The organism is Amycolatopsis sp. NPDC003676, assembly GCF_053587275.1.
Window position 1 is genome coordinate 53,618 of sequence record NZ_JBSFNS010000010.1, and the last position, 107,322, is coordinate 160,939.

107 protein-coding genes (1 of these 107 running past the window's edge) are annotated in these 107,322 nt (G+C 68.9%); 56 read left to right on the forward strand and 51 right to left on the reverse strand.

All coding sequences use genetic code 11. The features are described 5' to 3' along the window. Nucleotides 1–1,673: the final stretch of a type VII secretion protein EccCa gene (eccCa, locus tag ACWDNU_RS08815; protein ID WP_449668352.1), read on the forward strand. The gene continues 2,272 nt to the left of window position 1, outside the view; 1,673 of the gene's 3,945 nt are visible here — the last part of the coding sequence; its start codon lies off the left edge, out of view; it ends in the stop codon at nt 1,671–1,673. A gap of 7 nt (nt 1,674–1,680) precedes the next feature. Here eccCa and ACWDNU_RS08820 read toward each other — a convergent pair whose 3' ends face one another. From ACWDNU_RS08820 to ACWDNU_RS08850, 7 genes are read right to left on the reverse strand one after another with little or no spacing between them, the layout of a single operon-like run. Then, on the reverse strand, nt 1,681–2,133 hold the full coding sequence (locus ACWDNU_RS08820) for a hypothetical protein (protein WP_449668353.1): 453 nt from the start codon (nt 2,131–2,133) through the stop codon (nt 1,681–1,683). After that, a complete protein-coding gene (locus ACWDNU_RS08825) occupies nt 2,130–2,333 on the reverse strand; it encodes a hypothetical protein (RefSeq protein WP_449668354.1) in 204 nt (67 codons plus the stop codon). Before ACWDNU_RS08825 ends, ACWDNU_RS08820 begins: the two co-directional genes overlap by 4 nt. A gap of 11 nt (nt 2,334–2,344) precedes the next feature. Further along, nucleotides 2,345–2,938, reverse strand: coding sequence for a hypothetical protein (locus ACWDNU_RS08830; protein ID WP_449668355.1), 594 nt, complete (start codon nt 2,936–2,938; stop codon nt 2,345–2,347). Then, a complete protein-coding gene (locus ACWDNU_RS08835; protein ID WP_449668356.1) occupies nt 2,905–3,261 on the reverse strand; it encodes a DUF6086 family protein in 357 nt (118 codons plus the stop codon). Before ACWDNU_RS08835 ends, ACWDNU_RS08830 begins: the two co-directional genes overlap by 34 nt. Then, nucleotides 3,258–3,989: a hypothetical protein gene (locus tag ACWDNU_RS08840; RefSeq protein WP_449668357.1), complete on the reverse strand. Its 732-nt coding sequence runs from the start codon at nt 3,987–3,989 to the stop codon at nt 3,258–3,260. The genes ACWDNU_RS08835 and ACWDNU_RS08840 overlap by 4 nt, the downstream gene beginning before the upstream one ends. Then, nucleotides 3,986–4,357: a hypothetical protein gene (locus ACWDNU_RS08845; protein ID WP_449668358.1), complete on the reverse strand. Its 372-nt coding sequence runs from the start codon at nt 4,355–4,357 to the stop codon at nt 3,986–3,988. The genes ACWDNU_RS08840 and ACWDNU_RS08845 overlap by 4 nt, the downstream gene beginning before the upstream one ends. Before the next feature lie 15 nt (nt 4,358–4,372). Then, nucleotides 4,373–4,810 (reverse strand): WapI family immunity protein, encoded by a 438-nt coding sequence (locus ACWDNU_RS08850; protein ID WP_449668359.1) that lies wholly within the window; start codon nt 4,808–4,810, stop codon nt 4,373–4,375. A 64-nt stretch (nt 4,811–4,874) separates the two neighbouring features. Here ACWDNU_RS08850 and ACWDNU_RS08855 point away from each other — a divergent pair, with 64 nt between their 5' ends. Together ACWDNU_RS08855 and ACWDNU_RS08860 are read left to right on the forward strand one after the other, a co-directional pair. Further along, nucleotides 4,875–5,552 (forward strand): hypothetical protein, encoded by a 678-nt coding sequence (locus ACWDNU_RS08855; RefSeq protein ID WP_449668360.1) that lies wholly within the window; start codon nt 4,875–4,877, stop codon nt 5,550–5,552. A gap of 63 nt (nt 5,553–5,615) precedes the next feature. Further along, entirely contained in the window at nt 5,616–6,320 is a 705-nt protein-coding gene (locus ACWDNU_RS08860; protein ID WP_370939217.1) for a S1 family peptidase, read from the forward strand. Nucleotides 6,321–6,386: 66 nt separating this feature from the next. On the opposite strand, the gene ACWDNU_RS08865 is transcribed toward ACWDNU_RS08860, so the two are convergent. Continuing rightward, complete coding sequence (locus tag ACWDNU_RS08865; RefSeq protein ID WP_449668361.1) at nt 6,387–7,835, reverse strand: class I adenylate-forming enzyme family protein; 1,449 nt, start codon at nt 7,833–7,835, stop codon at nt 6,387–6,389. Between the two features lie 63 nt (nt 7,836–7,898). Next, nucleotides 7,899–8,870, reverse strand: a complete 972-nt coding sequence (locus ACWDNU_RS08870) for a hypothetical protein (protein ID WP_449668362.1) — start codon at nt 8,868–8,870, stop codon at nt 7,899–7,901. A 213-nt stretch (nt 8,871–9,083) separates the two neighbouring features. On the opposite strand from ACWDNU_RS08870, the gene ACWDNU_RS08875 reads away from it, so the two are divergent. The 6 genes from ACWDNU_RS08875 to ACWDNU_RS08900 all read left to right on the forward strand — a co-directional run bounded on the left by ACWDNU_RS08875 (nt 9,084) and on the right by ACWDNU_RS08900 (nt 13,189). Then, nucleotides 9,084–9,425 (forward strand): WXG100 family type VII secretion target, encoded by a 342-nt coding sequence (locus tag ACWDNU_RS08875; RefSeq protein WP_093576046.1) that lies wholly within the window; start codon nt 9,084–9,086, stop codon nt 9,423–9,425. Nucleotides 9,426–9,441: 16 nt separating this feature from the next. Continuing rightward, entirely contained in the window at nt 9,442–9,741 is a 300-nt protein-coding gene (locus tag ACWDNU_RS08880; RefSeq protein WP_037809581.1) for a hypothetical protein, read from the forward strand. Nucleotides 9,742–9,838: 97 nt separating this feature from the next. Then, nucleotides 9,839–10,222, forward strand: coding sequence for a hypothetical protein (locus ACWDNU_RS08885; RefSeq protein ID WP_344268260.1), 384 nt, complete (start codon nt 9,839–9,841; stop codon nt 10,220–10,222). Then, on the forward strand, nt 10,219–11,541 hold the full coding sequence (locus ACWDNU_RS08890; RefSeq protein ID WP_449668363.1) for a WXG100 family type VII secretion target: 1,323 nt from the start codon (nt 10,219–10,221) through the stop codon (nt 11,539–11,541). Before ACWDNU_RS08885 ends, ACWDNU_RS08890 begins: the two co-directional genes overlap by 4 nt. Further along, a complete protein-coding gene (locus tag ACWDNU_RS08895) occupies nt 11,538–12,815 on the forward strand; it encodes an alpha/beta hydrolase (protein WP_449668364.1) in 1,278 nt (425 codons plus the stop codon). Before ACWDNU_RS08890 ends, ACWDNU_RS08895 begins: the two co-directional genes overlap by 4 nt. Beyond that, nucleotides 12,812–13,189 (forward strand): hypothetical protein, encoded by a 378-nt coding sequence (locus tag ACWDNU_RS08900; protein WP_449668365.1) that lies wholly within the window; start codon nt 12,812–12,814, stop codon nt 13,187–13,189. The genes ACWDNU_RS08895 and ACWDNU_RS08900 overlap by 4 nt, the downstream gene beginning before the upstream one ends. Nucleotides 13,190–13,214: 25 nt before the next feature. Here ACWDNU_RS08900 and ACWDNU_RS08905 read toward each other — a convergent pair whose 3' ends face one another. The 4 genes from ACWDNU_RS08905 to nadA all read right to left on the reverse strand — a co-directional run bounded on the left by ACWDNU_RS08905 (nt 13,215) and on the right by nadA (nt 17,993). Then, nucleotides 13,215–14,384 (reverse strand): S8 family serine peptidase, encoded by a 1,170-nt coding sequence (locus ACWDNU_RS08905; RefSeq protein ID WP_449668366.1) that lies wholly within the window; start codon nt 14,382–14,384, stop codon nt 13,215–13,217. 62 nt (nt 14,385–14,446) lie between these two features. Next, nucleotides 14,447–15,340 (reverse strand): carboxylating nicotinate-nucleotide diphosphorylase, encoded by an 894-nt coding sequence (nadC, locus tag ACWDNU_RS08910; RefSeq protein WP_449668367.1) that lies wholly within the window; start codon nt 15,338–15,340, stop codon nt 14,447–14,449. After that, on the reverse strand, nt 15,337–16,986 hold the full coding sequence (locus tag ACWDNU_RS08915) for an L-aspartate oxidase (RefSeq protein ID WP_449668368.1): 1,650 nt from the start codon (nt 16,984–16,986) through the stop codon (nt 15,337–15,339). Before ACWDNU_RS08915 ends, nadC begins: the two co-directional genes overlap by 4 nt. Further along, nucleotides 16,983–17,993, reverse strand: a complete 1,011-nt coding sequence (nadA, locus tag ACWDNU_RS08920; RefSeq protein WP_449668369.1) for a quinolinate synthase NadA — start codon at nt 17,991–17,993, stop codon at nt 16,983–16,985. Before nadA ends, ACWDNU_RS08915 begins: the two co-directional genes overlap by 4 nt. Before the next feature lie 134 nt (nt 17,994–18,127). On the opposite strand from nadA, the gene ACWDNU_RS08925 reads away from it, so the two are divergent. After that, nucleotides 18,128–18,781, forward strand: coding sequence for an NUDIX hydrolase (locus ACWDNU_RS08925; RefSeq protein WP_279630357.1), 654 nt, complete (start codon nt 18,128–18,130; stop codon nt 18,779–18,781). 42 nt (nt 18,782–18,823) lie between these two features. Next, nucleotides 18,824–19,540: an LON peptidase substrate-binding domain-containing protein gene (locus tag ACWDNU_RS08930; protein ID WP_370939226.1), complete on the forward strand. Its 717-nt coding sequence runs from the start codon at nt 18,824–18,826 to the stop codon at nt 19,538–19,540. A 578-nt stretch (nt 19,541–20,118) separates the two neighbouring features. Here the strand turns inward: ACWDNU_RS08930 and ACWDNU_RS08935 are convergent. Next, nucleotides 20,119–21,717, reverse strand: coding sequence for an IS1634 family transposase (locus tag ACWDNU_RS08935; protein WP_449668370.1), 1,599 nt, complete (start codon nt 21,715–21,717; stop codon nt 20,119–20,121). A 135-nt stretch (nt 21,718–21,852) separates the two neighbouring features. On the opposite strand from ACWDNU_RS08935, the gene ACWDNU_RS08940 reads away from it, so the two are divergent. After that, nucleotides 21,853–24,450 (forward strand): bifunctional FO biosynthesis protein CofGH, encoded by a 2,598-nt coding sequence (locus ACWDNU_RS08940; protein ID WP_449668371.1) that lies wholly within the window; start codon nt 21,853–21,855, stop codon nt 24,448–24,450. Here the strand turns inward: ACWDNU_RS08940 and ACWDNU_RS08945 are convergent, their stop codons facing one another. From ACWDNU_RS08945 to ACWDNU_RS08955, 3 genes are all read right to left on the reverse strand, one after another. Beyond that, entirely contained in the window at nt 24,451–25,416 is a 966-nt protein-coding gene (locus tag ACWDNU_RS08945; RefSeq protein ID WP_449668372.1) for a helix-turn-helix domain-containing protein, read from the reverse strand. It abuts the gene before it with no gap. A 23-nt stretch (nt 25,417–25,439) separates the two neighbouring features. Then, the gene (locus tag ACWDNU_RS08950) at nt 25,440–26,402 is read right to left on the reverse strand and encodes an alpha/beta hydrolase (RefSeq protein WP_449668373.1); all 963 of its coding nucleotides are present in this window, start codon (nt 26,400–26,402) and stop codon (nt 25,440–25,442) included. Between the two features lie 99 nt (nt 26,403–26,501). Next, a complete protein-coding gene (locus tag ACWDNU_RS08955) occupies nt 26,502–27,563 on the reverse strand; it encodes an FAD-dependent oxidoreductase (protein ID WP_449668374.1) in 1,062 nt (353 codons plus the stop codon). A gap of 117 nt (nt 27,564–27,680) precedes the next feature. On the opposite strand from ACWDNU_RS08955, the gene ACWDNU_RS08960 reads away from it, so the two are divergent. Continuing rightward, entirely contained in the window at nt 27,681–28,604 is a 924-nt protein-coding gene (locus ACWDNU_RS08960) for a TetR/AcrR family transcriptional regulator C-terminal domain-containing protein (RefSeq protein ID WP_449668375.1), read from the forward strand. 100 nt (nt 28,605–28,704) lie between these two features. On the opposite strand, the gene ACWDNU_RS08965 is transcribed toward ACWDNU_RS08960, so the two are convergent. Then, complete coding sequence (locus ACWDNU_RS08965) at nt 28,705–30,003, reverse strand: LVIVD repeat-containing protein (protein ID WP_449668376.1); 1,299 nt, start codon at nt 30,001–30,003, stop codon at nt 28,705–28,707. Nucleotides 30,004–30,137: 134 nt separating this feature from the next. Between ACWDNU_RS08965 and ACWDNU_RS08970 the strand changes: the two genes are divergently transcribed. Beyond that, a complete protein-coding gene (locus ACWDNU_RS08970) occupies nt 30,138–31,604 on the forward strand; it encodes an ABC transporter substrate-binding protein (RefSeq protein WP_370935302.1) in 1,467 nt (488 codons plus the stop codon). Here the strand turns inward: ACWDNU_RS08970 and ACWDNU_RS08975 are convergent. Beyond that, the gene (locus ACWDNU_RS08975) at nt 31,601–32,479 is read right to left on the reverse strand and encodes a LysR substrate-binding domain-containing protein (RefSeq protein ID WP_449668377.1); all 879 of its coding nucleotides are present in this window, start codon (nt 32,477–32,479) and stop codon (nt 31,601–31,603) included. The genes ACWDNU_RS08970 and ACWDNU_RS08975 overlap by 4 nt on opposite strands. Before the next feature lie 71 nt (nt 32,480–32,550). Between ACWDNU_RS08975 and ACWDNU_RS08980 the strand changes: the two genes are divergently transcribed. Beyond that, nucleotides 32,551–33,582, forward strand: coding sequence for an SDR family oxidoreductase (locus ACWDNU_RS08980; RefSeq protein ID WP_449668378.1), 1,032 nt, complete (start codon nt 32,551–32,553; stop codon nt 33,580–33,582). On the opposite strand, the gene ACWDNU_RS08985 is transcribed toward ACWDNU_RS08980, so the two are convergent. After that, nucleotides 33,566–34,303: an SDR family oxidoreductase gene (locus ACWDNU_RS08985; protein ID WP_370935299.1), complete on the reverse strand. Its 738-nt coding sequence runs from the start codon at nt 34,301–34,303 to the stop codon at nt 33,566–33,568. The genes ACWDNU_RS08980 and ACWDNU_RS08985 overlap by 17 nt on opposite strands. Nucleotides 34,304–34,361: 58 nt before the next feature. Between ACWDNU_RS08985 and ACWDNU_RS08990 the strand changes: the two genes are divergently transcribed. Then, the gene (locus ACWDNU_RS08990; RefSeq protein WP_370935298.1) at nt 34,362–34,997 is read left to right on the forward strand and encodes a class I SAM-dependent methyltransferase; all 636 of its coding nucleotides are present in this window, start codon (nt 34,362–34,364) and stop codon (nt 34,995–34,997) included. A 119-nt stretch (nt 34,998–35,116) separates the two neighbouring features. On the opposite strand, the gene ACWDNU_RS08995 is transcribed toward ACWDNU_RS08990, so the two are convergent. Beyond that, on the reverse strand, nt 35,117–42,070 hold the full coding sequence (locus tag ACWDNU_RS08995; RefSeq protein WP_449668379.1) for a DUF7927 domain-containing protein: 6,954 nt from the start codon (nt 42,068–42,070) through the stop codon (nt 35,117–35,119). Between the two features lie 104 nt (nt 42,071–42,174). Here ACWDNU_RS08995 and ACWDNU_RS09000 point away from each other — a divergent pair, with 104 nt between their 5' ends. From ACWDNU_RS09000 to ACWDNU_RS09010, 3 genes are all read left to right on the forward strand, one after another. Then, nucleotides 42,175–42,360, forward strand: a complete 186-nt coding sequence (locus tag ACWDNU_RS09000; protein WP_449668380.1) for a hypothetical protein — start codon at nt 42,175–42,177, stop codon at nt 42,358–42,360. Nucleotides 42,361–43,148: 788 nt separating this feature from the next. Next, nucleotides 43,149–43,874, forward strand: a complete 726-nt coding sequence (locus tag ACWDNU_RS09005; RefSeq protein ID WP_449668381.1) for a hypothetical protein — start codon at nt 43,149–43,151, stop codon at nt 43,872–43,874. Continuing rightward, nucleotides 43,871–44,641, forward strand: a complete 771-nt coding sequence (locus ACWDNU_RS09010; protein ID WP_449668382.1) for a methyltransferase domain-containing protein — start codon at nt 43,871–43,873, stop codon at nt 44,639–44,641. The genes ACWDNU_RS09005 and ACWDNU_RS09010 overlap by 4 nt, the downstream gene beginning before the upstream one ends. Here ACWDNU_RS09010 and ACWDNU_RS09015 read toward each other — a convergent pair. The 11 genes from ACWDNU_RS09015 to ACWDNU_RS09065 all read right to left on the reverse strand — a co-directional run bounded on the left by ACWDNU_RS09015 (nt 44,625) and on the right by ACWDNU_RS09065 (nt 55,328). Further along, nucleotides 44,625–45,290: a DNA alkylation repair protein gene (locus ACWDNU_RS09015; protein ID WP_449668383.1), complete on the reverse strand. Its 666-nt coding sequence runs from the start codon at nt 45,288–45,290 to the stop codon at nt 44,625–44,627. The genes ACWDNU_RS09010 and ACWDNU_RS09015 overlap by 17 nt on opposite strands. Nucleotides 45,291–45,381: 91 nt before the next feature. Further along, a complete protein-coding gene (locus ACWDNU_RS09020) occupies nt 45,382–46,017 on the reverse strand; it encodes a flavin reductase family protein (RefSeq protein WP_449668384.1) in 636 nt (211 codons plus the stop codon). A 6-nt stretch (nt 46,018–46,023) separates the two neighbouring features. After that, entirely contained in the window at nt 46,024–47,646 is a 1,623-nt protein-coding gene (locus tag ACWDNU_RS09025; RefSeq protein ID WP_449668385.1) for an amidohydrolase, read from the reverse strand. Next, a complete protein-coding gene (locus ACWDNU_RS09030; protein WP_449668386.1) occupies nt 47,643–48,668 on the reverse strand; it encodes an ABC transporter ATP-binding protein in 1,026 nt (341 codons plus the stop codon). The genes ACWDNU_RS09025 and ACWDNU_RS09030 overlap by 4 nt, the downstream gene beginning before the upstream one ends. Then, nucleotides 48,665–49,483: an ABC transporter permease gene (locus ACWDNU_RS09035; RefSeq protein ID WP_449668387.1), complete on the reverse strand. Its 819-nt coding sequence runs from the start codon at nt 49,481–49,483 to the stop codon at nt 48,665–48,667. Before ACWDNU_RS09035 ends, ACWDNU_RS09030 begins: the two co-directional genes overlap by 4 nt. After that, nucleotides 49,476–50,363, reverse strand: coding sequence for an ABC transporter permease (locus ACWDNU_RS09040; RefSeq protein WP_377926643.1), 888 nt, complete (start codon nt 50,361–50,363; stop codon nt 49,476–49,478). Before ACWDNU_RS09040 ends, ACWDNU_RS09035 begins: the two co-directional genes overlap by 8 nt. Continuing rightward, nucleotides 50,360–51,400 (reverse strand): extracellular solute-binding protein, encoded by a 1,041-nt coding sequence (locus tag ACWDNU_RS09045; RefSeq protein WP_370938171.1) that lies wholly within the window; start codon nt 51,398–51,400, stop codon nt 50,360–50,362. Before ACWDNU_RS09045 ends, ACWDNU_RS09040 begins: the two co-directional genes overlap by 4 nt. A gap of 11 nt (nt 51,401–51,411) precedes the next feature. Then, nucleotides 51,412–52,689, reverse strand: coding sequence for an aminotransferase family protein (locus ACWDNU_RS09050; protein ID WP_449668388.1), 1,278 nt, complete (start codon nt 52,687–52,689; stop codon nt 51,412–51,414). Between the two features lie 24 nt (nt 52,690–52,713). Continuing rightward, nucleotides 52,714–54,153, reverse strand: a complete 1,440-nt coding sequence (locus tag ACWDNU_RS09055; protein ID WP_449668389.1) for an aldehyde dehydrogenase family protein — start codon at nt 54,151–54,153, stop codon at nt 52,714–52,716. 193 nt (nt 54,154–54,346) lie between these two features. Next, entirely contained in the window at nt 54,347–54,889 is a 543-nt protein-coding gene (locus ACWDNU_RS09060; RefSeq protein ID WP_370938174.1) for a TetR/AcrR family transcriptional regulator, read from the reverse strand. A 157-nt stretch (nt 54,890–55,046) separates the two neighbouring features. Continuing rightward, entirely contained in the window at nt 55,047–55,328 is a 282-nt protein-coding gene (locus ACWDNU_RS09065) for an alkylmercury lyase (RefSeq protein ID WP_370938175.1), read from the reverse strand. A 180-nt stretch (nt 55,329–55,508) separates the two neighbouring features. Here ACWDNU_RS09065 and ACWDNU_RS09070 point away from each other — a divergent pair, with 180 nt between their 5' ends. Continuing rightward, entirely contained in the window at nt 55,509–56,645 is a 1,137-nt protein-coding gene (locus ACWDNU_RS09070) for an FAD-dependent oxidoreductase (protein ID WP_449668390.1), read from the forward strand. Here ACWDNU_RS09070 and ACWDNU_RS09075 read toward each other — a convergent pair. The 4 genes from ACWDNU_RS09075 to ACWDNU_RS09090 are packed head-to-tail and all read right to left on the reverse strand — an operon-like array spanning nt 56,632 to nt 59,955. Beyond that, complete coding sequence (locus ACWDNU_RS09075; protein WP_449668391.1) at nt 56,632–57,570, reverse strand: GNAT family N-acetyltransferase; 939 nt, start codon at nt 57,568–57,570, stop codon at nt 56,632–56,634. The genes ACWDNU_RS09070 and ACWDNU_RS09075 overlap by 14 nt on opposite strands. 12 nt (nt 57,571–57,582) lie before the next feature. Next, nucleotides 57,583–58,260 carry an aspartate/glutamate racemase family protein gene (locus tag ACWDNU_RS09080; RefSeq protein WP_449668392.1) on the reverse strand — a complete coding sequence of 226 codons (678 nt, stop codon included), beginning with the start codon at nt 58,258–58,260 and terminating at the stop codon, nt 57,583–57,585. Beyond that, nucleotides 58,257–59,261 (reverse strand): D-cysteine desulfhydrase, encoded by a 1,005-nt coding sequence (locus tag ACWDNU_RS09085; protein ID WP_449668393.1) that lies wholly within the window; start codon nt 59,259–59,261, stop codon nt 58,257–58,259. The genes ACWDNU_RS09080 and ACWDNU_RS09085 overlap by 4 nt, the downstream gene beginning before the upstream one ends. Nucleotides 59,262–59,298: 37 nt before the next feature. Next, nucleotides 59,299–59,955, reverse strand: coding sequence for an IclR family transcriptional regulator (locus ACWDNU_RS09090; protein ID WP_370938180.1), 657 nt, complete (start codon nt 59,953–59,955; stop codon nt 59,299–59,301). 133 nt (nt 59,956–60,088) lie between these two features. Here ACWDNU_RS09090 and ACWDNU_RS09095 point away from each other — a divergent pair, with 133 nt between their 5' ends. Continuing rightward, nucleotides 60,089–61,960: an FAD-binding monooxygenase gene (locus tag ACWDNU_RS09095; protein ID WP_449668394.1), complete on the forward strand. Its 1,872-nt coding sequence runs from the start codon at nt 60,089–60,091 to the stop codon at nt 61,958–61,960. 52 nt (nt 61,961–62,012) lie between these two features. On the opposite strand, the gene ACWDNU_RS09100 is transcribed toward ACWDNU_RS09095, so the two are convergent. Together ACWDNU_RS09100 and ACWDNU_RS09105 are read right to left on the reverse strand one after the other, a co-directional pair. Next, nucleotides 62,013–63,440: an alpha/beta hydrolase gene (locus tag ACWDNU_RS09100; RefSeq protein WP_449668395.1), complete on the reverse strand. Its 1,428-nt coding sequence runs from the start codon at nt 63,438–63,440 to the stop codon at nt 62,013–62,015. A gap of 73 nt (nt 63,441–63,513) precedes the next feature. Next, nucleotides 63,514–64,668, reverse strand: a complete 1,155-nt coding sequence (locus tag ACWDNU_RS09105; protein WP_449668396.1) for an epoxide hydrolase family protein — start codon at nt 64,666–64,668, stop codon at nt 63,514–63,516. An 82-nt stretch (nt 64,669–64,750) separates the two neighbouring features. On the opposite strand from ACWDNU_RS09105, the gene ACWDNU_RS09110 reads away from it, so the two are divergent. The 4 genes from ACWDNU_RS09110 (at nt 64,751) to ACWDNU_RS09125 (ending at nt 67,862) form a co-directional block, all read left to right on the forward strand. Next, nucleotides 64,751–65,305 carry a CGNR zinc finger domain-containing protein gene (locus ACWDNU_RS09110; RefSeq protein WP_449668397.1) on the forward strand — a complete coding sequence of 185 codons (555 nt, stop codon included), beginning with the start codon at nt 64,751–64,753 and terminating at the stop codon, nt 65,303–65,305. Nucleotides 65,306–65,614: 309 nt separating this feature from the next. Further along, entirely contained in the window at nt 65,615–66,412 is a 798-nt protein-coding gene (locus ACWDNU_RS09115; protein ID WP_370938185.1) for a helix-turn-helix transcriptional regulator, read from the forward strand. A gap of 32 nt (nt 66,413–66,444) precedes the next feature. Beyond that, nucleotides 66,445–67,560: a WD40/YVTN/BNR-like repeat-containing protein gene (locus ACWDNU_RS09120; protein WP_449668398.1), complete on the forward strand. Its 1,116-nt coding sequence runs from the start codon at nt 66,445–66,447 to the stop codon at nt 67,558–67,560. Then, complete coding sequence (locus tag ACWDNU_RS09125; protein ID WP_354748083.1) at nt 67,557–67,862, forward strand: MoaD/ThiS family protein; 306 nt, start codon at nt 67,557–67,559, stop codon at nt 67,860–67,862. The genes ACWDNU_RS09120 and ACWDNU_RS09125 overlap by 4 nt, the downstream gene beginning before the upstream one ends. A 443-nt stretch (nt 67,863–68,305) precedes the next feature. Here ACWDNU_RS09125 and ACWDNU_RS09130 read toward each other — a convergent pair whose 3' ends face one another. Together ACWDNU_RS09130 and ACWDNU_RS09135 are read right to left on the reverse strand one after the other, a co-directional pair. Then, the gene (locus ACWDNU_RS09130) at nt 68,306–68,644 is read right to left on the reverse strand and encodes a DUF3140 domain-containing protein (protein WP_449668399.1); all 339 of its coding nucleotides are present in this window, start codon (nt 68,642–68,644) and stop codon (nt 68,306–68,308) included. A 5-nt stretch (nt 68,645–68,649) separates the two neighbouring features. Beyond that, entirely contained in the window at nt 68,650–69,429 is a 780-nt protein-coding gene (locus tag ACWDNU_RS09135; RefSeq protein ID WP_449668400.1) for a FadR/GntR family transcriptional regulator, read from the reverse strand. Nucleotides 69,430–69,483: 54 nt separating this feature from the next. Here ACWDNU_RS09135 and ACWDNU_RS09140 point away from each other — a divergent pair, with 54 nt between their 5' ends. Further along, a complete protein-coding gene (locus tag ACWDNU_RS09140; RefSeq protein WP_449668401.1) occupies nt 69,484–72,267 on the forward strand; it encodes an FAD-binding and (Fe-S)-binding domain-containing protein in 2,784 nt (927 codons plus the stop codon). Nucleotides 72,268–72,276: 9 nt separating this feature from the next. Here the strand turns inward: ACWDNU_RS09140 and ACWDNU_RS09145 are convergent, their stop codons facing one another. After that, a complete protein-coding gene (locus tag ACWDNU_RS09145; RefSeq protein WP_449668402.1) occupies nt 72,277–72,954 on the reverse strand; it encodes a GntR family transcriptional regulator in 678 nt (225 codons plus the stop codon). Nucleotides 72,955–73,152: 198 nt separating this feature from the next. On the opposite strand from ACWDNU_RS09145, the gene ACWDNU_RS09150 reads away from it, so the two are divergent. Continuing rightward, nucleotides 73,153–74,028 carry an FAS1-like dehydratase domain-containing protein gene (locus ACWDNU_RS09150; RefSeq protein WP_449668403.1) on the forward strand — a complete coding sequence of 292 codons (876 nt, stop codon included), beginning with the start codon at nt 73,153–73,155 and terminating at the stop codon, nt 74,026–74,028. 66 nt (nt 74,029–74,094) lie between these two features. After that, nucleotides 74,095–74,913, forward strand: a complete 819-nt coding sequence (locus tag ACWDNU_RS09155) for an enoyl-CoA hydratase/isomerase family protein (protein ID WP_370938192.1) — start codon at nt 74,095–74,097, stop codon at nt 74,911–74,913. Nucleotides 74,914–74,946: 33 nt separating this feature from the next. On the opposite strand, the gene ACWDNU_RS09160 is transcribed toward ACWDNU_RS09155, so the two are convergent. Further along, complete coding sequence (locus ACWDNU_RS09160; protein WP_449668404.1) at nt 74,947–75,711, reverse strand: GntR family transcriptional regulator; 765 nt, start codon at nt 75,709–75,711, stop codon at nt 74,947–74,949. 88 nt (nt 75,712–75,799) lie between these two features. On the opposite strand from ACWDNU_RS09160, the gene iolC reads away from it, so the two are divergent. From iolC to ACWDNU_RS09185, 5 genes are read left to right on the forward strand one after another with little or no spacing between them, the layout of a single operon-like run. Then, a complete protein-coding gene (gene iolC, locus ACWDNU_RS09165) occupies nt 75,800–76,747 on the forward strand; it encodes a 5-dehydro-2-deoxygluconokinase (RefSeq protein ID WP_449668405.1) in 948 nt (315 codons plus the stop codon). After that, nucleotides 76,744–77,610, forward strand: a complete 867-nt coding sequence (locus ACWDNU_RS09170) for a Cgl0159 family (beta/alpha)8-fold protein (RefSeq protein ID WP_449668406.1) — start codon at nt 76,744–76,746, stop codon at nt 77,608–77,610. Before iolC ends, ACWDNU_RS09170 begins: the two co-directional genes overlap by 4 nt. Continuing rightward, on the forward strand, nt 77,607–78,413 hold the full coding sequence (gene iolB, locus ACWDNU_RS09175; RefSeq protein ID WP_449668407.1) for a 5-deoxy-glucuronate isomerase: 807 nt from the start codon (nt 77,607–77,609) through the stop codon (nt 78,411–78,413). Before ACWDNU_RS09170 ends, iolB begins: the two co-directional genes overlap by 4 nt. Continuing rightward, on the forward strand, nt 78,410–80,269 hold the full coding sequence (gene iolD, locus ACWDNU_RS09180; RefSeq protein WP_449668408.1) for a 3D-(3,5/4)-trihydroxycyclohexane-1,2-dione acylhydrolase (decyclizing): 1,860 nt from the start codon (nt 78,410–78,412) through the stop codon (nt 80,267–80,269). Before iolB ends, iolD begins: the two co-directional genes overlap by 4 nt. A gap of 43 nt (nt 80,270–80,312) precedes the next feature. Beyond that, nucleotides 80,313–81,656 carry an MFS transporter gene (locus ACWDNU_RS09185; RefSeq protein WP_449668409.1) on the forward strand — a complete coding sequence of 448 codons (1,344 nt, stop codon included), beginning with the start codon at nt 80,313–80,315 and terminating at the stop codon, nt 81,654–81,656. Here the strand turns inward: ACWDNU_RS09185 and ACWDNU_RS09190 are convergent. The 5 genes from ACWDNU_RS09190 to ACWDNU_RS09210 form a co-directional block, all read right to left on the reverse strand. Then, nucleotides 81,653–81,829: a hypothetical protein gene (locus ACWDNU_RS09190; RefSeq protein WP_449668410.1), complete on the reverse strand. Its 177-nt coding sequence runs from the start codon at nt 81,827–81,829 to the stop codon at nt 81,653–81,655. The genes ACWDNU_RS09185 and ACWDNU_RS09190 overlap by 4 nt on opposite strands. Then, complete coding sequence (locus tag ACWDNU_RS09195) at nt 81,826–81,930, reverse strand: SDR family oxidoreductase (RefSeq protein ID WP_370938200.1); 105 nt, start codon at nt 81,928–81,930, stop codon at nt 81,826–81,828. Before ACWDNU_RS09195 ends, ACWDNU_RS09190 begins: the two co-directional genes overlap by 4 nt. Before the next feature lie 106 nt (nt 81,931–82,036). Next, a complete protein-coding gene (locus ACWDNU_RS09200; RefSeq protein ID WP_449668411.1) occupies nt 82,037–82,744 on the reverse strand; it encodes an SDR family NAD(P)-dependent oxidoreductase in 708 nt (235 codons plus the stop codon). Beyond that, nucleotides 82,741–83,619, reverse strand: coding sequence for a dihydrodipicolinate synthase family protein (locus ACWDNU_RS09205; protein ID WP_370938202.1), 879 nt, complete (start codon nt 83,617–83,619; stop codon nt 82,741–82,743). Before ACWDNU_RS09205 ends, ACWDNU_RS09200 begins: the two co-directional genes overlap by 4 nt. Before the next feature lie 4 nt (nt 83,620–83,623). Beyond that, nucleotides 83,624–84,790 (reverse strand): mandelate racemase/muconate lactonizing enzyme family protein, encoded by a 1,167-nt coding sequence (locus ACWDNU_RS09210; RefSeq protein ID WP_449668412.1) that lies wholly within the window; start codon nt 84,788–84,790, stop codon nt 83,624–83,626. Nucleotides 84,791–84,879: 89 nt separating this feature from the next. Here ACWDNU_RS09210 and ACWDNU_RS09215 point away from each other — a divergent pair, with 89 nt between their 5' ends. The 14 genes from ACWDNU_RS09215 to ACWDNU_RS09280 all read left to right on the forward strand — a co-directional run bounded on the left by ACWDNU_RS09215 (nt 84,880) and on the right by ACWDNU_RS09280 (nt 96,435). Further along, nucleotides 84,880–85,683 carry an IclR family transcriptional regulator gene (locus ACWDNU_RS09215; protein WP_449668413.1) on the forward strand — a complete coding sequence of 268 codons (804 nt, stop codon included), beginning with the start codon at nt 84,880–84,882 and terminating at the stop codon, nt 85,681–85,683. 156 nt (nt 85,684–85,839) lie between these two features. Beyond that, nucleotides 85,840–86,490, forward strand: a complete 651-nt coding sequence (locus tag ACWDNU_RS09220; RefSeq protein WP_354743953.1) for an L-threonylcarbamoyladenylate synthase — start codon at nt 85,840–85,842, stop codon at nt 86,488–86,490. Nucleotides 86,491–86,581: 91 nt separating this feature from the next. After that, nucleotides 86,582–87,739, forward strand: a complete 1,158-nt coding sequence (locus ACWDNU_RS09225; RefSeq protein ID WP_370934640.1) for a glycosyltransferase family 4 protein — start codon at nt 86,582–86,584, stop codon at nt 87,737–87,739. 51 nt (nt 87,740–87,790) lie between these two features. Beyond that, entirely contained in the window at nt 87,791–88,282 is a 492-nt protein-coding gene (locus ACWDNU_RS09230; RefSeq protein ID WP_370934641.1) for a hypothetical protein, read from the forward strand. Nucleotides 88,283–88,663: 381 nt separating this feature from the next. Beyond that, on the forward strand, nt 88,664–89,449 hold the full coding sequence (gene atpB / locus ACWDNU_RS09235) for a F0F1 ATP synthase subunit A (RefSeq protein ID WP_449668414.1): 786 nt from the start codon (nt 88,664–88,666) through the stop codon (nt 89,447–89,449). Nucleotides 89,450–89,507: 58 nt separating this feature from the next. Beyond that, nucleotides 89,508–89,762: an ATP synthase subunit c family protein gene (locus ACWDNU_RS09240; RefSeq protein ID WP_037815373.1), complete on the forward strand. Its 255-nt coding sequence runs from the start codon at nt 89,508–89,510 to the stop codon at nt 89,760–89,762. A gap of 28 nt (nt 89,763–89,790) precedes the next feature. Continuing rightward, nucleotides 89,791–90,339, forward strand: a complete 549-nt coding sequence (locus ACWDNU_RS09245; RefSeq protein ID WP_370934643.1) for a F0F1 ATP synthase subunit B — start codon at nt 89,791–89,793, stop codon at nt 90,337–90,339. A gap of 6 nt (nt 90,340–90,345) precedes the next feature. After that, nucleotides 90,346–91,170 carry a F0F1 ATP synthase subunit delta gene (locus ACWDNU_RS09250; RefSeq protein WP_370934644.1) on the forward strand — a complete coding sequence of 275 codons (825 nt, stop codon included), beginning with the start codon at nt 90,346–90,348 and terminating at the stop codon, nt 91,168–91,170. Between the two features lie 54 nt (nt 91,171–91,224). Further along, nucleotides 91,225–92,862, forward strand: coding sequence for a F0F1 ATP synthase subunit alpha (gene atpA, locus ACWDNU_RS09255; protein ID WP_370934645.1), 1,638 nt, complete (start codon nt 91,225–91,227; stop codon nt 92,860–92,862). An 11-nt stretch (nt 92,863–92,873) separates the two neighbouring features. Further along, nucleotides 92,874–93,812: a F0F1 ATP synthase subunit gamma gene (locus ACWDNU_RS09260; protein WP_370934646.1), complete on the forward strand. Its 939-nt coding sequence runs from the start codon at nt 92,874–92,876 to the stop codon at nt 93,810–93,812. After that, complete coding sequence (gene atpD / locus ACWDNU_RS09265; RefSeq protein ID WP_370934647.1) at nt 93,812–95,239, forward strand: F0F1 ATP synthase subunit beta; 1,428 nt, start codon at nt 93,812–93,814, stop codon at nt 95,237–95,239. The genes ACWDNU_RS09260 and atpD overlap by 1 nt, the downstream gene beginning before the upstream one ends. Before the next feature lie 114 nt (nt 95,240–95,353). Further along, on the forward strand, nt 95,354–95,719 hold the full coding sequence (locus ACWDNU_RS09270) for a F0F1 ATP synthase subunit epsilon (RefSeq protein ID WP_009082582.1): 366 nt from the start codon (nt 95,354–95,356) through the stop codon (nt 95,717–95,719). Nucleotides 95,720–95,746: 27 nt separating this feature from the next. Continuing rightward, nucleotides 95,747–96,181: a DUF2550 domain-containing protein gene (locus ACWDNU_RS09275; protein ID WP_344271456.1), complete on the forward strand. Its 435-nt coding sequence runs from the start codon at nt 95,747–95,749 to the stop codon at nt 96,179–96,181. A gap of 83 nt (nt 96,182–96,264) precedes the next feature. Continuing rightward, entirely contained in the window at nt 96,265–96,435 is a 171-nt protein-coding gene (locus ACWDNU_RS09280; protein WP_370934648.1) for a hypothetical protein, read from the forward strand. On the opposite strand, the gene ACWDNU_RS09285 is transcribed toward ACWDNU_RS09280, so the two are convergent. Together ACWDNU_RS09285 and ACWDNU_RS09290 are read right to left on the reverse strand one after the other, a co-directional pair. After that, entirely contained in the window at nt 96,436–97,479 is a 1,044-nt protein-coding gene (locus ACWDNU_RS09285) for an alpha/beta fold hydrolase (protein WP_449668415.1), read from the reverse strand. Continuing rightward, the gene (locus ACWDNU_RS09290; protein WP_370934650.1) at nt 97,461–98,027 is read right to left on the reverse strand and encodes a cob(I)yrinic acid a,c-diamide adenosyltransferase; all 567 of its coding nucleotides are present in this window, start codon (nt 98,025–98,027) and stop codon (nt 97,461–97,463) included. The genes ACWDNU_RS09285 and ACWDNU_RS09290 overlap by 19 nt, the downstream gene beginning before the upstream one ends. Before the next feature lie 61 nt (nt 98,028–98,088). Here ACWDNU_RS09290 and murA point away from each other — a divergent pair, with 61 nt between their 5' ends. Together murA and ACWDNU_RS09300 are read left to right on the forward strand one after the other, a co-directional pair. Next, nucleotides 98,089–99,363, forward strand: coding sequence for a UDP-N-acetylglucosamine 1-carboxyvinyltransferase (gene murA, locus ACWDNU_RS09295; RefSeq protein ID WP_370934651.1), 1,275 nt, complete (start codon nt 98,089–98,091; stop codon nt 99,361–99,363). A gap of 204 nt (nt 99,364–99,567) precedes the next feature. Further along, on the forward strand, nt 99,568–99,804 hold the full coding sequence (locus tag ACWDNU_RS09300; RefSeq protein WP_449668416.1) for a hypothetical protein: 237 nt from the start codon (nt 99,568–99,570) through the stop codon (nt 99,802–99,804). 10 nt (nt 99,805–99,814) lie between these two features. Here ACWDNU_RS09300 and ACWDNU_RS09305 read toward each other — a convergent pair whose 3' ends face one another. Next, nucleotides 99,815–100,405, reverse strand: a complete 591-nt coding sequence (locus ACWDNU_RS09305; RefSeq protein ID WP_449668417.1) for a TetR/AcrR family transcriptional regulator — start codon at nt 100,403–100,405, stop codon at nt 99,815–99,817. A gap of 94 nt (nt 100,406–100,499) precedes the next feature. Here ACWDNU_RS09305 and ACWDNU_RS09310 point away from each other — a divergent pair, with 94 nt between their 5' ends. The 3 genes from ACWDNU_RS09310 to ACWDNU_RS09320 are packed head-to-tail and all read left to right on the forward strand — an operon-like array spanning nt 100,500 to nt 102,881. Further along, nucleotides 100,500–100,895 (forward strand): nuclear transport factor 2 family protein, encoded by a 396-nt coding sequence (locus ACWDNU_RS09310; RefSeq protein ID WP_370934654.1) that lies wholly within the window; start codon nt 100,500–100,502, stop codon nt 100,893–100,895. Further along, the gene (locus tag ACWDNU_RS09315; protein WP_449668418.1) at nt 100,888–101,694 is read left to right on the forward strand and encodes an ergot alkaloid biosynthesis protein; all 807 of its coding nucleotides are present in this window, start codon (nt 100,888–100,890) and stop codon (nt 101,692–101,694) included. The genes ACWDNU_RS09310 and ACWDNU_RS09315 overlap by 8 nt, the downstream gene beginning before the upstream one ends. Continuing rightward, nucleotides 101,691–102,881, forward strand: coding sequence for an alpha/beta hydrolase family protein (locus ACWDNU_RS09320; protein ID WP_449668419.1), 1,191 nt, complete (start codon nt 101,691–101,693; stop codon nt 102,879–102,881). Before ACWDNU_RS09315 ends, ACWDNU_RS09320 begins: the two co-directional genes overlap by 4 nt. A 17-nt stretch (nt 102,882–102,898) precedes the next feature. On the opposite strand, the gene ACWDNU_RS09325 is transcribed toward ACWDNU_RS09320, so the two are convergent. After that, nucleotides 102,899–103,525, reverse strand: a complete 627-nt coding sequence (locus tag ACWDNU_RS09325) for a LysE family translocator (protein ID WP_370934657.1) — start codon at nt 103,523–103,525, stop codon at nt 102,899–102,901. A 123-nt stretch (nt 103,526–103,648) separates the two neighbouring features. Between ACWDNU_RS09325 and ACWDNU_RS09330 the strand changes: the two genes are divergently transcribed. From ACWDNU_RS09330 to ACWDNU_RS09345, 4 genes are all read left to right on the forward strand, one after another. Beyond that, nucleotides 103,649–104,194, forward strand: coding sequence for a hypothetical protein (locus ACWDNU_RS09330; RefSeq protein WP_449668420.1), 546 nt, complete (start codon nt 103,649–103,651; stop codon nt 104,192–104,194). Nucleotides 104,195–104,297: 103 nt separating this feature from the next. Continuing rightward, nucleotides 104,298–104,831 carry a hypothetical protein gene (locus ACWDNU_RS09335; RefSeq protein ID WP_449668421.1) on the forward strand — a complete coding sequence of 178 codons (534 nt, stop codon included), beginning with the start codon at nt 104,298–104,300 and terminating at the stop codon, nt 104,829–104,831. 2 nt (nt 104,832–104,833) lie between these two features. Beyond that, nucleotides 104,834–105,151: a DUF6191 domain-containing protein gene (locus ACWDNU_RS09340; RefSeq protein WP_344271494.1), complete on the forward strand. Its 318-nt coding sequence runs from the start codon at nt 104,834–104,836 to the stop codon at nt 105,149–105,151. A 50-nt stretch (nt 105,152–105,201) separates the two neighbouring features. After that, nucleotides 105,202–107,223 (forward strand): protein meaA, encoded by a 2,022-nt coding sequence (locus tag ACWDNU_RS09345; protein ID WP_449668422.1) that lies wholly within the window; start codon nt 105,202–105,204, stop codon nt 107,221–107,223. Nucleotides 107,224–107,322 lie beyond the last annotated feature (99 nt).

Consider the following 107,322-nt stretch of genomic DNA (forward strand, 5'->3'; position numbering starts at 1 on the left):
TGCCGCCGCTGGCCGAACCGCCCACTTTGGACCAGCTGCTGCCCCCGATCGGCGAAGACCCCCGCCGCGGCCTGTGTCCCCTCGGCTGGGGCGGCAACGGCAAGCTGACCATTCCGGTCGCGTTGGTGGACAAGCCTTTCGAACAGCGCCGCGACATGCTGTGGGCGGATTTCTCCGGTGCGGCGGGCAACGCGGTGATCGTCGGCGCACCGCAAAGCGGCAAGTCGACATTGATGAAGGACATCGCGGCGATGCTCGCGCTCACCCACACCCCCGCCGAGGTGCAGTTCTTCATCCTGGACATGGGCGGCGGCGCACTCGCCCCGATCGCCGGCCTGCCGCACGTCTCGGGCTACGCCACCCGCCGCGACCCGCAACGCTGCCGCCGGGTCGTCGCGGAACTGGTCACTTTGCTGGAACAACGGGAAGAATTCTTCGCCGCGCACGGGATCGAGTCGATGGCCGCCTTCCGCAGCCGCCGCGGCGAATTCACCGAAAGCAGCGACGACCGCGAGTTCGGCGATGTGTTCCTGTTCGTGGACAACTGGACCACCATCCGCTCGGAGTACGAGAAGCTCGAAGAACAAATCACCGCGCTGGCGCAACGGGGTCTGGGCTTCGGCATCCATGTCCTGGTCTCGCTGAACCAGTGGATCGGCGCCCGCGCCCAGCTGCGCGACGCCATCAGCACCCGCTTCGAACTGCGCTTGGGCGACCCGGCGGACTCGTCCATCGACCGCAAGGTGGCTCAAAACGTCCCCGCCGACCGCCCCGGCCGTGGTCTCACCGCGGACAAACTGCACTTCCTCGCGGCCCTCCCGCGCATCGACTCCGACCAACGCCCGGAAACCGTCGGCGCCGGCGGCCTGGACCTGGTCCGCCGAGTCTCCGCCGCCTGGACCGGCCCGCGCGCTCCGCAGGTCCGCCTCCTGCCCCCGGAAGTCCCGCTGGACTCCCTCCCCGCCGCTCCCCACGGCCGGATCACCCTGGGCCTGGCGGAATCGACCCTGCGCCCCGTCCACCTCGATTTCCGGACGGACCCGCACTTCCTGGCCTTCGGCGACGTCGAATCGGGCAAGAGTTCGCTGCTGCGCGCTCTCGTCACCGGCATCTGCGCGACTAACACCCCCGACGAAGCCCTGATCCTGGTCGGCGATTACCGCCGGGGCCTGCTGGGCGTGGTCGATCAACCGCACCTGCTCGGCTATGCCGGTGCGGAGAACACGCTGACGGACTTGGTGAACCAATGCGCGACCGCGATGCGCAACCGCCTCCCCGGGCCCGATGTCACGCCCGATCAGCTGCGCAACCGCTCCTGGTGGCGGGGGCCGGACCTGTACGTGGTCATCGACGACTACGAACTCGTCGCGACCGCGGGCCGGAATCCCGTGCTGCCGTTGCTGGAATTCCTCCCGCAGGCAAGGGATATCGGCCTGCACCTGATCCTGGCCCGCTCCTCCGGCGGGGCCGGGCGAGGCATGTACGAGGCGGTGATCCAGCGGGTGCGGGAGCTGGGGTCGCCTGGCCTGGTCATGTCCGGCGGAAAGGAAGAGGGCGCGCTGCTGGGCGATGTGAAGCCTTCGCCGCAGCCTGCCGGCCGGGGAACGCTGGTTTCGCGACGGCACGGGACGGAGCTGGTGCAGGTGGCCTGGACCAAACCGGTCGAGGACTGAGCGGGTCTCAGTCGAGGAAGACCTCTCGGCTCGACAGATGGCTCGAGTAGGAAACGTCCCACTCCGCGGGCACTTCCCGCCGAACCCGCCGGGCGAGTTCCCAGCCGCGCTCGTCGAAGCTGCGCTCGGCCTCCGCCGAGGGGAACGCGGACGAAGCCGGGTCGTCGTGGTTCATCATGGCGTCCCATTCGTCCTGCCAGGCGGACAGGTCGCGAGCCAGCTCCGCGCTCAGCCCCAGCTCCGGCGACGCGGGGTCGACGGGGGTGGTCACGTCGTGGGCGTACGGATCGAAGACCCACAGCGGGTCGGCACTCCATTCCGCCATGACCTTGATCGACCGCCACGAGATGTCCGGCCGTTCCACGGGGAGCGACCTGCGGCGAGTGGGCCAGGCGAAGATGTCCGAGATCCGGTGGAAATCCCAGAAACTGACGGGTCGCCGCGACTCCGGGTCGTTCACCTTTCCTCCGCACCGGCACGCTCTTGCGAAAGAAAGCGCCTCGCCGGAGGCGGCGGGAGCGTGAGCTGCCGTGCTTCGGCGAGGAACTCCCTTACCAGCGCGAACAACTCTTCCACCTCATCCGCCTGCTGCAGCGTGCAGATCCCGTACATCCCGGGACGATGCATCACGTCGACGATGCGTTCGTGGTGGCTGAGCATTTCCGCCTTTCTCAGGGCAATCGCGGATACAGCGGTTCCCACCGAAGCACGACGGCGCGCAGCCCCGGATCGACGAGGTGGTCTCGCACCTCCCCGGCGAGCTTGATGAGCTGCTTGACCCGATGCAGCCGGGCGATCTCCGGCGTGGACAACTTCGTCCGCCCAGGGCTCAGCCGCTCGCACTCGTCGATCCGCTCGGGCGTGAGCACCGCCATGATCCGCCGGATGGCGTCCTCCGCGGTATACCCCTTGCCAGGCAAGGAAAACCCGGATTTCACGAGCCCGATCGACATGAACAACTGCCGGTTCAGCAGCTCGTCCGCCTCGATCAGCCCGTGCTCCTCCACGTACGAAAGCACGTCACAGGCCGCGCGCAGATACCGGTCCTTCTCCGCCTCCGACCACGCCTGGCCCTCGTCGATCTCTCTCCACAACCCGCTGAACAACAGGCTCAGCAACTCGCCCCAGCCCCACGGATGCGTTCCGTCCGGCAGCCGTCCCCCGCCGATCCACCACTCGAACCGCTCCCGCGACGACAACCTGCTCAACCGCGGAATCTCCGGCCACGACATCAGCTCGGGATGTTCCGCATCGAATCCCGGCACCGGGCCACATCCGGCGGCACGTCTTCGACCGGAATACCGGACCGTTCCAGCAGAACCAGGCATACTCCGAGAAACCCGCGCGCCAATTCCCGGTACACGTGATGAGTCATCACCGAGCTGTCGAGCATGGTCCGCACGAACACGGCAAGCTTGGCCGGGTCCACGTAGTAGAAATCGGCGGCCATGGGGCTGAACCCGGCATCGCTGATGTCGAGGTCGAAGTTGTGCGCCAGCGTCACACCCATGTTCACGAACAACCGGCCGACCCGAAGGGCCGGACTCCACACGTCCTCGTCGTCGACAGTAGTGAAAATGTAGCTCACTCAGCCCCCCAGCCCGCGCCGCTGTCGTACCGAACCACGTCCCACAACGACTTCGCCGCCCGCCACACCCCCGTTACCGCGGGCCACGCGATCTCGTCGCTCACCGCGAGCGTCACGATCGCGTCGGCAGCAGCGACCCGACCCGGCTCGTCACCTGGAGACACCTTCAGGATCATCTCCAAGTGCGCCTCCGAAATCAGCGGCGCGACCGCGGAAAACTCGAGCTGACAACCCACCTCCGCGGACACCCAGCCTTCACCGTCGCGGCGATCCTCGACCGGCAACGCCGCGGTCAGCGCGTCGAACCCGGCGGCCGCACTCAACCCGCCGGTCCGGCAGTACAGCTGGATCTCCCGCGCAACCGGACCTCGGACGGAGAAGCCTTCCTCCGCCGCCAGCCGCCGCAGCGCCGCACGCACCTCAACGAGCAGCTCCTCGTCCGTCACGTCGCCCGGGTCGCGCAGTGTCGGATCGATCGGATAGTCCTCGAGGACGAAGAACAGGTGATTCAAGACCTGGTAGAACGGGGTCCGCAACCGTTCCCGTCGTTCGGTGGACAGCCGCCAAGCAGCGCCCCAGGCCAGGGAGAACTCCGGCCCGGACGACTCCCCGCGAACCAGCGCCTCCATCGCGGCAAGCTCCCGCGCCACACCGGAATCAGCGGGCACTTCGCGCCGCTTGGCCCACACCGGCGTCAGCACCGGGTACTCCCCGCTGTCGCGGGTCACAACTCGTCCAGGTCCACGGCGAAACCGGAGCCGTCATCGTAAGGAACCACGTCCCACAACGACTTCGCCGAACGCCACACCGCCGACACCGTCGACCACTCGACCTCGCCGCTCAGCGTGAGCGCCGCTATCGCGTCCGAGGCGCCGACCCGGCCCGACTCGTCGCTCGACACCAGTTCGGCGATCATCGCGGCCACCACCGGAGTCCCCGCGGAGAACTCGAGCTGGCAGCCGTCGCCTACCTCCGCGGACACCCAGCCTTCACCGTCGCGGCGATCCTCGACCGGCAACGCCGCGGTCAGCACTTCGAACCCGGCGGCCGCGCTCAACCCGCCAGTCCGGCAGTACAGGTGGATCTCATACGCCATCCGCGCACACCACCTTCACGGAAGCCCCAGCACGGGAAACTCCGCCTCCACCGCCGCCAACGCAGCCACAACCTCCGCCACCTGTGCGTACTCGATCCCCTCAAGACGGAACAGCAACCGGTTCCCGCTCGAATGATCCGCGACCGCGACGCCCTCCGCCTCGACCAGACCGTCCGCCGCGACGGTCACGGTCAGGTCCAGCCAGTCCTCCAGCGACGTCAACCGCGCGCTGCCGCCGGACTCCGTGCAGGCCGCCAATTCCTGGCGAAACGCCTGCAGTTCATTGGCCCGCAACCCGGCGGCCAGCCGCGCGGTGAACCCGCCGGACACGATTTCGATCGGGCTGACCAGCCAGTTCCCGTCCCAGAAATCGTCCGCGCCGGGATGCGCCCGGCCGCGCACCGCGATCACCAGCCGGTCGCCGCGCGCCGCGCCGAAGGTCACCGTTCGCATCCCGCTCCCCTGTAGTTCTCGCTTGCCTGCCAGCATATGCAGTCCGCGAGGGAGGGAGCCCCGGATGCCCGGCCTGGTCGAACTGGCCTATACCACCGGCGGAGGCGTCGTCGGCGCCGCGCTGACGAACTACTTCGCCAAGGTCCAGGAACGCCGCCAGCTCCGCGCCGAGGTATACCGCCGGCTCGAAGCGACCCGCGCGATCTCCGGCGGTGTGCACGAAATCCGGATCGGTTTGCCCCCGAACACCTTGACCAGCCGGAAAACCCTCGCCAACGCACTCGGGATCGCCGCCGTCCTCGAAGACGGCACGGACGCACACCGCGCCCTCCACGACGCCCTGTCCGAGCTCCTCACTGCGGTCCTGGTCGCGGGAATCCCCCGCCGAGTAGCCGATTTCGCCGCCGGTGCCCATGAACGTGTCCTGGAAAGCGCCGTAACAGCGGCCGTCGACCGACGCCTGGGCGGTATCACAGACACCGACCAACTCACCCAAGCTGCCCAGAGCTACCGCGCCGAAACCACCAGTCTCCTGCTAGCCGTCCTCTGGCACCCGTGGCGAGCCCGCCTCCGGGTACGCGGCCGGATCCGCAAGCTCCGCATCGCCGTCCAAGCACTGCATCTCCGGCAGGAAGCCGCCGTCGCCGCGCTCACCCGTCCGGAGCAAGCCGAAGCCCTCCACCAGCGCCTTGACCCGGACGGCACGCTCCGCGAAACGTGGATCGAAGACCGACTTCCGTAGGTTACCGGATTTCCAGATGCCGCCTACGGTCGGGAAATCACCACCGAGGCGGAGGGATTTTCCATGCGTTACGCGAAAGCGGCGGCCGTCGTCGCAGGGGCAGCGATGGCGTTCGGAGTCGGGGCGGCACTCCCGGCGAGCGCCGACACGCACATCATCGGCGGCGGCACCGTGAAGTCGGCCCCGTGGGGCGCCCAGATCTTCTGGGACGACGTGACCGACTACGGCGGCTTCGAATGCTCCGGCACGATCATCGCCTCGCAGTGGGTGCTCACCGCGCAGCACTGCCTGAACAAGGGCGGCATGCACGTCAAGGTCGGCGACGTCTCACTGGGCAAGGGCACGGAAGCGGCGGTCGACGAGCAGAAGGCCTCGCCCAACGGCGACATCGCCCTGCTGCACCTGAAGTCCGCAGTGGACACGACGTTCATGAAGCTGGCCGACAAGGACCCGGAAAACGGTGCCACCAACCAGATCTACGGCTGGGGCCGCACGAAGGACCAGAGCCCGCCGTCCGACACCCTGAAGACCGCAGACGTCCAGGTGACCGGCGAAAGCACGGACGCCTTCAACGGCAAGGCAATCGCCAGCAAGGGCGTCACCGGCTCCTCGTGGCACGGCGACTCCGGCGGCCCGCAGCTGGCCGACGGCGTCCAGGTGGGCGTCTGCTCCACCGGCGAAAACTCCGGCAGCGACGAACACGGCACCCAGAACTACGCCAGCGTCGCCAACAGCCGAGACTGGATCAAGCAAACCGCGGGCGTCTAAATAACCCAACGTCCGTGAAGGGCTCCTTGAAGGAATCTGATTCCTTCAAGGAGCCCTTCACGGCGTTTAAGAACCCCGCGAAACCATCCCCCGCAACGCCCCCTTGTCCGGCTTCCCAGACGCCGCAACAGGAACCTCCCCCACCACGGTCACCGAAGCCGGAACCGCCCCCTCCCCCAGCTCCGCGGCGACAGCCTCCCGCAACCGCACCGGATCAGGCACGCACCCAGGCGCGGCAACAACAAACGCGTGCGCCGCTTCTCCGGTCCGCTCATCCGGCACAGCCACGACGTACGCCTGATCCACCTCTCGATGCGAAGCGAGCACCCGCTCGATCGGCCCGGTGTAATGAATCACCGCGTTGACGATCACCACATCCCGCGCGCGCCCGGTCAGATACAAAAACCCGCGCTCGTCCAACCGCCCGATGTCCTGCGTGCGAACCCACCCGTCGACCAGCACCGAACGACTCGACGCGGGATCCCCCCAATACCCCGCGAAAACCCGAGCCGCACGAACGAAAACCTCCCCGGAAACCGCCGCGGGAACCACGTGCCCGGCAGCATCCCGAACCTCCACCGAAACACCGTCGCAAGGCAACCCCACCGAAGCGATCGTCTCCGGATGCCCATCGACGTCCTCTCGGTACAACACAGTCAATTTCCCGGTCTCAGTCTGCCCATACCCCTGCCGCAACGCCGGCCCGATCCGCTCGAACCCCTCAGCCAGCAACCCGGGCTCGACCGGCGACCCGGCCACAGTCAGCGCCCGCAACCGGGAAAGATCAACCTGCTCCCGCCGCAACACATCCAGCATCCGATACAACCGAGGCACCGTCACCAACGCCGCCGTGATATCCAACCGAGGCAGAATCCAGGGAAAATCCGGCACCCCCACCGAAATAACCACAGTGCCCCCGGCAAGCAAACAAGCCTGCAAATGCAACACCATCACCGCACTGCTCAAAGTCCCGAACAGCAAAAACCGCCGATACTCCCCCTCCGGCGTCTTCCCCCGCTGCTCGATCCCGAACTCCCCCAGCGCATCGAACCGATACGCGACCCCTTTGGGCACCCCCGTGCTCCCGCTGGTGAAAACCACCCACCCGATGTCCTCAGGCCGCCCGCAAGGCACCGGCTCCTCGTATTCGGCAAGAAGCTCCGGCCCGACAACCAACGCCCGGACCCCAGGCAACTGAACTGAACCATCAGTCACCACAACCACGACCCCGTCCAGCACCGCGGCCAAATGCGCCGCGGGCAACCCCTCCCGCACCCCCACCGCCCGAGCCCCGAGAGTCTGCACCGCCACCTGCGCGGCCCACCCCTCCGGCGTCACCCCGGTGGCGATCCCGACCCCGTCCCCAGCGCGCACCCCGGCCGCCCGCAACCCGGCCACGAACCGCCCGACGAGATCGAGCACCTCTCCCCGGCGAACCCGCCGCTCCCCGTGCTCGAACGCGACGTCCTCCGGCGCGCGCCGCAGCGAATCCAGCAGCTCCTGGGGAAATGCCATGACCCCGTCCTCCCGTCGGGCCAGCCACCCGCGACCGGCCCGGCAAGAGGTACCGGACAGATCTCAGAATCCCCTCAACGCATGCCGCTCACTGGGAACCGCCGCGGCCCGCACCGACAACACCCCGCCAAGCGCCACCACCGCGACCAACCCGGCAGTCGCGGCAAGCGTCCACACATCCGGCCGCACAATCGACTGCCCCCGCATTGCCTGCCACGCCGTAATCACGATGACCCCGGCGTACCCGACGACCCCAGTCCACACCAGCCGACGCCGCACAAGTTCGTTGGACAGCACCGGATACCGCCGAGACAACGCGACCAACGCGAGCGCCAGAAGCGGCAACGCCTGAATCGCGTGAATCCCCACGAAATGCGTGATCCGCATATCCCCGCCGACCGTGCTCCACCCCAGCAGCGGCAACCCGGGCCCGCCGTCGTCGAGACCGACCGTGTGCCCGCCGATCATCGACGGCTTCCCGCCGCCGTCCAGCACCCGCTGCTGTGCCGGGCTGGCCGAGAACATCATGAGCGCCAACCCCATTCCGCCCGCCGCGAGCGCGGTTCCCCACCGCAGCGCGGACGTCAGCGCGCGGTCCGGCAGCTTTTGGAACAGCAGCAGAATCACCACCGCCGCGGTCGCGCCCCACGCGGTGAACGCGCCGGTCGCGAGAATGTTGCCGATCGTCACGTCGGCCGGCGTCTCGTGGTTGAAGTGCAGCGGACGGTCCAGGACGAGCACCTGCCACACCAGCAGCGCCATGTCCGTGCCCATGCCGACGGCGAACACCGTGCCCATCCACCAGCCGGCCCGGCGGCCGCGCTTCACGAGCGACAACAGCCACGCCAGCGTCGGCGCGTACAACGCCACCGAAACCGCGAATTTGAACGGTTTGGCCCACAGCGGCGCGTTGACGAGCGTGCGATCATCCAGCAGCAGTCCGAACACGCACACGACCAACAGCGGCACCATCGCCCCGGCCAGCACCCCCAGCGGGCGATGCAGCCGGAACACTCGCAATCCCCAGGAAGTCATGGGACAAGCCTGGTCGTCAGCAGGGGGCCGAGCACTGGCGTGCTCCCCCGTCTCGGGGGTAGGGCGCACCCCACCTGTGGGTAATAGTGCCGTCAAAGCGACCGGCAGTTGTGCCGTTTGACCGGACCCGCTCTTTTTCTAGCGTGACATTCACACCGCGCGGCCCGCCGCGCACCGGGATTTTCCACGAGAGGGAAGGAGGTGGCCCGTCAGATGTCCAGTCCGGGATTCCAGGCAGATTCAGCTGCCATGACGCGCGCCGTCCAGGGCTTCGAGGAGACCGCGTCAAGCGCGAAGACGACGATGGCCAGCTTGGAGTCCGAGCTGACCGAGACGCTGCGGAACTACAAGGGCGACCAGGCCGTCGCGTTCTGGGACCTGCAGCGCAGGCTCCAGGAGAAGATGACCGCCGCCGTCCGCGAGCTCGACACGATGTCGCAGCTGGTGCACACCAGCCACGCGAACTACAACTCGGGCGACTCCGACGTGCACCAGAGCTTCCAGAGCGTCAGCCACACCGTCGAGGGCAACGTGATCCCTCGCCTCAACCCCTGAGAGAGGACAAGACACCATGGCTGACGTCGTAGAAATCAGCTTCGGAGCCCTGCAGCACAGCTCCGCGTCGCTCGCCGCCAAGGCGAAGGCGCTGACCTCCCAGCTGGAGCAGCTGCACCAGAACCTGCAGCCGATCACCCAGACCTGGTACGCCTCGGGCAGCTCCGCCGGTGAAGCGGCGCGCGCGTCCGAGACCCGGCTCCGCCAGGCGACCGCCGACATCGTCGCGATCATCGCGCAGTTCGGCACCAAGGTCGGCGACGCCCACGATCTCCAGCACCAGCTGGAGAACCGAAACCAGGGCCTGTTCGCCTGATCCGGCCCCGACGCCGGCCGTCCGGGGCGGGACCACCCCCCGCCCGCTCCGGACGGCCGGCTTTCCCGCGTCCTGCCGCACGAGAGGTCACCGGCCGATGCCCGACCAGTCGTACTACGTCCACCTGGAATCGCTGAGCGACTTCGTCCGGGAGCTGGAAACCCAGATCCACGCGATGTCCCGGCCGAACGACTTCCTGCGCACCCTCGGCGAGCATCCGCTGCTGTTCGGGGAGTTCGGGGAAGCCGCTTCGCTCGCCGACGCCCACCACGCCGCGGTCGCCGAAATGCAGGGCCTGCTCGAACAGGTCCGCGGGGCGATCACGTTCGCTCAGGACGTCACCACCACCGTCGCCGACGGTTACGCCCAGGCCGACCAGTCGGTCGCGGGCGATCTGCACCAATCGGGTCAGCAGACCGGTCTGCTGGACCCGCTTTTCTCGTTGCTGGGCCTTGATTCTTCAGGGGGTAAGAAGGCATGAGCGGCCCTCGCACCAATTTCGCCGGCTACACCCATCAGCAGCTTTACGCGATGCTGCAGGCGGGCGACCCGACCACCGCGCGCGCCGCGGCCGAACAGTGGGGTTCGGCCTCGCGCGGGCTGTACGACCAGGCCGAGAACCTGTCCGATCAGCTCACCGACTTCTCCAGCTCGTGGACCGGCGGCGCGGCCGATCAGTACCGGACGATGATGACCGACCTCGTCGGCGGCATCCGCAAGGTCGCGGTCACCGCGCAGGGCATGCGCGACATGCTGGAGGACGCCGCGGACGCGCTGGTCAAGGCGAAAACCGAGATGCCGCCGCCGGTCGCGGTGCCGGACGTCTCCCCCGCCGACGTCGCGCTGGCGGTCAACCCGCCGCTGCTCCCGCCGGACACTCCGCCCGCCACCGTCGTCGCCGCGACGCAGCAGCGGCAGCAGGCGATCGCCAACGTCGAAGCGCAGCAACAGGCCGCCAACGCCGCCGGCTCCGCGCACGCGAAGGCGATCGTCGTGATGAACAACCTCGCGACGAATTACGACACCGCCGAGGACGCGATCCCGGTTTCGCCGAACGCGGCCGCCCCGCCGCCCAAGCCGGTTCCCGGCGGCGGCGCTTCCACCGGCGGCGCGACCGGTCCGATCGGCAACAGCCCGGACGGCGGCACCGCGGTGGGCGCTCCGATCGATTCGCACCCGCTGCCCACCGACGGCACGCAGGTGCCCGGTTCCCAGCCGGGGCATCCCGCACAAACGCCGGGCAGCCCGCTGTTCGGCGACATGTTCACCGCCGGTCTCGCGGCCGCGTCCGCCGCCGCGTTCGGCCGCTTCGGTTCGATCATGCCGAAGGTTCCGCCGTGGGCCTCGGGCAAGGACAAAGACAAGAACGACAAGGACAAAGAGCAGGACACTCCGCCGGGCATCAAGCTCGGCGGCGGGGCCGGTCCCGAGGGCGGGGGCGGCGGCGGGATCCCGGTCGGCGGCGGAGGCGCTCCGTCGATCGACGGCGGCGGAATTCCGTCCGGCGGCGGCCTCAGCGGCGCCGGGGAAGCTCCGGCCGCGCACTCCGGGCTCGCCGGGAACGCGCAGTCGAACGTCCTCAGCGGGCTCGCCGGCGGCGCAGCCGGTGCGGCGGGCGCGGCGGCCAAGAGCGCGATGCCGATGATGCCCATGATGCCGATGGGCGGCATGGGCGCGGGCGGCGACATGGGCTCCGGCAGGCGCATTCCCGCGTGGCTCGTCGAAACCGAGAACGTGTGGGGCCAGCAGGCTCCGGTCGCGCCCTCGGTCATCGGCGAAGAGCCGACCGACCAGCCGTGACCGACGGCTACCGGGTCGCCCCGGCGAAACTCGCCGGCGCGGCGTCCGAAGTGGACGCTCGCGCCGGCGCGCTCCGGACCGCGCAGCAGGCCGTGGCGGGCGAACGAGTGCCCGCCGCGGCCTTCGGCCAGGTGTCCGCGTCGGCCGGATGTGCCGCCGGGCTGGCGAAAACGCTCGGCGCACTCGCCGGGGACGTCGACCAGCGCGTCGTCCGCCTCCAGGTCCTTCGCGACGGGCTCACCGCTTCGTCGGCGGGATACCGGCGCGCCGACGAGCAGGTGGCGGCGATGTACCGCTCGTTGCTGCCCGAAGATCCGGTGCCGTCAGCCGGAAAGTCCGCTGCCAGCGGCGGCTGGGCCGGGACCATCGCGGCCAACCGGATGAAGGTGTCCGACGCGCTCGCCGCCGAACGGACCCGCCTCGCCGGACTGTCCGATCCGGACGACATCGCCCGCTCGCAGCGGCGAATCGCGCTGTACCAAAGCATTCTCGACGATCACCGGCAGATCCTGCGGTTCGATCCGTCCGGCAACGGCCGGATCGCCGAACTCGTCGGCACGATCCAGCCGGGCACGCGCAACGTCGGGCTGTTCGTGCCCGGCGTGCACACCCGGATGGACACCTTCCAGTCCTACGCCGACCTCGGCCGCAGCCTCGTCGCCGCCGACCCGAGCGGCCGGACCGCGATGGTCGTGTGGGCCGACGGCGTGTTCCCGCAGAATGTCACCACCGAGGGCGCCGAAGCCAGCTACGCGCAGACGATGGCCCCGAACCTCAAGGCGTTCGGCGACGAACTGCGCGGCCAGGTCGACTCCCAGACCGGCGGAGCCGCCACGATCACCGCAATCGGGCACAGCTACGGCGGCGCCACCGTCGGGCTCGCTGACCAGCAAGGCTTGCCAGTGGACCGGGTGCTGCACGTAGAGTCGGCGGGCATGGGACACGGCGTATGGAGCCCAGCGGACCTGCCGCCGAGCCAGGCCGGCGTGCAGCGGTACTCGATGACCGCCCCGCTGGACCCGATCATCCTCGCCCAGGGCAACGCCGGCGCGCTGGAATGGACCGGCATCGGCCACGGCGCCGACCCGGACACCTTCCCCGGCGTCACCGAACTCACCACCGGCCGCGACGCGGCGGGCAATGTGCAGTGGGGCCTGTCCTCGCACAGCGGCGTGCTCAAACCGGGCTCGGATTCGTGGGAGAACATCTACGGAGTGCTGACCGGCGGTCACGTCACCGAAGCGCCCGTGCCGGTTCCGGCGGTGCTGCCGTGATCACGCGCGAATTGAAGGATTTGGCTGCCGAGCTGACGAACGTCATCGATAGTGTCGCCGAGGCGTTCGGCTCTCGCGCAGTGCCCACAGTGGACGGTGAGCTGGACTGCGATCCCGCGCAGCCCGGGCATCTGGTGTGCTGGCAGTACGGAGTCCGGCTGGAGGACAGTCCCGGTGCGCTGCGAGTGCTGACCGAAGCGGTGCGTCCGACGTTGGAAGCAGCGGGCTGGGAATCGTACGACCGCAGCACTTATCGTGAGGTGATCGGGCGATTTTCCCGCGAGGGCGCGGATTTCAGCGTGCACATCGCCCGCGACGGGCGCGGGGTGGCGATCATCGGCTCGACGCGCCTCGTGAGTGTTGATCCCGGTTAGAACCGGGATTGCCACTCACGAGGTCTCAAGCCCGAAACCGCGACGGCCGCCACCCGCGCCGCCGCCCCCGCCGGAACGCAGCCACGCCGATCCCCGCCGCAGCCGCGGCCGCAACCCCGCCCACCGCAACAACTCCCGCCGCCACATCCGACGTCGGCCGAGCCTCCGCAGCAGCCGGAACCACCGCGGGCAGCTCGGACCGCACCGCCGCCGCACTCGGGCCAGGCGCGCTAGCGGGCAACGTCGAAGACACCGCGGCGTAAGCGTCGAGCATTCCCCAGCCCCGGCGCGGATCGTGCGCCCCGGACGGCGGACGGGACGCGGTGAGCATCAACCGGTTCACCACTTCCTCGCCCTTCATCTCCGGATGCGCCGAACGCACCAGCGCCGCCACCCCGGCTACATACGCCGCGGCCAGGCTCGGGTCGGTGATCGGCCACCGATGTGCGACCGCGCCTCCGCCACCGGCCGACGTGCTCACCAGATTCGCGCCGGGCGCGGCGATTCCGAGGTAATCCCCGGCTTCGGTCTGCACCGGCGCGCCGGATTCGTCCGTCGAGCCGACCGCGAGCACGCCTTTCGACGCGGTCGGATACGTGTGCGCCCCTTGCTGAGTGGCCGCCGCGGCCGAAATCACCACGGCCCCGCGCGATTTCGCGTGGTCGAGCGCCGCGCCGAGCGCCGCACTGTCCGAACCCGCCGGGACCGCCACGAGAATCACCCCCGCGCCGCGGTCGACCGCCGTGTCAATTGCTCCGGCCAGCGCACCAGGGTCACCGCCGCCGTCCGAGGACGAGCCGTTGCTTTCGGTGTAGCGCAACGGAAGCAGCTTCACGCCGGGCGCGACCCCGGTGAACGTGGTCTGGTTCGCCGGCTGCGCGCCGACGATGCCCGCGGCGATCGTGCCGCGGCCGTCGCAGTCGGAATCCGCGGTGCCCGCGCCGCCGAGCACCTGTCCCGGCCCGAATTGCGCGTTCTGCTTGTCGACGCCGGTGCCGATCACCGCGACGGTCTGCCCCTCGCCCTTGGTCAGCGCCCACAGCCGCGGCGGGTTCACCAGCCGCTGGCCCCAGGGCACCGGCCCGGTGTACGGGTCGGACGGATTCGCGCACGCGGCCGCGACGGCCGAGGTCGCCGTGATGGGCAGGCCGAGCGCCACGAGCGCGGCCACCGCTCCGGCGGCAATTCCCCGCACCGCGGCCCCCTCCCCTTGTCGGACAAGGAGATTCTAGTGGAGAGCGGGCCGCGGCGACAGGGTTATCGCAGGTCCATCCCGAGGTCGAGCGCGGGCGAGGAATGCGTGAGCCCGCCGACGGAGAGATAGTCCACACCGGACTCGGCGTACGGTCGCGCGCGGTCGAGCGTCAGCCCGCCGGACGACTCCAGCCGCGTCTTCGGCGAAATCTCGTCGCGCCGCGCGACCGCCTTCACGCACTCCTCCGGCGTGAAGTTGTCCAGCAGCACCTCGTCCGCCCCGGCGGCCAGCGCCTCGTCCAGCTGGGCCAGATCGTCCACCTCGACCTCGCACGGCAGCTGCGGCGCGTGCTCCCGCGCCGCCGCCAGCGCCGCGGTGACCGAACCCGCCGCGACCACGTGGTTGTCCTTGATCAGCACCGCGTCGCCAAGGCCCATCCGGTGATTCACACCGCCACCGCACCGCACCGCGTACTTCTGCAGCAGCCGCAGCCCCGGCGTCGTCTTGCGCGAATCCCGCACCGCCGCACCGGTTCCCTCGATCGCGGACACCCACGCCGCGGCCGCCGTCGCCACTCCGGACAGCAGGCACAACAGGTTCAACGCCGTGCGCTCCGCGGTCAGCAACCCGCGCACCGGACCGCGCAGCACGAGCACCGGCTCACCCGGGACGGCGGGCGAACCGTCCTCGCGGATCGAGACCACCTCGTAGTCGTCGCCGAGCACCTGGTCGAAAACCGCCAGTGCCACCGGAATCCCGGCCACGACACCGGCGACGCGCGGCGTCAGCTCTGCCACCGCACGGGCGTCCGCCGGAACCGTGGATGCCGTCGTGGCGTCCGGCCCGTACCGCAAATCCTCTTCCAGCGCAGTGGTCACGACGCGCTTCACGTCGGCGACGTCCAGCCCGTCCACCACCAGCGACCGCACGACCGATTCGGAGAATTCCCCGCTCATGCCACCCCTTCCAACGACGCCGCTTCGACCAGTACCGGCTGTCCCGACGGGCTCAGCCGGATCAGCTGGCTCCGCCGCAGCCCTTCGTCCCGCTCGGGGAAGTCCGTCCGCACGTGACATCCCCGCGATTCCGTCCGCCGCTCCGCCGCCGCGAGCAACGCCTGCGCCGCCACGGTGAGCGCCGCGTCCTCGACCGCACTGTGCGTCCACAACGGACTGTCCGTTGTAGACAAGTCGAGCGCCGAGACCGCCGCCGCGAGCCCGTCCGCATCGCGGCCGATCGCCGCGTACCGGCTCATCACCCGTTGCAGCACATCACGTTCCGCCGTCGGCGCGACCGTCCGTTCCGGAAGCCGTCCCCGCGACGGATCCGGCAGCAACCCGGCGGCCAGATCCGCGGCAACCGCCTCCGCGGTCCGCTGCCCGACGACCAGCCCTTCGAGAAGGCTGTTGGACGCCAGCCGATTCGCCCCGTGCAACCCGGTCCGGGCGACCTCGCCCGCCGCGTACAGCCCGCGCACGCTCGACCGTCCGTCCACAGTGGCCACCACGCCGCCGCACGCGAAGTGCGCCGCGGGCGTCACCGGAATCGCGTCCACCGCCGGGTCGATGCCGAGCACCGCGCACGCCGCGTGCACCGTCGGGAACCGCTTCGCGAACCCGGGAATGCCAGTGGCGTCAAGGAAAACGTGATCGTCGATGCCGCCGGGAGCCAGCAGCTGCCGCCGGGTGATCGCCGCCGCCACGACGTCGCGCGGAGCCAGATCGCCGAGCGGATGCACCCCGGCCATCACCGACGCGCCCGCGCCGTCCACGAGCGTCGCGCCCTCGCCGCGCACCGCCTCTGTAACGAGCGGACACCGCCCGCGCGCACCCGGCGTGTACAGCACCGTCGGATGGAACTGCACGAACTCGATGTCGGCCGCCGTCGCCCCGGCCCGCAACGCAAGCGCCAGCCCGTCGCCGGTCGCGATCTCCGGATTGGAGGTCGCCTGGTACAGCTGCCCGAACCCGCCGCTGGCCAGCACCACCGCAGACGCGCGCACCACACCCGGCACGCCGTTGCGGTCGAGCACCGTCACCCCGGCCACCTCGCCCGCGGGCGTGCGCAGCGCGTCGACCGCGATGTGGTGCTCCAACACCGGAATCCGCCGCTCGCCAGCCTGCGCGACCAGCGCACGCTCTACCTCCGCGCCCGTCGCATCGCCGCCAGCGTGGATGACCCGGAACGCGCTGTGCCCGCCCTCGCGAGCCCGCGACAGCCCGCTCGAGCTGTGGTCGAACACCGCTCCGTTCTGCCGAAGCTCGGTGACGGCCGCCGGACCGCCGCCGACGATCGCCCGCACGGCGGCCTCGTCGCAGATCCCAGCTCCGGCGGTGAGCGTGTCCGCCGTGTGCTTCTCGACCGTGTCGCCCTCGTCGCGCTCGCCGTCGAGCACCACGGCCACGCCGCCCTGCGCCCACCGCGTGTTGCCGTCGGCGACCGCCGCCTTCGTCACGACCAGCACGTGCAACCCGAGTTCTCGGGCCCGCAGCGCCGCCGACAGCCCGGCCACGCCGCTGCCGATCACCACCACATCGGCCCGGGCTTCCCAGCGCGGATCCGGTGAGGTTTTCGCCTCACCGGCGTTAACTAGGCCGCTCATTCCCCACCGCCAGGCTGCCCGATTTCGATCATCCGCCGCACCGAGGCGCGGGCCCGCGAGGCCGTTTCCGGGTCGACGTGGACCTCGTCCGCGCCCTCGGTGAGGCTCCGCAGCAGCGCGGCCGGGGTGATCATCTTCATGTACCGGCACGAGGCCCGGTCGTTCACCGCGCGGAAGTCGATCTCCGGCGCGGCCTTGCGCAGCTGGTGGATCATGCCGATCTCGGTGGCCACGAGCACCGAGGCCGCCTTGGTGTCGCGCGCCGCGTGCACCATGTCGCCGGTGGACAGGATCTTGACCCGCTCCGGGGCCACCGCGCCCTCGCCGGCCAGGTAAAGCGCCGAGGTCGCGCAGCCGCATTCGGGGTGGATGAACAGGTCGGCGTCCGGGTTCTCCTCGGCGCGCGCGGCCAGCTCGGCCCCGTTGATCCCGGCGTGCACGTGGCACTCCCCGGCCCAGATGTGCATGTTCTCGCGCCCGGTCACGCGCTTGACGTGCGCGCCGAGGAACTGGTCCGGCAGGAAGAGAACTTCCTGGTCAGCGGGAATGGACGCGACGACGTCGACCGCGTTCGACGACGTGCAGCAGATGTCCGTCTCGGCCTTGACCTCGGCCGTCGTGTTCACGTACGAGACGACCACCGCGCCAGGGTGCTCGGCCTTCCACTCGCGCAGCTGAGCGCCGGTGATGGAATCGGCGAGCGAGCAGCCTGCCCGCGCGTCCGGGATCAGCACCGTCTTCTCCGGGGCCAGGATCTTCGCCGTCTCGGCCATGAAGTGCACGCCGCAGAAGACGATCGTCGACGCGTCGCTGCTGGCCGCGATGCGGCTGAGCGCCAGAGAGTCGCCGGTGAAGTCCGCGATGTCCTGGATCTCCGGGACCTGGTAGTTGTGCGCGAGCAGCACCGCGTCGCGTTTGCGGGCGAGCTCCCGCACGCGGGCGGCCCAGTCGGCGTCCGCCTCGACCCCGCCGTAAGGGGTCAGATCCTGGTCAAGCGTGGTGGTCATGTCTTCGGCCCTCTCGATTTCGCCGGCCTTGCGAACCGGATCCACCCCGGTTCCTCCCCATCCCGGTTTTCGCCTTATAATCGAAAACCGTGCGAAGCCATCTTAACACCCGAGCCCCCCTCGCCCACGAGGTTCTGGCGGCAGTCCTTCAAGTGCGCTCCGACACACTGCGCGTCCTCTTGTGGCGCCGAGCCCTGGATCCGCACCTAGGCCGCTGGTCCCTCCCAGGCGGCCGATTGCGCCCCGACGAAGACGTCGAAACCTCCATCCGGCGCCAGCTCGCCGAGAAGGTGGACGTCCGCCAGCTGAAGCACGTAGAGCAACTAGCCGTCTTCAGCGCCCCGGACCGCGTCCCCGGCCCGCGCGTCGTAGCCACCGCGTTCCTGGGCTTAGTCCCCTCCGATGTCGACCCAGCAGTCCCCGAAGACACCGAGTGGCACGACGTGAACGCCCTGCCGCGCACCGCGTTCGACCACGAGGCCATCGTGCTGCGCGCCCGCGACCGCCTGCGGTCGAAACTGAGCTACACCAACCTGGGTTTCGCACTGGCCCCAGAGGAATTCACCATCTCCGCCCTGCGCGGCCTGTACTCCGCCGCACTCGGCTACAAGGTGTCCGCGACGAACCTGCAACGCGTGCTCCAACGGCGTGGTCTGCTGGTCCCCACCGGCCACACCGCCGCCCCCGGTCGCGCGGGCGGACGACCTGCGGCGCTGTTTTCTTTCGCCGCGAAAGACATGCACATCACCGACCCTTTCGCGGTCCTGAAACCCCCGCCGCGGCGGTAAACACGAACTGCGCCAGCGCTCCGCAGCCCGTACCGTGGACGCGTGACCGAGCCAGAGCAGTGCCCCAGCGGGACGGCGACCCTGCCGTTGTTTCCGTTGCAGACAGTGCTGCTCCCCGGTACGCACCTGCCGCTGCACATCTTCGAACCGCGCTACCGGCAGCTCACCGCGGACCTGGTGACCGGCAACGTCCCCGAACACGAATTCGGCGTAGTCGCCCTGCGCGCACCGTTGGTCCGCGAGGTCAGTGGTTTGGACCACGTGTACAACGTCGGCTGCAGCACAATCCTGCGCGAAGCAAAACGCCTCCCCGACGGCCGCTACGACGTAGTCACCCGCGCTTCGCGCCGCTTCCGCCTGCGCGAACTGCACCGAGCGTCCGCGCCGTACTTGATGGCCGTGGTCGACTGGCTCCCCGACGACCCAGTCCCCACCACCGCGGAGTCGACGGCCCACCAGTTGGCCAAGGTGGCCCGCGCCGCACACGAGCGATACTGCGAAGCCGCCTGGCACGCAGACGACTGGCACCCGCCCCACGACGACGCCGACCTGGGCGAACTCGCCTACCAACTAGCCGCCGACTGCCTCCTCCCGCTGGAGGACCGGCAGCTGCTGCTGGAGGAAACGCATCCCCTGCGCCGCCTGCGCATCGTCTGCCGCCTGCTCACCAGGGAAGCCGGATTCCTGGAAACCCTGGGCGCGGTGCCGCTGCCGCCCACCGAACTGGCGACCTTCACCAAACCCGCGGACCTGAACTAACTCCGCCCCCGGCCCGCAAGGGCCCACCTTCAAAGCTCCGTCCAGGTCCGTGAGGGCCACCCTGAGGGAATCTGATTCCCTCAGGGTTCCCCTCACGACCCGCCGACGTCCGCGAGGGACCCCTTCACGGACATAGATTCCCTCAAGGGACCCTTCACGGCCCGCCCTCGTTCTGCCGCCCGCCGGGATGCGCCCCAACGCCACATTGGGTGCGTCGCATGCACCCAATGTGGCGTTCGGTGCGTCAGATGCACCCAATGCCACGTTGGGGCGCTAACCCCGCATCGCGAACCCAATGCGACGGGCGAACTCAGCCGCGCGCACCCACTGCCCACCCGCAGCCAGCGCACCCAACTCGCCAAGCACCCACACCACCCAGCCGCGCCGACGCACCCAACTCGAGGTGCACCCACACCACCCCCGCACCCCGATACGAAGCCAAAATGCGGGCGGCGGGTGCTTGTCAAGGCATCTTTCCCGCCTTGACAAGCACCCCCGAACCGTCAGCACAATCGGCTTTCGGGGTTGGGGGCCGCCCGCCCGCAATGTCGCCGCCAGGCGACGAGCCGAAACCCCGATCACCCAGGCGCAAACCGCTCCAACCCAAACAACTCAAACAACGCCTGCTGCCTAGCCGTCCGATCAGACAAAATCCGCCGAGTCCGCGGCCGCCCCCCAGTAGACCGATGCCGCAACAAGGTCTCCCCAATCCCCCGCAACTGATCCAACAGTTCAGCCACCGAAAGATTCATCCCAGCCCGATCCGCCTCCCGCCGCATCAGGTGCGTAACCGTCGCAGCAAGCACAGACACCAACGCATGCACCGCGATCCGATGCGAAGTCCACTCCCACCGAGGCGAAGGCCCAGCCACCGCAGACCCGGTCAACCACCGAAACGTCGACTCAAGATAAGTCCGAGCCCGATAAGCAGTAACCACCTCGGCAACGGGCCAATCTCGATCAGTAACCAAAATCTGCTTGCCGAAAAACTCCTCCGCCAACCGAGCAACCGCCGCCTCATCGACCCGCCGCTCCAACCGCAAGTCCCCAGCCCGGTTGCCGGTAAGCGAAGTATTCAACACCCGCTCCACCCGCCGCCCCCGAATAATCCGCGACATCTCCGCATGCACCTGCGTCCGATCCCCCCGATGAGTACCCGCCGCGAGCGCAGCCGCTAACCCGTCAAGCTCCCGAACCGTAGTGCTCAATTCACTGGTGAACGCCCGATACTGCGCAGCATGCAGAGTCGCGGAGTGCAGGAGGACGACGCGTCGCCGGGCACCGTCCACAGTCGCCACAGTGTCAAAGGCAGTCAACCCGGCAAACCGCTCCGGATCCACCCTCCGCCGCACCGACGCGGGCCGCGAAAGCAACTCCGGATGATCAGCCAACGGAAGCGACCCGACAAACCCGCTACGCGCACCGAGGTCGAGCTGCGCAGCCTGGCCAGAGTGGAAGACCAACGTGTGCCGCGCCCCCAATTCGGCGGCCAGCGCACCAAAAGTAGGAGCCTTCTCCCGCCGATAAACCCGAGACGCCAACGGAATAGCCCCATCCCGAGTAACAACCAGCCCCAGCCCGGCAAGCACGTCCTGACAAGCCGACGGCAACGTACAGTCCGCAGCAGTAAACGCCGCGAACTGCGCAACATCAACCGCCAACGCCTCCGTGCCATCGTCGCCCAGCAGATCCAAAACAGCTTCAGCCACAACGGTTTCCACCCCGGCGATCCGCTCCGGATCGAGCCGCTGCAAGGCCCGCCAATGACTGGCAGTCGTAATCGACCCCTTAGCCGGCCGAGGCCGAACGAGATCCTGCGCCAGACACCCAGTCCACCACTCCTCGAACTCCATCTCCGGCGCGGTAGCCCGATGCAACACCGCCAGCGCGACATGGAGACCAAGCGTCGGCCGAGCCCGCTGCGGCCCAGCCACCGAATCCACCCGCCGGACAAGGTCGAGCCGCTGCAACGTCCCCCACACCGCCGCGACATCCCCGAACGACCGATGCCGCGCCCCAGCCGCCTCCGGACCCCCGCCGGCCACTGCCGCTGCGATGTCCTCGGCCGTCCCGAGGTACCGCTGACCGACCACGCGGGGCTTGCCGTCGACGCGCGCGGACTCGGCGAGGTAGTAGTACGTCCGCCCGCCGATGCGCTTCCCGATCACTGACGCCACCCTTTAGGTAATACCGGCGCGGACGACCGTCCACAAGCCCGCAACCTGCGCTAATGATCACCCTGGACGGTTCGCGCGCACCGTGGCGGGCTAAGAGCTGGCTGGTCGCGGCGGCCGGGTCCTAGCGTGGCGGGAATGGAGCCCGAAGCTGGCGTGACCACGCCCACCCCGTCGGCCATGCGCCGTGCGCTCGCCCGGGCGCGAGACGGGAAGACGCTCGACGTCGCCGAGGCGGCCGTGCTGCTGCACGCCCGCGGCGACGACCTGACAACGTTGTCCGACCACGCTTCCCGCATTCGCGACGCGGGCCTCGAAGAAGCCGGTCGCGCGGGAATCATCACCTACAGCCGCAAGGTGTTCATCCCGCTGACCCGGCTGTGCCGGGACCGGTGCGGCTACTGCACCTTCGTCACCGTCCCCGGCAAGCTTGAATCGCCGTTCCTGTCGCCGGACGAGGTCCTCGACATCGCGCGCAAGGGCGCCGAGATGGGCTGCAAGGAAGCCCTGTTCACCCTCGGCGACCGGCCGGAGGACCGATGGAAGGCCGCGCGCGAGTGGCTGGACGCGCACGGCTACGACGACACGCTGTCCTACGTCCGCGCGATGGCGATCCGGGTGCTCGAGGAGACCGGTCTGCTGCCGCACCTGAACCCGGGTGTCCTGTCCTGGCAGGACTTCCAGCGGCTCAAGCCGGTCGCGCCGTCGATGGGCATGATGCTGGAGACCACCGCGCGCCGGCTGTGGAGCGAGAAGGGCGGGCCGCATTACGGTTCGCCGGACAAGGATCCCGAGGTCCGGCTGCGCGTGCTGGAGGACGCGGGCCGCAGCTCGGTCCCGTTCACCACCGGTGTGCTGATCGGGATCGGCGAGACGCACGAGGAACGCGCCGACGCGCTGTTCGCGATCCGCAAGACCGCCCGCGAGTACGGCGGCATCCAGGAAGTCATCGTGCAGAACTTCCGGGCCAAACCGGACACGAAGATGCGCGCGACCCCGGACGCCGACCTCGAAGAACTGGCCGCGAACATCGCCGTGGCCCGGCTCGTGCTGGGTCCGCGCATGCGCATCCAGGCGCCGCCGAACCTCATCGGCGACCAGTACGACCTGATGATCCGCGCCGGCATCGACGACTGGGGCGGCGTCTCGCCGCTCACGCCGGACCACGTGAATCCCGAACGCGCGTGGCCGCAGATCGACCTGCTCGCCCGGCAGACCGAAAAGGCCGGATACGCGCTGCGCGAGCGGCTGACCATCTACCCGGAGTACGTGAAGCGCGGCCAGCCGTGGCTCGACCCGCGCGTCACGCGGCACGTCGCGGCGCTGGTCGACGGCGAGACCGGGCTGGCTCGTGACGGCGCGATGCCGGTCGGGATCCCGTGGCAGGAGCCGGACGGCGGCTGGCAGGAATCCGGCCGCACCGATCTGCACACCGAGATCGACACCACCGGCCGGACCGAGGACCGGCGCGGCGACTTCGATTCGGTCTACGGCGATTGGAAAGAAATCGGCCGGAAGATCAAGACCGGACCGCAGCGGTTCGACACCGACATCCGGGATGCGTTGCGCAGTGCGGAAAAAGACCCGGCCGGGCTGTCCGACGACGCCGCGCTCGCCCTGTTGCACGCGGACGGGCCGGAGCTGGACGCGCTCACGAAACTGGCTGATGACCTGCGACGCGAGGTCGTCGGGGACGACATCACCTTCGTCGTCACGCGGAACATCAACTTCACCAACGTCTGTTACACCGGCTGCCGCTTCTGTGCCTTCGCGCAGCGAAAGACCGACGCCGACGCGTACACGCTGTCGCTGGAGCAGGTCGGCGATCGCGTCGACGAGGCGTGGGCCGCGGGCGCGACCGAGATCTGCATGCAGGGCGGGATCCATCCGGATCTGCCGGGCACCGCGTACTTCGACCTCGCGGCCGAGGTGAAGCGGCGGCAGCCGGACATGCACCTGCACTCGTTCAGCCCGATGGAGGTCGTGAACGGCGCGTCGCGGACGAATCTGTCCATTCGCGACTGGCTGGTGCGCGCGAAGGAGTCCGGGGTGGACTCGCTGCCGGGCACCGCGGCGGAAATCCTCGACGACGACGTCCGGTGGGTGCTCACCAAGGGCAAACTGCCGACGGACGCGTGGATCGAAGTCGTGACCACCGCGCACGACGTCGGGCTGCCGACCACGGCGACGATGATGTACGGCCACGTGGACAACCCGAGCCACTGGGTCGGCCACCTGAAACTGCTGGCCAAACTGCAGCGCGAGGGCGTGGAACGCAACGGGCGGCGCGGGTTCAGCGAGTTCGTGCTGCTGCCGTTCATCCACCAGAGTTCGCCGATCTACCTGGCCGGGCTCGCCCGCGCGGGCACGACGCTGCGCGAGAACCGGGCGGTGCACGCGCTGTCCCGGCTGCTGCTGCACGGCACGTTCGACAACATCCAGAGTTCCTGGGTGAAGCTGGGCGAGGAAGGCAGCCGGGCGGTGCTGCAGGGCGGCGTCAACGACATCGGCGGCACGCTGATGGAGGAGACGATCAGCCGGATGGCGGGTGCCTCGAACGGGTCGTACAAGACGATCAGCGACATGCGCGCGATGGTCGAGCCGCTCGGGCGTCCGCTGCGGCAGCGGACCACGTCGTACGGAACGCCGACGGACGAGCGGATCGCCGCGGCGAACGAGTCCGACGGGGTCGCGACGGCGGTGCGGAAGCCGCTGCTGCCGCTGCTCACGCCGTGATCAACCGGTGCGGTGCAGCCGCCACAGCGCGATAGCCAGCTGCAACCGCAACCGGCCCGCGGGATCGCGCACTGGCCAGCCGAGCAGCGCTTCGGCGTGGGCCAGGCGCTCCTGCAGGGTCGAATGGTGCACTACCAGCGTGTTCGCGGCGGCGCGCAGGCTCGGAGCGCCCGCTACGGCGACCAGCGTGGGCAGGACCCACGGGGCCGTCGTGCGGGCGTTCTCCAGGCTTGTCACGTCTGCGACCGGTTTGGTGCCTGGCCCGACCGCATCGGCGAGCACGGCCAGGCCGCCGAGGTCGGCATAGTCCACAACGGACGGTCCAGGGTCTTCTTCGGTTGCGGTGAAGCGGAAAGCCGTCCGGGCTTGTTCGCCGGACGCCGGCAGGTCGACCAGGTTCACGACGGTTCCCAGCCCCACCCGGGTCCGCTCCGGCGGAGTCCACTGTGGAGGGACGATCAGCGGTACCGCGTCGGCCACGACGGCCCGGGCGGTCGTGCCCAGGCCGAGGCGATGTGCGGCACGGAGCCGGGTTCGCTCGTCCGCCGACGCGTCGAGCACCACTTCGACCGACGCCGGATCGACGACCCGGCCGCGCGTCCGTTCCAGCACTGCCCGGGCCGCCGCGGACGCGCGCTCCAGCACCATCGCGTCCACCGGGCTCGCCGGACCGGGCCGTTCCAGCCACAGCGCGACCGGCCCGTCCGGACGCACCGGCGCAGCAGGCCATGCCGGATCGGGCGGCACGGCCGACTGCACCACGCGCCCGTCCGGTTCGACGCGGACGCGCACCCGGCGTTCGTCGTCGGCCAGCCGCGCGGGGCAGCCGGACAGCACCGCCGCCCCGCGCACGATCGGCTCCAGCCCGGCGCGGCCCTCGACCAGCCGGTCGAAGTACGCGATGACCTTGACCGTCTCGGCCGCGCCGGGATCGAGCGCGCTCAGATGCGTGACCAGCTCCCTCATCGGTCCATCATCGCTGGTCCGGTTCAGCCGAGCAGCCGCCGGAGCCACGGCGTCCGCTCGGCGCGGGCCTGCTGCGACAGCGCCGCCTGCGGGGCCGAGCCGTCGAAGCCGTGGAAAGCGCCGGGCCACACGTGCAGTTCGGCCTGCACTCCGGACAGCCACAGCTGGTTCGCGTAGGCGATGACCTCGTCGCGGAAGGTCTCGGTGCTCCCGACGTCGAGGAACGCGGGCGGGAGGCCGGACAGGTCTTCCGCCCGCGCGGGCGCGGCGTACGGCGAGACGTCCGGACCGCCGCGAGCGTCGCCGAGCAGCGCGGTCCAGCCGACGTTGTTCGCGGCGCGGTCCCAGCTGCCCATCTCGGCCATCTGGATCGCCGACGGAGAGTCGTTGCGGTCGTCGAGCATCGGGTACACGAGCAGCTGGCCGATCAGTTCCGGGCCGCCTCGGTCCCGGGCGAGCAGCGCCGTTCCCGCCGCGAGCCCGCCGCCCGCGCTCGCCCCGCCGATCACGACGCGGGAGGCGTCGAAGCCGTACTCGGCGGCGTGCTTGACCGTCCATTCCAAGCCGGCGTAGCAGTCCTCGACCGGCGCCGGATGCGGGTGTTCAGGCGCGACGCGGTAGTCGACGCAGACGAAGCCGAGGCCCAGTTCGGTCGCGTATTCCTTGAGGAAGTACAGGTCACCGCCCTTGTGGCCGCCGATGACCATGCCGCCGCCGTGCAGCCAGTACAGCACCGGAACGTCGACCGCCCCGGCTGGCCGCGCGACGATCAGCGGGATCGGGCCGCGCGGCCCCTCGGCGTCCACTTCGGACACTTCGAGGGCACCGTCGGCGGTGATCTCCTCCAGCGAAACCTGCCGCTTCGCCGCGGCCGCGCGCACCGCCGGGATCGACTCGAGCGTCTTGATCGGCGGACGCTCGGCCGCCAGAACCTCGAGCGCCGCGGCGAGCTCGGGGTCGAACGGGAGCGGCGGATACGCAGTCATCGCGGGGCCTCCAGGGACTCGGTTGCTGGACCTCATCCTCGCCGCCCCTTGGCCGGACGCGGACAGCCGGGCGGCGGGAATCTCCCGCCGGATGGCGGGTCAGCGGGTCAGGCTGATCGCGTTCTTCGCCCGCTCGACCGATTCCTCCGACGCGGGCCCGGCCGGGTTTTCCGTGGCCAGCGCCTGGTTCAGCTCGGCGAAGGGGCGCATGCGGGTCTCGTAGTCGTCGAGGCCGTCCGCCAGGATGTACGCGCCGACCAGGGCGAGACTCGTGCCTTGTCCGGACAGCACCGACGCGCAGTACCCGGCGTCGCCGACCAGCGCGACCCGGCCGGTCGTCCAGCGGTCGAGGTGGATCTGGAGCATGGCGTCGAAAAAGAAGGTCTGAGAGTCCGCCATGGCTTTGACCAGCTCAGGGACTGGGCCGCCGACGTCGGCCAAGCGCTCGGCGACGAGCTTCTTCTGCTCCGCGACGTCCCGGATCTCGCGGTACTCCGGCTCGCCGAAGCCGAGCGTCACCCGGATCTCCTCGTTGCCCGGCACCGGGTAGACCGCGCCGCCGACGCCCTCGCCCTGGAACCAGATCTGCCAGTCTTCGAGGCCGACGGTGTTGGCCGCCGGGAAGATCGCCAGGTACTGCCCGAGGTAACGACGGAACTGGTCCTCCGGTCCGAACGCGAGCCGCCGGACCGCCGAGTGCGCGCCGTCCGCGCCGACGATCAGGTCGAACGTGTGCGGCTCGGCCTTGGCGAACTCGACCCGGCCGGACTCGGCGTCGAGCGCGGTGATCTCGTCTCCGAAGCGGAACTCGACGTCGGCGGCGTTGTGCAGCAGCTCGACCAGGTCGTCGCGGAGGATCTCGATGTCGGCGCTGTCGAGCCGGCCGCTGCTGTAGACGCGTTCCTCGGAGCGGAACACCTCGTTGCCGGACGCGTCGAGCATCGACATCCCGCGCATCCGCGTGCGGGCCGCGCGGACCTGCTCCCCCAGCCCCATCCGCTCGATGACCTCCAGCGCGACCCCGCGGATGTCGATCGCCTGACCCCCGCTGCGCAGTCCGTCCGCACGCTCGACGACCGTCACGTCGTAGCCGTTGCGGCGCAGCCAGTAGGCCGACGCGCATCCGGCGACTCCCGCGCCGCAAACCAGTGCTTCAGGCATGTCCTCACCCCTTGATACGGTGCATCATTACCCTGATGAACCTGCCCTGACCTGGTTACCGCTGCCAAAACTGACCTAGTACAGATACCCCGCTGACCTAGTACAGACAGGACGCCGATGCCGACCGAACCGCCTTACCTCCGGATCGCTGCTGCGTTGCGCGAGGAGATCTCGCAGTTGCCGCCGGGCGCGAAGGTGCCTTCGACGCGTCAGCTGGCTTCGGCGCATGGTGTCGCGAACGCCACCGCGGCCAAGGCGCTCGACGTGCTGCGTCGTGAAGGCGTGCTCCGCGCCGAACCTCGGTCGGGCCATGTCGTCGCTGGTCAGCACACTGCGACCGACTCGAAGCGCCCACCGTTGACGCGGGATCGGTTGGTGCGCACGGCAATCGCGATCGCTGATGCGGAAGGTGTCGCGGCACTGTCGATGCGCGGACTCGCCGCTCGGCTGGGTGTTCCGGCGATGGCCCCGTACCGGTATCTGTCCGGAAAGGACGAACTGGTTTTCCTGATGGCGGACCACGTTTACGGCGAAATCGGTTATCCAGCACGGGAACCGGCGGGATGGCGGGCGCAGCTGGAGTTGTCGGCGCGCACGCTGTGGTCCGTGCACCGGCGGCATCCTTGGCTGGCGCATCTCGTGCCGCTCACCCGGCCTTGGCCGCTGCCGAACCTGGCCGCGCACAACGAACGCGCGCTGGCCGCGTTGTCGGTGTTCGGGCTCAGCGCGGCTGATCTGTGCGATCTGAATGTGTTGTTCTACAACCATATTCAAGGCACCGCGATCCACCTGGAGCGCGAGCGGCACGCGATGGGCGCGACGGGGATCACCGAGGACGAGTGGATGGAGACGCAGGCGCGGGGGTACGCGGCGTTGATGGGGTCCGGACGGTATCCGGTGCTGACGCGGATGGTGCGGGATCTTGCTGAGGGGTATGACCTGGATCTGGACCATCTTTTCGAGATCGGGCTGCAGGCGCTGCTGGACGGGCTGGCTGTCCGATATCCGGTTGGCGGCGAGGTTTCCGGGCGGCTGGCGTGAACCGCATCCGTCTGGTGAGCGCCGGTATCTCGACTTCGAGGCTCCGGGAAATGCGCCGGACGGCCGGATACTGCCCGCTCCGCCGCGAACTAGCCGCCCGCTAAGCGGTGAGCTTCAGAATGTCGATCCCCCGCTTGTTGTCCGCCACATACGCGTACCCGTCATGCCAGTACGGCGCCCACGAAGCCGCGTCCGCGGGCCGGAAGTACGCGATCTGCGTCGGGTTCGAGGGGTCGCTCACGTCCAGGAACCGGGTTCCCTGCGCGTAAAACGACTGCACCAGCACATGCCCGCGAATGTCGAAGTAGTGCGCCGAGCAGTCGTCGGACACCGGGTCGCTGCCTTCTTGCCCGGCGACGCCCCAGGTGCCGATACTGCGCATCCGGAACGGCTTCTCCGGCGTGGACCGCCAGCCTTCGCCCTGGTACGAACCATCCAGCGAGGAAATCGTCAGCACGCCGTCGCCCGCGCAGCCCGGGAGGAAGCTCTCCTCGGTGGCGTACACCAAGTCATGACCGCGCCAGGCTCCATCGTCGCGCGCGCCGACCGGGTGGAAGCTGTTGTGCATGAACTTCGACGGCGCGGCGGTTTCCGCCACTCCGCCGCCCGCGTACGGCACCGGCTTGAGGGCAGTCGCCCAGCGGTAGCGGTTCTGCACCGGGTCGTGGTGGAGACCGGACGTCCAGTAGCCGCGCACACCGCCCGCGCCGGACACCCACGCGACGCCCGTCTTGTCCACCTGCACGTCGTGCACGTAGTCGGTTTTGCCGTCGTTGCGAGCGAGTTCGATCGGGTCCGGGTACACGTTCGGCTTGCGCGGGTTGCGCACGTCGGTGACCCAGATCGGCCTGCCGCCCCAGTCCGCGGGCTGGTTGTCGGCCTTCGCCGGGCCGCCGGTCCAGAGGTAGCGGCAGTCGTCGACGCAGCTGGTGGTGTGGCCCGCCGGAACCTTGACGTAGCTGAGGATTTCCGGCTTCTCCGGATGCTTGACGTCGACCACGTAGATCCCGGACTCGCCGGTGCGCGTGTTGCCCTTGAACGCGCGCGGGTCGCGGGACAGGAACACGAGCTTGCGCTTCGCGTCGACCTCGGTGTCCTCGGTTTCCCACAGCCCGGGCAGGCTCAGCTCGCCGATCGCGCGCGGCTTCGCCGGATTGTCCGTGAGGTCGTAGACCTTCAAGCCGAACTGGCCGGACACGACCATCACGTCGCGTGCGCCGTAGCTGAGGAAGTTCGCCGAGATGGCTCCTTGCGCGTCCGGCACGTTGCCGACCGGCTCCACGCCCTTGATCGCGCCCGGGTCGCCGAGCGAGTGTTTCGCCTCGGTGACCGGCTTGTCGTCCTCGCAGGCCGCGGCGGGCAATCCCGTGGCGACCAGTGTCGCCGCTGCCGTCGCCATCGCCAGTCCGGAACGAATCCACCAACGGCGCACGCGAAACCTCCCGGAGACCCCAGTGTGACTGAAGTACTTTAAGACGGTCCCTAACCGGACACAACCGCCTTTAGTGGCTTTCCACCTGGTAGTAAGTCAGCATGCGATCGCGTCTGCTGGTCCCGCTCACGCTCGCCGCCCTCGTCGCGGCCGGTCTCCCCGGCTGTTCGTCGTCGGCCGAACCCGCCCAGCCCGGCGTCCTGTCGGTCGGCCTCGGCGAACCCGGCACCCTGTTGCCCGCCGACGTCACCGATCCGTCCGGACGGCTCGTCACCGGCGCGTTGTGGACGCCGCTCGCCGATTACGATCCGGCCAGCGGAAAAGCGACCCCGCGCGCAGCCGAATCGATCAGCAGCACCGACCAGGTGACCTGGACCGTCAAGCTGCGGCCCGGGAAGTTCCACGACGGCACGCCGGTCACCGCGCAGTCCTATGTGGACACCTGGAAGGCGATCGCGGGACATCATTGGGCCAGCACGCAGGTGCTCACGAAGTCGCTGCGGGCCAAGGAAATCACCGCAGTCGACCCGGCGCAGCTGCGGATCGTGCTCGACCGTCCGGCCAACCAGGTGCCGGCCTGGCTGTCCGCGCCTGGGCTGGTTCCGCTGCCCGCGTCGGTGCTGAAATCGCGCGACTGGAACGGGTTCGCCCGCCATCCGATCGGCAACGGCCCGCTGCGCCTGGAGGGCGACTGGCAGTCCGGGTCCGGCGGCAAGCTCGTCCGGGTCACCGCGGATCCGGGACGGGCCAAGGAAATCAATCTGCGCGTCGGCAATCCGGCGGAACAGTACGACGAGGTCAAGGAGGGCAAGCTCGACGTCGCCACGTCCGTCCCCGGCGATCGACACGAGGCGATGCACGCCGATTTCGCCGACCGGCACGCGATGTGGGCGCTCCCTCGCGCTGGCTACCTGGTGTTTTCCGCTGAGGCGACGCGATTCGCCGACCCGACGGTGCGGCACGCGTTCGCTCTCGGCACCGACCGCGGCGCGCTGGAATCCGGGCCGCTCGCGCATCAGGCGGACGCGGCCAAGGGATTGCTGCCGCCAGCCGTCGCACCCGGCGAGCGCACCGGGGGCTGCCGTCCGTGCACTTTCGACGGCCCCGCTGCCAAATCCCTGTTGAACCAAGCGGGATTCACCGGCGACGCCGCGGTGTACTACGACAGCTTCGACGGCACCTGGCCTCAGGCGCTGGCCGACGGTTTGTCGAAGAGCCTGGGAATCTCGGTCACCGCACAGCGAAAAGCGACCGGAGGCAAGCCGACTGGACCGTCCGCGTTGGAGGTCAAGGCCGTGTCGCCGAGCCCGTCCGACATCCTGCACGCTCTCGCGGACGCAGCCGGTTACACCGACGCCGGGTTCGCCGCCGACCTCAACTCCGCCGAAACCACCGCGGCACCGGAAGAAGCCGCGCAACTGTTCCGGATCGCGGAGAACGAAGCTCTGCGCGATCTCCCGGCGATTCCACTGTGGACTGCACACGGGCACGCTGTCTGGTCCGCGCGAGTCCACGACGCGGTGACGACGCCGTTCACCGGAATCGACCTGACTCGGCTGCGCGACTAGACCCGTGCGTGCTGCTTCAGCACTTCGCCGAACGCCGCCGTCAACGGATCCGGTTCGCTGCGACCGTAAGCGACCAGCTCACGTCGAATCGGCTTGCCAGGACGCAAAACCCGCCCGCTGAACTCCGCGGGCAGCACGTTCGCCGGAACCAGCGCAGGCCCCAATCCGGCCGCCGCGAGCAACGGCGCGGCGGCCGTCTGTTCCGTGCGCACAGCAGGTCGCGGCCGGAAGCCCGCCTCCGCGCAGGCAGCGTCGAGGAGCTCCGCCAAGCCGTGACCAGGTGCGTAATGCACCCACGCGCAGCCGGCTAGATCGGCCAGCTCGACCGTACCGTCCGAAGTGGACTCCATCGCGCCATCAGCCGGGAGCACCACCACGAACTCCTCGGTGCCCAACGACCGCACCGGGCCGGTCCAGTCAGCCGGACGCGGACCGATCGCGAGGTCCGCTTCTCCGGCCAGCATCGCGTCGCGCAGTTCGTCGGCGTGGCGGTATTCGAAAAGCCGCACGTCGACGTCCGGCCGCTCACGCCGCCACACCCGGAGCGCGGGCGGGAGCACCCCGAGACTCACCGAGTAAACCGTCGCGATCAGCAGTTCTCCAGCGACCTGGCCGGAAGCCTGCCGCGCGGCACACCGAGCGCGTTCGGCGTCGGCAAGCGCGGCGCGGGCGTGCGGCAGCATCGCGCGGCCCATCGGCGTAAGCCGGACCGCACGCGGCAGCCGTTCCAGCAGCGGCCCGCCGACGCTGTGCTCCAGCGCCCGCATCTGGTGCGAAAGCGCGGGCTGCGTCACGTGCAACTGCTCGGCGGCCCGGGTGAACGAACCGGTGTCGACCACCGTCACGAGGTACTCGAGCTGCCGCAGACTTGTCATAAACACAGCTTATCGAAGCCGTGAGAAGTAAGTCTTGGATTTATCTGTTCGACGAGGACAGGATCGAAGACATGAGCAGCACACGCGTGGCCCTCGTGGCCGGGGCCAACGGGATCATCGGCCGGAAACTCATCTCTCACCTGCGCACTCTCGACGGCTGGGAGGTGCTCGGACTCTCCCGTCGCGGCGGGCCGGGCCGCCTCGCCGTCGACCTGCTCGACCCGGCGGGCACCCGGGCGGCGCTGGCCGGCGTCGGCGCGACGCACCTCTTCTACGCGGCCTACCAGGACCGGCCGACGTGGGCGGAACTCGTGCCGCCGAACGTGGCGATGCTGGAGAACCTGGTGAACGGCCTTGACGAAGGCCCGCTGGAGCACGTCAGCCTGATGCAGGGCTACAAGGTCTACGGCGCGCACCTCGGCCCGTTCAAGACTCCCGCCCGCGAAGCCGACGCCGGACAGCACATGCCGCCGGAGTTCAACGTGGACCAGCAAAAGTTCCTGGAACGCCGGGCCGCAGCCGGCGGCTGGTCGTGGTCGGCGATCCGGCCGTCCGTGGTCGGCGGGACGACGCTCGGCAACCCGATGAACCTCGCGCTCGTGATCGCGGTCTACGCGTCGATCTCGAAGGAACTCGGCCTGCCGCTGCGGTTTCCCGGCAAGCCCGGCGCGTACGACAGCCTGCTTGAGATGACGGACGCACAGTTGCTCGCGGAGGGCACGGTGTGGGCGGCGACGTCGAGCCGCAACGAAGCGTTCAACATCGCCAACGGTGACCTCTTTCGCTGGCGAGAGCTGTGGCCGAAGCTAGCCGCGTACTTCGACCTTGAAGTCGCTCCGCCGCTACAGCTGCCGCTAAGCACGGTGATGGCCGACAAGGAACCGCTGTGGACCGAGATGGCGGCGAAGCACGGTCTCACCGCTTCGTACGCCGACGTCTCTTCGTGGGCCTTCGGCGACTTCGTGTTCTCGTGGGACTACGACATGTTCGCGGACACGTCGAAGTCACGCCGTGCCGGTTTCCATTCCTATGTGGACACTGAGCAGATGTTCTACCGGCTGTTCGACGAATTCCGCCGCGATCACGTCATCCCCGGCCGATGAACGGCATCGTGGTGGCGGTGATGGTGAGGAACTGGACGTTGGCGTCCAGCGGCAGTCCCGCCATGTAGAGCACCGCGTCGGCGACGTGGCCCGCGTCGAAGGTCGGCTCGGCCAGGAGCCGTCCGTCGGCCTGCGGGATGCCCGCGGCCATCCGCTCGGTCATCTCGGTGGCCGCGTTGCCGATGTCGATCTGTCCGCACGCGACATTCCAGGCGCGGCCGTCGAGCGAAATCGACCGGGTCAGGCCGGTGACGGCGTGCTTGGTGGCGGTGTACGCGACGCTCGCCGGGCGCGGCGCGTGCGCGGAGATCGAGCCGTTGTTGACGATCCGGCCGCCCTGCGGATCTTGGTCGCGCATCAGCTGCACGGCCTGCTGCGCGCACAGGAACATGCCGGTGAGGTTCGTGTCGACAGTGCGTCGCCAGTCCTCGACGGACAGATCCGCGACGGTGCCGCCGAGCGACACTCCTGCGTTGTTCACCAGCAGGTCCAAGCGGCCCCACTCGCTGCGCACCGTCGAGAAAAGCGCCTCCACCGAAGCGGGATCGGCGACGTCTGTGGGCACGACCAGCGCGTTCGCGTCCGAACCGGCCGTTTCGCGCAAGGCGTCCTCGCGACGTCCGGCGAGCGCGACCCGGTAACCGGCACCGAGCAGCGCTTGCGCGATCCGGCGGCCCAGCCCGGAACCTGCCCCGGTGACCACAGCGGTCTTCTCCGACACGTCGCCTCCTCAAAAGTCAGTTCGCCCGCACGTTGCCATATCGCGGCACACTGGGTTCATGGGACCACGTGACACTCTGCTCGCCGGTTTCGCCAAACAACTGGGCCATCCGCGCGGCCGGGCCGGGCAGGCCGTTGTGCGACTGCTCAACAACGTCAACCGCGGGCCGGTCACCGGAGCGGTCGACGCGCTGGACATCCGCCGCGGCGAAACCGCGCTGGACCTCGGCTTCGGCGGCGGGCTGGGTCTCGACCTCCTGCTGCGGGCCACCGAGGGCGGCACCGTGCACGGCGCGGAGATCTCCGAAACGGCGCTCGCCCGGGCGCGGCGGACGTTCCCGAAGAACCTCGCCGCCGGACGGCTGGTGCTGCACCAAGCCGGGATGGCCGAGCTTCCGCTGGAAGACGGGACGATCGACGCGGCGCTGACCGTCAACACGGTCTACTTCATCCCCGATCTGGTGCCCGCGTTCGCCGAAGTCGCGCGGGTGCTCTCCGGCGGCGGCGGCCGGTTCGTCGTCGGCATCGGAGATCCCGAGATGATGCGCGAAATGCCGTTCACCGGCCACGGCTTCCGGCTGCGCCCGCCGGAAGAGATCGAGAAAGCCCTCGAGGACGCGGGGCTCGAACTCCGCCGCCACGACCGCCTCGGCGACGGGCCGCGGGCGTTCCACCTGCTGGTCGCCGGACGCTGAAAAGGGCGGGTTCCCAGCTTCCGCAGAAGTCCGTGAAGGGCTCCTTGAGGGAATCTGATTCCCTCAAGGAGCCCTTCACGGACTTCTGCCGGAGCAGGGAGCAGCGCGTCAGCGGGCGGTCAGCGTTGAGACCTCCGGCGACGCGAGATCAGCAGCAGCGCGCCTCCGCCCGCGAGCAGGGCGATTGCCACGATTCCCACCGGGATCAGGACCACCCCGGTCCACGCCAGGGGCGGGTTCGGCGGCGGGGGCTGGACCGGAGGCGTCGGCGGGACTGTCGGCGGGGTCGGCGGCGTGGGCGGGGTCTTCGTGAGCGGCGTGGTCGTCTTGCAGCGCGGGTCGGCGGAGGCGTCGGGGCAGTTGGCGCCGGGCGTCGTCGAGGTAATGACGTTGCGCAGGCTCTGTCCGTCGCCGACCGGGGTCTTGACCTTGACGCTGTAGGTGACCGTCGCGGTCGCGCCGACTGGCAGGTCGCCGGTCCAGGTCAACCGGGGCGCCGCGTACGTGACAGAGCCGGTCGATGCGGTCGCGTCGTTGTTGTAAGCGGCGTTGCCGAGGACGCCGGTCAGGTCGTCGGCGAAGGTCGCGTCCTTCAGGACAGTCTGTCCGGTGTTCGTCGCGGTGACGGTATAGGTGACCTGATCGCCCGCCTTCGCCTCGGCGACGCTCGCCTTCTTAACCAGGATCAGCCCCGCGACCGGCGTCGTGGTCCCGCACCTCGGGTCCTTCGAGCCCGGCGGGCAGTTCGTGCCCGGGGTCTCCGAGGTGACGACGTTCGCCAGCGTGTGATCGCCCTTGACGGGGTTGTTCACGGTGACGCTGTAGGTGACCGTCGCGGTAGCACCGACCGGCACGTCACCGGTCCAGGTCAACCGGGGTTCGGCATAGGTCACCGAGCCGATCGAGGCCGAAGCGTCGTTCCCGTAAGCGGCGTCGTCGAGGACCTTCGAGAGATCGTCCGTGAACGTCGCTCCCGTTTGGACGGTCTGGCCGGTGTTCTTGACCGTCACCGTGTACGTGACCTTGTCCCCCGGCTTGACGTCCTTCTTGTCCGCGACCTTCGTAATGTCCAAACCGGCGATGAGAGTCGTGGTGCCACAGCGGGGATCCGTAGACCCGGGCGGACAGTTCCCGTCCGGAGTGTCCGAGGTGACCGCGTTCGCCAGCTTGAAATCACCCTTGACCGGGTTGTTCACGGTGACGCTGTAGGTGACCGTCGCGGTGGTGCCGACTGGCAAATCACCGGTCCAGGTCAGCCGCGGAGCCGCATAGGTCACCGAGCCGATCGTGGCCGAAGCGTCGTTGCCGTAAGCGGCGTCGTCGAGGACCTTCGACAGGTCGTCGGTGAACGTCGCGCCGGGCAATGGGGTCTGGCCGGTGTTCGTCACGGTCACGGTGTAAGTGACCTTGTCGTCCGGTTTCGCGTCCTTCTTGTCCGCCACCTTGCTGATCGTGATACCGGACACCGGCGTCGTCGTGCCACAGCTCGGATCGGTCGACCCCGGCGGACAGTTCCCGCCCGGAGTCTCCGACGTGACTACGTTCTTCAGCTGGTGATCGCCCTTGACGGGGTTGTTCACGGTGACGCTGTACGTGACCGTCGCAGTAGCACCCACCGGCAAATCACCAGTCCACGTCAACCGTGGTGCGGCATAGCTCGCCGAACCGGTCGAAGCCGATGCATCACCGTCATAAGCGGCATCGTCGAGGACCTTCGAAAGATCGTCGGTAAAAGTCGCTCCCGTTTGGACAGTCTGGCCGGTGTTCCGCACAGTCACCGTATAAGTGACCTTGTCGCCGGGCTTGACGTCTTTCTTGTCCGCCACCTTCGAGATATCCAAGCCCGCGACCGGGGTCTTCGTGCCACAACGCGGATCCGTCGACCCCGGCGGGCAATTCCCGCCCGGAGTCTCCGACGTCACCGCATTCGTCAACTGGTGATCGCCCTTGACCGGGTTGCTCACGGTGACGCTGTAGGTGACCGTCGCCGTAGCACCGATCGGGAGGTCGCCGGTCCACGTCAATCGAGGCGCGGCATACGTCACTGAGCCGAGCGAGGCCGAAGCATCGTTCCCGTACGTGGCATCGTCCAGCACCTTGGAGAGATCGTCGGTGAACGTCGCTCCCGTTTGGACAGTCTGACCGGTGTTCCGCACAGTCACCGTATAAGTGACCTTGTCCCCCGGCTTGACGTCCTTCTTGTCCACCACCTTCGAGATGTCCAAGCCAGCAACCGGAGTCGTCGTCCCACAACGCGGATCCGGCGACCCCGGCGGGCAATTCGCGCCCGGAGTATCGGAGGTGACCACATTCGTCAACCGGTGATCGCCCTTGACCGGGTTCGCCACCGTGACGCTGTACGTCACCGTCACCGAAGCACCCACTGCGACATCTCCGGTCCACGTCAGCCGAGGCGCGGCATAAGTCACCACGCCGCCGGAGGCCGTCGCGTCGCCGTTGTAGGCAGCGTCATCCAAGACCTTCGACAGGTCGTCAGTGAAAGTCGCGCCGGACAACGGAGTCTGGCCCGTGTTCACCACCGTCACCGTGTACGTGACCTTGTCGCCCGGCTTCGCCGACGACTTGTCCGCCACCTTGCTGATCGCGATGCCGGACACCGGCGTCGTCGTCCCGCAACGCGGATCCGTCGAGCCCGGCGGGCAATTCCCGCCCGGAGTATCGGACGTGACGACGTTCGTCAGCCGGTGATCGCCGCCAGCCGGATTGTGCACCGTGACGCTGTACGTGACCGTCGCCGAGGCACCGATCGGGAGGTCGCCGGTCCAGGTCAGCCGAGGCGCGGCATACGTCACCGAGCCGATCGAGGCCGATGCATCGTTGCCGTAAGCGGCATCGTCCAGCACCTTCGACAGGTCGTCGGTGAAGGTCGCGCCGGGTAGCGGGAGCTGACCCGTGTTGGTCACCTTCACTGTGTAAGTGACCTTGTCGCCCGGGTTCGCGGACTGTTTGTCCACCGATTTGGCGATCGTCAACCCCGGCAACGGCGTCAGAGTCGAGCACTTCGGATCCGTCGACCCAGGTTCGCAGTTGCCCGGCACCGGCGTGCTGACGGTATTGCGCAGCTGGTGGTCGCCGGAGATCGGGTCGTGCACCGTGACGCTGTACGTCACCGTCGCCGAAGCACCGACCGGCAAGTCGCCCGTCCAGGTCAAACGCGGTGCTGCGTAAGCCGTCGAGCCGACCGAGGAGGCCGCGTCGTTGTTGTAGGAGGCGTCGTCCAGCACCTGGGACAGGTCGTCGGTGAAGCTCGCGTCCGGCAGCGGGACCTGGCCGGTGTTGGTCACCTTCACCGTGTAGGTGACCTTGTCGCCCGGGTTCGCGGTCTGCTTGTCCACGGTTTTGGCGATCGTCAGTTCCTTGCCCGGTGTCGTGGTCGAGCACGACGGATCGGTGGAACCCGGCGGGCAGTTGGTGCCGGGCGTCGAGGACGTGACGACATTGTGGAGCTTCTTGTCCCCTGAGTCCGGATTCTTCACCGTGACGCTGTAGGCCACCGTCGCCGAACCGCCGATCGGCAGGTCGCCGGTCCAGGTCAGTTTCGGTGCGGTGTAAGAGATCTGCGCGGCCGGAGTGGCGTCGTTGTTGTAGACGGCGTCGTCCAGCACCTGCGACAGGTCATCGGTGAACGTCGCGCCGGGCAGCGGGGTTTGGCCGGTGTTCGTGACGGTGATCGTGTAGGTCACCTTGTCGCCGGGCACGACCTGGTCGCGGTCGGCGGACTTGGCGATCCGCATCCCGGATATCGGAGTCGTGGTACCGCATCGCGGATCGGTGGATCCGGCCGCGCAATTGCTGCCGGGCGTAGTGGAGGTGATCGTGTTGATCAGTTTATGGTCGCCGGTCACGGGATTCTTCACCGTGACGCTGTACGTCACCGTCACCGAGGCGTCGACTGCCAGATCGCCGGTCCAGGTCAGTTTCGGTGCGGTGTAAGAGATCTGCGCGGCTGGGGTGGCGTCGTTGTTGTAGACAGCGTCGTCCAGCACCTGCGACAGGTCGTCCGTGAAAGTCGCGCCGGACAACGGGACTTGGCCGGTGTTCGAGACGGTCACGGTGTACCGAACCGGATCGCCGGGGTTGGCGCTGGTCTTGTCGACGGTCTTGACGAACTCGATCCCGGACACCGGCGTCGTCGTCGAGCACGCCGGATCCGTCGAGCCGGCGACGCAGTTGTTGCCCGGCGTCGTGGAAGTGATCGTGTTGACCAGTTTATGGTCGCCGGTCACGGGATTCTTTACGGTGACGCTGTAGGTGATCGTCGCCGAAGCACCCACCGGCAGGTCACCGGTCCACGTCAGCCGCGGCGCCGCATAGCTCGCCGAACCGACAGAAGCCGAAGCATCACCGTTGTAGCTCGCGTCGTCCAGCACCTTCGAGAGGTCGTCGGTGAATGTCGCGCCGGACAACGGAGTTTGGCCGGTGTTCGAGACGACGACCGTGTACGTCACCTGGTCGCCGGGGTTCGCGGCCTGCTTGTCGGCCTTCTTCTCGATCCGCATCCCGGACACCGGGGTCGTCGTCGAGCACGCCGGATCGGTCGAACCCGCGGCGCAGTTGTTGCCCGGAGTGGTCGAGGTGACGGCGTTGACCAGCTTGTGGTCGCCGGTGTCGGGATTGTTGACCTTCACCGAATACGTCACCGTCGCGGTGCCGCCGACGGGCAGGTCACCGGTCCACGTCAGCCGCGGCGCCGCGTAAGTCGCCGAACCGACAGAAGCCGAAGCGTCACCGTTGTAGGCGGCATCGTCCAGGACCTTCGAGAGGTCGTCCGTGAAAGTCGCACTGGACAACGGAGTTTGGCCGGTGTTCGAGACGGTCACGGTGTATTTCACGGTGTCGCCGGGCTTGGCGCTGGCCGGATCCGCGGTCTTGCTGATCCGGATCCCGGACACCGGAGTCGTTGTGCCGCATCGAGGATCGGTCGATCCGGCCGCACAGTTGCTGCCCGGGGTCGTTGACGTGACGACGTTGGTCAGCTTGTGGTCGCCGGGATCGGGATTCTTCACGGTGACGCTGTAGGTGATCGTCGCCGAGGCGCCGACTGCCAGGTCGCCGGTCCAGGTCAGCTTCGGTGCGGTGTAAGAGATCTGCGCGGCAGGAGCGGCGTCGTTGTTGTAGACGGCGTCGTCGAGGACCTTCGACAGGTCGTCGGTGAACGTCGCGCCGCGGGCCGCGACCTGTCCGGTGTTGCGCACGACCACGGTGTACTTCACCGTGTCGCCAGGATTCGCCGAAGCCTTGTCGACGGTCTTGGCGACCTCGATCTTCGGGCCGGGCACGACTGTCTCCGCGCAGGAAGCCGTGACGTCGTCCGCGCACTGCCGGTCCGGCGGGACGGTCGGCGGCGGGCCGTCGGTCACCTTGGCGCGGTTGATCAGCGTGGTGCCGACGGTCGAGTCGTTGATCCGGGCGTGCACGGTCATCGTGGCCCGGCTGCCCGGCGGGATCGCCACGGTGCGCCATTGCAGCGGACCGGTGCCGGTGACAGCGCCGCTCGTGGTGTCCGCGCTGACGAAGGTCGTGCCGGGCGGGAGCGTGTCGGTGACGGTAGTGGGCGGCACCGGGAGGTTGCCGGTGTTGTCCAGGGTGACGGTGTAGGTCAACTGGTCGCCGGGCAGCGCGTTCGCCTTGTCCACGACCTTGGTCAGCGTGTACTCCGGCACCGCGACCACGTTGCGGACGGTGTTGCTGGTCCGGCTCTGTTCGCGGCCGGTCTGCTTGCCCTGGAAGACCACCGACGCGGTGTTGTCGAGGCGGGTGCCCGGGGCGACCGTCGGCGAAACGGTGACGCGGAAGCCGACGTGCGTGCTCTGTCCCGGGGCCAGATCGGGCAGGACGCAGGTGACGACTTGGCCGGACGCCGAGCACCGCGGGTCCGAACCGGCCACATAGGACACTCCGGCGGGCAGCGTGTCGGTGACGACCACGCCGGTCGCGGTGTCGAGGTTCGTGATGCTGCCGTCGGGGTTCCGGTTGGCGACGTCCAGTCCGTAGGAGATCTCGCCGCCGCGCCCGACCCAGCCAGGCGGGCGCTCCTGGAGGTTGCCCTCGGGGTCGTTGGTCTTGACGATCTGCAGGTTGGGCTCGTTGGCCTCGGCCATCAGCCAGACGGTCTGCGGGTAGAGCGCGTCCCCGGTGGTCCCGACCTTCAGCTGCGCCCGGTCCGCACCGGCGGGCAGTTTGCCGGTGACGTCGACCGTACGGGCGTCGTAGCCGAAGTTGTTGGCCGGGTTCGGCGTGCGGTCGGTGACGTTGCTGCCGGTGCCGGACGCGGTGACCCGGTCGATCCGGCTGCTGAACGCGTTGGTCGTGCTGGTGCCGCCGGGCGCGGGCAGGGTCAGCCGCTGCAGCGACGAGGCGTCGCGGCCGAATTCGAGGTAGTCGCCGGAGATGTTGGCGTCGCCGTCGCCGACCACGACCCCGAGAGTGGCGGCGGGCGCGTGGTCGGCCGGGGTGCGGATGCCGTTCAGGTCGATGGTCGTCGCGGTGGGGCTGCCGCCGCCCCGGACCCAGTCGAAACCGTCCCAGATCTGCAGGTAGCGCAGCGGCTCGGTGTCCAGCGCGTAGGCCACGACCAGCGACCAGCCGCCCCAGCAGCCGAGGTTGCTGGCGCTGTTGGCCGAGTTGCCGCGGCACGCCTGGAGGTCGGCCACCGTGTAGGAGCCGCCGCCGGCCTGTTTGACCAGCGCGGTGACGTCTTTGACGCCCGCGTGCGCGGTGATCTGCGGGGATCCCCCGCCCAGTGCGTCGAACCAGTCGTAGGTGTCGGCGGTCAGGCGCTGGTAAGTGGCGGTGCCCGGGGCTTTGAACGCGACCTGGTTCGCCCGGGACGGGTCGCCGGAATCGGCGTTGGAGGAGATGGGGTTGGCCTGCCAGTACAGCCGGGCGGACAGGACGGTCGCTCCGGGCGGGATGGTCAGGTTCGCGCTCGAGGCGGTGTTGCCCGGGGCCGCCGGGTCGCTCTTGATCCAGTAGCCGTAGCTGGAGTTGTTGGCGGTCTCCCCGCAGGCCGTGGGGGTGGTGCCGCAGCTGACGACCGAGTTGGCCGCCATCGTGATCGCGCCGTGGGCGACTGTCGAGAAGGCCGGGTCCGGGCCGATTTTGCGCGGGGTGCCGAGGCCCCGGGGTTCGACCGCTCTGGGCTGCGGTGCGGCTGGTGCTGCCGTGGCTGGTGCCGGGACGGCTGACGCCGAGCTGGTCGGTGCCGCGGTGGCGGGTGCTGGGCTGGCCGGCGCTGCGGTGGCGGGCGCTGGGCTGGCCGGTGCGGGAGCCGCTGAACTGGACGGCGCCGGGTTTGCCGATGCCGCGGGGACCTGCGCCGAGGACGGGCTCGCCGGACTGACGCTGGGCGGCAAGGTCGCGCCCATCGCCGGTGCGGCGCCCGCGACGCCCACAGCCACAACCGCCGCGAGTGCCGCGGCGGCGCGCTTCCCGCGGGAGCGCATGAATCCGGAACGACGGGCCATCACACAAACTCCCACGGAGAAGGACGGAATTGTCGAGCTGCTTACCCGCGTTCATCGACACCAGGCAGGGGAATTCGTACCGCGCCCTCCCCCGCGGCGGGGAGTTCACAAGCAAGGAATCACCGCATAGGGGGACCCCAACCAGGTCAAACCCGCGTTCCGGAGGAGGACGCGGCCGATTCCCCTCGCTACCCGTCACGCCCTGAAGGGGTGTTGCCATTCCCATCCCGGAACTGCGCCGGATCCTCGAGTGCGCGCCGCGAATCTTTCTCGCGAAAAGCCGGCCGGAATCGATTGCCCGGTCGCGCCCGATGCCGGGAATCGGATCCGCACGGCGACTCGGCCGGACGTCGCCAGCAGATCACGCAGCGGCAGACAGTCCAACCAATGCAACACGGTCGTGCTCACGAACGCCGGGGAATCGCGCAGCCCGCGGAGGACGACGATTATGTCGCGGCGGTCCCGCGTTTCGCCGCGGCACGGCGGTCGAGCGGGGCACGGTGCGGCGGTTGCGCTCGCCTTGGCGAGCTGAGGGCGGAGATCCGGTTCGCGCGTCCGGCCGTGCCCGCGAGTCGTCCTAGAGCAGCCGAATTGCCGGACGATGCAGGCGATCTCCGGGAAGCTCCGGCGCTGGACCGAGGCGTTTTCTGGTTGACTCGAGGACATGACTGTCGGAGTTCCCGGACCGGAGGGGCCGTCTCCTGCGGAACTGGCCGGATACGTGCAGGTGGCGCGCGATCACCGCGAGCACGAGCGCTACCACTCGATGCTCAAGCTCGAGGAGGCCGCGGCCTGGCGGCGCGATTCCAACGCTTTGAAGCTGCTGGCCGCCCGGTGGTCGGACAGTCCGGCTCCCGAGCGGCTCGATCCCGCGCACGGGGCCGTCGGATGCGTCGACCTCAACGACCCGGCGGTGGTCGCGACGACCGGCATCCTCTTCATGGAAGGCGACTCCGAGCCGGCGGAGCTGACCGCCCTGCGAGCGCGGTTCGAGCAGGCCGCCGCGCGGTACCGGCGGCTGTCCGGGTGGCTCGGCGAGCACATGGCGGCGGAATGGCCGCGGCTGCGCGCCCTGCTGACCCCGGCGCTCGTCGAAGCCGCCCGCCCCCGTTTCCGGGCGCTCACGCGCACGACGGAAGCGGCCAACGCCTACAGCCTCGTCGCGCGGCTGCTCGACTCCGCCGTCTACACGCTCAACGCCCAGGACCTCACTCCCGAGGGCGTCCGCCGCGCTCCCGCGGCCGCGGCGAGCATGGTGCTGACCGCGTCCTGGTTCCTCGATTCCGCGGCTTCCTCCCTCGCCGAAGCCGGGGCGCGTCTCGGGTTGTCCGATCCGGATTGGAGCAGCTTCATCGCACTCGCCAAGACCTCTGGTTCACTCGAACCATGACTTTCGGTGTCCCCCGGCCGGACAAAATCGACTACTACGCCCAGGTCGCCGAAGCCGGGCGCGACTACAAACGGCAGGTGCTGGCCGCGCTCGACCTGCGGCCCGGCCTGAGCGTGCTGGACGTCGGCTGCGGTCCCGGCACCGATCTGCCTGCCATGGCCGAGGCGGTGGGTTCGGCGGGCACGGTCCTCGGGGTGGACACGGAACCGGCGATGGTCGAGGAGGCGGGACGGCGGGTCTCCGGGACGCCGCAGACCTCGGTCCGGCTGGGCGACGCGCACGCGCTGCCGCTGGCCGAGTCGAGCGTCGACCGGGCGCGGGCGGACCGGATGGTGCAGCACGTCGCCGATCCAGCGGCGGTTTTCGCCGAGCTGCACCGGGTCCTGCGCCCGGGCGGGCTGGCGTGCGTGGCTGAGCCGGATTGGGACAGTCTGGTGGTCGATCCCGGAGAGCTGTCGACGAACCGCGCGTTCAACCGGTTTGTCTGCTCGACGATGGTCCGGAACGCGACCGTCGGCCGTTCCTTGCCCCGGTTGGCTTCGGGAGCGGGATTCGAGGTGCTCGACGTTTCGGTTGCTGCACCGGTCTTCCGCAATTTTGAAGCAGCGGACAAGATTCTCGGGCTGAGCCGGAACACCGAACGCGCGGTCCGGGCGGGTCAGCTGGACCGGACTGCCGGGGAACAGTGGCTGGCAGCGCTGGCCGCGGGACCGTTTCTGGCTTCGAGCATGGTGTTCATCGGGGTTTTCGCTAAGCCTGCCGCTTGACCATCTCGGCGATCCACACCGGCGCGTACGGCGAGGTGCAGTTCGGCGGCGTCGGGTAGTCCTTGAGCACTCCCAGCCGCTCGCCGATGCCGATCGCACGGGCGCGCAGGTCCGGGTTCTCGATGCCGATCTGCGCGAGACAATGGTTCATCGCCCACTGCAACCGCTCCGGGGCGGCCTTCATCTCGGCTTCGATGACGTCGAGGAGCCCGGAAAGGTCCAGCCCGCCGGGTTTCTTGGCGACACGGTCGACGGTCAGCGCCCAGCCCGCGCTCGCCACCACCGGGTCGGGGTCGTCGAGCCAGGCCACGCGGAGTTCCTCGGCGTAGCGGCTTTTCTTGACGATGTTCGCGAGGAGCCAGTCGTGGACCTTGGGTTTGCCCGCCTCGCGCAGCATGGCGTCGAGGTCGTCGCGGTCGAACTGCTTCGGCCTGGCGACGAGGAGCGCGAGCAGGCGGGCGTTGGTGTCGCCGGTCCGCCAGAGTTCGCGGGCGAGGTCGGGCTGGGCTTTGAGTTCTTTCGCGAGGGCGCGGAGTTTGCCGAGGTTGACGCTGTGGTCGTCGCCGTGGTTCTCGTTGACGGCCCGGATTTTGGGGTCGTCGAGCTCCGCCAGGCGGGCGAGGACCCCGGAGAGGGTTGCGTCGGCCACGGGAACCTCCCTGCTCAGGTGCACGGGACCGAGAATACGGGCTGAGGCGGCTCGGCTGGCTTCGCGGTACGTGAGGGGAACCCTGAGGGAATCAGGTTCCCTCAGGGTTCCCCTCACGTACCTGGCCGGCCAGCAACTCCTCCGGAGCGGGAATCGGCACCCGCACCCAGTTGTCCACCCGCGTGAAAGTCGCGCCGCCCATGCGCCCCACCGGCTGGTACACGTCCTGGTCCAGCCGTCCGTCCGCGCGCAGCAGCCGGTCGTCCACGGCGACGCCGATCACCTCGCCGAACACCAGATGCGAACCTCTGAACTCCTCGATCTTCACCAGCGTGCACTCCAGGCTCGGGCCCGCCCCGGCCGGGTGCGGGACGGCGATCCGCACCCCGGGCGCCCACGACAGGCCGACCTGCGCCGCCTCGTCCACCGATGAGTCCACTGTGGACGCTGTGTGCGCGACCAGTTCCTCTTGGCCGCTCAGCGCCAGAGTGATCGCGAACTCGCCGTGCGCCGAGATATTGGTCAGAGTGTCCTTCGGCGTATCCGAAATCGAGAAGACGACCGTCGGCGGGTCCATCGTCAGCGGCGCGAAGTAGCTGAACGGCGCGAGATTCCGCACGCCCGCGCCGTCCACCGTGCTCACCCATGCGATCGGGCGCGGCACGACGGCGTTCTTCACCATCCACACGAAAGCGCCGCGATCGGCGTCGGTATTGCTGCTGTACACGAACCCTCACCCTGCCACTACACGTCCTCCGAGCACGGTCAATTCCGACCGTACGCTCAGCAACGCGTCATCCGCAGCGGTGACTGGATCGTGGGCGAAAACCGCAAGGTCGGCGAGCGAGCCGACACTGAGCGTGCCCTTGAAACTCTCCGAGTGTTCGAGCCAGGCTGGGCCGGTGGTCCACAGCCGCAGCGCTTCCTCCCTGGTCAGCGGGTCGGTCACGAGAGAGTACGCGTTCGGCCCGGGTGAGCCGGTGAAGGTTGCGACGCCGCGGCGCCAGTCCGGGACGGTCACTGGTGCGTCCGAGCTGTCGGCGACCACCACGCCGTGGTCCAGCAGGGCCCGCGCGGGGAAAGCGTCGGCCCACCGGGACTCGCCCAGCACGCGGACCATGGACGGGCCGCTGTAGGTCCGCATCAAGGAGCTGGTGATGACCCCGATGCCGGAGCGCGCCAGGCGGGAGAGCACGGCAGTGGACAAGAAGGTGCCGTGGATCAGGGCGTGTCGTGCGTCCGGCCACGGGTCAGCCGCCTGAGCCGCCTCGATCGCGTCGACTACCGCGTCCGCGGCCCGGTCTCCGGTCACGTGGACCTGCACGCGCACCCGCCGCGTGTGGGCGACCAGGATCAGTTCGTGCAGCTCCCGCACGCGCGCGTCGTCGTCGGGGCCGAAGGTCACCAGGCTGCCGTGCCCGCCGGACGGGTACGCCGAGTGCATCCACGCGGTGCAGTGCGTCGGCACCCCGTCGGCGAACAGTTTGATGCCGCCGATCCGCAGGAGGTCGTCGCCGACGGAGAAATCCGTCTCGTCCAGCAGTTGCGCCAGCGAGGCGGCGGACGTAGTCGGCGACGGCCAGTTCCAGTGCAGCAGCGCGGTGATCCGCATCCGCAGGCGACCGGCGGCGTGCAGGTCCCGGTAGTCCTGCCACAGCTCAGGCGGGACGATCGGGTCGGTCACGCTGGTCATCCCGAGGGCGTTCAACCGCTCCATGCTGCGGACGATCGCGTCCAGCCGGACGGAACGGCTCGGCTGCGGCACCAGCGAAGCGACCAATTCCTGCGCGCTCTCCACGAGCACCCCGGTCGGCTCCCCGGAGGAGTCCCGCACGATCTCCCCGGCTTCCGGATCCGGCGTCGACGCGGTGATTCCGGCCCGCGCAAGCGCCGCGCTGTTCGCCCACACTTCGTGTGACGACGCGTGGTGCAGCACCGTCGGTTGCTCGCCAGTCACGCCGTCGAGCCAGGCGCGGGTCGGCACCGCGCGGCCGTCCGCGAATTCGGCGATCGTCGTTTCCCGCCAGCCTCGGCCGACGATCCACTCCCCCGGCGGCGCACTAGCCAAAGCGCTGGCCACCGAGTCCAAAGCAGCGGCAGCGGAAAGGTCCACACAGAACTCCGGACCGGCGGCGGCATGAAAAGCCAGGTGCAGATGGGCGTCGTTCAGTCCAGGAAGGACAGTCCGGCCCGCCAGTTCGATCACCCGCGCGTCCGGCGAAGCCGCGGCGGAAACCGTCTTGTCGTCGCCGACCGCGGCGATCCGGCCGTCCGACACCAGCACCGCGGAAGCGGTCCCGACCACCGGATCGAAAGTCCGGACCACTCCGCCGCGCAGCAGCAATTCCTCAGTCATACCGCCGCCAATTCCGGAACGTCGCCGCTCGGCACCACGGCCTGATGCTCCGGATGCCACGCCACGATCACGTCGTCCCCCGGCCGGTGCTCGTGCGCGACCCCGGCCGACAACACCGCACAACCACGCGCACCGTCGGAGTACCGCAACCAGATCCGCGTGTGATCGCCGACGTACACGATGTCGGTCACCTGCGCGCTCGCCCGCTGGTGTCCACTCGGGACTGGGTCTGCGGAAGCATGGAGCGTCAACCGTTCCGGCCGCACGATCGTCACCTCCCCCGGCGTGAGCGACAACGCATTGGACTCCCCGATGAACTGCGCGACGAACAACGTTTCCGGCCGCTCGTACAATTCCTCCGGCGTGCCGACCTGCTCGATCCGGCCGTCGTTGAACACGGCAATACGGTCCGACAGCGTGAGCGCTTCCTGCTGATCATGCGTCACGAAGAGGAACGTCATCCCCAATTCCCGATGCATCCGCGCGATCTCCCGCTGCAACTGATCGCGCAGCTTCTTGTCCAGCGCCCCCAGTGGCTCGTCCATCAGCAACGCACGCGGTTCGTACACCACCGCCCGCGCGAGAGCGACGCGCTGCTGCTGGCCGCCGGAAAGCTGGCGCGGCAACCGATCCCGCACCGCCGTCAGGCCGACCAGTTCCAGCACCTCGTCCACCCGACGCGAGATCTCGGCCTTCGGCACCTTGCGCTGAGTCAGTCCAAAAGCGACATTGCGGGCCACCGACATGTGCGGGAACAGCGCGTACTGCTGGAAAACCACGCCCAGATTCCGCCGGTGCGGTTTGAGCCGCGAGATCTCCTGACCGTCCACAGTGATCGATCCGGACGTCAGCGGCGTGAACCCGGCGATCATCGACAGCATCGTCGTCTTGCCCGATCCGGACGGGCCGAGGAAGGTCATGAACTCGCCGTCGGCGATGTGCAGCGAGACGTCGTCCACGGCGGGCCGGTCGACGCCGGGGTAGGCCTTCGTCACGTGGGCGGTCGCGATTCCGTCAGTCATGATTGCTCTTTTCGGCGCAGAAAAGCGGGGACGAACAGCAGAATGGTGGTGAACACGACGATCAGGCTCGACGCGGCGGCGATCGTCGGGTCGATTTCCAGCACGATCGATTCGTACATCTTCACCGGCAGCGTCTTGATCGCGGGCGTCTGCAGGAACAACGCGACCACGACCTCGTCGAACGAAGTAGCGAAGGCGAACACGAACCCGGACAGCACCCCGGGCGCGATGATCGGGAGCACGACCTTGCGCAGCGTCGCGAACCGGGGCGCGCCGAGGCTGGCCGCGGCCTTCTCCATGATCGGGTCGTACCCGGCGAGGCTCGTCCGCACCGACGTGAGCACGAACGGCAGCCCCAGCACCGCGTGCGCCAGCACGAAACCGAGCATCGTGCCGTTCAGCTGCCAGCGCAGGAAAACCCCGTAGATCGCGACCGCGACGACGATGCCGGGCAGGATCATCGGAGCCATCAGCAGCTGCCGGACGACTCCGCTGCCCCGGCGCATCCGGTCCAGCGCGAGCGCGGCCGCCACGCCGAGCACGGTCGCCAGCGCGGCGGCGAGCACCCCGACCTGGACCGAGTTCGCCAGCGCGGCCAGCCATTGCTTGCTGGTGAAGAACTCCGCGTACCAATGCCACGACCAGTCCTTCGGCGGGAACTCGAACGTCGAGCCCGCGCCGAAGCTCATCGGGATCACCACGAGCGTCGGCGCGACGAGCACGAACGCCACGAGGCCGACCCACCCGCGCAGACCCCAGCCGAGGCTGCGCTGCCGCACCGCGGCGGCCCTGCTGATGGACGGATTGTCAGCCACGGTCGGCACCTCCGGCCGCACTGGTGCCCAGCGGCGCGGCCACGCGGCTGAGCACGGCGAGCACCACGAGCGTGACGACCAGCAGGATCGTCCCGAGCGCACCCGCGCCCGCGAAGTCGAGCAGATCGTTGACCTGGGTGCCGATCACCTGCGCGACCAGCGCCTGCTGCGGCGTGCCGAGGAGCGCCGGGGTGATGTAGAAGCCCAGCGACATGATGAACACCACCGAAACCCCGGCCAGCACGCCCGGCATCGACAGCGGCACGTACACCCGCAGGAACGCCACCGGACGCCGCGCACCGAGGCTGCCCGCCGCGTGCAGCAGGCTCCGGTCGATGCTGAGCATCGAACTTTGCAGCGGCAGCACCATGAACGGCAGCATCACCTGCACCATCGCGACCGTCACGCCGGCCACCGAGCCCAGCAGCACGACCCCGTCGATGCCGATCGCCGCCAGCGCCTTCTCGATGACGCCGCCGCGCTGTTCGAGCACGTACCAGGCAAAGTTGCGCGCCATCAGGCTGGTCCAGAACGGCATCAGGACCAGCAGCGTCAGCACCGACCGGGCACGACGGCCGACGAGCGTCATCGCGTAGGCGTAGGGATAGGCGATGACGAGCGTGGCCGCGGTGATGATCAGCGCGGTCCGCAAAGTCCGCAGCATCACCCGGAGCTGTACCTCGTCGCCGAGCACCGCCAGGTAGTTGCCGACCCCGAACGACGGTTCGGTGAAGCTCCGCCACAAGATCACCGCGAGCGGGTAGAAGAAGAACACCAGCACCACCGCCGCCGCGGGGAGCAGCAGCCACGAAGTCCGCCGGCGTTCACGCCCGGGTCCGGCCTGTGGCAAGGCCGGGGGCCGGGTCGCCACGGCGGTCATCCGGTCGTCCAATCCGACCACGCCTTCACCAGCGCGGGCCGGTTCGCCGCCCAATAACGCACGTTGCTGAGCACTCGCAAGTCCTCCTTGCCCTCGCCCCAGATGTCGAGCTGGCGGCCGATCTCCGAACGGGCGGCGGGGGCGGCCGTGTTGGCCGGTCCCACGCCCGCCCGTGCGGCGAAGTCCGCCGCTTGCGCCGGCTGCGAGGCGAAGCGGATGAGCTTCTTCGCCTCCTCGGCGCGTGCCGTCCCCTTCGGCACCACGAGCACGTCCCAGGTCACCGGCACCGGGATGCCCGGCACCACCTTCCAGTTCGTCGCACCCGCCTTGAGCAGCGAAAACGCCCGCGCGCTGACAATCAGCGCCATGTCCGCCTGCCCGCCGGCCATGCGCTGCTGCTGGTCGCCGTACGTGCTGGTGATGGACAACTGCGGCCGGATCCGGTCGTACATCCGCAGCGCGCGGCGCATGTCGAGCGGGTACAGCTTGTCGCGCGGCACGCCGTCGGCCAGCAGCGCGGCCTCGATCGTGCCGACGCTCGGGTCGCCGCCGTAGATGATGCGGCGGCCGGGGAACTGCTTCGGGTCGAAGAAGTCCGCGAGTTTCGCCGGCGGGTTCTTGCCGTAGACCTTCGAGTCGTACATCAGCATCATGCCGAAGAAAGCGTCCGGCACCCCGCAATCAGTGAGCGAGCCCTCCGGGAATCCGGCGGCCTGCGCTCCCATGTCGACGGGTTCGAGCAGGCTCCCGCACACGGCGGCGGCAGCGGACGCGTCGGTGTCGACGACGTCCCAGGTCACCTTCCCCGCCTCGACCATCGCCTTGAGCTTGGCGTTGCTCGACGGGCCGTCGATGGTGACCGTGGTCCCGGTCTGCTGCTCGTACGGGTCGAGCCACGCTGCGCGCTGGCCCGCCTGGTACGCGCCTTGACCGTACGAGGCGAAGACGAGCGAGTTCGGGCCGCCCTCGGAAATCGCGCAGCCGGCGGTGGTGAGCAGAAGCGCGGCGGACAGCAGCGTCGGTATCCGGCGTCTCATGGCTCCTCCGTTCAGCTCGCCGCGGCCGCGACGTGCTTGCACAGCACATCGGCCAAAGTGTCTATCTGGTCCTCGGTGATCACCAGCGGCGGGGACAGCACGATGCTGGTCCCGGACGCGCGGACCACCACGCCGTCCGCGCGGCAGCCCGCCTGCACCGGCGCGGTGGGCTGGTCGGCGAACTCGATGCCGAGCATCAGGCCGACGCCGCGGACCTCGCGTACGTGCGGCAGTTCGGCGAGCGGGTCGAGCCGCTCGCGCAGCCGGGCGCCGAGGACTGTGGCGCGTTCGAGCAGGTTCTCCTTTTCGATGATGTCGAGGTTCGCCAGCGCGACCGCGGAGCCGACCGGGTGGCCGTTGTAGGTGAAACCGTGCAGGAATGTCGCGCCCTCGGCGAGTTCGAGCACCCTCCGTCCAATGAGGACCGCGCCCATCGGAATGTACCCGCTGGTGAGCCCCTTCGCGGTGACGATCATGTCCGGTTCGACGCCGAAGTGCTCGCTGCCGAACCAATGCCCGGTGCGGCCGAACGCGGTCACGATCTCGTCCATGATCAGGAGAATCCCGTGTCGCCGCAGCACTTCCTGCACCCGCGGCCAGTAGCCCTCCGGCGGTGGAACCATTCCGCCGACGCCGAGCACCGGCTCCCCGATGAACGCCGCGATCCGATGTGGACCGATTTCCTCGATGCGCTTCTCCAGCTCTGCCACCAGAAGATCTGTCGCGTGTGGACCGTGTTCGAGGCCGTGCGGTTTGCCGAGCCATTCGACGTCCGGCAGCAGCGGGCCGTATCCGGCGCGCAGGCCCTCGATCCCGGTCGCGGCCAGCGACGCGCCGCCCATGCCGTGGTAACCGCCGTGCCGTGCCAACACCACCGTGCGTTCGGGCGAACCGGCGTGGTGGAAGGCGAGGCGGGCGAGTTTGATCGCGGTTTCGTTGCCCTCCGAACCGCCGTTGGTGAGGAAAACGCGTTCCAGCCCGGCCGGGGCGAGCGACAGCAGGCGTTCCGCGAGGCGGATCGACGGGGCGTTGGAGTAGTCGCCGAAGGACGAGTAGAACTCCAGCTTGCGGATCTGCTCGGCGGCGACGTCGGCGAGTTCGGGGCGGCCGTGGCCGACCGGGCACTGCCACAGGCCGCAGGTGCCGTCGAGGTACTGGTTGCCGTCGGTGTCCCAGAGCAGCGCGCCTTCGCCGCGGTCGAGGACGAGCGGTTCGGCCGGGGCGCCGATGACGGTGTGCGGATGGATGAGGGTGCGCTGGTCGGCGGCGGCGAGGTCAGCGGTGGTCAATGCGGGTTCCTTTCGGGGAGCGGTTCAGAACCGCAGAGCGACGGCTTTGGTCTCGGTGTAGGCATCGATGCCTTCGGCCCCGCCTTCGCGTTCCTGGCCGGAGTTTTTCTGGCCGCCGAACGGAAGTTCCGGACGCACGGGTGCCGGGTCGTTGACGCCGAGCACGCCGAAATCGAGCCTCTCGAGGGTGCGCCAGATACGGCGCAGGTCGGTGCCGAATACGTACGCGGCGAGGCCGTAATCGGTGGCGTTGGCCAGTTCGACGGCTTCGTCGTCGGTGCGGAAAGTGGCCACCGCGAGCACCGGGCCGAAAGTTTCCTCGTGGCTGATGAGCATGTCCGGAGTGACGTCGACCAGCACGGTGGGTTCGAAGAAATGGCCCGGCAGCGCGGAATCTGTCCACCGGTTGCCGCCGACGAGCACGCGCGCGCCCTTGCCGACCGCGTCCGCGACCTGGTTTTCCACCTTCGCCAGACCGGCTTCGTCGATCAACGGCCCGATGTTGGTGCCTTCGGCGTCGCCCCGGCCGACCTTCAGCGCGGCGGTTTTCTTTTCGATCAAGGAAAGCAGGTCGTCGCGGACGCTTTCGTGGACGTACAGCCGGTTCACCGCCGTGCAGCTCTGCCCGGCGTTGAAGAACTTCCCGGCGACGACGCCCGCCGCGGCGGCTTCGAGATCGGCGTCGTCGAACACGATCGCCGGTGAATGCCCGCCCATTTCGAGCGACGTCCGGCGGAGGATGTCGCCGGTCTGGCGCAGCAGTCCCAGTCCGACCTCCGTGGAGCCGGTGAAGCTGACCTTGCGCAGGCGGCGGTCGGCCAGCAGCTCGCCGACAAGTTCGGCGGGCCGCGTGGTGGTCAGCGATTGCAGCACGCCGCCGGGCAATCCGGTGTCCTGCACGATTTCCAGCAGCGCGGTCGCGATCAGCGGGGTCTGCTCGGCCGGTTTCGCGATGACCGGGCAGCCCGCCGCGAGCGCGAGCCCGACCTTGCGGATCAGCATGCTGGCCGGGAAGTTCCACGGCGTGATCGCGAGCACCGGGCCGACCGGCGCGCGCAGCACGAGCCCCGGACCGGCCGCGTTCGCCGGGGTGACCCGCCCGTACGCGCGGCGGCCCTCCTCGGCGGCCCACTCCAGCATCCGGGCGGCTCCGGCCAGTTCGCCGTTCGCTTCGGCCAGCGGTTTTCCGTTCTCGCGGCTGAGCAACGCGGCGAGTTCGCCTTGCCGCGCCCGGATTCCGGCGGCCGCGGCGCGGAGGTGGCCGCTGCGGGTCTCCGGGTCGGTGTCCGCCCAGCCCCGGGCGGCCCGCGCGGCGGCGGCCAGTGCGTCCCGCGCCTGCTCGGGCCCCGCGTCGGCGGCCTGGCCGAGGACGGCGAGGCTCGCGGGGTCGACGACGTCGAACGTCGCCGGGGCGGAATGCCAGCGGCCGTCGATCAGCAAGGTCGCGGCGGCGGTGTCGGGCATCGGTACGCCTTTCGGGTCGGCGAGTTCGGGATGCGCCGAGTCTGACCCCTCGGTGTTGATTAAGTCAACACCTGGGCGGCGGCGAAATTCCGGAAAGGACAGTGGGGACTTGTTGCGGCACAACAGTATTGGGAAACACTTCTGCCCCGGCGACGTCGTGCGCGGCCGGGGTGCGGGTGTGGTTCGGGTCGGGCTAGCGCGCGGCCGCGAGCAGGCCGCGCAGGGCTTCGAGCGCCGGGCCCGGATCGACGTCCGGGTCCGCCACCTGGTGCAGGAACATTCCGTCGAGGGCGTAGAAGACGAGCTGGGCCAGCCCGCCGCCGGCCGACAGTTCCTTGCCGACCGCGGCGAGATAGCCGTCGTAGAGCCGCCGGACGATCGGCCGCAATTCGGGCCGTCGCGCCGATTCCACGACCAGCTGATACTGGAACACTTGCAGATCCGCGCTGTCCCGGAACCGCTGGCGCACCTCGGGACCGTCCGCGTAGACGCCGGTGCGGGCGCCGATCAGGCCGTTCTCCGCGCTTTCCTCCAGCACGAGGTCCAAAGAGGACTGAAGGAGGTCGTCGATCGAAGAGAAGTGGTGCTGGACCGCACCGGTGGTGCAGCCCGCCGCCCGCGCGACCGCGCGGTAGGTGAGCCCGCGCAGCCCCTCCGAAGCGACCACGCCGACCGCCGCCCGGCGCAGGGCGAGCTTCATCCCGGTCGCCTCGTCCGCGGTTCCGGACCGGCTCATCCGCACCTCCTCGGCTTCGCTCGGGCCGATGCTACATTACAGATGTAATGTTGCCTAGTACGGCTTGTCCCGGGCGGCAATTCGGTTACTGCTGACGGAATACGGCGGATTCGAGTCGGTTGATCACCGCACTGTCCTCAGCGGACTCTGCGGGAAGTCAGCCCCGGCCCGCCAGCGCGGCGAGCACCCGCTCCCGAGTCGGCACGTCGAGCCGGCAAGCGTCCCCCGCGACCGACCCGGGCGTCCCCATCACGTCGACGCCGTCGACCAGGATCGTCGGCGAGCGGTACCGGCCGACGCGTTCGACGATCGTCGTGTCGAGTCCGCTCTCGGCGAGGCAGCCGGTCACGAGCGACCGGGCCGCGTCGGCGTTCGGGCAGTCCGGGGCGGTCAGCAGTTCCACCCGGATCCCGCGGATCTCCGGCCCGGTCGCGCACATGCGTCCAGCCTAGGCGGAAATCGGCCCTTGACAATCCGCTTCCGGAAAAAGCTATGGTGGCGCAGGACGTCGAAAGCCACAGCCCGGTAGGTAGTCCGGGCGGCGCGCAGCGCTCGTACTCGCACCCCTCCGGTGCGTCCGGCACGTCCCCTTGCTCCGTGTCCAGAAGGGGAATTCGCTGTGCCTGGAAAACTTCGCGTCCTGATCATCGGCGCCGGTGTTGGCGGGCTCGCGCTCGCCCAGGGATTGCACCGCGCCGGGGTTGCCGTCACAGTCTGCGAACGTGATATCTCACCGGTCGGCCGGCTGCAGGGGTATCGCCTGCGGATCGACTCGAACGGCCTCGACGCGCTCGACCGACTGCTCCCTCCACCGCTCAGCCGCGCGGTGTGGGATGCCAGTTCGACACCGTCGCGTACCAACTACCTCAACGGGACGCCGCCAACGGAGCCGGTCGAGCGCAATGTCTCGATCAACCGGCTCACGCTGCGCGAGATCCTCCTGCACGGCCTCGACGACGTCGTCGAGTTCGGCCGCGAGTGCACCGGCTGCCACGTAGACGACACCGTCACCGCAACTTTCGCCGACGGCTCCACCGCGTCCGCTGATATCTTAGTCGCCGCGGATGGCGTGAACTCCGTGCTCCGACGGCAATACCTGCCGCACGCGCGCGTGGTCGACACCGGCATCCGCATCATGTACGGCCGCTTCCCGCTCACCCGCGAGACCGCCGAACTGATCCCCGACGAGTGGTTCGGGATCTACCGCGGACTCGCCGGCCCGGACCACCAGCACGTCGGAATCGCCCCGGTCCACGCCCGTCGTCGGACATGGCTGCCGGGCCTCACCGACACCAGCGACTACGTGATGTGCCTGCTCGCCGCCCGCACCGAACTGCTGCCGTATTCCGACGACGAACTCCGCGCCGCGACCGGTCTTGAGTTGCGAAACATGACGGTTTCCTTGGCCCGCAAGTGGAATCCGAAAGCGAGCGAACTGTTGTCCCTCGCCGACCCCGAGACACTGTTCCCCATCTTCATGCGCACCAGCGTGCCGATCGAACCCTGGCCGACCACCCGGGTGACCCTGCTCGGCGACGCGATCCACGCAATGAGCCCAGCGGTCGGCGTCGGCGCGAACACCGCACTGCGCGACGCAGCTCTGCTCGCCACGAAGCTCACCGAGGCCGGGACCGATCCCCTCCCAGCACTACGGGAGTACGAAACGGCAATGATCGACTATGGCTTCGACGCGGTCCGGACGTCGGCGAAATTCGGGGAAATGCGGATGGGCCAACCCCCGCTCACGCAGGCTTGAGCAGCGGAACGTCCCGCGAAATCTCCTTGAACCCCACGCTGTAATACAACCCCCGCGCCGACGGGTGTCCAGGCGCGCCAAGGCAAGCGACCGTCGCGTGAGTAGCCCCGGCCGCTCGCACGCGGTCCATGCCGTGCAGCAGCATCGCGCGGCCCAGCCCGAGCCGCCGGTAGTCCGGGTGGGTGCCGACCGGCTCGAATTCGGCGGTCTTGTTCGCCTCGTCGAGCCACATGATCGTGGACGCCGCCATCGTCCCGTCCGGTGCTTCGACCAGGAAGTGCAGGTCGCCGCGGTACGCCGGGGTCGCGCGGACGCCTTCGTAGCTTTCCAGCGTGTACGCGGTCACGCCCCAGGCGTCCACATGCGCCTGAACCGCCGCTTCCGGTCCGGCCTCGGCGGCGGTGCGGAAGCGGAATCCGTCCGGCAGCACCGGCGTTTCGAGCACCTCGAGGTCGCGTTCGTTCAGCTGCGTCCACGATCCGGTGTCGCCAAGGCTGTCCGGATCAGGCCCGTAGCCGTGCGCTGCCCAGCGTTCCAGGCCGAACTCGTCCGCCGCGCCGGGAAGCACGGTGCGTTCGAGGCCGTCCGAGGTGGCGTCGAACCAGTCGATCACCTCGTCGACCAGCGCGGCGTGATCCGGATGGACCTGATATGCCAGGTAAGCACCGGTGATGTCTTTGACTGAGCCGTCGTTGAGCCGCACGCTCCGGGGCAGCTGCGCCCAGCCCCACGCGACGAGGTCGTCCCCGGCGAACCACAGCCGCCGGACCCAGCTCGCGCCCTGTGCGGCGTGCCCTTTGCCCCAGTTCCACGCCAGTTCGCCGTAGGCCGCGTCGCTGTTGACGAGGTCCTGTCGGACGGCGGTGACCCGCTGCGCGAGCTCCTGCATGAGAAGCACATCCGCGGCGGTCAGCAGATCAGTCATTCCCGGACTCTGTCAGGCGGGCGGCCGGGCGTCGACCGGTTTTCCGCCGCAGGCGCGGATCACCGCGTCGGCGAGCAGGTCGGTCGGGTCCAGCACCCCGGACGTCTGCCGTGCCACCAACGGAAGTTCCGTGCAGGCCAGCACCGACAACGCCGCGTCGACGTCCGCGAGCGCCCGATCGAAGTGCGCCGCTCCGCGTGCCAGGTCACCGCGTTTCACCGCCGCCACCGCCGCGTCCACGGCCGTCTGCCCGGCCTCGGACGGCAGCACCCACTCCACCTCAGGCACTCCGCGCTGGTAGAGCCCGGCGGCGATCGTGCCGCGAGTGCCGAGCAGCCCGACCGGACCCGTGCGTCCGGCAAGGAATTCCGCCGTTTCCGCGACCATGTCCACGAACGGCACCCCACTGTCCGCGACCAACCGCGACAGGAAGAAATGCGCGGTGTGGCACGGAATCGCAATCACAGAAGCGCCGAGATCACGGAGTTTTTCCGCCCCGGCAAGCAAAGCCGGATACGGATCGGTACTCCCGTCCAGCACGGCGGCGACCCGGTCCGGCACCGTCGGGTCCGCCCAGATTGCCACCCGGAGGTGGTCCTGGTCGCGCTCCGCGGCCGTACGCGCGATGAGCTTGGCGTAGAACTCCGCGGTCGCCGCCGGACCCATGCCGCCGAGAATGCCCGCGATCACTGGAAAGCCGACCGGTAGCCGAACAGCCCCACCGCACCGCCGGTGTGCACGAACACGACGGTGTCGGTCGCGGCGAACCGGCCTTCCTCGATCTCGCCGAGCAGCCCGGCGAACCCCTTCCCCGAGTACACCGGGTCCAGCAGGATCCCTTCAGTCTCGGCGAGCAGCCGCACCGCGTCCACCATGGACTGCGTCGGCACGCCGTAGCCCTCGCCGACCCAGCGGTCGTCCACCAGCACGTCGTCGCGGGAAACCTCGGTGCCGATCAGCTCCGCGGTCCGGCCGGCCAGCCCGTGCACCGCGTCGATCTGCCGCGCTTCCGGCTGCCGCACACTGACCCCGAGCACTCGGGCGGGGCTGTGCACCGCGCGCAACCCGGCGACGAGCCCGGCCTGCGTGCCGGTGCTGCCGGTCGCGTGCACGACCCAGTCGACCGGAATCGGCGCGGCATCCAGCTCCAGCGCGCACTGGACGTACCCGAGCGCACCGATCGGATTCGACCCGCCGCCCGGGATCACGTACGGCCGCCGACCCTCCGCGCGCAGCTTCTCGGCGACCGTCTCCATCGCCGCTGACATATCAGTTCCGGCCGGTACGCGGTCCACGATCTCCGCGCCGAGCAGTTCGTCGAGCAGCACGTTGCCGGAGTTCTCGTACTCCTCGTCGCGCACCTGACGTTGTTCCAGCAGCAGCTTGCAGCTCAGCCCGGCACGCGCGGCGGCCGCGGCGGTCTGCCGGGCGTGGTTGGACTGCGTCGCGCCCTGGGTGATCAGCGTGTCGGCACCCTGCGCGAGCGCGTCGCCGACGAGGAATTCCAGCTTCCGCGTCTTGTTGCCGCCGGTCGCCAATCCGGTGCAGTCGTCGCGTTTGATCCAGAGGTCCGGAACATCCCGGTGGCGTTCGCGCAGCCGCGCGGTGAGCCGTTCCAGCGGTTCGAGCGGGGTCGGGAAGTGTCCGAGCGGGAAGCGGGCGAAGCGCGTCGTCTGTACCACGGACGCCATCGTGCGTCCCGGGCCCGGCCGCTGTCCACCGCGTCCATTACGGATGCAGTTCGGCCCGGATCACCTGCGCCGCCTGCGCCAAGCGTTCGCCGATCGCTGAGATATCAGCCGGACCGGTCAAATACACCACCGCCAGCGCCGCCGGATGCTGCCCGGGCACCGCGAGCGGCACCGCGATCGACGACAGCCCGGGAATCACCTCGTCGTGACTGGTTTCGTACGGCGCTTTCTCCCCGCGCAACTGCTGCAGGATCGCACGACCCGGTGCGCCGTCGGTGATCGGATGCCGGCTGCCGGGCCGCTGCGCCACCGCAGCCGTCGCCTGTCGCGGCTCGACGCTGGCCAACGTGACGACGGAATCCTCGCCGTCGAGCGTCGCGAGGAACGCCGTCATGCCCAGTTCGTTCGCAAGCACAGTCAGCTCGGGCAACGCCGTCGACTGCAGATCTCGGGAAACGTTGCGCGCCAACGCCGCCAGCCGCGCCCCCAGCTCCAGCTCGCCGTTCGCGCCGCGCACGACCAGGCCGTGGTCCTCCAGCGTGCGCACGATGCGGTAGGTGATCGACCGGTGCAGCCCGAGTCGCGCGGCCAGCTCGCCGATCGACAACGGCGCGTCGGCCTCGGCGAGAACTTCCAGCGCGGTGAGCCCGCGCGACAACGTCTGCGACCCGGCCGCTTGCTTGGCTTCCGTCACGACTCGGTCCTTCCCCGCGGGGTCTTGTGCACCGGAGCGGCCCACCTTAGCATCGATGTACTCAATAATTGAACAACAAGTTCTATTATCGAACACGGTCCCCATGGTGCTTCACAGCGAAGTGAGGAAACTTATGCAGTTCCACCACCACGGCTACGTTTCCGGCGAACCGCGCGTCCTCCCCGCCGCCGGAACCGGGATCGACCGGCCCGCGGAACTGCCGGACGAGGTCGACGTGCTGATCGTGGGCACCGGCCCGGCGGGCATGATCACCGCCGCGCAGCTGTCCCGGTTCCCGAACGTCACCACGCGCATCGTCGAACGCCGCGGCGGACGGCTCGAAGTCGGCCAGGCGGACGGGATCCAGGCGCGCAGCGTCGAAACGTTCCAGGCGTTCGGCTTCGCGAACCGGATCGTCGAAGAGGCGTACCGGATCACCACGATGTCGTTCTGGAAGCCCGATCCCGCCGACCCGAAGCGCATTGTCCGCTCGTCGCGGGTGCCCGACGACCCCACCGGGATCAGCGAATTCCCGCACCTCATCGTGAACCAGGCCCGGGTGCAGGACTATTTCGCCGAGTACATGGCCAACTCGCCGAGCCGGATGACGCCCGATTTCGGCTTGGAATTCCAGTCGCTGGCCATTACCGAGGGCGACGAATATCCGGTTTCCGTCACGCTGCGCCATACCGCCGGCCCGCGTGCCGGCGAGGATCGTGTTGTCCGAGCCAAATACGTGGTCGGCTGCGACGGCGCGCGCAGCGCGGTGCGGGAGTCGATCGGCCGGGAACTCGTCGGTGACCAGGCTTTGCACGCGTGGGGCGTGATGGACGTCCTCGCCGTCACCGATTTCCCGGACATCCGGACGAAATGCGCCATCCAGTCCCACGACGGCGGCAACATCCTGCTGATCCCCCGCGAAGGCGGTGCGCTGTTCCGGATGTACGTCGATCTGGGCGAGGTTTCCGAGGACGACCACGGGGCCGTCCGGAAGACGACGATCGAGCAGATCATCGCGCGCGCCAACGCGATCATGCGTCCCTACACTGTGGACGTGAAGAATGTGGCCTGGCACAGCGTGTACGAGGTCGGTCATCGTCTCACCGACAAATTCGACGATGTGCTCGTCGGCGAAACCCGTCTGCCCCGCGTCTTCATCACCGGCGACGCCTGCCACACGCACAGTGCGAAAGCCGGACAGGGCATGAACGTCTCGATGCAGGACGGGTTCAACATCGGCTGGAAACTCGGCCACGTGCTGGACGGCCGCGGTCCCGCTTCGCTGCTGGCCACCTACTCCGCGGAACGCCAGCTGATCGCGAAAAACCTCATCGACTTCGACAAGGAATGGTCGACGCTGATGGCGACCCGGCCGGAGGATCTGGCCGATCCGGCGGAGCTGGAAGAGTTCTACGTGAAGACCTTCGAATTCCCGTCCGGTTTCATGACGTGCTACCAGCCTTCGGTGCTCATCGCCTCGCCAGCGCACCAGGACCTGGCGACCGGGTTCCCGATCGGCAAACGCTTCAAGTCGGCTCCCGTCATGCGGGTCTGCGACGCGAACCTGGTCCACTTAGGACATCACGCACAGGCCGACGGTCGTTGGCGCATCTACGTTTTCGCCCCGGCCGAGCCTGTTTCGGTTGCCGGATTCGCCGAGTGGCTGGGCAGTTCGCCGGACTCTCCCGTTGTCGCCCATACTCCGAAGAACCTGGACTCCGACGCCTGGTTCGACATCAAGGTGATCTATCCCGGGCCGTACGAGGACATCGACCTCGGCGAAGTCCCGGAGGTCTTCCTGCCGCGAACTGGCCCCTTCTCGCTGATCGACTACGAAAAAGTTTACGCGGCGGATCCGGCGGACGACATCTTCGCCGCCCGCGGAATCTCACCCGGAGGTGCGGTCGTGGTGGTCCGGCCGGACCAGTACGTCGCGAATGTCCTTCCCCTCAGCGCCACTGCGGAACTGGCCGCGTTCTTCGCGCCTATCTTCGCCGCCGAATAGCCGTGAGGGGAACCCTGAGGGACTCTGATTCCCTCGGGGTTCCCCTCACGGATCAGGAATGCTCAACCGGGCAGAAACGGTCGTGGGCTGGGAAATCTCCGCCGACCAGGTATGCCGTCGCCGTGTCGTTCAGGCACTTGTTCGCGCCAGCACCGTAAGCGACGTGCCCGCCCTGGTCGGCGGTGACCATCCGAGCCCGGGCCCCGAACGCCCATCGCGTGCGCAGCGCCCCGGGCAGCGGCGTGGCCGGGTCGCGAAGGTTCTGCACCATCAGCACGTTCGCCGGTCCGTTGCCGGTGATGCGCACCTTCGGCTCCGCAGGCGCGGGCCAGTACGCGCACGCCCGGATATTGGCGGTATACGCGCCGTACATCGGATAGCGCGCCCGGTCGACCTCGACATTCCGCTGGTAGGTCCGCACCGACGTCGGCCACCGCGAATCCCCGCAGAGCACCCCGAGGTAGCCGACCGGGAAGCTGCCACGATCGCCCGCCTTCGCCGTTGCCGCGACGGGAAGCGGCTGATGCGTGTCGAGGAGATGCCAATACGTGGCCAGCTCTTGGAAGCTGCCGTCATTCCGAAGCTCCCCGGACGTGAAGCCGCGGAACGCCGTACCGTCGAACCCGGACTCCGGCTTCGCATCCAGCCGATCGGCCAGCTCGTAGTACTTCGCCGTCACGTCCGCTGGAGTCGCGCCGAGGTGGTATTCCTGCTCGTGCTTCGCGGCATACTTCGCGAAGTCGGGAAACCGCAGCTGGAATCCCATGCCCTGCGCTCGCAACGCCTCGACGTCGTATCCCTCGGGCGGCAAACTGCTGTCCAGCACCACTCGATCGCCGCGCTCCGGGAACAATGTCGTGTACACCGCCCCGAGATAGGTGCCGTACGACTCCCCGTAATAGGAAATCTTCGCCTCCCCCAAGGCTTCCCGCACCCGGTCCATGTCCCGCGCCGTGTTGGCGGTAGTGATGAACGGCAGCAGGTCGGCAGTCTCCGAACTGGTGCACTGCTTGGCGATCCGCTCCGCCAGCGCGGCCGATTTCGCCACCTCCGCCGGATTGTGCGGATAAGGCGGGTTGGCCGCGAGCGCCTTGTCAGCGTCGTTCAGCCCGCAGGTCAGCCCGGCGCTGGAGCCGATCCCGCGCGGGTCGAATCCGACGATGTCGTAGCTGTCCCGCACTGCCTGCGGAAACGGCTGCGCGACCGGGACGCGCAATCCGGACAAGCCCGGACCGCCGGGATTGACCAGCAGCACCCCGCGCCGTTTCTCCGGTTTCGCCGCGGACAGCCGGGACACCGCGATATCGATCTTCCGCCCGTCCGGATACCGGTAGTCCAGCGGAACGGCCACCGTCGTGCACTGCAGTGGCCCGCCGCCCGGACAGGCGCCCCACCGCAACGGCTCGGCCGACGCGGGGGCCGCCGACACCACCCCCGCCAGTGTCGCTACGGCAAGCGCGACCGGCATGATCTTTCGCATTCGGCTCTCCTCTTCGGATCGGAGTTGCCGATTCACCACACCAGCCGACGACGCACCGGACCCCTGCCATTTGTCACCCCCGCAACACCGCGGCGAGCCCCTCCCGCAGATCCCGGACGAAATACCCCGGCACTTCCAACGACGGGAAATGCCCGCCCCGTTCCGGCTCCCGCCACCGGACGATCTGCCGGAACCGCTCCCGCGCCCAAGGCCGAGGGGTTTTCTCGGTATCGCGGGGATACATGGTGACCGCCGCCGGAACATCCACCCGAAGCTCCGGATCCAGCGAATTGTGGCTCTCGTAATAGATCCGGGCCGCCGACGCACCGGACCGGGTCAGCCAGTACAACGTGACATCGTCGAGCACGCGGTCGCGAGAGATAGTCTCGAAAGGACTGTCCTCAGTGTCCGACCACTCCGCGAACTTGTCCACGAGCCAGGCAAGAAGCCCGACCGGCGAGTCGACGAGCGAGTACCCGATGGTCTGCGGCCTCGTGGCCTGCTGCTTGGCGTACGCCGCACGGTGCCGCCAGAAATGGCGAGTCTTCTCAGTCCACCTGAGTTCGTCCGCCGTCAGCCCCTCCGTCGACAACCCGGGCGGCCCTTCAGCGAACAACGTGTGGACGCCGAGAACGTGCTCCGGAAACCGGCCGGCGAGAACCGTGGTGATATTGCCGCCCCAGTCGCCGCCGTGCGCCAAGAATCGGCGATAACCGAGCTTCCCCATCAACTCCACCCACGCGGCGGCGATCTTTTCCGTCCCCCACCCGGTAGTCGTCGGCTTGTCGCTGTAGCCAAAGCCCGGCAGCGACGGAGCCACGACATGAAACGCCGGTGCGCTGGCGTCGTCCGGATCCGCCAATTCGTCCACGACGTCGACGAACTCCGCGATGCTGCCCGGCCACCCGTGCGTCATGATCAGCGGAGTGGCATCCGCACGCGGGGACCGGCGGTGCAGGAAGTGGATTCCCAGGCCGTCAATCGTCGTGCGGAACTGACCGATCCGGTCAAGACGCTCCTCGAAGGCCCGCCAGTCGTACTCAGTGCGCCAGTAGTTCACGAGATCGACCAGATCAGCGAGCGGAACGCCCTGATCCCATCGGCGGGGGCCGTGCACCGTTTCGGCCTCCGGAAGCCTCGCCGCGGCTAGTCGAGCCCGCAGATCTTCGAGGTCAGCGTCCGTCGCGCGGGCCTCGAACGCCTCTACCTCGCTGGTCAGAGCGGTCATGAGTCCTCCTCGATGAAGTGGAACCGGCTAAGACGGTTCTAGCAGCCGGCCGCACTCGAGCGCAACCGGCTAAGCTGGTTCCATGCCTTCCGCGTTCCCTGACTTCCGCCTCGGCACTGTGCTCGCGACGAGCTTCACGGCGACTCTCACCGAACGCTGCGGCGACGCTGTCGAGCGCATTCCCACCCCCGAGCGGCTCGCCGACTGGCTGGCGGTGAGCGGCCTGGCCGTGGAGTCCTGTAGCGCTGACCAGCTCGAACTCGCCAAGGAACTGCGGGAGTCGATTCACGCCGCCGCGACCGCGGCCGCACGCCACGAGGCGCTGCCCGCGTCCGCCGTCCAGGTCATCAACGACCGCAGTGCCCAGGGCCGCGCCGCAGCCGTCCTGACGCCTGACGGCGAACGGCGCTGGCAGCTCACCTCCGTCGAAGACGCCCTCGGCGTGATCGCCGCCGACGCGATCAGCATCATCTCCGGCGAACGCGACGGAAAACTGGCCTTGTGCGCCTCGCCGACCTGCCAGGCCGCCTTCTTCGACACCAGCCAGAGCCGCACCCGTCGCTGGTGCGACATGAACACGTGCGGGAACCGGCAGAAGAAGGCGCGTTTCAACGCCAGCCGCGCCGCGGCGAAGTGACCCTCGGAAGGCGAGCAGCCGCGGCGGCCGATCCCGCTGCACACCGGTTTCGCACCGCGGTAAAAGCGAGTAGCCGAATTGCCTCGCTTCGCAGCAACTGGCGGACGGCTGCGTACTCAACTGTCACCCCGGATCGCCCTGGATCCGCGCCCAGCAGCTGCCTCGCTCCGCCGTATCTCACCCACAACTCGCTGCCCGACTGCGTCAAACGTCCACGCCCGGCCCGTCGTCATCGAGCCGCAAACAGCGGACGCCCGGAATTGTCGGTCCCCGGATTTACCATGACGGCACATCCGAGGAGGTGTGCACATGCGGGACGCCGTGCTCGAGGCGGCGAGGTTCCTGGCCGCCGGACGCACCCGGCAGCTCACGCTCGAGGACGTGGCCGACCACGTCCGGTACAGCCCGTTCCACCTGGCGCGCGCGTTCGAGCGGGAGATCGGCCTGCCGCCGGGGAAATTCCTTGCCGCGCAACGCTTCCAGCTCGCCAAGGAATTGCTGCTGGACACCGGCGAGAAGGTGGTCGACATCTGCCACGAGGTCGGGTTCTCCGCGCCGGGCACGTTCACCACGCGCTTCACCGCGGCGGTCGGGGTGAGCCCGCACCGGTTCCGGCAGCTGCCCGGCCTCCTCGCCGAGCACCCGCCGGAACCGGTGCGGGTCGCGGGCCCGGACTGCGCGGGCGGAGCCGTCACCGGCCGCGCGCTGCTGAGCCCGGCGGCGGTCGCCGCGCTCGACGGGGCGCCGGCGGTGTACGTCGGGTTGTTCGCCGGGTCGTCGGCGCGCGGCGTCCCGGTCAGCGGCTCGCTGCTCGGGCCCGACCTCGAGTTCACCCTCTTCGACGTGCCTCCAGGCACCTACCGGCTGCTCGCCTGCGCGCTGCCCTCAGCTGGCGATCCGCGCGCGCAGCTCGCGCCGAGCGTGCAGGCGGTCGGGTCGGCCGCGCGCCCGGTGCGGATCCGGGCCGGGCCGGTGCCGCTGCGCCAGGACGTCCGGCTGGAGGTCGCGCCCGCGTGGTCGCCTCCGGTGCTGGTCGCGCTGCCTCCGCTGGCGTCGGAGGGAGCGCAAGAATGGAGAGGCGGCTCCCGGCTGGCGAGGTTAGGTTGAACCAGGTCACAGCCCGTTGTCAGGGAGAAAGCATGCCTGGAGTTCGAGTATTGGTCGGCACGCGCAAGGGCGCGTTCATCCTCACCTCGGACGAGGGACGCACGCGGTGGGAGGTCGACGGCCCGCACTTCGGCGGCTGGGAGGTCTACCACCTCGCCGGCTCGCCCGCGGACCCGGACCGGCTGTACGCGTCGCAGTCCACGTCCTGGTTCGGGCAGCTGATCCAGCGTTCCGACGACGGCGGGAAGACCTGGAACCAGGTCGACCACGAGTTCGTCTACGAGGGCGGGGCGGGCGAGCACCTCTGGTACGACGGAACGCCGAAGCCGTGGGAGTTCACCCGGATCTGGCACCTGGAACCGTCGCTGACCGACCCGGACACGGTGTACGCGGGCGCGCAGGACGCGGCGCTCTACCGCAGCACCGACGGCGGGAAGAGCTGGCGGGAGCTGACCGGGCTGCGCAAGCACACGTCCGGGCCGGGCTGGCAGCCGGGCGCGGGCGGGCTGTGCCTGCACACGATCATCCTCGACCCGCGGAACTCGAAGCGGATGTTCACCGCGATCTCCGCCGCGGGCGCGTTCCGCAGCGACAACAGCGGCGAAACCTGGCAGCCGATCAACCGCGGCCTGCACTCCGAGGGCATCCCGGACCCGGATGCCGAGGTCGGCCATTGCGTGCACCGCATCGCCCTGCACCCGTCGCGGCCCGACGTGCTGTTCATGCAGAAGCACTGGGACGTGATGCGCTCGGACGACGCGGGCGACAACTGGCGCGAGATCAGCGGCAACCTGCCGAGCGACTTCGGTTTCCCGATCGCGGTGCACCCGCACGAACCGGAAACCGTGTACGTGGTCCCGATCCGCAGCGATTCCGAGCACTATCCGCCGGAGGGCAAACTGCGCGTGTACCGCAGCCGCACCGGCGGCGACGAATGGGAACCGCTCACCGCCGGCCTGCCGCAGGAAAACTGCTACGTGAACATCCTGCGCGACGCGATGGCCGTCGACTCCCTCGACGAAGCAGGCATCTACTTCGGCACCACCGGCGGCCAGGTCTACGCCTCGAACGACGCGGGCGAAAGCTGGGCCCCGATCGTGCGCGACCTGCCCGCGGTGTGCTCGGTCGAGGTGCAAACCCTGCGATGACCACCGTCGTCCGCGTCAAGCTGCCCACGCACCTGCGCCGCCTGGCGAAGGTCGAGGGGGAGATCCAGCTGCCGGTAGAGGACCCGCCGACGCGGGAAACCCTGCTGGACGCCCTGGAACGCGCGTACCCCCAACTGCGCGGCACGGTCCGCGACACGACCACCGGCAAACGCCGGGCGTTCGTCCGGTTCTTCGCCTGCGAGGAAGACCTGTCGAACACCGCCCCGGACACCGCCCTGCCCGCCCCGGTCCTTTCCGGAGCCGAACCGTTCCTGATCATCGGAGCCATGGCAGGCGGCTGACCACGAACCACCGGCCGAGGGGAAGAACCCCAGGCCTCGGTGCGTCCCGGGGGCGCACCGAGGCCCGGGGCTTATGCCTGCTGGGCCGGGTCTTTTCGGGTTCCCTCCTGGCGGGCCGAGTCTTTCAGGTTCCCTCCTGCCGAGCACGCCCAAGCCGAGCCGGGCGCGACGAAATCACTCACGCCAGACTCGTAGGACCCCATGGAACTTTCTCAGCAGTGCGGTGGGCGGGCGGGCTCGTTGTGGCGGTGCCGATCAGCGGATGCTGTGCACCGTCTGGCGAGATGGGCTGGGTGGCTCCGTTGCTGCGAAGGTCCGTGAGGGGAACCCTGAGGGAATCTGATTCCCTCAGGGTTCCCCTCACGGATACAGCGTGCCGAGCCCGTCGCGACGAGGGCGAGCCTTGCGCGCTACCGAGGCCACCCTGGAGAACCCGGCCAGGATCAGTCCCGCACCGGTTTCACCGGATCATGGCCCAGCGACATCAACCCCTGCCGCCACCCCGCGTCGCCTGCCACCGGTTCCAGGTCGTCCCGGCGCGAGGCGTGCACCCGGTCCACCACGTCGCGCATCACCTCGACATCGCGCTCGTTCACATCCGACCGGCGTTTGCCCAGGATCGACAGCACCTGACGGCCGGTCGCGGGACCCGCCTGGTCCGGCAGCGGCTCCGTCTCCATGCCGGCTTCCCGGGTGCGCAGCCAGTCGGCCAGCTCCCGCGAGGTCATGTTCACCACCCGGTGGAATTCCGTCCACAGGGCGTCGTCCACGTGCGCGGCCACCTCGATCACCTCCCGGAGTCGTCGGTAGGCCGGTTACCCGGGCCACCAGACGGCAAACCCGCTAGCTTCGAGTCCACATAGGACCGGCCCCGGGCGGCGATTCGTGTCAGGGCGGCACATCCTGGCTCCGAAGCACCCGCGCGGACCGCAGACGCGATCGTCCGGTGGTCTTCCCACGACCGGGAAAGGTCGCCGTGTTCGGTGAGTTCCTCCAGGAGACGGTCGGCCATCAGGCGGCGCAGCGGGAGGCGGATCGCGAGCATGCTGCGCAGCAGGATCCGGTTATGTGCGGCTTCGGCCAGCGCGACGTGGAATTCCGCATCCGCTTCCAGGAAACGGTCGCGGTCGGTCAAAGCTGCCGCCATTCGGTCGACTAGGTCCGTCAAGACCGCCAGCTCAGCGGCGGTTCGACGGCGAGCGGCCAGAGCGATGATGGTCGACTCGATCGCTTCCCTGGCCTCGACCAGCTCGCGATACTCCGCCACGTCCGAAGCGCCCAGCTGCCACGGGACGAACCGCGCCGCCGAGGGTTCCAGTACGAACGTTCCGACGCCCTGGCGCGTCTCGACCCAGCCGCGCGCCTGCAGCGTCCGGACTGCTTCCCGGACGGTCAGCATCGACACCCCGGCCGAGGCCGCGAAGTGCCGCAGCGACGGCAGGGCGGTCCCGGGAGGCCATTCGCCGCCGAGGATTTTGCGGGTCATCTCTTCGACCAGCGAATCCACCACGCTCACCCGCCGCACCCGGGCCAGCTCCGGCGGCGGTCCCCTCCGTCCCGAGGTCATCGCGTCAGCGTACGGATTGACGGCACAGTTTCAAACACCTAAATTCAGGCCGGGATGCCCATCGAAACTGACCTGCTCGCCGACCTCCGCGCGAACCTTCGCGGCGAGGTGCACGCCGACGTCCGCCGTCGCGCCGAGTACTCCACGGACGCGTCCAATTACCGTGTCGTGCCGCAGGTCGTCGTGCTCCCGAAAGAGACTGGCGACGTTCTCGCGGCTCTCGAGATCGCCCGCCGTCACGGTGTCCCGCTGACCAGTCGCGGCGGGGGCACGTCGGTCGCGGGCAACGCGATCGGGCCGGGCATGGTGATCGACTTTTCGCGGCACCTCAACCGCATTGTCGACCTTGACCCGCAAGCGCGGACCGCGGTCGTCCAGCCCGGCGTCGTCCTCGCCGACCTCCAGCGCGCCGCCGCGCCGCACGGGCTGCGCTTCGGTCCCGACCCGTCCACGCACGCCCGCGCGACGCTCGGCGGCATGATCGGCAACAACGCCTGCGGCCCGCACGCGATCGCCTACGGCCGGACCGCGGACAACGTTCGCGAGTTGAGCGTGGTCGACGGCATCGGACGCCAGTTCACCGCAGGCCCCTCCGAAGCGGTGCCGGGTCTCGCCGAACTGATCGACACCCGGCTTAGCTTGCTGCGCACCGAATTCGGCCGGTTCAGCCGTCAGGTCTCCGGCTACTCGCTCGAGCACCTGCTGCCGGAGAACGGCCGCTCGCTCGCCCGCGCGCTGGTCGGCACCGAAGGCACCCTGACGGTCACGCTGGAGGCGACGGTCGACCTGGTCGACATCTCCCCCGCGCGGCTGCTGGTCGTGCTCGGCTATCCGGACATGGCGACGGCTGGCGACGTAGTGCCCGGGCTGTTGCCGCATCGGCCGCTGGCCGTCGAGGGGCTCGACGCGCGACTGGTCGACCTCGTGCGCCACCATCGCGGCAACGTGCCCGCGCTCCCGGATGGCGGCGGCTGGCTGATGATCGAGGTCGGCGGCGAGACGGAAGCCGAGGCACGGCACAACGCTGAGCGGCTCGTCCATGATTCCCAGGCGCTCGACCACGTCGTGCTGGCCCACGGCGCCGAGGCCGCCGCGATGTGGCGGATCCGCGAGGACGGAGCCGGGCTGGCTGGCCGGACTCCGACCGGCGAGCAAGCCTGGCCAGGCTGGGAAGACGCCGCCGTCCCGCCCGAACGGCTCGGCGCGTACCTGCGGGATTTCGACGCTCTCCTCGACGAATACGGTCTCGAAGGGCTCCCGTACGGCCACTTCGGCGACGGCTGCGTGCACGTCCGGCTCGGGCTGCCGCTCGAACGCGACGCGTCGGTATTCCGCGCGTTCATGACCGCCGCCGCGGATCTGGTCGTCGGTTACGGCGGCTCGTTCTCCGGCGAGCACGGCGACGGCCGGGCGCGCGGCGAACTGCTGCCGAAGATGTACTCGGCCGAGACGATCGAACTGTTCGGCGCGGTCAAAAACCTGTTCGATCCCGGCGACCTCCTCAACCCGGGCGTCGTCGTCCGGCCGCACCCGCTCGACGCCGATCTCCGCCGCCCGCAAGCACATCCGCTCCCGGTCGTCGCGGGCGGGTTCTCCTTCTCGCACGACGGCGGCGACTTCGCCCGCGCCGTGCACCGCTGCGTCGGAGTCGGGAAATGCCGCGCCGACAACCGGGCCGCCGGCGGCTTCATGTGTCCGTCCTATCTGGCCACTCGCGACGAGAAGGACAGCACGCGCGGCCGCGCCCGGGTGCTGCAGGAGGTCGCGAACGGCTCGCTGGTGTCCGGCTGGTCGGACGACGCGGTGTACGAATCGCTCGACCTTTGCCTGTCCTGCAAGGCATGCAGCAGCGACTGTCCGGCCGGAGTGGACCTGGCGCAGTACAAATCCGAGGCCCTACACCGGAAGTACCGGCACAAGATCCGGCCTATGTCGCATTACACGCTGGGCCGGTTGCCGGACTGGATCCGCCTGCTGCACCGAATCCCGGTTCTCGGCCCGCTCGTCGTCAATGCGCTGATGTCGGTGCGCCCAGTCGAGAAGGTCCTGTTAGCACTGTCTGGAGTGGACACACGCCGCCGCGCACCGAGGTTCGCCCGCCGCCCGTTCACCCGGTCCCGGCGAAGGATCCGCGAGCAGGGGCCGGAAGTCGTGCTGTGGGCGGATTCCTTTTCGGACGGCATGGACACCGAGGTCGCCGAAGCGGTCGCGGCCGTGCTAGCCGACGCCGGATATCGCGTGCTCGTCCCGCCGCGCCGGCCGTGCTGCGGGCTCACCTGGATCACCACCGGCCAGCTCGACACCGCCCGCCGGAAGCTCCGCGATCTCGTGCACACGCTGCGCCCGTACGCGCAGGCCGGGCTCCCGATCGTCGGCGTCGAACCGTCGTGCACCGCCGTCCTGCGGTCCGATCTGCTGGACCTGTTCCCCGACGATCCGGACGCCGCAACGATCTCCGCCGCGGTCACGACGCTCGCTGAACTCCTTGCCAAGACCGACGGCTGGCAAGCACCCGATCTGTCCGGCGTCACAGTGGTCGCGCAGCCGCATTGCCACCATCACTCGGTGATGGGTTTCGAGGCCGACCAAGCTCTGCTGGCGACGACCGGAGCGGAACTGCACACCCTCGCTGGCTGCTGCGGCCTGGCCGGGAACTTCGGCATGGAACGCGGACACTACGACGTTTCCGTCGCCGTAGCGGAGAACGCACTGCTCCCGGCCTTGCGAGACAACCCGGATGCCGTGTTCCTCGCCGACGGCTTCTCCTGCCGCACCCAAGCCGATCAACTGACCGGAGTACGCGGCGTCCACTTGGCACAGCTGCTGAAACGACACTGACGCCCGGAGTCAGCGTTCCCAGAAACCTTGCTTCTCCAGCAAGGAAACCGCACGCTCGCCGCCGTCCGAGAAGTGTTTCTCCACAATGGACCGGGCTCGCGAAGCCGACCGGGCGCTGAGTGCGTTCAGGATCTTCCGGTGGTCGTCGTGCGCCTTCTCCGGCCAGTCCTCGTGCGCCTCGTAGAACCCGTGCGTCACCGTTTTCGCCAGGATGCCCAGGATCGACACCAGCCGGCGGGAATCGGCGGCGTAGTTGATCCTGCGGTGGAACTCGAAGTTCAGCCGTTCCTGTTCGGCACGGTCCACTCCGGACTCCATCCGGTCCGCCAGATCGTGCAATGCCTGCAGGCTTTCCGGCGAGAGGTTCTTCGCCGCGCGCTCGGCGGCCAGGCCGGAAACGAGGCCGAACACGCGGTAGTGGTCGCGGATGTCGTCGCGCGTCATCCGCGCCACGAACGCGCCTCGGCGGGCGATGTGCTCCACCACGCCTTCGTGGTCGAGCGTGATCAAGGCCTCCCGGACGGGCAGCTTGCTGATGCCGAGTTCGTCCGCCAGCGCCTCCTGGTCGATCTTCGCCCCGGCGCGCAACTGGCCGGAGAAGACCCGTCGCCGGATCTCGTGCGCGGCCAGCGCTTTCAGGTTCGCCGGACCGCTGCGGCGCAGTCCCGCGCCCGTGGTTTCGGGCATCGCCCCGGCCTCCCCTCTGGCGGACGTTCGAGCAGATAAAGTATTACATAAGCCGCCCTGTTCAAGACTCGCCACCGGCCGCCGTTCACCACGGCCAACTGCTGCGGATAGCCGAGCGAGCAGCACCGCGAGGCACGGGGTGATTCCTGATAAAGTATTCAGCCGACTGCCTCGTCCGAAACCAGATCCGAGGAACCCATGTCCGCACCGGAAGCCTGGGAACCGTACGCCGTCACCAGCGAAGAAGTGCTCGAACCCGGCCCGGTCGCCGCACTGGCGGCGTTGTTCGACAACGGGCTCCCCGCCCCAGTCGAAGGCGACGACCTCCCGCCGTTGTGGCATTGGGTCGCGCTCCCGCGCTGGCCGGTGTCGTCCCAACTCGGTCTCGACGGCCATCCGGTCCGCGGCGGTTTCCTGCCGCCGGTCGACCTGCCGCGGCGGATGTTCGCCGGCGGCGAGGTCGTGGTGCACCGCGCACCGAAAGTCGGCGGAACCGTACGACGAAAATCCATTGTGGACTCTGTCACCGAAAAGTCCGGCCGTTCGGGGAAGTTGGTGATCGTCCAGGTGCGCACTGAACTGTCCGGAATGGACGGAACACCGTACGTCGAGGAGCGCCAGGACATGCTTTACCGCGAGGCCGGACCGCCCGCCGCGCCCGCGGTCCCGGAAACCGCTGCCGCGCTCGAACCCGTGGGGTCGCCGTTCCGCCGCACCGACGGGCAGAGCTGGGAGTTCGCCACCGATCCGACGCTGCTGATGCGGTTTTCCGCGGCTACCGCGAACGCGCACCGCATCCACTACGACTGGCCGTATGCCACAAGGATCGAGGGATATCCCGGCCTCGTCGTGCACGGGCCGTTGATGTCGCTCGCGCTGGCCGAGGTGCTGCGGCTCGAATCCCCCGCCTCTCGGGTGCGCCGGATCAGCCATCGCAATCAGGCGCCGCTGTTCTGCGGGCAGCCCGCGCAACTGCGCACGAGCCCCGGCGCTCGTTCGGTCACCCTCGATCTGCTCGGCCCCTCCGGACTGAGCACCAGCCTCGCCGTCGAACTGTCCGAAGAACGTACGTGATCTGGCGGCAGCGTCCGGAGCAATGGCATGGTGGCGCAGATGTTCCGGACGACGGAGGGAAGCTGAATGAGCCGCTACGCGCAGTTCGAGAACCTGCGGGTCGACGGGCCGGACGAGGACGGCGTCATCGAACTCGTCCTGGACGCGCCGCACCTCAACGCGGTCAGCGAGGACGCGCACGGCGAACTCGCCGACATCTGGCGCGAATTCGACCGCGACCCCGAGGTCAAGGCCGTCCTGCTGCGCGGCGAGGGCAAAGGGTTCTCCGCGGGCGGATCATTCGACCTGGTCGAGAAGCTGGCGAACGACTTCGAGGCCCGTTCGCGCACCATGCGCGAGGCCCGCGACCTGGTCTACAACGTCATCGACTGCTCAAAGCCGACCGTCTCCGCGATCCACGGCCCGGCCGTCGGCGCGGGCCTGGTCGCCGGGCTGCTGTCGGACATCTCCGTGGCCGCCGCCAACGCCAAGATCATCGACGGCCACACGCGCCTCGGCGTCGCGGCGGGCGACCACGCGGCGGTGTGCTGGCCGTTGCTCTGCGGGATGGCGAAGGCCAAGTACTACCTGATGACCTGCCGTCCGATGACCGGAGCCGAGGCCGAGCGGATCGGTCTCGTGTCGCTGTGCGTCGAGGAAGAGGCCGGGCTGCTGCCGACCGCGCGGGAGATCGCGCACGAACTCGCGAACGGCGCGCCGAACGCGATCCGCTGGACGAAACAGAGCCTCAACCTCTGGTACCGGCAGCTCGCGGGCGCGATCTTCGACTCCTCGCTGGCGCTGGAGTTCTACGGTTTCGCCGGTCCCGAGGTCCGCGAAGGGCTCGCTTCGCATCGCGAGCGGCGGAAGCCGGACTTCACCCGGGTACACGACGAGGAAGACTGACCAAGGAGACGAGGCGGTCCGCAGGGAAATCTTCTACTGCGGCCCGTGCGTCAGCGGCAGATTGAACGAATACCGCGACGCCCGGTAAACATGCCAGCCGTACTCGACCACCCGGCCCGTTTCGTCGTACGTCGTGCGCTGCATCGTCAGCAACGCCGCGCCGGGCGATTCGTCCAGCAGCTCCGCGTCTTCCTCGGTCGCCAGCCGCGCACCGATGCTCTGCTGCGCCGAATGCAGCCGGATCCCCGTCTGCCGCAGCAGTTGATAGAGCCCGTGGGAGCGCAATTCGTCGTCGCCGACGTCGAGAATCCCGTCCGGGAGGCAGTTGTTCATGATCGCCAGCGGTCCGCCTCCCGTGCAGCGGATCCGCTTCAACCGGCGCACTTGCTTCAGCTCGGGAGCCTCCAGCACAGCGGCGGTCTCGGCATCGGCGGGTTCGACCCGGTTGACCAGCACCTGCGACGACGGCGTTTCGCCCAGCCCGGCGAGGTCGTCGAACAGGCTGCTCAGGCGCAGCGGCCGGGCGACTTTCGTGCGCACCACCTGGGTGCCGACGCCGCGTTTGCGCACCAGCAGACCCTGGTTGACCAGCGACTGAATCGCCTGCCGCACGGTCGGCCTCGACAGCCGCAGCCCCGCCGCGAGGTCGAGTTCGTTGGCGAGCCGGGAGCCCGCGGGGAGGCGGCCGTCGTCGATCGCGGCGTGCAGCTGGCGCGCGACCTGGAAGTACAGCGGCTCGGGGCTCGCCGGGTCCACCGCGATCCCGCGGACCGGGTCCCAGGCCGGACTGGTGCTCATCACCGAAGCCTACCGCGTATGTCCATATGTCTTGACAAAGTCCTCGGCCACGGGGCACGGTCGGAGCACAGCCTGCGAGGAGGACGCGATGACCACGGGGTTCGACCTCGTCACGATGGGCCGGATCGGGGTGGACCTCTACCCGCTGCAGACCGGCGTCGGCCTGGAAGACGTCACCTCGTTCGGCAAATACCTCGGCGGCAGCGCGACCAACGTCGCGGTCGCGGCTGCCCGGTACGGCCGGCGCAGCGCGGTGATCACCAAAACCGGCGACGATCCGTTCGGCCGGTTCCTGCGTCGCGCGCTCGCGGGATACGGCGTGGCCGACCGGTTCGTCGGGACTTCGCCGCAGCTGCCGACGCCGGTGACGTTCTGCGAGGTTTTCCCGCCGGACGATTTCCCGCTCTACTTCTACCGTTTCCCGAAGGCTCCGGACCTCGACATCACGGCCGACGACCTGGATTTCGACGCGATCCGCTCGGCGGAAGTCTTCTGGGCGACGGTGACCGGGCTGTCCCAGGAGCCGAGCCGCTCGGCCACGCTCGCCGCACTGGAAGCCCGTGGCCGCAAGGGAATCACCGTGCTGGATCTCGACTACCGGCCGATGTTCTGGGAGTCCCGCGAGCAGGCGCGCGAATGGGTCGGCAAGGCGCTGGAACACGCGACGGTCGCGGTCGGCAACCTCGACGAATGCGATACCGCGGTGGCTGTGCGTGAACCGAGGGACGCAGCGAAAGCGTTACGAGACAAGGGTATCTCGCTCGCGGTGGTGAAGCAGGGACCGAAGGGCGTGCTCGCGGTGGACGACACCGGCGAGGTGGAGGTGCCGCCGGTTCCGGTGGAAGTGGTCAACGGTCTCGGCGCGGGCGACGCGTTCGGCGGTGCTTTGGTGCACGGGCTGTTGTCCGGCTGGGACATCGAGCGGATCATGCGGTTCGCGAACGCGGCGGGCGCGCACGTCGCCGGGGAACTCGCGTGCTCGGACGCGATGCCGACGGAAGACCAGGTGCTGCGCAGGCTCGAGGGAGCGGAATGAATACCGTCGAGAGGATCGTCGCCAAACGGGTGCACGATCCGGACGCGATCGCCGAGGCGGCCGCGAACCGGATACGGGCGAAATCGCCGTTCAACGACAAGGGCGCGGCGATGATCATCGCGGCCGATCATCCCGCGCGCGGGGCGAACGCGGTCGGCGCGGATCCGCTGGCGATGGCCGATCGCGGCGAGTTGCTGGAGCGGCTGTGTCTCGCGCTGGAACGCCCGGGCGTCACCGGCGTGCTCGCGACCCCGGACGTGATCGACGACCTGCTGCTGCTCGGCGTGCTCGACGGCAAGACCGTGCTCGGGTCGATGAACCGCACCGGGCTGGCCGGGTCGAGCTTCGAGATCGACGACCGGTTCGCCTGCTACGACGCGGAAACCATCGCCCGGATGCGGTTCGACGGCGGGAAGATGCTCACCCGGATCTGCCTGGACGACCCGGCGACGCCGAGCGTCCTGGAGAACACCGCGAAGGCCATCGACTCGCTCTCCGACCGGAAGCTGCTCGCGATGGTCGAGCCGTTCCTGTCCGGTTGGATCAACGGGAAAATCAAGAACGATCTCTCCCCCGAGGCAGTCATCCGGTCCATCACGATCGCGTCCGGACTCGGCCGTTCCTCGGCCTACACCTGGCTGAAGCTGCCGGTGGTCGCCGAGATGGAGCGCGTGCTGGCCGCCTCCACGCTGCCCGCCGTGCTGCTCGGCGGCGAAGTGACCGACCCGGACGCGGCGTTCGCGTCCTGGCAGGAGGCGCTGGCGTTGCCGACGGTGCAGGGTTTGGTGGTCGGACGGTCGCTGCTCTATCCGCACGACGGTGACGTGGCCAAGGCAGTCGATACGGCGGTGGGGTTGTTGTGAACCAGTTCAGCCTTGTCATCACGCCCGAATCAGCCGGATGGGGTTACTCCGGCCTGCGCATGCTGGAACTCGACGGCACCGAGACTTTCTCCACCGGCGACGCGGAAACGCTCGTGCTTCCGTTGTCCGGCAGCTGCACGGTGTCGGTCGACGGTGCGAAGTTCGAGCTGACCGGCCGTACCGGCGTTTTCGACGCGGTCACCGATTTCGCTTACCTGCCAAGGGACGCCGAAGCCACGCTCACCGGTCAAGGCCGATTCGCGTTACCGTCGGCGAAAACCTCGAAGCGGCTGCCCGCCCGCTACGGCCCGGCCTCGGGCGTGCCGACCGAACTGCGCGGCGCGGGAAACTGCAGCCGCCAGGTCAACAACTACTGCCTCCCGCACACCTTCGACGCCGACCAATTGCTCGTCTGCGAAGTCCTTACGCCGGGCGGGAACTGGTCGTCCTACCCGCCGCACAAGCACGACGAGGCGCGCGAGGGCGAAAGCGAACTGGAGGAGATCTACTACTTCGAGGTCGCTGGCGGCGGCATGGGCTACCAACGTGTTTACGGCACTGCCGAGCGCCCGATCGACATTCTGGAAGAGGTCCGCAGCGGCGACGTCGTGCTGATTCCGCACGGCTGGCACGGGCCGTCGATGGCCGCGCCCGGTTACGACCTGTACTACCTGAACGTGATGGCCGGTCCCGGACCCGAACGGGCGTGGCTGATCTGCGACGACCCGGCTCACGCGTGGGTGCGCCAGACTTGGGAATCCCAGGACGTCGACCCGCGGCTGCCCTTCGGAGGCGCACGATGAGGCTGACCACCGCGCAAGCCCTGGTGCGTTTCCTCGCCAACCAGTACTCCGAGCGCGACGGCATCGAACACCGGCTGATTCCGGGCTGCTTCGGGATTTTCGGGCACGGCAACGTCGCCGGGCTGGGCCAAGCCCTGCTGCAGGCCGCGCACTCCGGCGAGCTCCCCTACTACCTCGCCCGCAACGAGCAAGGCCAGGTGCACGCCGCGACCGCGTTCGCGAAAATGCGCAACCGGCTCCAGACGTTCGCCTGCACCGCGTCCACCGGTCCCGGCTCCACGAACATGATCACCGGAGCCGCGCTGGCCACCACGAACCGGCTCCCCGTACTGCTGCTGCCGAGCGACGTTTTCGCGGGCCGGGTTCCGGATCCGGTGCTGCAGCAGCTGGAGGATCCGCGCTACGGCGACGTCTCGGTGAACGACGCCTTCCGCCCGGTCTCGAAGTACTTCGACCGGATCACCCGGCCCGAACAACTGATCCCAGCCGCTCTCGCCGCGATGCGCGTGCTGACCGATCCGGTGGAAACCGGGGCCGTCACGCTCGCGCTGCCGCAAGACGTGCAGGCCGAAGCCTACGATTGGCCGGAGGACTTCTTCCGCCGCCGCGTCTGGCACGTCGACCGTCCGGTACCTGCTCCGGAAGCCTTGGCCCGTGCCGCAGAGCTGCTGCGTTCGGCGAAAGCGCCGCTGATCGTCGCGGGTGGCGGCGTCGTGTACTCCGAGGCTTGGCCGGAGCTGCGCGCGTTCGCCTCGGCGACCGGGATCCCCGTGGCGGACACCCATGCGGGCAAGGGCGCGGTGCCGTGGGACCACCCGTGCGCGGTCGGCGGTCTCGGCTCCACCGGCACTTCCGCCGCGAACGCCCTGGCCGCGGAAGCCGACGTCGTCCTGGGAATCGGCACCCGGTACAGCGACTTCACCACCGCTTCGCACACCGTCTTCGGCAACCCGGACGTGCGGTTCGTGAACCTCAACGCCGCCCGGTTCGACGCCGCGAAACACTCCGCCGAGATGGTGGTCGCCGACGCCCGGCGCGGCCTGGAAGCCTTGACGGCCGCGCTGTCCGGCTGGCAGGTCTCCGACGCCTACCGCGCGCGGACCCGACAACTTGCCGACGAGTGGAACCGCGCCGCCGACGCCTGCTTCGACCTCGGGCACGCTCCCCTGCCCGCGCAAACAGAGATCCTCGGTGCGCTGAACCGCTCGCTCGACGACAGCGACGTCGTGATCAACGCCGCCGGTTCCATGCCCGGCGACCTGCAGATGCTGTGGCGGGCGAGAGATCCCAAGGCGTACCACGTGGAATACGCGTACTCCTGCATGGGATACGAGATCGCCGCGGGCGTCGGGGTGAAGCTGGCCGCGCCGGACCGCGAGGTCGTGGTGCTGGTCGGCGACGGCTCGTATCTGATGATGGCGCAGGAACTCGTCACGCTGATCGCCGAACGGCTCAAGGTGATCATCGTGCTGGTACAGAATCATGGGTTCGCGTCGATCGGGTCGCTGTCGGAATCGCTGGGCTCACAACGGTTCGGCACCTCCTACCGGTATCGCGCCGAGAACGGCTTGCTGGAGGACGACGTCCTTCCGGTCGACCTCGCGGCCAATGCGGCGAGCCTCGGTGCGACGGTGCTTCGTGCGTCCACTGTGGACGAGTTCCGAGCGGCGTTGAAGCAGGCCAAGGCGAATTCGGTGACGACAGTGGTGCACGTGGAGACGGATCCGCTCGCGCCCAACCCGCCGGGCTCGGCGTGGTGGGAGGTACCGGTGAGCGAAGTGTCCGATTTAGCCTCCACACAAGCGGCGTACGAGACTTACGCCGAAGAGAAGCGGAACCAACGGCACTACCTCTGACCCTTCGGCCCACACCGAACGATTCCCGGGTCACCCTTGTCTCGTGACCGCAACAAACTCCGCACGCAAGCAACGACTGGCACTGATCGCGCTCTGCCTGCCGTTCTTCATCGTCCAGCTCGACGCGACCGTGGTGAACGTCGCTGTCGAAGCGATCCGGCGCGACCTCGGCGGCGGCCTAGGCGGTGAGCAATGGGTGATCGCGAGCTACACCATCGCGCTGGCCGCGGGCATGCTCACCGCGGGCTCGCTCGGCGACCGCTACGGCTCGCGGCGGGTGTGCGTGCTGGGGACCGTCGTGTTCGGGGTCGGGTCCGCGCTGTGTTCGATCGCCCCGACCATCTCGGTGTTGATCCTCTCGCGGACGCTGCAGGGCATCGGCGCGGCTGCGTTGCTGCCGTGTTCGCTCGCGCTGATCGTCCGGCAATTCCCCGAACCGCGAGCGCGGGCGCACGCGCTCGGCCTGTGGGGCGGCATCGCGGCCATCGGACTCGCGACCGGCCCGGTGGCGGGCGGCGTGCTCATCGCACTGGTCGACTGGCGCGCGATCTTCTGGGTCAACGTCCCGGTCGCCGCGCTCGCCATCGCGCTGACCTGCCGTTATGTCGTCGAGTCGCCGCAGCGCAACCGCCGCCTCGATCCGTACGGGCTCGTCCTCGGCACCGTCGCCCTGTCCGCGCTCGCCGGCGGGCTGATCCAGGTCGGCCGGTCCGGCTGGGCGGTGCCGCTGATCGCCGTCGGTTTGCTGACCGGACTCGCGTTCCTCCTGGTCGAGCGCCGACGACGCGATCCGATGCTGCCGTTGGCGATTTTCTCGTCCCGCCCGTTCTCCGCCGCGAGCACCGCCGGGCTGCTCTTCAACTTCTGCCTCTACGGCACCCTGCTCTGCCTGTCGCTGTTCCTCCAAGGCCCGCTCCACCAGTCTGCCTACGCAACCGGCATGCTGACGCTCCCGCTCACCATCGCGATCGGCATCGGAGCCACCGCCAGCGGACGGCTCACCGCGCGCTTCGGCCCTCGCGTCCCGATGCTGATCGGCTTCAGCCTCGCCGGTCTCGGCGCGATCCTGCTGGTGGCGGCCGATTCCGTGCCAATGGCGGTGACGGGCGGCGTGGTGCTGTGCTGCTGCTCGATCGCGATGCCCGCGATGACGTCGGTCGCGATGTCGACACCGCCCGAGGAGCACACCGGGCTCGCCAGCGGAGTCCTGAACACCGCCCGGCAGACCGGAGGCGCGCTCGGAACCGCGGTGCTCGGCACGCTGCTCACCGCGGGCTCGACGATGTCGATGAGCGTCCCGATGACCGTCGTCGCCCTCGGCTACGCGGCGGCGGTCGGCTGCACCCTGCTGGCGACCCGGCGACGAGAACTGGCCGCCGCCCGCTAATCCGGCAGAAACCGCGCCCGCAAGTCCGGCCGCAGGAACGCCGCGGGGGACGCGACCGACAACCCGCCGTCCACACGTAACACCACGCCCGTCACAAACAACGCCAGGAACTCGACCACGTCCGCCACCTCGCGAGGAGTCCCGGTGCGGCCCAGCGGATAGCCCTCGGTCACCCCGGGCAGGCGGTCGCGCCGATCATCCCCGGGGCGACCGCATTCACCCGGACACCACGCGGACCATACTCAAGCGCCAGCTGCCGCGCCAAACCGTTCACTGACGATGTCGATGAGCGTCCCGATGACCGTCGTCGCCCTCGGCTACGCGGCGGCGGTCGGCTGCACCCTGCTGGCGACCCGACGACGAGAACTGGCCGCCGCCCGCTAATCCGGCAGAAACCGCGCCCGCAGATCCGGCCGCAGGAACGCCGCGGGGGACGCGACCGACAACCCGCCATCCACCGGCAACACCACTCCCGTCACAAACGACGCCCGGCCGGACGCCAGGAACTCGACCACGTCCGCCACCTCACGAGGAGTCCCGGTGCGACCCAGCGGATAGCCCTCGGCCACTCCCGGCAGGCCGGTCCCGCCGATCATCCCCGGCGCGACCGCATTCACCCGGATACCGCGCGGGCCGTACTCGAGCGCCAGCTGCCGCACCAAACCATCCACTCCGGACTTCGCTGCCGCATAACCCGGCAGTCCGGGCGCGGCCAGGAATCCGTTCACCGAGGTCACCGCGACGATCGACCCGCCCGGCGGCATCACCCGCAGCGCCGCGCGGGCCGGGTAGAACGCCGCGTCCAGAGTGTTGGAGATCGCGGAATGCCACTGGGCGTCAGTGGTGTCGGCGGCCGCTGCAACTGGCTGCGCGGCGGCGGCCAAGACCAGGACATCCACGGTCCCGGCGTGCTGGATAATCGCGTCCGCACCATCCGAAGTGGACGCATCGGCGACGACGAAATCCGCATACGCCGGGTGGTTCGCCGCCGCCAAGCCCGCGCCGGTCACGCGGTCCCCGGCGAACGCTTCGGCGATGGCGATCCCGATCTCCGACCCGCCGCCGATGACGACGACCGACCGGCTCACCACGCCAGCTCGTCGAGGATCTCGTTCAACGCCTTCCCGGTCACAGCATCCAACGGCCGGGCGGGCAGCCGCACGGTCGCCGAAGCGATGATCCCCCGCCGCACCAGGATTTCCTTGTGCACGGCCCACGCTTGCCCCGGCCGCACGCCCAGGTGGATCAGCGGGAGCAGCCGCGCGAACCCGGCGCGTGCGTCGGATCGGCGTCCGGCAGCGAGATCGTCCAGGACCACTCGCAACACGTCGGTGAACTCGCAAGCGGGCATGGTCCCGACGGCACCGTTGTCGTACTCCTCGATCAGCGCCTGCGCGTTCTGCCCGCCCAGCACGGCGATCCCGAAATCGCGCACCGCGGCGACCTTGACCGGCGTCGGCGGCGACTCGACCTTGATCGACGTGATGCCCTCGACCCCGGCCAGCGCGGCCACCGCCGCCGGATCGATCGACACTCCGGTGACGCCGGGAGCGTCCTGGATCATCACCGGCAGGTCCGCGCGGGCGGCGACCTCGGAGAAGAATTCCACGACCTGCCCCGGGCCGGGCTTCACCAGGAACGGCGGCAGGACCATGATCTGGTCGGCCCCGCCGTCCGCGGCGAGTTGCGCCTGTTCCAGCGCCGGAGCGATCCCAGTCCCGTTCACTCCCGCGACGACCGGAACCCCCGGACCGGTCACCGCGCGTACCTCGCGCAGAATCAATTCGCGCTCCGAAGTGGACAGAGCGAAACCCTCGCTGGCCATGCCGAAGACGGCAACCCCGTCAGCGCCCGCCGACAGCTCGAATTCGACCAGCGAGCGCAGCGACGGCACATCGAGCGATCCGTCCGGAGCGAACGGGGTGGCCAGGATGGGAATGAGCCCGATCGGCGGGTTCGACACAGCTTCAGTTCTCCTTCGCAAGCGTAGCAACCAAATCAGCATCGACGTCGATGCCCAGCCCCGGCCCGTCCGGCACCGCGAAGCCGGTCGGGCCCGCGGTCAACGGGGTGCGCAGGATGCTTTGCGCCACCGGAATCGTGTCGGGCTGGTACTCGAAGTACGGGGTATCCGCACTCGCCGCGGACACGTGGATCCCGGCCGCCAGCGAGACACCGAGGCCGACAGAATGGTGACAGACAACAGGAACGTGACAAGCCGAAGCAAGTTCCACAATGGACATTGCCTCGGTGATGCCAGTGCGCGCGACGTCCGGTTGAGCCAGCCGCAGCGCGCGGCGGCCTAGCCAGTCGGCGAATTCGTAGCGGTTGCGCATCGCCTCGCCGACCGCGACCGGCGTCGTGATGCGCGAGGCCAGTTCGCGGTGCCCGTCGACGTCCTCGGGCACCAGCGGCGCTTCGAAGAACAACGCACCTCGCCGGTCCAGTTCGCGACCCAGCTCGACGGCCTCGCCGATCCGGTACGCCCAGTGCGCGTCGAGCGCGATCTTCATCTCCGGCGCGGACGCGGCGACCGCGTCGAAGGTCGCCAAGTCAGCTTCGATTCCCTTGCCAGCAGCCAACTTTACCCGAGTGGCACCCTGGCTGGCCCAGTCCGCGGCGAGGGCGGCACGCTCCTCGTCGGTGGAGCGGGCGAGGCCGGAGATATACACCTCGACGTGGTCCCGGTGGGCGCCTCCGAGCAACTGCGCGACCGACTGCCCGGTCAGCTTGCCGTAGAGATCCCACAGCGCGATGTCGACGGCGGCGAGGGCATCGGCCTGATGTCCGACGAGGTGGCCGCGTTCCCGCATCAGGTCGCGCAGTCCGTGCCAGAGCGGGCGCGGTCCGGTCAGCTCACGGCCGCGCAGCCAACCAGCCAGGAGCCGGTCGACGACCGTCGCGACAACCTCCGGGCCGACGGGAGCGAGCGCCTCGCCCCATCCGGTCGTGCCGTCGTCCGCGGTGATCTTCACCAGCATCGTCTCGAACCGGCCGGAGTAGAGGCTGCGCCACGGCTCGCGCACCACGTAACCCTCGTCCGCGCCCAGTTCGCTGCCGTCCTCCAGAGCGCCGAGATACGCCCGTCGACCAGCGGGTTTGAGCACGTAGGTCGTGACGTCGGCAATGCGCATGCAGCCCTCCAACACCAGTGTTCAGGAAGTCGACTCCAACTTTTGCACGCCACTTGCGAAATATGCAACTACTACCCATACTCAGGACCATGGTTTCCGAGACCGGTGGCAATCAAAGCGTCGAGCGAGCCTCGGCGGTGCTTCGCGCCTTCACCCCCGGCCGCCCCGCACTGCGCGTGTCCGATGTGGCCGCGGAGGTCGGGCTGGGCGTGTCCACCACCTCGCGGCTGCTCGCGACCCTCGAAGCGGCCGAGCTGGTGCAGCGCGATCCGGTGAGCCAGCTGTACGAGCTGGGTCCGGCGGTGCTGACCATGGCGGGCATCGCGCTCAACAACAATCCGATCTACCGGCAGGCCCGCCCGGTCGCCCAGCGGCTGGCCTGGGAGCTCGGGCTGGGCGCGAACGTCGCGGTGCGGCGCGGCTCGTCGCTGTTCTACCTGCTGAACGTCGAAGGCCAGTTGGCCCAGAAGTCGTTTTCTCTGATGGGGCAGCTCAATCCGTTGCACGCCACCGGCATGGGCAAGAGCCTGCTGCTCGACACCACCGCCGAGCAGCGAGCCGAACTGCTCGGCGCCGAACCGCTGCCCGGGTTCACTTCGCACACTCACACCACCCTCGACGCTCTCGGCGCCGACCTGACCGCGGCCGCCGGGCGCGGCTACACCACCGAGATCGAGGAACTCGCGCTGGGCCGGGCCTGCATCGCCGCCCCGGTGCGCGACCACACCGGCGAGATCGCCGCCGCGATTTCGCTGTCCGGCGCGCTTTCCGCCATCGCACTGGACGAACGCGAGGCCGAACTCGGCGCGCTCGTCGTCGAAGCGGCCGACACGGTCAGCATCGGGCTCGGCTACCTCGGCCCGGCCCACACTCCCTCCCCCGTCCGTCCGTGAAGGGCTCCTTGAGGGAATCTGATTCCCTCAAGGAGCCCTTCACGGATCTCCGCACCGCGTGCCAAGCCCGCCCCCTCGCCGGAGCCAGGCCACTCCGGCCCCATCCCGCCTCGGGGCGCTCCGAACCCCTCCGCGCCGGGGGATAGGCTGCCCGTCATGAGTGCGGTCTACGACTGCGGCAAGCGCGAATCCCGAGCCGAAGGCCTGTCCGCGGCGGCTGCCGCGGTGCGGTCGAGCCGGCTGGTCGTCCTGCCGACGGACACGGTGTACGGCATTGGCGCCGACGCGTTCGACTCCGGCGCCGTCCAGGCGTTGCTGCGGGCGAAGAACCGCGGCCCGGACATGCCGGTCGGCGTTCTCGTCGGTTCCTGGTCCACTGTGGACGGTCTGGTGCTCGGCGTTCCGCCGCAGGCGCGCGCGCTCATCGAGGCGTTCTGGCCCGGCGACCTGTCGATCGTCCTGCCGCACGCGCCGAGTCTGCAGTGGAATCTCGGCAATTCGCGCGGCACGGTGATGCTGCGGATGCCGCTGCACCCGGTCGCGCTGGAGCTGCTGCGCGACGTCGGCCCGATGGCGGTGTCGAGCGCGAACGTCTCCGGCCGTCCGCCCGCCTCGACCGCCGAGGAAGCCCAGGAGCAGCTCGGCGATTCGGTGTCGGTGTACCTCGACGGCGGGTCGAGCGGGGAAGCGGTGGCCTCGTCCATCGTGGACCTGACTGGCGACAAGCCGGTGGTGCTGCGCGAGGGCGCGGTCACGAAGGCCGCCATCGCCGAGGTGATCGGCGTCGCTGAGGAGACGCTGGACTGAGCCGGGCAAGTGACTGCCGTTCACCGGGGCCGCACGCGGGCGCGGTAGCGTGGCGCGGTGACTCCGACCTCCCGGCGGGCGTGACGCGGTCATGCCTGTAGTCCAAGGACTTCTCCCGATCCGGGAGTACCTGCTCGTCGCGCTGACCGCGACCGCGGTGACCTATCTGCTGACCGGCGTCGTGCGGCGCGTGGCCATCCGGATCGGCGCGATCGCCAACCCCCGCGCGCGCGACGTGCACGTCAAGCCGATCCCGCGGATGGGCGGCGTCGGCATCTACCTCGGGATCGCCGCGGCGATGGGTCTCGCGCACCAGCTTCCCGCGCTCAGCCACGGTTTCGACGTCTCCTACGACGCGGTCGGCGTGCTGCTCGCGGCGGGCGTCATCTCGCTCATCGGCATCCTGGACGACCGGTTCGAGCTCGACGCGTGGACGAAGCTCGCCGGACAGGTCATGTGCGCCGGGATCCTCGTCATCTTCGGCGTGCAGTGGGTGTCGTTCTGGGTGCCGTGGGGCGGAAACGGCGATTCCATCGGCTCGGTGCTGGTGCTGGACAAGAACCAGGGCGCGCTGCTGACGGTCGTCATGGTCGTCGTCATGGTCAACGCGATGAACTTCGTCGACGGCCTCGACGGGCTGGCCGGCGGGCTCGGCTTCATCGCCGCGACGGCCACCTGCGTGTTCTCCCTCGGCCTGCTCGACAACGCGGGCGGCGACTTCGGCTCGTACCCGCCCGCGCTCATCGCCGCCGCGCTCGCCGGAGCATGTCTTGGTTTCCTCCCGTACAACTTCCAGCCCGCCAAAATTTTCATGGGCGACTCCGGATCGATGATGATCGGCCTGATGCTCGCCGGAGCCACCACCTCGGCGAGCGGACGAGTCAACTACACCCGGTTCTCCGCCTCGGACGCGCTGGCCCTGCTGTCCCCGCTGGTGGTCGTCGTCGCGGTGCTTTTCGTGCCGGTGCTCGACCTCGTGATGGCCGTCGTCCGGCGCACGCGGCGCGGGCAGAGCCCGTTCGCCGCCGACAAAATGCATCTGCACCACCGGTTGCTGGAAATCGGCCATTCGCAACGGCGCGCGGTGCTGCTGATCTATTTGTGGGCCGGAATTCTCTCTTTCGGCGCGGTCTCCATCACGATTTTCGACAGCCCGGTCGTGTTCTGGGCGATTGGCGCCGCATTGGTGATGGCGGTGCTCGTTTCACTGGTGCCGAGGCTGCGTTCCCGGCACCGCCACGGCGTCTGACCCGGCGGGCGGTCTATACTGGCGGGTCGAACCGAACGAGGAGCGAATGCAGTGAGCGACACCGAGACGCCCGAGACGACGCCCGAGACGTCCCAGGCCGCGGCTCAGGCCAAAGCTCCGGAGAACCCGCACGCCGCTCCGGTGCGCCAGCTCGCGCGTTCGATGACGCGGGCCTCGCTCCTGTTCACCCCGCCGTTCATCCTGGTCTGCATTGTTCTTTTCACCGTCCTCAACGGACTGCACGGCTTCCTCGGGGCGCTGGTCGGCGGCGTGCTGGCGATGGTCGCCTCGCTCTCCACACTGGGCATGATGAAGGTATCCGCCGGACAGGACCCGTCGCTGGTGATGCTCATCGCGCTCGGCGGTTACGCGGCGAAGGTCATCCTGCTGTTCCTCGCGCTCACTCTGCTCAAGGGCGTCACCGTGCTGCACCCGCTTTCGCTCGGGATCACGATGATCGTCGCCATTCTCGTGGCCGCCGCCGTGGAGTTCGCGACATTCCGCAAAGCGCGTATCCCGACCATCATTCCCGCCTCGAATTGACGGATTCGGGACAAGGGTCCCGGCCGGATTCGGGACCTAGGTCCTGGACCGTTCGGCTGGTTAGGAGTACGCCTGTACGGCAGTGATTGACCTGCTGGTATGGTCCGCGTCATGGGTGGCGGCTCGGCCGCGCACTCCCGACGACGAACCGCGATCAGCAGTGTGGCGACCGGATGGTTCCGCCTCTCTCACCTGGTCCGAAGTAGACCGCAGGGCAGTGTTCACGCGAGACATCCCTCGTGCGCAGACCGGCAAGCCGGCTCCGCACACGGTGGGTACCGCCGCCTCCGGCGTCCCGATGCGTATCGGGTACGTTAAGTCCAGATCGTGACGATTCCCCCGGCGGAGTGAACGCCGGCCGGGAGAACCGGGAGGAGCCCAGTGGCCGCGCTGGTACTGACCGAGGGTGCGACCTTCGCGCCCCCTGGCGCCGAAAGCTTTGAGCTGCCGCCGTTGTTCGGCTTCGTCACGAAGCCGATGCTCCTGGTGGTGCTCTCGGTGATCATCATCGCGGGGTACTTCCTGCTGGCGACGCGCAAGCTGAAAGTCGTTCCGACCAAAGGCCAGTTCGTGGCCGAGGGCATCTACGACTTCGCGCGCAACAACATCGCCCGCGAGCAGATCGGCTCGAAAGACTTCCAGCGCTTCGTGCCGGTGATCTTCGCGTTGTTCACCTTCATCTTGATCAACAACCTCTACGGGGTCATCCCGTTCCTGCAGTTCCCCACCATGGCGCGGTTCGGGTTCCCGATCGCGTTGTCGGTGCTCGTGGTTTACCCGATGTACCACTACGTCGGGATCAAGAAGCACGGGCTCGGCGGGTACTTCAAGAAGGAACTCGCGCCCGCCGGCGTCCCCGGCCCGGTGCTCCCGCTGTACGCACTGATCGAGTTCGCGGAAAAGTTCTTCCTGAACCCGCTCACGCTCGCCATCCGTGTTTTCGCGGCCATGTTCGCGGGACACCTGATCCTGGCGGTCTTCACCCTCGGCGGTTCCTTCCTGCTGACCGAGACCTCGAGCATCGCGCTGAAGCCGGTGTCGCTGGTGGCATGGATCTTCGCCATCGGCCTGACGTTCCTGGAGGCGTTCATCCAGTGCCTCCAGGCGTACATCTTCGCCCTGCTGTCCGCGGGGTACATCGGCGCCGCGCTGGCGTCGGAGCACTGAGAACACCTAAAGACCCCGATCCGCGTGAGTGCGCGGACCGAAGTGAAGGGAAACGCACGTGAGCAACATCGTTCTGGCCCAGCAGGCCGCCGAAGCCGTCAGCATCAACAAGGGCCTCGCCGCGATCGGCTACGGCCTGGGCGCGATCGGCCCCGGCATCGGTGTGGGCCTGATCTTCGCCGCGGTGATCAACGGCACCGCGCGTCAGCCGGAGGCCCAGAGCAAGCTGCAGGGCATCGGTTACGCCACCTTCGTGCTCACCGAGGTGCTGGCCCTGATCGGTATCGTCATCTACTTCATCGCCTCCGCCTGAGTCGTCCGCTCTCGCGTAAGGAGACGTTGTGCTGAAGACCGAAGCGGTGCTCGCATCAGAGAACCCGATCGTTCCGGCGTGGCCGGAAGTGATCCTCGGCATCGTCGCCTTCCTGATCCTGCTGTTCATCCTCAAGAAGTACGTCGTCCCTCGTTTCGAGAAGGCGTACGAGGAGCGGGCGCAGAAGATCGAAGGCGGGATCGAGAAGGCCGAGAAGGCTCAGGCAGAGGCCGAGAAGGCGCTGTCGGAGTACAAGGCGCAGCTGGCGGACGCCCGTTCCGAAGCCGCGAAGATCCGCGACGACGCCCGGCTCGAAGCCGAGCAGATCAAGGCGGAACTGCGGGAGCAGGCGGAGTCCGAATCCCAGCGGATCGTGGCGCAGGGCCACGCCCAGCTGCAGGCGCAGAAGGCGCAGATCGTCGCCGAGCTGCGGGCCGAAATGGGCCGCAACGCGGTCGAGCTGGCCGGCCGCATCGTCGGCGAGTCGCTCGAGGACGAGGCGCGCCGTCGCGGCACCGTCGACCGGTTCCTCGCGGAGCTGGACACCGCCGGGGCCACTAACGGAGCGGGGAAGTAACCAGAGATGACGCTGCATGCTGCGAGCCGTGAAGCGCTCGACCTCGCCGAGCGCACGCTCGGCGAGGTGCTGGCCGGAGCGGGCGCTGACCCCGCGAAGGCCGGGGACGAGCTGCTCTCGGTCGTCGACCTCCTTGACCGCGAAATCGGCCTGCGCCGCGCGGTCGGCGATTCTTCGGTCGCGCCGGAGAGCCGCCAGGGCCTGGTCCGCCGCCTGTTCGACGGAAAGCTGAGCGAGCAGGCCCTGAAGGTGCTCGACACCGTGGCGGGCAGCCGCTGGTCCAGTCCCCGCGAGCTGGTGGACGGGCTCGAATCGATCGGCCGTTCGGCGCTGCTCACCGCCGCCGAAAAGGCCGGGAACGTCGAAACCGTCGAGTCTCAGCTGTTCCAGGTCGCGCGGATCGTCGCGGGCGCCCCGGAACTCGAGGCGGCGCTGTCCGACCTGACCGCTCCCGCGGAAGCGAAGCGGACCCTGGTCCGCGGGCTGTTCGCGGGCAAGGTCGACGCGGTCGTCGAGACCCTGGTCGAGCAGGCCGTGCAGCGCGCCAAGGGGCGCGGCATCGGCAACGCGCTCGACAAGCTGGTCGCGCTGGCCGCCGAGCGGCGCGAGCGCTCGGTCGCGTACGTGACCTCGGCGAACGCGCTCACCGACGAGCAGCGGGCCCTTCTCGGGACCAAGCTCGACGGCATCTACGGGCGGCCGATCGCGCTGCACGTCGAAATCGACCCGGCACTCGGCGGCGGCCTCGTCGTCCGCGTCGGGGACGAGGTCATCGACGGCAGCACCTCCGGGCAGCTGGCGGCCGCGCGCCGCACGCTGAGCCGGGCCTGAGCGGCACAACAGACTTTGCACACTGGACAGAAGAGAAGCGAGAGCGGGAACGAAATGGCGGAGCTGACGATCTCCTCGGACGAGATCGCCCACGCGATCGAGAATTACGTCTCGAGTTACGCCCCTTCCGTGGAGCGGGAAGAGGTCGGCGTCGTCGCCGACGCCGGTGACGGCATCGCCCACGTCGAAGGGCTGCCCTCGGCCATGGCCAACGAGCTGCTCGAGTTCCCGGGCGGCGTGCTTGGCGTGGCACTGAACCTGGACGCGCGCTCCATCGGCGCCGCGATCCTCGGCGACTTCGAGAGCATCGAAGAAGGCCAGCAGGTCAAGCGGACCGGCCAGGTCCTCTCGGTGCCGGTCGGCGACGGCTACCTCGGCCGGGTCGTCAACCCGCTCGGCCAGGCCATCGACGGCCTCGGCGAGATCGAGACCACCGGCCGCCGCGCGCTGGAGCTGAAGGCCGCCTCGGTGGTCGAGCGCCAGCCGGTGTCCGAGCCGCTGCAGACGGGCATCACCGCGATCGACGCGATGACCCCGATCGGCCGCGGCCAGCGCCAGCTGATCATCGGCGACCGCAAGACCGGCAAGACCGCGGTCGCGGTGGACACGATCATCAACCAGAAGGCCAACTGGGAGACCGGCGACCCGAGCAAGCAGGTTCGCTGCATCTACGTCGCGGTCGGCCAGAAGGGCTCCACGATCGCCTCGGTGAAGACGGCGCTCGAGGACGCGGGCGCGATGGAGTACACCACCATCGTCGCGGCCCCGGCCTCGGACTCGGCCGGCTTCAAGTGGATCGCCCCCTACACCGGCTCGGCCATCGGCCAGCACTGGATGTACGAGGGCAAGCACGTCCTCATCGTGTTCGACGACCTGACCAAGCAGGCCGACGCCTACCGCGCGATCTCGCTGCTGCTGCGCCGCCCGCCGGGCCGCGAGGCGTTCCCCGGCGACGTCTTCTACTTGCACTCCCGTCTCCTCGAGCGCTGCGCGAAGCTCTCGGACGAGCTGGGCGCGGGCTCGCTGACCGGGCTGCCGATCATCGAGACCAAGGCCAACGACGTGTCGGCCTACATCCCGACGAACGTCATCTCGATCACCGACGGCCAGTGCTTCTTCCAGTCGGACCTCTTCAACGCCGGCCAGCGCCCGGCCATCGACGTGGGCATCTCGGTGTCCCGCGTGGGTGGCGCCGCGCAGGTCAAGGCGATGAAGAACGTCGCGGGCTCGCTCCGCATCGACCTGTCCCAGTACCGCGAGCTGGAGGCGTTCGCCGCCTTCGCCTCGGACCTGGACGACGCGTCGAAGGCGCAGCTTGAGCGCGGTGCCCGGCTGTACGAGGTGCTGAAGCAGCCGCAGTACTCCCCGGTTCCGGTCGAGGAGCAGGTCGCCACGGTGTACCTGGGCACGAACGGCTACTTCGACTCGGTCCCGACCGAGGACGTGCGCCGCTTCAACCTCGAGTTCCTCGACTCGGCGCGGCGCAAGCACGCCGAGGTGCTGGGCGCGATCCGCGACACCGGCAAGTTCGAGGACGACACCCGCGACGCGCTGATCGCGGCGGTGAACGAGTTCAAGAAGGAGTTCACCACCTCCGAGGGCAAGCCGCTCGAGTCGAACGCCGACGCGATGGCCGCCGAGAAGGTCGGGCAGGAGACCGTCAAGGTCAACAAGCCCGCCCCGAAGAAGTGAGCTGGTAGCCCATGGCCGCACAACTCCGGGAGCTTCGCTCGCGCATCAAGGCGACGAAGTCGATCGGCAAGATCACCAAGGCGATGGAACTCATCGCCACCGCGCGCATCACCAAGGCGCGCGCGAAGGTCGCCGCTTCCCGGCCGTACGCGGACGAGATCACCAAGGTGCTCTCGGCGCTGGCCGGCGCGGCGGCCAACCTCGACCACCCGCTCCTGGTCGAGCGCCCGAACCCGAAGCGCGCCGCCGTCCTGGTCGTCACCAGTGACAAGGGCCAGTGCGGCGGTTACAACTCCAACGTGCTGAAGGCGACCGAAGAACTGCTTGCCCTCCTCAAGTCCGAGGGCAAGGACGTCGACGTCTACACCACCGGCAGCAAGGGCCTGAACTACTACCGGTTCCGCAACCGCGCGGTGGCCGGCAGCTGGACCGGCTTCTCCGACCAGCCGGGCTACCCGGACGCGGTCGCGGCGGCCGAGACGCTGGTGCAGTCCTTCAACGCGGGTGTCGATGACGCTTCGGGCAATGCGGACGGCATCACGGGCGTGGACGAGATCCACGTCGTCTACACCGAGTTCGTGTCGATGCTGACGCAGCGCCCGGTCGCCAAGCGGGTCGCTCCGCTGGAGGTCGAGTACTCCGACGGCGAGGACGAGAAGCCGGCCGGTCTGCTGCCGAGCTACGAGTTCGAGCCGAGCGCGGACAAGCTGCTCTCCGCGCTGCTGCCGAAGTACATCAACACCCGGCTGTACTCGGCGCTGCTCGAATCCGCAGCGTCCGAACTGGCCGCCCGCCGTACGGCGATGAAGGCCGCGTCGGACAACGCGAACGAACTGGTGAACACGCTGACGCGGGAGGCGAACCAGGCCCGGCAGGCGCAGATCACCCAGGAGATCTCCGAAATCGTCGGTGGCGCGAACGCGCTCACCGCAGCAGGAAGTGATGACTGATGACCAGTACTGAAGCCCCGCGCGCCAAGGGGCGCATCGTCTCGGTGACCGGGCCGGTCGTCGACGTCGAGTTCCCGCGCGGTTCCGTTCCCGACCAGTTCAACGCGCTCAAGGTCGACATCGAGTTCGAGCAGCTGCGCAAGACGGTGACCCTCGAGGTCGCCGCGCACCTCGGCGACAACCTGGTGCGCACGATTTCGCTGCAGCCGCAGGACGGTCTCGTCCGCGGTGCCGAGGTCACCGACACCGGCAAGCCGATCACCGTCCCGGTGGGCGACAAGGTCAAGGGCCACGTCTACAACGCGCTCGGCGAGTGCCTCGACGAGCCCGGCTACGGCGAGGACCTCGAGCGCTGGGGCATCCACCGCAACCCGCCGCCGTTCGACCAGCTCGAGGGCAAGACGGAGATGCTGGAGACCGGCCTGAAGGTCGTCGACCTGCTGACCCCGTACGTGCAGGGCGGCAAGATCGGCCTGTTCGGCGGCGCGGGCGTGGGCAAGACGGTGCTGATCAAGGAAATGATCACCCGTGTCGCCCGGAACTTCGGCGGTACGTCGGTGTTCGCCGGCGTCGGCGAGCGCACCCGTGAGGGCAACGACCTCTTCCTGGAGATGTCCGAGGACGGCGTCATCAACGACACCGCCCTCGTGTTCGGCCAGATGGACGAGCCGCCGGGCACGCGTATGCGCGTCGCGCTGTCGGCGCTGACCATGGCGGAGTACTTCCGCGACGTCCAGAACCAGGACGTGCTGCTGTTCATCGACAACATCTTCCGGTTCACCCAGGCCGGTTCCGAGGTGTCGACCCTGCTGGGCCGCATGCCTTCGGCCGTGGGCTACCAGCCGACGCTGGCGGACGAGATGGGCCAGCTGCAGGAGCGGATCACCTCGACCCGAGGCCGTTCGATCACCTCGATGCAGGCGATCTACGTGCCCGCGGACGACTACACCGACCCGGCCCCGGCGACGACGTTCGCCCACCTGGACGCCACCACCGAGCTTTCCCGGTCGGTGTTCCAGAAGGGCATCTTCCCGGCGGTGGACCCGCTGGCGTCGACGTCGACGATCCTCGACCCGGCGATCGTCGGCGAGGACCACTACCGCGTCGCCTCCGAGGTCATCCGGATCCTGCAGAAGTACAAGGAGCTGCAGGACATCATCGCGATCCTCGGCATGGACGAGCTTTCCGAAGAGGACAAGCTCACCGTGCAGCGGGCGCGCCGGATCGAGCGCTTCCTGTCCCAGAACATGCTGGTGGCCGAGGCCTTCACGCAGATCCCGGGCTCCACGGTGCCGCTGTCGGAGACCATCGAGTCGTTCGACCGCATCACCAAGGGCGACTTCGACCACTACCCGGAGCAGGCGTTCCTGGGCATTGGCGGGCTCGAGGACCTCGAGAAGAAGTACCACGAGATCACCGGCAAGTGAGTGCGTGAGACCGGCGGGGGCACTGTCCATTGTGGACATCGGCCCCCGCCGTTCTCGTAACCGAAGCAAGACCTATTACACTCGGTGGTGACACCCCGAGCGAAGGAGTGCTACGTGGCTGAGATGTCCGTGGAGCTGGTTGCCGTCGAGCGCCGGCTCTGGTCGGGTACCGCCACCTTCGTGGTGGCGCAGACCACCGAGGGCGAGATCGGCATCATGCCCGGACACGAGCCGGTGCTGGGCCAGCTCGTCGAGGGTGGCGTGGTGAAGGTGAACACGACGGACGGCGACGTGCTGACCGCCGCGGTGCACGGCGGATTCCTGTCCGTCACCGCGACCGGGGTGAGCGTGCTCGCGGAGAGCGCCGAGCTGTCCGACGAAATCGACGTGGCCGCCGCGAAGGCAGCCCTCAGCACCGGCGACGAGGCCGAGCGGACGAGGGCCACGGCCCAGCTCCGCGCGGCTGGACAATCGGTCTGAGCGGACTAGACGGGCAGGAGCCGGGCCGTGCAGATCGCTGTGGTGGTGCTAGCGCTCCTGATCGTGCTTGTCGTCGTGGTCGGCTGGTACGGCCAGCGGTGGATCCGGATGCGCCGCGGCGGCGGCGTCAGCGTGGCGCTGCGGTGGCGTCCGGACAGTCCCCGTTCGAGCTGGCATCTCGGCCTCGGCCGGTACGAAGGCGAGAAGTTCGTCTGGTACCGGGTGTGGAGCCTGCGCACCGGCCCGGATCGCGTTTTCCAGCGGGAAAGCATGCAGATCGCGGACCGGCGGGACCCGTCCGGTTCCGAGGCGTACGCGGTGCCTGAGGGATCGACGGTGCTGCGCTGCGAGTCCTCGGACCAGGAAGCGATCGAGATCGCGATGGGGCCGGGTGCGCTGACCGGATTCCTGTCGTGGCTCGAATCGGCTCCGCCGGGGCGACGGCTGCCGCGAGCTTCGTGAGTTTTTCCGGCCGGGCCTGCCCATTGCGGCGGGCCCGGTTTTTGTTTCTCGTGCAGCGGGTTTTCCGGCGCTACCCTAGGTGCATGGACGCCCGAGAACGGGAAGACCGCGCTCGCCGGTGGCAGACCTTGCCGAAGCCGGTGCGGCTCGAGGACCTCACGGTGGCCCAGGCTGTCGAGCCGGGCCGCGATTCGACCTGGGACGTCGACTACGAGCGGTACTGGGCCGCTCAGGAAGCCAGCTGGGCCCGGTAGTCAGAGCCGGGCGGTGACGGCGCGGACAAGCTCGGCGAACCGCGCCGGTTTCTCTCCGTGCACGTTGTGGCCGCTGTCCACCCGGACGACCTCGACGTCGTTGATCAGTGAGGCGATCTGCCGCGCGTCGTCCGCGTCGATCGCGCCTTGCAGGACGCCGTCCTCGCCGTATTTCCAGTTGGCGTGGACGAGGATCGTTGGCGCTTCGATCTTGCGCAGGGTCGCCTCGTGGTCGAAGCCTTCGTCCCAGGCGCCGGTGTAGAAGGCGTCGCCGAAACGCGGGTCGTAGTGCTCGACCGCGCGCTGCATGTCGTTCCAGCTCGGCGGCATGAAGAACAGCGTGATCGGCCGGTTTGGATGCTTCTCGCGCCGCTTGAGCCCGGACCGCACGATCCGGGCCGCGCCGTCGCCGAAGAAGTCCCACAGCTTCTGGTGCTCGAAGAGGTATGCGCCCCAGTCGGATTCGCCGGATCGCAGATACGTGTGGCAGGCCGTGGCGAGGTCGACCCAGTTCCAGGTTTTCTCGGCCCGCGGCAGCAGGGTGGCGAACAGCGGCGGGTCTTCCAGCACCAGCGCGCGGACCAGGTCCGGCCGGTTCCCGGCGAGCCAGGCCGCCAGCTGGCCGCCCGAGGAATGCCCGGATACGACGACCCGTTTCCCGATGATCTCCTCGACGAACCGGGCCAGATCAGCCCCGATCGCGGCTGCGGTGTACTTCTCCGGCGCCCGGGCGGAGTGGCCGTGCCCGTGGACGTCGACCGCGTAGACCGTGAAGTCCCGCGCCAGCTCCGGCAGCACGCGTGCGTAACTCTGCCAGTCGACGGCCTGGCCATGGATCAGCAGCAGCGCGGGCTTTGCACCGGCCGGACCCTGCGCGTAATGGAGCTTCGAACCGTTGACCACCGCGTCGTGTTCGGTGAATCCGGCACGCCGCGTGCGGGCCATCGCCCAGCCGTACGTCTTGAGGTTGCGGACCGCCCAACCGCCGGCGGCGAGGCCTGCCGCGGCGGGAACGGAGGCCGCGATCAGCCGCCCGGCTGCCACAGCACGTCGCCTTCCGGATTGGCCAGCCGGGCGAGGATGAACAGCAGGTCCGAGAGCCGGTTCAGGTACTTGGCCGCGATCGGGTTGGACGTGTCCGGTTCGGCCTCCATCAGCGCCCACGCCGACCGCTCCGCGCGGCGGGAGACGGTGCGCGCCTGGTGCAGGAACGCCGCGCCCGGGGTGCCGCCCGGGAGGATGAAAGACGTGAGTTTCGGCAGCCGTTCGTTGAAGTCGTCGCACCAGCCTTCGAGCCGCTCCAGGTACGCCTCGGTGATGCGCAGCGGCTCGTAGGGCGGGTCCTCCTGGATCGGGAGGCACAAATCCGCGCCGACGTCGAACAGGTCGTTCTGGATCCGGCGCAGCACGTCCGCGATCTCGTCGGTGAGCCCGCCGAGGGCGATCGCCAGGCCGAGGACGGAATTGGCCTCGTCGGTGTCGGCGTAGGCGGACAGCCGGGCGGAAGTCTTCGGGACCCGGGAACCGTCGCCGAGCGCGGTCGTGCCGCTGTCGCCGACCTTCGTGTAGACCCGGTTGATACGAACCACCATACGTTCGACTCTACCGGCCCGGGTTCGGGCAAAACTGGGCGAGAGGGCATGATTGGCGGCCATGAGCGAGCACTTCGACGTGCATGGCGGAGCCCGGCTGGTCGGCGAGGTCGACGTGGTCGGCGCCAAGAACAGCGTGCTGAAACTGATGGCCGCGGCACTGCTGGCCGAAGGCACCACGACCATCACGAACTGCCCGCAGATCCTGGACGTCCCGCTGATGGGCGACGTCCTGCGCAGTGTCGGCTGCGAGGTGGAGATCGAGGGCGACACGGCGCGCATCACCACGCCCAAGGAGCTGTCGCACCGCGCCGATTCGGCGGCGATGGGCAAGCTGCGCGCGTCGGTGTGCGTGCTGGGCCCGCTGGTCGGCCGCCTGAAGCAGGCGGTCGTCGCGCTGCCCGGCGGCGACGCGATCGGCCAGCGCCCGCTGGACATGCACCAGAACGGCCTCCGCAAGCTGGGCGCGACGAGCACCATCGAGCACGGGTGTGTCGTCGCGAAGGCCGAAACGCTGGTCGGCACCCAGATCTGGCTGGACTTCCCGAGCGTCGGCGCGACCGAGAACATCCTGATGGCGGCCGTGCTGGCCGAGGGCACGACGGTGATCGACAACGCCGCCCGCGAACCGGAAATCGCCGACATCTGCACGATGCTGACCGAAATGGGCGCGAAGATCGAGGGCGCGGGCACCTCGACGCTGACCGTCCACGGCGTCGAAGCACTGAACCCGACCGAACACCGCGTCATCGGCGACCGCATCGTAGGCGCGACCTGGGCGTTCGCCGCCGCGATGACCCGCGGCGACCTGACCGTGCGCGGCGTGAACCCGCACCACCTCGACCTGGTCCTGGACAAACTGCGCCTGGCCGGCGCGGAGGTCACCACCTACGACGACAAGGGCTTCCGAGTCGTCCAGCCGGAACGCCCGAAGGCGGTCGACTGGGTGACCCTGCCATACCCCGGTTTCGCCACCGACCTGCAGCCGTTCGCGGTCGCGCTGTCGGCGGTGTCCGAGGGCACCTCGATGATCACGGAAAACGTGTACGAGGCCCGGTTCCGCTTCATCGAGGAAATGATCCGGCTGTCCGGCGACGCGCGTACCGACGGCCACCACGCGGTGGTCCGCGGTGTGGAGAAGCTGTCGAGCGCGCCGGTGTGGGCGTCGGACATCCGTGCCGGAGCCGGGCTGGTGCTGGCCGGGCTGTGCGCCGATGGGGTGACGGAGGTGTGGGACGTGTTCCACATCGACCGCGGGTACCCGCATTTCGTCGAGAACTTGAATCGGCTGGGTGCCCGGATCGACCGGGTTGCCGGGGAGCCGGAGCGGGCTTGAGCGGTGGCTGCACCGCGGCTGATTACGCGGAGTGGGACGAAGAACGCTGCCGAGGGGTATGGCTCAGTTCGTGATCGGCCAGCACGGTCGCGAACGCAGCAGAGAATCATTCGGCGGCTGTCCTGCGGACTCGAATCAGCCCGCGGCAGCGACCTCGCCGACGCAGTGCTCCGGCCGGAGCACTGCCGCCTCGTCGTCGAGGTGATGTCGCCAGGCTCGATCACTGTCGACCAAATCGACAAGCCCGCCGAGTACGCCGCTGCCGGAATCCCGCAGTTCTGGCGGATCGAGAACACGACCGACGAGGTCGGCGGGCTCACTGTCTTCTGCTACCGGCTCGACGCGACTACTCATTCCTACGTGCCGACCGGCGCACACCAGGGCACTATCCGGGTCGCCACTCCGGTCGAGGTGTCAGTGGAGCTGACAACCCTGCTCTGAGCGGCGGCGGCTACCTGCTCAGCGCACGCACCACCAGGTCCGTAACCTGATCCAAATACCCTTCCTCCGCCGGGATCCCGCGCACGATCAGCCGCCAGTAAACGATCCCCGCGCCCATGTCCAAAGCCATCTCGATGTCCGTGTCCGCCGGGATCTCCCCGCGCTCGATCGCCCTGGTGAACACCGCCTGGTTGATGGCCCGCCGCGGTCCGCCGATTGCTTCGCGGGCGAATTCGGCCATTGCCGGGTTTTGGCGGGCTTCCGCGATCAGCCCGGGGAAAATCCGCGAGAACCGCGGGTGCGTGATCCATCCGTAAAGCGCTTCCAGGGTGGCCCGGATATCGCCGCGCAGGCTGCCGGTGTCCGGGTCCACCGCGCGCGCCAGGCTGAATTCCGCGATGACCGCGCCGATCATTTCGTCTTTCGACCGCCAGCGCCGATATAGCGCGCTTTTCCCGACCCCCGCGCGTTTCGAGACCGCTTCCATCGACAGCCTTCCGAAGCCGTGATCGGCCAGCTCGTCAATCACGGCTTCGGTGATGGCGTAGGTGACGTCGGGCTGCAGCAGGGCAGCTCCGGTCGGCGTCCGGCGGGTCGTCATGCCAAGGAGCATAGCGTGTGGACGAGACGGTCCCGTCCCGTGTACGTTGGCGTCGAGACGGGACCGTCTCGTCCGTTCCTGAGGAGGGGGTTCGATGACATTCATCGATCACGCGCTCGATCTGCTGGTCCAGCACGACATGGCCGGATTCGTGCAGTTGTTCGCCGAAGACGCCGTGCTCGAGTTCCCGTTCGCCGCGCCCGGTGAGCCCAAGCGCGTCGAAGGCCGCGCCGCGCTGGCCGAGTACCTGCGCAACTACCCGAACCTGTTCGACGTCCGCGAGGTCGCCGCGAAGACCGTGCACCAGACGACTGACCCGGAGGTTTCGATCGCGGAGTTCGAGCTGGCCGGCATCGCGGTCGCCACGCAGAAGCCGTACCGCCTGGGCTATGTCGTGATCCTGACCGTCCGCGACGGCCTGATCCGCCATTATCGCGACTACTTCAGCCCGCTCGCGGTCATCGACGTTCTCGGGGTGCCGGGTGTCTGATGTCCTCGTCCTCGGCTCGACCGGCACCACCGGCAGCCGGGTCGTGCGCGGTCTCGAAGCCGAAGGGATACGTGCTCGGGCGGCAACGCGGAATCCCGTTAAGCCAGGCCAAATCCGGTTCGACTGGGACGAGCCCGCGACGTATGGCCCCGCGCTGGACGGGGTCTCGGCGGTCTACCTGATCGCACCGGTCGCGGCCGATCCGCAGCCGCTTGTCGAGGAGTTCCTCAAGCACGCGCCGGACGCACGAGTGGTCTTGCTCAGTTCGTCCGCCGTGGCCGAAAACACCCCGGTGGTGGGCGCTCTGCCAGGCCTCGTCCGTAGGCAGCCTGGCTGGGCGGTGCTGCGCCCGTCGTGGTTCATGCAGAACTTCACCGCCGGGCACCTGGTCGGCGACAGCGCCCGCGCGGGCCGGATCGTGACCGCGACCGGCGACGCCCGGGTGGCGTTCGTGGATGCGGGCGACATAGCCGCGGTCGCCGTCCGCGCACTGCTCGATCCGGAACCGCACAACACCGATCACCTCATCACCGGCCCGCGCGCGCTCAGCTACGACGAGGCCGCTGGGATCGTCGGGAAACAGCTCGGCCATCCGGTCGTGCACGCACCGGTTTCCACCCTTGAGTACCAGCGATTCCTGGTCCGCGACGGCCTTCCCGAGTCGTACGCCGAAATGCTCGCCTTGCTGGACGAAGCGATCCGCGGCGGCGCCGAGGACCGGGTGACCGACACAGTCGAGCGGGTCACTGGACGACCCGCCCGTGACTTCCGCACCTTCGCGAAAGAGGAGATCCGATGAAGCCGCTGCTGTTCGAAGACGACCCGCAATTCTGGTTCGAGACGCTCATCGCCCTGGGCCAGATCGCCTACGGAGGCGCGGATTTCGGCGAGGTCGTCGCGATCGCGTCGAACATCAAATCCGGTGACTACGACAGCTGGCACGACGCGTGGCTCGCCACCGCCGAGCGGCTCTACGCCGAAGCCGCCACCATGCACCCGGTCAGCGCGCGCGACGCGTACCTGCGCGCCTCGACGTACTACCGCCGCGCCGAGTTCTTCTTGCACGGCAACCCGGAAGACCCGCGGATCAACTACGCCTACGAGCGCAACGTCGAGTGTTTCCAGCGCGCCGTGGAGTCGATCGACAACGTCGAACGGATCGAAATCCCCTACGACGGCCACGTCTTGCGCGGCTACTTCTACCGCGCTCCCGGCGACGGCCCGAAGCCGCTTCTGGTGGCGCACAACGGTTTCGACGGCAGCGCGGAGGACCTGCACTTCATGGGCGCGACGGCGGGCCAGGAACGCGGCTACCACGTGCTGACCTTCGACGGCCCAGGCCAGCCCAGCGCTGTGCACCGGGACGGGATGCTGTTCCGCCCGGACTGGGAGCACGTCGTCGGCCAGGTGCTCGACTACGCGCTCGCTCTCCCGGGCGTGATCCCGGACAAGGTCGCGCTGATCGGCTGGAGCCTCGGCGGGATGCTCGCGCCGCGCGCCGCCGCGTTCGAGCCGAGGCTGTCGGCCGTCGTCGCCGTGGACGGACTCTTCGACGCCGGCGCGGCCTTTGTGCACCAGCTCCCGTGGGAGCGCGACGAGGTCGTCCGCCGGGCGAACGCGCCGGAAGATCCTGAACTGGACGCGTTTCTAGCCGCCGCGCGGGAACAGAGCCCGACCGTTCGCTGGGCCCTGAGCCACGGCCGCTACGTGATGGGCGGCGCGACCGATCGAGAGTTCCTCGCGAAGTACCTCGAATACAACCTGTACGACGGCGTGGCCGAGCGCATCACGTGCCCGGCGCTGATCTGCGACGCTCCGGAAGACTTGTTCTTCACCGGCGAGCCGCAGCAGCTGTACGACCGGATCAGCGGCCCGAAGAAGCTGCTGAACTTCACCGCGGAGGAGGGTGCGGACGCGCACTGCCACGTCGGCGCGATGCGGCTCGCGAACGGCCGCATTTACGACTGGCTGGACGACGTTCTCTGATCCGGGCTGAACCGGGGTCAGGATTCCAGGGCCAGCGCCGCGCCGAACCCGACCAGCGCGGTGCCGGTCACCCCGTCCAGTGCGCGGCGGACCTTGCGGCGGCTGAGCCAAGCGCGGACGCGGTGCACGAAGAACAGGAGGACGAGCAACCAGATCGTGCCCAGCACGGCGACCGTGTACGCGAGCACCAGCGCGTCCCAGGTCGTCGTGCGCACCGGGTCGAGGAACTGCGGCAGCACCGACAGGTACAGCACCAGCACCTTGGGGTTCGTGATGTTCGACAGGAATCCCTCGCGCCACCGCCGGAAACCGCTGGCGCGCTTGCGCTGGGTGTCGGCGACCGCGTCGTAGTTGCCGCGCCAGGCGCCGCGCAGCGCCTGGACGCCGAGGAAGAGGAGGTAAGCCGCGCCGAGCCACTTGAGCGTGAGGAACACCGGCTGCGAACGGGCGATGACCACGCCGAGCCCGAGCGCCGCGGCAGTGCCCTGCACCGCGTTGCCGGCGAAGATGCCGGCGGTGGCCAGCAAGCCGCCGCGCGCCCCGCCGGACAGTGCGTTCTTCAGCATCACCATCGTGTCCGGCCCCGGCGCGAGCACGATGAGGACCACGATCACCAGATAACTGCCGTACCCGCTCCACGTCACGTCTGACCACGGTAGATCCCGGATCGGCCGGCGTCTCGCGGATTTCCGTCACAGTGGTTCCGGCCGTCCGGGCAACCCGGGCGAACCGGACGGCGTGCACTCTTCGGGAGCGAGGAGGGCGCTATGTATCCACTGGCCGAAGGGGAACAACTGCTCTGGTCCGGGAGGCCGCGGCGCTACGTGCGCCGGTACGCGGACTTCCACAATTACGTCGCAGTGGCGGTGGGCTTCGGAGTGATCGTCGTGTCCGGCACCGTCGGCATCGTGGCGTTCGACATCGATCCCGTCACGTTCAGCTTGTGGCCGAGCTTCTTCATCCTGGCGATCGCGCTGATCGCCGAACAGAACCGGCAGCGGAGGGTGCTGTTCGGGGTGCTGACCTACCTGGTGACCGACCGCAGGCTCGTCTTCGTCGCTGACCGTCCGGGCGGCATCGAGTACCGCTGGGTGTGGCTTCCCGACCTGGGCGAGCCGCGGGTGCGCGACCACGGCGACGGTACGGGCACCGTCGGCTTCGGGGCACCCGCGCGGGTGCGGCTGCGCGCCCAGAAGATCCAGGCGCGGTCGTTGCTCACGACGATGGTGCCCGAACTGGTCGCGATCGAGGATCCGGAACACGTCGCCGAGCTGATCGCCCAGCATGCTCCGCGCACCCCGGCCGCTGGGTAGAACATGCCCGGATCGCTCGCCGCCGCGGCACCCAATAATTCCGACCCGCCGGGCAACCCGGGCGAACCGGACGGCGTGCACTCTTCGGGAGCGAGGAGGCGTCATGTACCCACTGGCCGAGGATGAACAGCTGCTCTGGTCCGGGCGGCCGCAGAGGTACGTGCGGCGCTACCGCGATTACCACCCCTACCTCTCAGTCGTGATCGTGCTCGTCGCCGCAGCGGCGGCGACCGCGATCTTCAACCTGAGCTACCGGGACACGGTCCCCTGGATCGTTGTGCTCGGCCTGCTCGCCGGTACCGCTGTCGAGCGCAACCGCGAGCGCCGCAGCTTCGTCGCCGGGACCAGTTACCTGGTTACCGACCGCAGGCTGATCTTCGTCTCGCAGTGGCAGCCCGGTGTCGAATTCCGGTGGGTGCCGCTCGGCTACCTCCGCCCGCCGCGGGTGCGCGACCACGGCGACGGCACCGGGACGATCGACTTCCACCCCACGGCCACCGAATGGCTGCGAGACCAGGGCTACCGGTCGCGGCCCGCTTGGTACCCGATGTTGCCGGAGCTCATGGCGGTCCCGGACGCCGCCCAAGTCGCCGAGTTGATTGCCCGGAACACTCCGCGCAGCCCGGCCGTTGGCTAACCATGCTGCTGACCTTGCTGGGTCTCTCGCTGCCGGTCGCCACCATCGTGCTGCTGATCGTCGGCGGCTGGGAACTGCGGCGGAAGAAGAAGCCGTCCCGGCTCAAGGCGCGGCTGTCCTCGACGTACCTCGACGAGGTTACCGCGTTCCTCTACGGCACCAAGCGCAACGAGCTCGAACACCGCGATTCGGTCGAGATGACCCTCGAGGAGGAAGCGCAGGGAGCGCCGCCGCTGGGTACCGTCGACCTTGACCGCGGGGTAGTGGTCGTCCGGCCCGGCGCGTCACCCGGGCGTGGCCGATTCCACTCCGCCGATTAAGTTACCGGCGGGTACACTCGGGCGGTCGTCTCGGCGAAGAGAGGTGCACCGTGCCGTACCCCACCGACCACGAGCGCGACCGGCCCTGGGTGATGCGCACCTATGCGGGTCATTCGTCCGCCGCCGCGTCGAACGAGCTCTACCGGCGGAACCTCGCCAAGGGGCAGACCGGGCTGTCGGTCGCCTTCGATCTTCCGACCCAGACCGGCTACGACCCGGACCACGTGCTCGCGCGCGGCGAGGTCGGCAAGGTCGGCGTCCCGGTCTCGCACATCGGCGACATGCGGCGGCTGTTCGACGGCATCCCGCTCGCCGAGGCGAACACCTCGATGACCATCAACGCGCCCGCGATGTGGCTGCTCGCGCTGTACGTTTCGGTGGCCCGCGAACAGGCCGAAGCCGAGGGCCGCGACGTCGACGAGGTGCTGGCCAAGCTCACCGGCACCACGCAGAACGACATCATCAAGGAGTACCTGTCCCGCGGCACCTACATTTTCCCGCCCGGGCCGAGCCTCCGGCTGATCACCGACATGATCGCGTGGACCGTGCACCACGTGCCGAAGTGGAACCCGATCAACATCTGCAGCTATCACCTGCAGGAAGCGGGCGCGACGCCGACGCAGGAGGTCGCGTACGCGCTGTGCACCGCGATCGCCGTGCTCGACGCGGTGCGCGACTCCGGCCAGGTCGACCAGGCCGACATGGAGAAGGTCGTCGCGCGGATCTCGTTCTTCGTGAACGCGGGCGTCCGGTTCGTCGAAGAGATGTGCAAGATGCGCGCGTTCACGCAGCTGTGGGACGAACTGACGCGCGAACGCTACGGCGTCGAGAACCCGAAGGCGCGCCGGCTGCGGTACGGCGTGCAGGTGAACTCGCTCGGGTTGACCGAGGCACAGCCGGAGAACAACGTCCAGCGGATCGTGCTGGAGATGCTGGCGGTGTCGTTGTCGCGGGGTTCGCGGGCGCGGGCGATTCAGCTGCCTGCTTGGAACGAGGCGCTCGGGCTGCCGCGGCCGTGGGATCAGCAGTGGGCGTTGCGGATGCAGCAGGTGCTCGCGTTCGAGACGGATCTGCTGGAGTACGAGGACATTTTCGACGGGTCGCGGGTTGTCGAGTCCAAAGTGGACGAGATCGTTTCTGGGGCTCGGGCCGAGATCGCGCGGGTGCAGGATCTCGGCGGGGCCGTGGCTGCGGTTGAGAGTGGGTATATGAAATCGCAGCTCGTTTCGTCTCTTGCCGAGTATCGGCGGGGGATGGAGAGCGGCGAGCGGGTTCTTGTTGGGGTGAATAAGTTCGAGACGACTGAGCCGTCGCCGTTGCAGGCGGAGGGGGCTAAGGCGATCGAGACTATTGATCCTGCCGTGGAGAAGGCTGCTGTTGCCGCGGTGGAGAAGTGGCGGGAGGAGCGGGATAACGCTGCTGTTGCTGCTTCTCTTGCTGCTTTGAAGTCGGCGGCTTCTACCTCGGATAATTTGTTCGAGGCTACTTTGGAGTGTGCTCGGGCTGGGGTTACTACTGGGGAGTGGTCCGGGGCTCTGCGGGAGGTGTTCGGGGAGTATCGGGCGCCTACTGGGGTTTCTGCTGCTTCAGCTGCTGGGCAAGGGGATCCGGAGTTGGAGCGGGTTCGGGAGCTGGTTCGTCGCACTGAGGCTGAGATGGGCGAGCGGCTGCGGATTCTTGTGGGGAAGCCTGGGTTGGACGGGCATTCCAATGGGGCTGAGCAGGTTGCGGTTCGGGCTCGGGATGTTGGGTTTGAGGTTATTTATCAGGGGATTCGGTTGACTCCGGATCAGATTGTCGCGGCTGCTGTGCAGGAAGGTGTGCACGTGGTTGGGCTGTCTGTGCTTTCTGGCTCTCACCTTGAGGTTGTGCCGTTGGTGGTTGACGGCCTGCGTGCTGCCGGGGCGGGCGACATCCCGGTAATCGTGGGCGGCATTATCCCGCCCGACGACGCCGCCTTGTTGACTGAGCGCGGTATTGCTCGGGTGTTTACGCCTAAGGATTACGAACTGACCGACATTATGGCTGGGATTGTGGAGCTTGTTCGGGAGCGGCACGGGTTGGGTTCCTAGTGGCCGATCGCGCCCGACGGCGTCACGCTCGACGCGGCCGACTCCGCGGGCGAGTTCTACGGCCGCCAAACCCTGTGCCAGCTGGCCGGTCCGGACGCG

Bases quoted from the DNA above. Each gene is read 5' to 3' on its own strand.
- ACWDNU_RS09125 (WP_354748083.1), top strand. From the start codon at position 67,557: ATGACCACCGTCGTCCGCGTCAAGCTGCCCACGCACCTGCGCCGCCTG.
- nadC (WP_449668367.1), bottom strand. From the start codon at position 15,340: ATGAGCGGGGAATTCTCCGAATCGGTCGTGCGGTCGCTGGTGGTGGAC.
- atpD (WP_370934647.1), top strand. From the start codon at position 93,812: ATGACCAGTACTGAAGCCCCGCGCGCCAAGGGGCGCATCGTCTCGGTG.
- ACWDNU_RS08990 (WP_370935298.1), top strand. From the start codon at position 34,362: ATGGGACCACGTGACACTCTGCTCGCCGGTTTCGCCAAACAACTGGGC.
- ACWDNU_RS08950 (WP_449668373.1), bottom strand. From the start codon at position 26,402: ATGACTGCGTATCCGCCGCTCCCGTTCGACCCCGAGCTCGCCGCGGCG.
- atpA (WP_370934645.1), top strand. From the start codon at position 91,225: ATGGCGGAGCTGACGATCTCCTCGGACGAGATCGCCCACGCGATCGAG.
- nadA (WP_449668369.1), bottom strand. From the start codon at position 17,993: ATGACCACCACGCTTGACCAGGATCTGACCCCTTACGGCGGGGTCGAG.
- ACWDNU_RS09100 (WP_449668395.1), bottom strand. From the start codon at position 63,440: ATGCGAAAGATCATGCCGGTCGCGCTTGCCGTAGCGACACTGGCGGGG.
- iolC (WP_449668405.1), top strand. From the start codon at position 75,800: ATGACCACGGGGTTCGACCTCGTCACGATGGGCCGGATCGGGGTGGAC.
- ACWDNU_RS09155 (WP_370938192.1), top strand. From the start codon at position 74,095: ATGAGCCGCTACGCGCAGTTCGAGAACCTGCGGGTCGACGGGCCGGAC.
- ACWDNU_RS09025 (WP_449668385.1), bottom strand. From the start codon at position 47,646: ATGACTGAGGAATTGCTGCTGCGCGGCGGAGTGGTCCGGACTTTCGAT.
- ACWDNU_RS08875 (WP_093576046.1), top strand. From the start codon at position 9,084: ATGTCCAGTCCGGGATTCCAGGCAGATTCAGCTGCCATGACGCGCGCC.
- ACWDNU_RS09005 (WP_449668381.1), top strand. From the start codon at position 43,149: ATGACTGTCGGAGTTCCCGGACCGGAGGGGCCGTCTCCTGCGGAACTG.
- ACWDNU_RS09045 (WP_370938171.1), bottom strand. From the start codon at position 51,400: ATGAGACGCCGGATACCGACGCTGCTGTCCGCCGCGCTTCTGCTCACC.
- ACWDNU_RS08980 (WP_449668378.1), top strand. From the start codon at position 32,551: ATGAGCAGCACACGCGTGGCCCTCGTGGCCGGGGCCAACGGGATCATC.
- ACWDNU_RS09040 (WP_377926643.1), bottom strand. From the start codon at position 50,363: ATGACCGCCGTGGCGACCCGGCCCCCGGCCTTGCCACAGGCCGGACCC.
- ACWDNU_RS08870 (WP_449668362.1), bottom strand. From the start codon at position 8,870: ATGACTTCCTGGGGATTGCGAGTGTTCCGGCTGCATCGCCCGCTGGGG.
- ACWDNU_RS09115 (WP_370938185.1), top strand. From the start codon at position 65,615: ATGCGGGACGCCGTGCTCGAGGCGGCGAGGTTCCTGGCCGCCGGACGC.
- ACWDNU_RS09095 (WP_449668394.1), top strand. From the start codon at position 60,089: ATGCAGTTCCACCACCACGGCTACGTTTCCGGCGAACCGCGCGTCCTC.
- ACWDNU_RS09060 (WP_370938174.1), bottom strand. From the start codon at position 54,889: ATGAGCCGGTCCGGAACCGCGGACGAGGCGACCGGGATGAAGCTCGCC.
- ACWDNU_RS09335 (WP_449668421.1), top strand. From the start codon at position 104,298: ATGTACCCACTGGCCGAGGATGAACAGCTGCTCTGGTCCGGGCGGCCG.
- ACWDNU_RS09135 (WP_449668400.1), bottom strand. From the start codon at position 69,429: ATGACCTCGGGACGGAGGGGACCGCCGCCGGAGCTGGCCCGGGTGCGG.
- ACWDNU_RS08825 (WP_449668354.1), bottom strand. From the start codon at position 2,333: ATGCTCAGCCACCACGAACGCATCGTCGACGTGATGCATCGTCCCGGG.
- ACWDNU_RS09065 (WP_370938175.1), bottom strand. From the start codon at position 55,328: ATGTGCGCGACCGGGCCGGAGATCCGCGGGATCCGGGTGGAACTGCTG.
- ACWDNU_RS09160 (WP_449668404.1), bottom strand. From the start codon at position 75,711: ATGAGCACCAGTCCGGCCTGGGACCCGGTCCGCGGGATCGCGGTGGAC.
- ACWDNU_RS08955 (WP_449668374.1), bottom strand. From the start codon at position 27,563: ATGCCTGAAGCACTGGTTTGCGGCGCGGGAGTCGCCGGATGCGCGTCG.
- ACWDNU_RS09055 (WP_449668389.1), bottom strand. From the start codon at position 54,153: ATGCCCGACACCGCCGCCGCGACCTTGCTGATCGACGGCCGCTGGCAT.
- ACWDNU_RS08885 (WP_344268260.1), top strand. From the start codon at position 9,839: ATGCCCGACCAGTCGTACTACGTCCACCTGGAATCGCTGAGCGACTTC.
- ACWDNU_RS09290 (WP_370934650.1), bottom strand. From the start codon at position 98,027: ATGGTGGTTCGTATCAACCGGGTCTACACGAAGGTCGGCGACAGCGGC.
- murA (WP_370934651.1), top strand. From the start codon at position 98,089: ATGAGCGAGCACTTCGACGTGCATGGCGGAGCCCGGCTGGTCGGCGAG.
- ACWDNU_RS09225 (WP_370934640.1), top strand. From the start codon at position 86,582: ATGCCTGTAGTCCAAGGACTTCTCCCGATCCGGGAGTACCTGCTCGTC.
- ACWDNU_RS08845 (WP_449668358.1), bottom strand. From the start codon at position 4,357: ATGGCGTATGAGATCCACCTGTACTGCCGGACTGGCGGGTTGAGCGCG.
- ACWDNU_RS09215 (WP_449668413.1), top strand. From the start codon at position 84,880: ATGGTTTCCGAGACCGGTGGCAATCAAAGCGTCGAGCGAGCCTCGGCG.
- ACWDNU_RS08940 (WP_449668371.1), top strand. From the start codon at position 21,853: ATGGAGCCCGAAGCTGGCGTGACCACGCCCACCCCGTCGGCCATGCGC.
- ACWDNU_RS08865 (WP_449668361.1), bottom strand. From the start codon at position 7,835: ATGGCATTTCCCCAGGAGCTGCTGGATTCGCTGCGGCGCGCGCCGGAG.
- ACWDNU_RS09340 (WP_344271494.1), top strand. From the start codon at position 104,834: ATGCTGCTGACCTTGCTGGGTCTCTCGCTGCCGGTCGCCACCATCGTG.
- ACWDNU_RS09140 (WP_449668401.1), top strand. From the start codon at position 69,484: ATGCCCATCGAAACTGACCTGCTCGCCGACCTCCGCGCGAACCTTCGC.
- ACWDNU_RS09075 (WP_449668391.1), bottom strand. From the start codon at position 57,570: ATGACTGATCTGCTGACCGCCGCGGATGTGCTTCTCATGCAGGAGCTC.
- ACWDNU_RS09105 (WP_449668396.1), bottom strand. From the start codon at position 64,668: ATGACCGCTCTGACCAGCGAGGTAGAGGCGTTCGAGGCCCGCGCGACG.
- ACWDNU_RS09110 (WP_449668397.1), top strand. From the start codon at position 64,751: ATGCCTTCCGCGTTCCCTGACTTCCGCCTCGGCACTGTGCTCGCGACG.
- ACWDNU_RS09330 (WP_449668420.1), top strand. From the start codon at position 103,649: ATGTATCCACTGGCCGAAGGGGAACAACTGCTCTGGTCCGGGAGGCCG.
- ACWDNU_RS09320 (WP_449668419.1), top strand. From the start codon at position 101,691: ATGAAGCCGCTGCTGTTCGAAGACGACCCGCAATTCTGGTTCGAGACG.
- ACWDNU_RS09305 (WP_449668417.1), bottom strand. From the start codon at position 100,405: ATGACGACCCGCCGGACGCCGACCGGAGCTGCCCTGCTGCAGCCCGAC.
- ACWDNU_RS08970 (WP_370935302.1), top strand. From the start codon at position 30,138: ATGCGATCGCGTCTGCTGGTCCCGCTCACGCTCGCCGCCCTCGTCGCG.
- ACWDNU_RS09085 (WP_449668393.1), bottom strand. From the start codon at position 59,261: ATGGCGTCCGTGGTACAGACGACGCGCTTCGCCCGCTTCCCGCTCGGA.
- ACWDNU_RS09120 (WP_449668398.1), top strand. From the start codon at position 66,445: ATGCCTGGAGTTCGAGTATTGGTCGGCACGCGCAAGGGCGCGTTCATC.
- ACWDNU_RS09210 (WP_449668412.1), bottom strand. From the start codon at position 84,790: ATGCGCATTGCCGACGTCACGACCTACGTGCTCAAACCCGCTGGTCGA.
- ACWDNU_RS08855 (WP_449668360.1), top strand. From the start codon at position 4,875: ATGCCCGGCCTGGTCGAACTGGCCTATACCACCGGCGGAGGCGTCGTC.
- ACWDNU_RS09150 (WP_449668403.1), top strand. From the start codon at position 73,153: ATGTCCGCACCGGAAGCCTGGGAACCGTACGCCGTCACCAGCGAAGAA.
- ACWDNU_RS08915 (WP_449668368.1), bottom strand. From the start codon at position 16,986: ATGAGCGGCCTAGTTAACGCCGGTGAGGCGAAAACCTCACCGGATCCG.
- ACWDNU_RS09170 (WP_449668406.1), top strand. From the start codon at position 76,744: ATGAATACCGTCGAGAGGATCGTCGCCAAACGGGTGCACGATCCGGAC.
- ACWDNU_RS08965 (WP_449668376.1), bottom strand. From the start codon at position 30,003: ATGGCGACGGCAGCGGCGACACTGGTCGCCACGGGATTGCCCGCCGCG.
- ACWDNU_RS08975 (WP_449668377.1), bottom strand. From the start codon at position 32,479: ATGACAAGTCTGCGGCAGCTCGAGTACCTCGTGACGGTGGTCGACACC.
- iolD (WP_449668408.1), top strand. From the start codon at position 78,410: ATGAGGCTGACCACCGCGCAAGCCCTGGTGCGTTTCCTCGCCAACCAG.
- ACWDNU_RS08995 (WP_449668379.1), bottom strand. From the start codon at position 42,070: ATGGCGGCCAACTCGGTCGTCAGCTGCGGCACCACCCCCACGGCCTGC.
- ACWDNU_RS08850 (WP_449668359.1), bottom strand. From the start codon at position 4,810: ATGCGAACGGTGACCTTCGGCGCGGCGCGCGGCGACCGGCTGGTGATC.
- ACWDNU_RS08860 (WP_370939217.1), top strand. From the start codon at position 5,616: ATGCGTTACGCGAAAGCGGCGGCCGTCGTCGCAGGGGCAGCGATGGCG.
- ACWDNU_RS08880 (WP_037809581.1), top strand. From the start codon at position 9,442: ATGGCTGACGTCGTAGAAATCAGCTTCGGAGCCCTGCAGCACAGCTCC.
- ACWDNU_RS08890 (WP_449668363.1), top strand. From the start codon at position 10,219: ATGAGCGGCCCTCGCACCAATTTCGCCGGCTACACCCATCAGCAGCTT.
- ACWDNU_RS09010 (WP_449668382.1), top strand. From the start codon at position 43,871: ATGACTTTCGGTGTCCCCCGGCCGGACAAAATCGACTACTACGCCCAG.
- ACWDNU_RS08960 (WP_449668375.1), top strand. From the start codon at position 27,681: ATGCCGACCGAACCGCCTTACCTCCGGATCGCTGCTGCGTTGCGCGAG.
- ACWDNU_RS09310 (WP_370934654.1), top strand. From the start codon at position 100,500: ATGACATTCATCGATCACGCGCTCGATCTGCTGGTCCAGCACGACATG.
- ACWDNU_RS09220 (WP_354743953.1), top strand. From the start codon at position 85,840: ATGAGTGCGGTCTACGACTGCGGCAAGCGCGAATCCCGAGCCGAAGGC.
- ACWDNU_RS08945 (WP_449668372.1), bottom strand. From the start codon at position 25,416: ATGAGGGAGCTGGTCACGCATCTGAGCGCGCTCGATCCCGGCGCGGCC.
- ACWDNU_RS09260 (WP_370934646.1), top strand. From the start codon at position 92,874: ATGGCCGCACAACTCCGGGAGCTTCGCTCGCGCATCAAGGCGACGAAG.
- ACWDNU_RS09030 (WP_449668386.1), bottom strand. From the start codon at position 48,668: ATGACTGACGGAATCGCGACCGCCCACGTGACGAAGGCCTACCCCGGC.
- ACWDNU_RS09300 (WP_449668416.1), top strand. From the start codon at position 99,568: ATGTCGCCAGGCTCGATCACTGTCGACCAAATCGACAAGCCCGCCGAG.
- ACWDNU_RS09280 (WP_370934648.1), top strand. From the start codon at position 96,265: ATGGACGCCCGAGAACGGGAAGACCGCGCTCGCCGGTGGCAGACCTTG.
- ACWDNU_RS09250 (WP_370934644.1), top strand. From the start codon at position 90,346: ATGACGCTGCATGCTGCGAGCCGTGAAGCGCTCGACCTCGCCGAGCGC.
- ACWDNU_RS09145 (WP_449668402.1), bottom strand. From the start codon at position 72,954: ATGCCCGAAACCACGGGCGCGGGACTGCGCCGCAGCGGTCCGGCGAAC.